Source organism: Alteromonas sp. 4NH20-0056 (assembly GCF_057539655.1).
In genome coordinates this window covers 1-115,343 of the sequence record NZ_BAAJLS010000006.1, presented here as the reverse complement: position 1 = coordinate 115,343, position 115,343 = coordinate 1, and the positions used below count along the sequence as shown (strand labels likewise).

General features: G+C 44.3%; 108 protein-coding genes and 2 tRNA genes (1 of these 110 running past the window's edge). 57 read left to right on the top strand and 53 right to left on the bottom strand.

The features are described 5' to 3' along the window. A protein-coding gene (locus AC27EZ_RS12570) for an acyl-CoA thioesterase (protein ID WP_487135641.1) crosses the window boundary here: on the top strand, positions 1-139 show its final stretch. Its footprint begins 677 nt before the window's first position; only the last 139 of its 816 coding nucleotides appear in the window; its start codon lies beyond the left edge, outside the window; the stop codon is at positions 137-139. Positions 140-175: 36 nt separating this feature from the next. Here the strand turns inward: AC27EZ_RS12570 and AC27EZ_RS12565 are convergent, their stop codons facing one another. Then, complete coding sequence (locus AC27EZ_RS12565; RefSeq protein ID WP_487135640.1) at positions 176-1,021, bottom strand: HDOD domain-containing protein; 846 nt, start codon at positions 1,019-1,021, stop codon at positions 176-178. 271 nt (positions 1,022-1,292) lie between these two features. Further along, entirely contained in the window at positions 1,293-2,312 is a 1,020-nt protein-coding gene (locus AC27EZ_RS12560; protein WP_487135639.1) for a 2-dehydropantoate 2-reductase, read from the bottom strand. A gap of 68 nt (positions 2,313-2,380) precedes the next feature. Between AC27EZ_RS12560 and AC27EZ_RS12555 the strand changes: the two genes are divergently transcribed. After that, on the top strand, positions 2,381-3,652 hold the full coding sequence (locus AC27EZ_RS12555; protein ID WP_487135638.1) for a glycosyltransferase: 1,272 nt from the start codon (positions 2,381-2,383) through the stop codon (positions 3,650-3,652). Positions 3,653-3,667: 15 nt separating this feature from the next. Here the strand turns inward: AC27EZ_RS12555 and AC27EZ_RS12550 are convergent, their stop codons facing one another. Both AC27EZ_RS12550 and AC27EZ_RS12545 read right to left on the bottom strand, forming a co-directional pair. After that, positions 3,668-4,063, bottom strand: coding sequence for a SufE family protein (locus tag AC27EZ_RS12550; RefSeq protein WP_421134358.1), 396 nt, complete (start codon positions 4,061-4,063; stop codon positions 3,668-3,670). Between the two features lie 39 nt (positions 4,064-4,102). Continuing rightward, complete coding sequence (locus AC27EZ_RS12545) at positions 4,103-4,498, bottom strand: DUF2750 domain-containing protein (RefSeq protein ID WP_487135637.1); 396 nt, start codon at positions 4,496-4,498, stop codon at positions 4,103-4,105. 155 nt (positions 4,499-4,653) lie between these two features. Here AC27EZ_RS12545 and AC27EZ_RS12540 point away from each other — a divergent pair, with 155 nt between their 5' ends. The 3 genes from AC27EZ_RS12540 to AC27EZ_RS12530 all read left to right on the top strand — a co-directional run bounded on the left by AC27EZ_RS12540 (position 4,654) and on the right by AC27EZ_RS12530 (position 6,873). Beyond that, positions 4,654-5,298: a heme oxygenase-like domain-containing protein gene (locus tag AC27EZ_RS12540; RefSeq protein WP_487135636.1), complete on the top strand. Its 645-nt coding sequence runs from the start codon at positions 4,654-4,656 to the stop codon at positions 5,296-5,298. Positions 5,299-5,406: 108 nt separating this feature from the next. Continuing rightward, entirely contained in the window at positions 5,407-6,210 is an 804-nt protein-coding gene (gene xthA, locus AC27EZ_RS12535; RefSeq protein ID WP_487135635.1) for an exodeoxyribonuclease III, read from the top strand. Positions 6,211-6,228: 18 nt separating this feature from the next. Further along, positions 6,229-6,873, top strand: a complete 645-nt coding sequence (locus AC27EZ_RS12530) for an energy-coupling factor ABC transporter permease (protein WP_487135634.1) — start codon at positions 6,229-6,231, stop codon at positions 6,871-6,873. A 116-nt stretch (positions 6,874-6,989) separates the two neighbouring features. On the opposite strand, the gene AC27EZ_RS12525 is transcribed toward AC27EZ_RS12530, so the two are convergent. Then, complete coding sequence (locus AC27EZ_RS12525) at positions 6,990-7,553, bottom strand: phosphoribosyltransferase (protein ID WP_487135633.1); 564 nt, start codon at positions 7,551-7,553, stop codon at positions 6,990-6,992. A gap of 76 nt (positions 7,554-7,629) precedes the next feature. Further along, a complete protein-coding gene (locus tag AC27EZ_RS12520; RefSeq protein WP_487135632.1) occupies positions 7,630-8,844 on the bottom strand; it encodes a lipoprotein-releasing ABC transporter permease subunit in 1,215 nt (404 codons plus the stop codon). A 166-nt stretch (positions 8,845-9,010) separates the two neighbouring features. On the opposite strand from AC27EZ_RS12520, the gene AC27EZ_RS12515 reads away from it, so the two are divergent. Genes AC27EZ_RS12515 through AC27EZ_RS12500 form a run of 4 tightly spaced genes read left to right on the top strand, consistent with a single transcriptional unit; the run spans position 9,011 to position 15,166 of the window. Beyond that, positions 9,011-9,610: a PilZ domain-containing protein gene (locus AC27EZ_RS12515; RefSeq protein ID WP_487135631.1), complete on the top strand. Its 600-nt coding sequence runs from the start codon at positions 9,011-9,013 to the stop codon at positions 9,608-9,610. A gap of 48 nt (positions 9,611-9,658) precedes the next feature. Beyond that, the gene (gene mfd, locus AC27EZ_RS12510; RefSeq protein WP_487135630.1) at positions 9,659-13,150 is read left to right on the top strand and encodes a transcription-repair coupling factor; all 3,492 of its coding nucleotides are present in this window, start codon (positions 9,659-9,661) and stop codon (positions 13,148-13,150) included. Position 13,151: 1 nt separating this feature from the next. After that, positions 13,152-14,654, top strand: coding sequence for a CsiV family protein (locus AC27EZ_RS12505; protein WP_487135629.1), 1,503 nt, complete (start codon positions 13,152-13,154; stop codon positions 14,652-14,654). Continuing rightward, complete coding sequence (locus AC27EZ_RS12500) at positions 14,651-15,166, top strand: cob(I)yrinic acid a,c-diamide adenosyltransferase (RefSeq protein ID WP_487135628.1); 516 nt, start codon at positions 14,651-14,653, stop codon at positions 15,164-15,166. Before AC27EZ_RS12505 ends, AC27EZ_RS12500 begins: the two co-directional genes overlap by 4 nt. 69 nt (positions 15,167-15,235) lie before the next feature. On the opposite strand, the gene nagZ is transcribed toward AC27EZ_RS12500, so the two are convergent. Further along, on the bottom strand, positions 15,236-16,240 hold the full coding sequence (nagZ, locus tag AC27EZ_RS12495) for a beta-N-acetylhexosaminidase (protein ID WP_487135627.1): 1,005 nt from the start codon (positions 16,238-16,240) through the stop codon (positions 15,236-15,238). A 147-nt stretch (positions 16,241-16,387) separates the two neighbouring features. Here nagZ and AC27EZ_RS12490 point away from each other — a divergent pair, with 147 nt between their 5' ends. The 3 genes from AC27EZ_RS12490 to AC27EZ_RS12480 all read left to right on the top strand — a co-directional run bounded on the left by AC27EZ_RS12490 (position 16,388) and on the right by AC27EZ_RS12480 (position 20,875). Then, the gene (locus AC27EZ_RS12490; RefSeq protein WP_487135626.1) at positions 16,388-18,703 is read left to right on the top strand and encodes a penicillin acylase family protein; all 2,316 of its coding nucleotides are present in this window, start codon (positions 16,388-16,390) and stop codon (positions 18,701-18,703) included. Positions 18,704-18,728: 25 nt separating this feature from the next. Next, on the top strand, positions 18,729-19,199 hold the full coding sequence (gene ybaK / locus AC27EZ_RS12485; RefSeq protein ID WP_487135625.1) for a Cys-tRNA(Pro) deacylase: 471 nt from the start codon (positions 18,729-18,731) through the stop codon (positions 19,197-19,199). A gap of 185 nt (positions 19,200-19,384) precedes the next feature. Then, entirely contained in the window at positions 19,385-20,875 is a 1,491-nt protein-coding gene (locus tag AC27EZ_RS12480) for a hypothetical protein (protein WP_487135624.1), read from the top strand. Between the two features lie 12 nt (positions 20,876-20,887). On the opposite strand, the gene AC27EZ_RS12475 is transcribed toward AC27EZ_RS12480, so the two are convergent. From AC27EZ_RS12475 to thrS, 8 genes are all read right to left on the bottom strand, one after another. Then, entirely contained in the window at positions 20,888-21,457 is a 570-nt protein-coding gene (locus AC27EZ_RS12475; protein ID WP_487135623.1) for a hypothetical protein, read from the bottom strand. A gap of 104 nt (positions 21,458-21,561) precedes the next feature. Further along, complete coding sequence (gene ihfA, locus AC27EZ_RS12470) at positions 21,562-21,858, bottom strand: integration host factor subunit alpha (RefSeq protein ID WP_421134343.1); 297 nt, start codon at positions 21,856-21,858, stop codon at positions 21,562-21,564. Positions 21,859-21,861: 3 nt separating this feature from the next. Beyond that, the gene (pheT, locus tag AC27EZ_RS12465) at positions 21,862-24,249 is read right to left on the bottom strand and encodes a phenylalanine--tRNA ligase subunit beta (protein WP_487135622.1); all 2,388 of its coding nucleotides are present in this window, start codon (positions 24,247-24,249) and stop codon (positions 21,862-21,864) included. Between the two features lie 14 nt (positions 24,250-24,263). After that, on the bottom strand, positions 24,264-25,244 hold the full coding sequence (pheS, locus tag AC27EZ_RS12460; RefSeq protein ID WP_421134341.1) for a phenylalanine--tRNA ligase subunit alpha: 981 nt from the start codon (positions 25,242-25,244) through the stop codon (positions 24,264-24,266). 237 nt (positions 25,245-25,481) lie between these two features. Continuing rightward, entirely contained in the window at positions 25,482-25,838 is a 357-nt protein-coding gene (gene rplT / locus AC27EZ_RS12455) for a 50S ribosomal protein L20 (RefSeq protein WP_070174515.1), read from the bottom strand. 17 nt (positions 25,839-25,855) lie between these two features. Further along, positions 25,856-26,053 carry a 50S ribosomal protein L35 gene (gene rpmI / locus AC27EZ_RS12450; RefSeq protein ID WP_012518091.1) on the bottom strand — a complete coding sequence of 66 codons (198 nt, stop codon included), beginning with the start codon at positions 26,051-26,053 and terminating at the stop codon, positions 25,856-25,858. A 116-nt stretch (positions 26,054-26,169) separates the two neighbouring features. Then, the gene (gene infC, locus AC27EZ_RS12445; RefSeq protein ID WP_421134738.1) at positions 26,170-26,709 is read right to left on the bottom strand and encodes a translation initiation factor IF-3; all 540 of its coding nucleotides are present in this window, start codon (positions 26,707-26,709) and stop codon (positions 26,170-26,172) included. Positions 26,710-26,810: 101 nt separating this feature from the next. Continuing rightward, positions 26,811-28,727 (bottom strand): threonine--tRNA ligase, encoded by a 1,917-nt coding sequence (gene thrS, locus AC27EZ_RS12440; RefSeq protein ID WP_487135621.1) that lies wholly within the window; start codon positions 28,725-28,727, stop codon positions 26,811-26,813. A gap of 320 nt (positions 28,728-29,047) precedes the next feature. On the opposite strand from thrS, the gene AC27EZ_RS12435 reads away from it, so the two are divergent. The 3 genes from AC27EZ_RS12435 to AC27EZ_RS12425 are packed head-to-tail and all read left to right on the top strand — an operon-like array spanning position 29,048 to position 31,801. Continuing rightward, positions 29,048-29,923 carry a fructosamine kinase family protein gene (locus AC27EZ_RS12435; RefSeq protein ID WP_487135620.1) on the top strand — a complete coding sequence of 292 codons (876 nt, stop codon included), beginning with the start codon at positions 29,048-29,050 and terminating at the stop codon, positions 29,921-29,923. A gap of 20 nt (positions 29,924-29,943) precedes the next feature. After that, positions 29,944-30,693: a pteridine reductase gene (locus AC27EZ_RS12430; protein WP_487135619.1), complete on the top strand. Its 750-nt coding sequence runs from the start codon at positions 29,944-29,946 to the stop codon at positions 30,691-30,693. After that, positions 30,680-31,801, top strand: a complete 1,122-nt coding sequence (locus tag AC27EZ_RS12425; protein ID WP_487135618.1) for a DUF3080 family protein — start codon at positions 30,680-30,682, stop codon at positions 31,799-31,801. The genes AC27EZ_RS12430 and AC27EZ_RS12425 overlap by 14 nt, the downstream gene beginning before the upstream one ends. A gap of 23 nt (positions 31,802-31,824) precedes the next feature. Here the strand turns inward: AC27EZ_RS12425 and AC27EZ_RS12420 are convergent, their stop codons facing one another. Further along, positions 31,825-32,970, bottom strand: a complete 1,146-nt coding sequence (locus AC27EZ_RS12420) for a mechanosensitive ion channel family protein (protein ID WP_487135617.1) — start codon at positions 32,968-32,970, stop codon at positions 31,825-31,827. A 213-nt stretch (positions 32,971-33,183) separates the two neighbouring features. On the opposite strand from AC27EZ_RS12420, the gene AC27EZ_RS12415 reads away from it, so the two are divergent. The 9 genes from AC27EZ_RS12415 (at position 33,184) to AC27EZ_RS12375 (ending at position 45,096) form a co-directional block, all read left to right on the top strand. Continuing rightward, complete coding sequence (locus AC27EZ_RS12415; protein ID WP_487135616.1) at positions 33,184-34,017, top strand: MurR/RpiR family transcriptional regulator; 834 nt, start codon at positions 33,184-33,186, stop codon at positions 34,015-34,017. A gap of 153 nt (positions 34,018-34,170) precedes the next feature. Then, complete coding sequence (locus AC27EZ_RS12410) at positions 34,171-35,394, top strand: amidase (RefSeq protein ID WP_487135615.1); 1,224 nt, start codon at positions 34,171-34,173, stop codon at positions 35,392-35,394. Positions 35,395-35,410: 16 nt separating this feature from the next. Then, entirely contained in the window at positions 35,411-37,006 is a 1,596-nt protein-coding gene (locus AC27EZ_RS12405) for a gamma-glutamyltransferase family protein (protein WP_487135614.1), read from the top strand. A gap of 13 nt (positions 37,007-37,019) precedes the next feature. Continuing rightward, on the top strand, positions 37,020-37,838 hold the full coding sequence (locus AC27EZ_RS12400; RefSeq protein WP_487135613.1) for a sulfite exporter TauE/SafE family protein: 819 nt from the start codon (positions 37,020-37,022) through the stop codon (positions 37,836-37,838). A gap of 11 nt (positions 37,839-37,849) precedes the next feature. Continuing rightward, positions 37,850-39,085: a pyridoxal-phosphate-dependent aminotransferase family protein gene (locus tag AC27EZ_RS12395; protein WP_487135612.1), complete on the top strand. Its 1,236-nt coding sequence runs from the start codon at positions 37,850-37,852 to the stop codon at positions 39,083-39,085. Continuing rightward, complete coding sequence (locus AC27EZ_RS12390; RefSeq protein ID WP_487135611.1) at positions 39,078-40,313, top strand: allantoate amidohydrolase; 1,236 nt, start codon at positions 39,078-39,080, stop codon at positions 40,311-40,313. Before AC27EZ_RS12395 ends, AC27EZ_RS12390 begins: the two co-directional genes overlap by 8 nt. A gap of 53 nt (positions 40,314-40,366) precedes the next feature. Then, positions 40,367-40,732 carry a cupin domain-containing protein gene (locus AC27EZ_RS12385; RefSeq protein WP_487135610.1) on the top strand — a complete coding sequence of 122 codons (366 nt, stop codon included), beginning with the start codon at positions 40,367-40,369 and terminating at the stop codon, positions 40,730-40,732. Between the two features lie 302 nt (positions 40,733-41,034). Continuing rightward, the gene (locus tag AC27EZ_RS12380; protein WP_487135609.1) at positions 41,035-42,432 is read left to right on the top strand and encodes a uracil-xanthine permease family protein; all 1,398 of its coding nucleotides are present in this window, start codon (positions 41,035-41,037) and stop codon (positions 42,430-42,432) included. A 234-nt stretch (positions 42,433-42,666) separates the two neighbouring features. Continuing rightward, positions 42,667-45,096, top strand: coding sequence for a TonB-dependent siderophore receptor (locus AC27EZ_RS12375; RefSeq protein WP_487135608.1), 2,430 nt, complete (start codon positions 42,667-42,669; stop codon positions 45,094-45,096). Positions 45,097-45,141: 45 nt separating this feature from the next. Here AC27EZ_RS12375 and AC27EZ_RS12370 read toward each other — a convergent pair whose 3' ends face one another. Both AC27EZ_RS12370 and AC27EZ_RS12365 read right to left on the bottom strand, forming a co-directional pair. Beyond that, positions 45,142-46,722 carry a response regulator gene (locus AC27EZ_RS12370; protein WP_487135607.1) on the bottom strand — a complete coding sequence of 527 codons (1,581 nt, stop codon included), beginning with the start codon at positions 46,720-46,722 and terminating at the stop codon, positions 45,142-45,144. Between the two features lie 192 nt (positions 46,723-46,914). Then, the gene (locus AC27EZ_RS12365) at positions 46,915-47,832 is read right to left on the bottom strand and encodes a diguanylate cyclase (RefSeq protein ID WP_487135606.1); all 918 of its coding nucleotides are present in this window, start codon (positions 47,830-47,832) and stop codon (positions 46,915-46,917) included. Positions 47,833-48,074: 242 nt separating this feature from the next. Here AC27EZ_RS12365 and AC27EZ_RS12360 point away from each other — a divergent pair, with 242 nt between their 5' ends. Beyond that, positions 48,075-48,428: an Hpt domain-containing protein gene (locus AC27EZ_RS12360; RefSeq protein WP_487135605.1), complete on the top strand. Its 354-nt coding sequence runs from the start codon at positions 48,075-48,077 to the stop codon at positions 48,426-48,428. Positions 48,429-48,434: 6 nt separating this feature from the next. Here the strand turns inward: AC27EZ_RS12360 and AC27EZ_RS12355 are convergent, their stop codons facing one another. Next, positions 48,435-49,442 carry an adenosine deaminase gene (locus AC27EZ_RS12355; RefSeq protein WP_487135604.1) on the bottom strand — a complete coding sequence of 336 codons (1,008 nt, stop codon included), beginning with the start codon at positions 49,440-49,442 and terminating at the stop codon, positions 48,435-48,437. A 285-nt stretch (positions 49,443-49,727) separates the two neighbouring features. Between AC27EZ_RS12355 and AC27EZ_RS12350 the strand changes: the two genes are divergently transcribed. Beyond that, positions 49,728-51,059, top strand: a complete 1,332-nt coding sequence (locus AC27EZ_RS12350; RefSeq protein ID WP_487135603.1) for an NCS2 family permease — start codon at positions 49,728-49,730, stop codon at positions 51,057-51,059. A 91-nt stretch (positions 51,060-51,150) separates the two neighbouring features. Here the strand turns inward: AC27EZ_RS12350 and AC27EZ_RS12345 are convergent, their stop codons facing one another. From AC27EZ_RS12345 to AC27EZ_RS12335, 3 genes are read right to left on the bottom strand one after another with little or no spacing between them, the layout of a single operon-like run. Continuing rightward, positions 51,151-51,408, bottom strand: coding sequence for a DUF3862 domain-containing protein (locus AC27EZ_RS12345; protein ID WP_487135602.1), 258 nt, complete (start codon positions 51,406-51,408; stop codon positions 51,151-51,153). 12 nt (positions 51,409-51,420) lie between these two features. Next, positions 51,421-52,338, bottom strand: coding sequence for an allantoinase PuuE (gene puuE / locus AC27EZ_RS12340; RefSeq protein WP_487135601.1), 918 nt, complete (start codon positions 52,336-52,338; stop codon positions 51,421-51,423). Beyond that, on the bottom strand, positions 52,335-52,988 hold the full coding sequence (locus tag AC27EZ_RS12335) for a TetR family transcriptional regulator C-terminal domain-containing protein (RefSeq protein ID WP_487135600.1): 654 nt from the start codon (positions 52,986-52,988) through the stop codon (positions 52,335-52,337). Before AC27EZ_RS12335 ends, puuE begins: the two co-directional genes overlap by 4 nt. 397 nt (positions 52,989-53,385) lie before the next feature. Here AC27EZ_RS12335 and xdhA point away from each other — a divergent pair, with 397 nt between their 5' ends. From xdhA to AC27EZ_RS12300, 7 genes are all read left to right on the top strand, one after another. Beyond that, entirely contained in the window at positions 53,386-54,825 is a 1,440-nt protein-coding gene (xdhA, locus tag AC27EZ_RS12330) for a xanthine dehydrogenase small subunit (protein ID WP_487135599.1), read from the top strand. Then, positions 54,818-57,157, top strand: coding sequence for a xanthine dehydrogenase molybdopterin binding subunit (gene xdhB, locus AC27EZ_RS12325; protein ID WP_487135598.1), 2,340 nt, complete (start codon positions 54,818-54,820; stop codon positions 57,155-57,157). Before xdhA ends, xdhB begins: the two co-directional genes overlap by 8 nt. Further along, the gene (xdhC, locus tag AC27EZ_RS12320) at positions 57,158-57,988 is read left to right on the top strand and encodes a xanthine dehydrogenase accessory protein XdhC (protein WP_487135597.1); all 831 of its coding nucleotides are present in this window, start codon (positions 57,158-57,160) and stop codon (positions 57,986-57,988) included. 11 nt (positions 57,989-57,999) lie between these two features. Continuing rightward, positions 58,000-58,509 (top strand): 2-oxo-4-hydroxy-4-carboxy-5-ureidoimidazoline decarboxylase, encoded by a 510-nt coding sequence (gene uraD, locus AC27EZ_RS12315; RefSeq protein WP_487135596.1) that lies wholly within the window; start codon positions 58,000-58,002, stop codon positions 58,507-58,509. Positions 58,510-58,592: 83 nt separating this feature from the next. After that, positions 58,593-58,913, top strand: coding sequence for a hydroxyisourate hydrolase (gene uraH, locus AC27EZ_RS12310; protein ID WP_487135595.1), 321 nt, complete (start codon positions 58,593-58,595; stop codon positions 58,911-58,913). Between the two features lie 5 nt (positions 58,914-58,918). Beyond that, positions 58,919-60,226 (top strand): guanine deaminase, encoded by a 1,308-nt coding sequence (guaD, locus tag AC27EZ_RS12305; RefSeq protein ID WP_487135594.1) that lies wholly within the window; start codon positions 58,919-58,921, stop codon positions 60,224-60,226. Beyond that, a complete protein-coding gene (locus tag AC27EZ_RS12300; RefSeq protein WP_487135593.1) occupies positions 60,213-61,433 on the top strand; it encodes a urate hydroxylase PuuD in 1,221 nt (406 codons plus the stop codon). Before guaD ends, AC27EZ_RS12300 begins: the two co-directional genes overlap by 14 nt. A gap of 9 nt (positions 61,434-61,442) precedes the next feature. Here the strand turns inward: AC27EZ_RS12300 and AC27EZ_RS12295 are convergent, their stop codons facing one another. Continuing rightward, positions 61,443-62,711 carry a diguanylate cyclase gene (locus AC27EZ_RS12295; protein WP_487135592.1) on the bottom strand — a complete coding sequence of 423 codons (1,269 nt, stop codon included), beginning with the start codon at positions 62,709-62,711 and terminating at the stop codon, positions 61,443-61,445. A gap of 289 nt (positions 62,712-63,000) precedes the next feature. Between AC27EZ_RS12295 and AC27EZ_RS12290 the strand changes: the two genes are divergently transcribed. Then, positions 63,001-63,618, top strand: a complete 618-nt coding sequence (locus AC27EZ_RS12290) for an NAD(P)H-dependent oxidoreductase (protein ID WP_487135732.1) — start codon at positions 63,001-63,003, stop codon at positions 63,616-63,618. Next, positions 63,618-65,522 (top strand): monovalent cation:proton antiporter-2 (CPA2) family protein, encoded by a 1,905-nt coding sequence (locus AC27EZ_RS12285; RefSeq protein ID WP_487135591.1) that lies wholly within the window; start codon positions 63,618-63,620, stop codon positions 65,520-65,522. The genes AC27EZ_RS12290 and AC27EZ_RS12285 overlap by 1 nt, the downstream gene beginning before the upstream one ends. A 2-nt stretch (positions 65,523-65,524) precedes the next feature. On the opposite strand, the gene AC27EZ_RS12280 is transcribed toward AC27EZ_RS12285, so the two are convergent. The 5 genes from AC27EZ_RS12280 to AC27EZ_RS12260 form a co-directional block, all read right to left on the bottom strand. Further along, positions 65,525-65,773 (bottom strand): RNA recognition motif domain-containing protein, encoded by a 249-nt coding sequence (locus tag AC27EZ_RS12280; protein WP_487135590.1) that lies wholly within the window; start codon positions 65,771-65,773, stop codon positions 65,525-65,527. Positions 65,774-65,949: 176 nt separating this feature from the next. Then, entirely contained in the window at positions 65,950-66,138 is a 189-nt protein-coding gene (locus tag AC27EZ_RS12275) for a hypothetical protein (RefSeq protein ID WP_487135589.1), read from the bottom strand. Positions 66,139-66,195: 57 nt separating this feature from the next. After that, a complete protein-coding gene (locus AC27EZ_RS12270; protein WP_487135588.1) occupies positions 66,196-66,360 on the bottom strand; it encodes a hypothetical protein in 165 nt (54 codons plus the stop codon). 10 nt (positions 66,361-66,370) lie between these two features. Next, positions 66,371-66,505 carry a hypothetical protein gene (locus AC27EZ_RS12265; protein ID WP_421134306.1) on the bottom strand — a complete coding sequence of 45 codons (135 nt, stop codon included), beginning with the start codon at positions 66,503-66,505 and terminating at the stop codon, positions 66,371-66,373. Between the two features lie 273 nt (positions 66,506-66,778). Continuing rightward, positions 66,779-67,246: a type II secretion system protein gene (locus tag AC27EZ_RS12260; RefSeq protein ID WP_487135587.1), complete on the bottom strand. Its 468-nt coding sequence runs from the start codon at positions 67,244-67,246 to the stop codon at positions 66,779-66,781. Positions 67,247-67,443: 197 nt separating this feature from the next. Between AC27EZ_RS12260 and AC27EZ_RS12255 the strand changes: the two genes are divergently transcribed. After that, the gene (locus tag AC27EZ_RS12255) at positions 67,444-68,466 is read left to right on the top strand and encodes a helix-turn-helix transcriptional regulator (protein ID WP_487135586.1); all 1,023 of its coding nucleotides are present in this window, start codon (positions 67,444-67,446) and stop codon (positions 68,464-68,466) included. Positions 68,467-68,487: 21 nt separating this feature from the next. Here AC27EZ_RS12255 and AC27EZ_RS12250 read toward each other — a convergent pair whose 3' ends face one another. After that, entirely contained in the window at positions 68,488-69,573 is a 1,086-nt protein-coding gene (locus AC27EZ_RS12250; protein WP_487135585.1) for a cell division protein FtsZ, read from the bottom strand. A gap of 199 nt (positions 69,574-69,772) precedes the next feature. Between AC27EZ_RS12250 and AC27EZ_RS12245 the strand changes: the two genes are divergently transcribed. Continuing rightward, positions 69,773-70,447, top strand: a complete 675-nt coding sequence (locus tag AC27EZ_RS12245; protein WP_487135584.1) for a nitroreductase family protein — start codon at positions 69,773-69,775, stop codon at positions 70,445-70,447. Between the two features lie 123 nt (positions 70,448-70,570). Next, a complete protein-coding gene (locus AC27EZ_RS12240) occupies positions 70,571-71,254 on the top strand; it encodes a spermidine synthase (RefSeq protein ID WP_487135583.1) in 684 nt (227 codons plus the stop codon). A 220-nt stretch (positions 71,255-71,474) separates the two neighbouring features. On the opposite strand, the gene AC27EZ_RS12235 is transcribed toward AC27EZ_RS12240, so the two are convergent. Further along, positions 71,475-71,909: an OsmC family protein gene (locus AC27EZ_RS12235; RefSeq protein ID WP_487135582.1), complete on the bottom strand. Its 435-nt coding sequence runs from the start codon at positions 71,907-71,909 to the stop codon at positions 71,475-71,477. A 357-nt stretch (positions 71,910-72,266) separates the two neighbouring features. On the opposite strand from AC27EZ_RS12235, the gene msrA reads away from it, so the two are divergent. Further along, positions 72,267-72,878, top strand: a complete 612-nt coding sequence (gene msrA, locus AC27EZ_RS12230) for a peptide-methionine (S)-S-oxide reductase MsrA (RefSeq protein ID WP_487135581.1) — start codon at positions 72,267-72,269, stop codon at positions 72,876-72,878. A gap of 282 nt (positions 72,879-73,160) precedes the next feature. Here msrA and AC27EZ_RS12225 read toward each other — a convergent pair whose 3' ends face one another. The 4 genes from AC27EZ_RS12225 to AC27EZ_RS12210 all read right to left on the bottom strand — a co-directional run bounded on the left by AC27EZ_RS12225 (position 73,161) and on the right by AC27EZ_RS12210 (position 78,781). Continuing rightward, the gene (locus tag AC27EZ_RS12225) at positions 73,161-76,490 is read right to left on the bottom strand and encodes a S8 family serine peptidase (RefSeq protein WP_487135580.1); all 3,330 of its coding nucleotides are present in this window, start codon (positions 76,488-76,490) and stop codon (positions 73,161-73,163) included. A 456-nt stretch (positions 76,491-76,946) separates the two neighbouring features. Then, positions 76,947-77,023 (bottom strand) — tRNA-Val (locus tag AC27EZ_RS12220). Between the two features lie 130 nt (positions 77,024-77,153). After that, positions 77,154-78,236, bottom strand: coding sequence for a patatin-like phospholipase family protein (locus AC27EZ_RS12215; RefSeq protein ID WP_487135579.1), 1,083 nt, complete (start codon positions 78,234-78,236; stop codon positions 77,154-77,156). 101 nt (positions 78,237-78,337) lie between these two features. After that, on the bottom strand, positions 78,338-78,781 hold the full coding sequence (locus AC27EZ_RS12210; protein WP_487135578.1) for a MarR family winged helix-turn-helix transcriptional regulator: 444 nt from the start codon (positions 78,779-78,781) through the stop codon (positions 78,338-78,340). A 254-nt stretch (positions 78,782-79,035) separates the two neighbouring features. Between AC27EZ_RS12210 and hmgA the strand changes: the two genes are divergently transcribed. Together hmgA and hppD are read left to right on the top strand one after the other, a co-directional pair. Continuing rightward, complete coding sequence (gene hmgA / locus AC27EZ_RS12205; RefSeq protein WP_487135577.1) at positions 79,036-80,328, top strand: homogentisate 1,2-dioxygenase; 1,293 nt, start codon at positions 79,036-79,038, stop codon at positions 80,326-80,328. A 317-nt stretch (positions 80,329-80,645) separates the two neighbouring features. Beyond that, positions 80,646-81,719: a 4-hydroxyphenylpyruvate dioxygenase gene (gene hppD / locus AC27EZ_RS12200; protein WP_487135576.1), complete on the top strand. Its 1,074-nt coding sequence runs from the start codon at positions 80,646-80,648 to the stop codon at positions 81,717-81,719. 71 nt (positions 81,720-81,790) lie between these two features. Here the strand turns inward: hppD and AC27EZ_RS12195 are convergent, their stop codons facing one another. Next, positions 81,791-82,150 carry a VOC family protein gene (locus AC27EZ_RS12195; RefSeq protein ID WP_487135575.1) on the bottom strand — a complete coding sequence of 120 codons (360 nt, stop codon included), beginning with the start codon at positions 82,148-82,150 and terminating at the stop codon, positions 81,791-81,793. A 380-nt stretch (positions 82,151-82,530) separates the two neighbouring features. Here AC27EZ_RS12195 and AC27EZ_RS12190 point away from each other — a divergent pair, with 380 nt between their 5' ends. The 6 genes from AC27EZ_RS12190 to AC27EZ_RS12165 are packed head-to-tail and all read left to right on the top strand — an operon-like array spanning position 82,531 to position 85,807. Beyond that, positions 82,531-82,917, top strand: coding sequence for an ACT domain-containing protein (locus tag AC27EZ_RS12190; RefSeq protein ID WP_487135574.1), 387 nt, complete (start codon positions 82,531-82,533; stop codon positions 82,915-82,917). Between the two features lie 2 nt (positions 82,918-82,919). After that, entirely contained in the window at positions 82,920-83,423 is a 504-nt protein-coding gene (locus AC27EZ_RS12185) for a PTS sugar transporter subunit IIA (protein ID WP_487135573.1), read from the top strand. A gap of 50 nt (positions 83,424-83,473) precedes the next feature. Next, positions 83,474-83,821, top strand: a complete 348-nt coding sequence (locus tag AC27EZ_RS12180) for an arsenate reductase (protein WP_487135572.1) — start codon at positions 83,474-83,476, stop codon at positions 83,819-83,821. Beyond that, a complete protein-coding gene (gene dapE / locus AC27EZ_RS12175; RefSeq protein ID WP_487135571.1) occupies positions 83,815-84,948 on the top strand; it encodes a succinyl-diaminopimelate desuccinylase in 1,134 nt (377 codons plus the stop codon). Before AC27EZ_RS12180 ends, dapE begins: the two co-directional genes overlap by 7 nt. Further along, positions 84,945-85,622 (top strand): M15 family metallopeptidase, encoded by a 678-nt coding sequence (locus AC27EZ_RS12170; protein ID WP_487135570.1) that lies wholly within the window; start codon positions 84,945-84,947, stop codon positions 85,620-85,622. Before dapE ends, AC27EZ_RS12170 begins: the two co-directional genes overlap by 4 nt. Continuing rightward, positions 85,622-85,807: a DUF2897 family protein gene (locus AC27EZ_RS12165; RefSeq protein ID WP_487135569.1), complete on the top strand. Its 186-nt coding sequence runs from the start codon at positions 85,622-85,624 to the stop codon at positions 85,805-85,807. The genes AC27EZ_RS12170 and AC27EZ_RS12165 overlap by 1 nt, the downstream gene beginning before the upstream one ends. A 58-nt stretch (positions 85,808-85,865) precedes the next feature. Here the strand turns inward: AC27EZ_RS12165 and AC27EZ_RS12160 are convergent, their stop codons facing one another. From AC27EZ_RS12160 to AC27EZ_RS12130, 7 genes are all read right to left on the bottom strand, one after another. Next, entirely contained in the window at positions 85,866-86,192 is a 327-nt protein-coding gene (locus AC27EZ_RS12160) for a heavy metal-binding domain-containing protein (protein ID WP_487135731.1), read from the bottom strand. 39 nt (positions 86,193-86,231) lie between these two features. Beyond that, the gene (locus AC27EZ_RS12155) at positions 86,232-86,639 is read right to left on the bottom strand and encodes an HIT domain-containing protein (RefSeq protein WP_487135568.1); all 408 of its coding nucleotides are present in this window, start codon (positions 86,637-86,639) and stop codon (positions 86,232-86,234) included. Then, positions 86,632-87,669, bottom strand: a complete 1,038-nt coding sequence (astE, locus tag AC27EZ_RS12150; protein WP_487135567.1) for a succinylglutamate desuccinylase — start codon at positions 87,667-87,669, stop codon at positions 86,632-86,634. Before astE ends, AC27EZ_RS12155 begins: the two co-directional genes overlap by 8 nt. A gap of 81 nt (positions 87,670-87,750) precedes the next feature. After that, complete coding sequence (locus tag AC27EZ_RS12145; RefSeq protein WP_487135566.1) at positions 87,751-89,052, bottom strand: putative bifunctional diguanylate cyclase/phosphodiesterase; 1,302 nt, start codon at positions 89,050-89,052, stop codon at positions 87,751-87,753. A 237-nt stretch (positions 89,053-89,289) separates the two neighbouring features. Next, positions 89,290-91,767 carry a glycogen/starch/alpha-glucan phosphorylase gene (locus AC27EZ_RS12140; protein ID WP_487135565.1) on the bottom strand — a complete coding sequence of 826 codons (2,478 nt, stop codon included), beginning with the start codon at positions 91,765-91,767 and terminating at the stop codon, positions 89,290-89,292. 219 nt (positions 91,768-91,986) lie between these two features. After that, entirely contained in the window at positions 91,987-93,639 is a 1,653-nt protein-coding gene (gene pgm, locus AC27EZ_RS12135; RefSeq protein WP_487135564.1) for a phosphoglucomutase (alpha-D-glucose-1,6-bisphosphate-dependent), read from the bottom strand. A 25-nt stretch (positions 93,640-93,664) separates the two neighbouring features. Further along, complete coding sequence (locus AC27EZ_RS12130) at positions 93,665-94,378, bottom strand: SeqA protein (protein WP_487135563.1); 714 nt, start codon at positions 94,376-94,378, stop codon at positions 93,665-93,667. Positions 94,379-94,565: 187 nt separating this feature from the next. Here AC27EZ_RS12130 and AC27EZ_RS12125 point away from each other — a divergent pair, with 187 nt between their 5' ends. The 3 genes from AC27EZ_RS12125 to AC27EZ_RS12115 are packed head-to-tail and all read left to right on the top strand — an operon-like array spanning position 94,566 to position 98,626. Continuing rightward, positions 94,566-95,477 (top strand): AAA family ATPase, encoded by a 912-nt coding sequence (locus AC27EZ_RS12125; RefSeq protein ID WP_487135562.1) that lies wholly within the window; start codon positions 94,566-94,568, stop codon positions 95,475-95,477. A gap of 33 nt (positions 95,478-95,510) precedes the next feature. Next, entirely contained in the window at positions 95,511-96,521 is a 1,011-nt protein-coding gene (locus tag AC27EZ_RS12120) for a DUF58 domain-containing protein (RefSeq protein WP_487135561.1), read from the top strand. Then, on the top strand, positions 96,518-98,626 hold the full coding sequence (locus tag AC27EZ_RS12115; RefSeq protein ID WP_487135560.1) for a transglutaminase TgpA family protein: 2,109 nt from the start codon (positions 96,518-96,520) through the stop codon (positions 98,624-98,626). Before AC27EZ_RS12120 ends, AC27EZ_RS12115 begins: the two co-directional genes overlap by 4 nt. A gap of 139 nt (positions 98,627-98,765) precedes the next feature. On the opposite strand, the gene fusA is transcribed toward AC27EZ_RS12115, so the two are convergent. The 5 genes from fusA to AC27EZ_RS12090 form a co-directional block, all read right to left on the bottom strand. Further along, positions 98,766-100,850: an elongation factor G gene (gene fusA / locus AC27EZ_RS12110; RefSeq protein ID WP_487135559.1), complete on the bottom strand. Its 2,085-nt coding sequence runs from the start codon at positions 100,848-100,850 to the stop codon at positions 98,766-98,768. Between the two features lie 182 nt (positions 100,851-101,032). Further along, entirely contained in the window at positions 101,033-102,130 is a 1,098-nt protein-coding gene (gene rlmM, locus AC27EZ_RS12105) for a 23S rRNA (cytidine(2498)-2'-O)-methyltransferase RlmM (protein ID WP_487135558.1), read from the bottom strand. Beyond that, positions 102,131-102,541: a DUF423 domain-containing protein gene (locus AC27EZ_RS12100; RefSeq protein ID WP_487135557.1), complete on the bottom strand. Its 411-nt coding sequence runs from the start codon at positions 102,539-102,541 to the stop codon at positions 102,131-102,133. It lies immediately after the preceding gene. Beyond that, the gene (locus AC27EZ_RS12095; protein ID WP_487135556.1) at positions 102,534-103,172 is read right to left on the bottom strand and encodes an alpha/beta family hydrolase; all 639 of its coding nucleotides are present in this window, start codon (positions 103,170-103,172) and stop codon (positions 102,534-102,536) included. Before AC27EZ_RS12095 ends, AC27EZ_RS12100 begins: the two co-directional genes overlap by 8 nt. Beyond that, on the bottom strand, positions 103,165-104,064 hold the full coding sequence (locus tag AC27EZ_RS12090; protein ID WP_487135555.1) for a transcriptional regulator GcvA: 900 nt from the start codon (positions 104,062-104,064) through the stop codon (positions 103,165-103,167). The genes AC27EZ_RS12095 and AC27EZ_RS12090 overlap by 8 nt, the downstream gene beginning before the upstream one ends. Before the next feature lie 214 nt (positions 104,065-104,278). On the opposite strand from AC27EZ_RS12090, the gene AC27EZ_RS12085 reads away from it, so the two are divergent. Continuing rightward, a complete protein-coding gene (locus AC27EZ_RS12085; RefSeq protein WP_487135554.1) occupies positions 104,279-104,560 on the top strand; it encodes a hypothetical protein in 282 nt (93 codons plus the stop codon). 72 nt (positions 104,561-104,632) lie between these two features. On the opposite strand, the gene kdsA is transcribed toward AC27EZ_RS12085, so the two are convergent. From kdsA to hemA, 6 genes are read right to left on the bottom strand one after another with little or no spacing between them, the layout of a single operon-like run. Further along, positions 104,633-105,487: a 3-deoxy-8-phosphooctulonate synthase gene (gene kdsA, locus AC27EZ_RS12080; protein ID WP_421134273.1), complete on the bottom strand. Its 855-nt coding sequence runs from the start codon at positions 105,485-105,487 to the stop codon at positions 104,633-104,635. Positions 105,488-105,506: 19 nt separating this feature from the next. Beyond that, positions 105,507-105,878, bottom strand: a complete 372-nt coding sequence (locus tag AC27EZ_RS12075; RefSeq protein ID WP_487135553.1) for a SirB2 family protein — start codon at positions 105,876-105,878, stop codon at positions 105,507-105,509. 23 nt (positions 105,879-105,901) lie between these two features. Further along, positions 105,902-107,470, bottom strand: coding sequence for a DUF3369 domain-containing protein (locus AC27EZ_RS12070; protein WP_487135552.1), 1,569 nt, complete (start codon positions 107,468-107,470; stop codon positions 105,902-105,904). A gap of 54 nt (positions 107,471-107,524) precedes the next feature. After that, positions 107,525-108,376, bottom strand: coding sequence for a peptide chain release factor N(5)-glutamine methyltransferase (gene prmC / locus AC27EZ_RS12065; protein WP_487135551.1), 852 nt, complete (start codon positions 108,374-108,376; stop codon positions 107,525-107,527). Between the two features lie 2 nt (positions 108,377-108,378). Then, positions 108,379-109,464 carry a peptide chain release factor 1 gene (prfA, locus tag AC27EZ_RS12060; RefSeq protein WP_487135550.1) on the bottom strand — a complete coding sequence of 362 codons (1,086 nt, stop codon included), beginning with the start codon at positions 109,462-109,464 and terminating at the stop codon, positions 108,379-108,381. 15 nt (positions 109,465-109,479) lie between these two features. Beyond that, the gene (gene hemA, locus AC27EZ_RS12055) at positions 109,480-110,754 is read right to left on the bottom strand and encodes a glutamyl-tRNA reductase (RefSeq protein ID WP_487135549.1); all 1,275 of its coding nucleotides are present in this window, start codon (positions 110,752-110,754) and stop codon (positions 109,480-109,482) included. Positions 110,755-110,916: 162 nt separating this feature from the next. On the opposite strand from hemA, the gene lolB reads away from it, so the two are divergent. The 6 genes from lolB (at position 110,917) to ahr (ending at position 115,281) form a co-directional block, all read left to right on the top strand. Beyond that, positions 110,917-111,513, top strand: coding sequence for a lipoprotein insertase outer membrane protein LolB (lolB, locus tag AC27EZ_RS12050; protein WP_487135548.1), 597 nt, complete (start codon positions 110,917-110,919; stop codon positions 111,511-111,513). Continuing rightward, complete coding sequence (gene ispE, locus AC27EZ_RS12045) at positions 111,501-112,370, top strand: 4-(cytidine 5'-diphospho)-2-C-methyl-D-erythritol kinase (RefSeq protein ID WP_487135547.1); 870 nt, start codon at positions 111,501-111,503, stop codon at positions 112,368-112,370. The genes lolB and ispE overlap by 13 nt, the downstream gene beginning before the upstream one ends. A 28-nt stretch (positions 112,371-112,398) precedes the next feature. Beyond that, a tRNA-Gln gene (locus AC27EZ_RS12040) sits at positions 112,399-112,474 on the top strand. Positions 112,475-112,517: 43 nt separating this feature from the next. After that, positions 112,518-113,456 carry a ribose-phosphate pyrophosphokinase gene (locus AC27EZ_RS12035; RefSeq protein ID WP_487135730.1) on the top strand — a complete coding sequence of 313 codons (939 nt, stop codon included), beginning with the start codon at positions 112,518-112,520 and terminating at the stop codon, positions 113,454-113,456. 313 nt (positions 113,457-113,769) lie between these two features. Further along, a complete protein-coding gene (locus AC27EZ_RS12030) occupies positions 113,770-114,216 on the top strand; it encodes a ribose-phosphate pyrophosphokinase (protein WP_487135546.1) in 447 nt (148 codons plus the stop codon). Between the two features lie 63 nt (positions 114,217-114,279). Further along, complete coding sequence (gene ahr / locus AC27EZ_RS12025) at positions 114,280-115,281, top strand: NADPH-dependent aldehyde reductase Ahr (protein ID WP_487135545.1); 1,002 nt, start codon at positions 114,280-114,282, stop codon at positions 115,279-115,281. The last annotated feature ends 62 nt before the right edge of the window (positions 115,282-115,343 follow it).

Genomic DNA, 115,343 nt, shown 5'->3' with positions numbered 1-115,343 from the left:
ATCACCGTCAGATTGGTTTGCTTACAAAGCACATACTCGACAAGCAGCAGATGGCTATGGTCATACTGAAGCAACAATCTGGGACAAGGATAACGAAGTCATCGCCCTAAGCAGGCAAACTGTTGCGGTATTTGACTAACGCCCCTTCATTAAAAAAAGCGCATTTGCGCTTTTTTTAATACAACATAAAAGAATTAGGGTTGAACAATGATATTACCGATATGCATTGTAGGTTAGTCACATCAAGCGCGTCTTCTAAATCCTCATGCTCTAACGTCAGCGTTTCATGAAGTTGTGGTTGTAGATTGTGATAACTAGGGTAGATATCTGGATTAACATTATCCAACGCGAGTACGTAAGAGAGCTGCAAAATTTTACACTCTACAGAATCGCTATCGCTGTCGTTATGATGAATACACCGGATTGGCTCAAAAATCGTGGCTGGAATACCCCAATTTTCAATAACTTCCGCAGACAACGCACTGTAAGTAAAACCTAACACCCCCTGTTGAAGCTCAGCTGGCGTCACTCGGGTATTGAAGTTCGCACAACGTTGTCCGTGCTCAGGAAACATCGACGCAATAATTAACTCGCCAATATTGTGGAGCAGCCCTGCAACAAAAAGACGTTCCGGCTCTTTTAGGTTATGTCTGTCTGAAAAATATTTTGCTAATAAACCGCAAGACACACTTTGTTCCCAGAACTTGTCGAGGTCAACGTCCTGCCCGTCCATTTCATTAAACGCATGGCTGACACCATAAGCCAATGCCAAATCATAAGTCGAGCGAGTACCAACCACCTGAATAGCTCGTGTAATGGTGTCTATTTTATTGGGGAAGCGATATAACGCCGAATTTGCTACGCGAAGCAGCTGTGAGGCAAGCGAGGGGTCAAACGCTATCACTTCAGCTATATCATCGATACTAGAGGCTTGGTCATCCATGCACGCTTTAAGCCTTGTTACCGACTCAGGAAGCACGAACAGCGAGCTGGCTTTCTCTGCAATGTCTTTTACGTTCATTTAAGTGATTACTCCGGAAATTACCAAAACTACATGGTAGTTATCAACACTTGAGGTGTCGGGCACATCCTTTTGCAATATATCATTAAGGGCGAATGTTTACGGTTTACATCACACTGCCACTTCATTAACTCTTATAGAATCTTATTAGTGCTACGTCAACCTTGCGCGTATTAGCAATAAGTAGACTTTTTCGCCATATCAAAGAGTTACGAAGCTATATTATCTGTAATGAAACGGAAATGTAACAATCCTAATTTGTAACGGTTTGTTACGCCTTTTGGTTTACTCTCTTTAACAAATCATCTGCTGACCTGCTTGTGTAAGACAGCGAGGCCTTTTTTTCAGCTTCCGCCTCAGTAATAAGTAAAAGTATAGTCTCATTAACGGGGGTTGACACACCTAATCCGCGTGCTTTTTCAATTACCGCACCGTAGAGGTAATTTTTTTCCGTGTCACCTCGACCGTTTAAGTCCCACCACATTGAGGTTTTTACTTCGGGATCAATCTCTAACATCTGCTTCGCCGCGCGCTTGAATAACCAGTTTGGCAGGCGTAAAAAGTGGGGTAACCATTTACCCGGTAATTTGGCCACTTTGGGGAGCGTGACGCCGGCCTGTTCACATACGGCTAATAACTCCTCCATAAGCAGCGCAATAACACGTCGATATCCACGTTGCGCTAACATCGACTTTACGGGTAAGTTCGCAAGTGCATTTACACCATTGCCTAAGTTAAGCTGTAACTTTGCCCATTGTACCGCCTCTATATCCTCACTTAACGACACGTCGCACAACGCATGACTAAGCACTCTCAGAAAAACGCTATTCATCGCGCCGTCAGCGCTATCTTCGATAATCAGCGTCCCTTCGGACCCTTTGTGGAGGCGGTTCTCGTCAATCAATACAACATTGAACGGCACCATTGCGCGGATAACCTTATTGTCAGGAAAATGCATTTGAATAATGGTGTGGCTACCTACGCCATTTTGGCAACAAACAATAAGCGTATGCGGTGATATTACATCGCGCAATGCATTCGTTATAGACTCGAGCGCTGTACATTTTACCGTCAACCATACAACATCAAAACTGTCTCCTTTTGCAGCGTGAGGACTGTCACTCGGTTCACAGTTTACGCGGTTATGCTTGTAATCAGACAGCACCAGCGTATTTTCTAACCGAGCATGCCATGGTCCGCGCGCCACAAACTTCACATCGGCACCATTAAGTTGCATAACACTACCGATGTAACTTCCTATCAGGCCACTACCAAATATACAGTGTTTCATTTTCTTTATTGCTCTGTGTGCTACTATCTCGCGCTTTAAATGAACACCTTTATTTAGTGATGTCAACTATGCCCTCATCAACTGTACCTCATGATCCATCGACACAACTTGCAGGCTCACGCGTTGCAATAATCGGATATGTATGGCCCGAGCCCAACTCTTCTGCGGCCGGCCAAAATATGATGGCGCTCATCACAGACTTTATAAAATCAGGTGCTGATGTCACCTTTATGACAGCCGCGGGCGATAGTATCCACAAAGTAGACTTAGCATCTTTGGGCGTGCATGTTGAGGCGGTATCACTTAATTGCAGCAGTTTTGACCAGCAAATACACGCACTTATGCCAGACATCGTTATTTTCGACCGCTACATGACGGAAGAACAGTTTTCTTGGCGGGTAAAAACGCAATGCCCCAATGCGTTACGAGTTTTAAATACCGAAGACTTGCATAGCTTGCGCCAAGCACGACACGACGCAGTAAAAGCGACAGGTGATGCGCAGCATGCAGAGAAAATGTCGTTACTTGCTCAGCGAGAAATAGCAGCGGTACTGCGAAGTGATATTACTCTGATAATATCTCGAGCAGAATATACTATCCTTACGGATTTCTATCATGTACCGTCGCAACAACTGTTCTATTTCCCATTAAGGGCAGGCACGCCACTAACTCATACCCCTGCGTTCACTCAACGAAGAGGAATTGTCACCATCGGTAACTTTCGACATGCTCCAAACTGGGATGCAGTGCTTCAACTTAAACAAACTATTTGGCCTGCGATAAGAAAGGTACTTCCTGACACCTCGCTGCATATCTATGGCGCCTACCCTCCCAAAAAAGCCACCCAATTGCATAACCCGAAACAAGGCTTTTATGTGGAAGGCTGGGCAGACAATGCCTATGACGTGATTAAACATGCGAAGTTACTCATTGCCCCCTTACGTTTTGGTGCTGGTATAAAAGGTAAGCTTTTAGATGCGATGCGCTGTCATACGCCGACACTAACGTCATGGATTGGCGCTGAGGGAATACTTTCTGAAGGTGAAAGCCATGAACAATGGGGGGGCGCAATCTGTGCATCCCCTGATGAGTATGCCACCGAAGCCCGTCGGCTTTGTACTGATGAGACACAATGGAAAACGGCATCTGATAAAAGCGCTGAGGTATTGCTGGCGTTTAAAAAGTCTGCACGCGAACCGACGCTAAATACACACCTGAGCATGTTACTTGGTGATGTTGCGACGCACCGACAATCCCTTTTTCTGCAAGCAATGTTGTGGCACCACACGCTCAGTGCAACAAAATACATGTCTCAATGGATTGAAGAGAAGAACAAATAGCAGTAAACGCATGGCCTACATTTTAGACAGTGCGTTTACCACATGCTTAATCCCATTGCCACGAGATTCACTTAGATAGCGGGACAGCTGGCAGGCGATTAGATATGCACTGAAATCAAAGTCTCGCCGCGCGTCTTCAGGCAATTGGTTTGCTTTCTCTAGTAAAACAGCCAAGACCCCTCGGACTATCTTACTGGGTGAATACGCCATGATGACAGGCTCGCTGCCATCATCGACACGTGCCAACCATACCGCGCTCTCACAGCCATCTATATGATTAACCTCGGTACGATATGCTTCGGGCATCACCGATAGATGCTTACCCGCGAGCATAAGCGTTCGGGTAAAGTCATCCCAGCCTCGCGCATTACAAAGCGCGAGAGCAAGAGGGAGGAATTCGTCGTTATTCATTAAACACCGCCGCTAAGGATAACGTAGTGCATACAAACACTATTCGCCTTTAAATTCAGCAGCCAAATCGTTGGCTGTCATAACAAGGTTTTCAGCGTCACTTTTTGTTGGAAACATTACGAGCTCTACGCCGTTAGTTTCAAGCCCTGGTAACCAAGTAGCAGTGAATTCATCAAGTGGGATGCTAACGCATGTGCCGGTTATGCCATTTTCATCGACAAAACGTAACGCGAGATCGTGGTGAGGAAACAACGGAAGTCTAACCGAGTCGTTATCCTCTAGCATGATAAAGCCCTCGGCGCCTTGGACAACCCAAATTTCGTTGGCTTTTTCAGCATAGCTGATAACAAGCTCTTGTCTTTCTTCTGCCGACAGACCAAGCGCTTGGTTAAGAACGATGTCATTTAGTTTTTCTGTTACGGTGCTGGGGAACACAATTTTACCCTCAAAAATTTTTTTGCAGTATAACCGTTGTAGTGCGCCTCACCAACCGTTCACTGCGGTAATCGTTTGGTATTTCACTATTCCTTGTTAATATACAAGGACAAACATAGCCCCTGAGACTCTGTGGGTATATTAAATGGAACACTATGCATAACCTTTTTGCTTCTCTCAAGGCTGATACCCACCACAAACATAATGAACTTGAATCAATCTCGCCGTTCGTCATGTTTAACGATATGGCGCATGTAGACACCACATTGTATGCAAACGTAATCGCTGTAATGCAACAATTTCATACGAGATCTTTTGATTATTTATCTGGCGCAGCGAACACCAACCCATTGTTATCCGACTTAATAGCATTGCTTGACGCAACAAACATCGTTAACGCCTTAAAGGATGATGTAGGCTCACTTAACAAAGCAAATATATCGTCATTGCCCGCAAAAGGCATACCGCTACCAACTTTTGATTCTGAGTTTAGTGCCACCATAGCTGGCATTTATGTCTGGCTAGGCTCGTCCATGGGGGCGAATATAATTGTTAGGCGCCTTACTCAACAACATGTTGCTCTCCCAATTACCTATTACACGTCTATGTCTCAATGCGCGAGAAACTGGACGATATTCAAACAAAAAACAGCATTACTGCTGTCGAATGAACATGACGTTGTATCTAGCATAGTCGATGACGCGAATCGGTGGTTTGACTACCTTATCCAATTAGGAAAAGAACAGACATCGTTGCACCGCGATGTAGCCTCTACGATGCCGCACGCAGCGGCCAAATAAGCACTATTGTGGGTGTTTTGGGCAGCACGAACTATTTATAAACTGAGAGTGTCTGCGCTGGGGCGAATTTGATATTATCGACCCTATAATTTTTAAATAGACGGTAATATGAAAGTAATCTCTTTTAATATAAACGGCATACGCGCCCGGTTACATCAACTTCAAGCTCTTATCGACGCCCATAACCCTGACATTATCGGTCTTCAGGAAATCAAAGTTCATAATGAACAGTTTCCGGTCGAAGCCGTCGAAGCGATGGGTTACCACGTGTTTTATCACGGCCAAAAAAGTCACTATGGTGTTGCTTTTCTTGCTAAAAAAGCGCCCTCATCGGTAATCTACGGGTTCCCTACCGACGATGATGACGCTCAACGTCGCATGATTATTTTAAAAACTACAAACGATAATGGTGATCCAGTTACCGTACTAAACGGGTATTTTCCTCAGGGCGAAAACGAAAAACATGAGACTAAATACCCAGCGAAACGAAAGTTCTATCAAGATTTAATGACGTATCTTGATGAATACCACGCCGAGGACGAAAACATCATCGTAATGGGTGATGTTAATATCTCTCATACTGATTTAGACATCGGCATTGGTGAAGAGAATAAAAAACGCTGGCTAAAAACCGGTAAATGCAGTTTCTTACCCGAAGAGAGAACGTGGCTTAACACCCTCTTGGCATGGGGGTTTACTGATAGTTACCGCGCGTTAAACCCTACCGTGGATGATAGGTACTCATGGTTTGACTATCGCTCAAAGGGGTTTAATGACAACAGAGGCTTACGTATCGATTTGATCCTTGCCACGCCGTCGCTTCACGAGCAACTTAAAGACGCTGGTATTGATTACGAATTAAGAGGCATTGAAAAACCGTCTGATCATGCACCTATTTGGGCAACATATTGAGGTAATTTAGGAGGCGTTTTGACTCAGCTACAAGGAGTTGGTTTGGTTCTTTTTGCGTTAGTCGTCGCGGGCGCTTTGCGATCGCTCGACCTACGTGCGTTAGTAAAAGCCAAGCATCAACAACACCTTGTGTTCGGAAGCGCGGCTGCGTTGTTCGGGCTTTGGTTATTCAGAGCGGGCATCTTTGATGGACTCGATGTCCATATACTTGGGCTCACCATCATAACGTTAATGTTAGGCTTTCGGTATGCCCTGATTACCGCTACCATAACGTTAGTGGGGGCGACATTTGCCGGCTACACAACGTGGGACATGTTTGGTATTAATGGGCTTCTCGCTATAACTTTACCCATTGTTGTGACCTACCTTGTTTATATGGTGTCATTTCACCATATGCCCCGTCATTTGTTCGTATATCTCTTTGTGTGTGCATTTTTCACTGGCGCTATTGCTATCGCGCTAAAAACCCTCGCGTTAGGTGGGTACTACTACATTGAAGGTACGTACAGCTGGAACATTATCGTGGATAATTACCTGTTGCTTATTCCTTTAATGGTATTTCCAGAAGCGTTTTTAAGCGGCATGATTGTTACAGTATTGGTTATTTACCAACCTACATGGATGTATACCTTTCACGATAAATTTTATTTGGACGGACAGTGATACAACATATAGCTCGATCAGGAGAACGATAGACGCGCATGCTTCTGTTGTCGTATTCACTTCATTTCAAACACAAAAAAGCCGTGATAAACACGGCTTTTTTCGCGTTAAATAGGTTACTTGTCGAATAAGATGTCGATAACGTCAGCAAGTTCTCCCTTGCCCTCTCTGATTTCTTCTTCCGAGAGCCCTGCGATTTCATGCGGGAATACCAGCCATTCATCACTTTCGTTACAGTAATAATCAGGCGTTATCTGTGTTTTGTTATTTTGAGGCTTATACCACGGGCACGCGATACGAATATCTTTTGGCATATTTAAGCGCATCAATTTATTGATTTGATTAATCAATGCTTCGACACTTCGCCCAGAGTCAAACACATCATCGACAATAAGAAGCTTGTCACCTGCATTTGCGTTCTCTACAAGATAATGTAAACCATGAACGCGAATTTCTTTAGACTGCTGGTTAATGCCGTAGTAAGAGGACGTGCGAACCGCAATATGGTCGGTTGGCATATTTTTAAATTCAAAAAATTCTTGTACAGCGATACCGATTGGAGCGCCACCACGCCAAATACCGATTATAAAGTCTGGACGAAAGCCATCTTCATATACTTTTGCTGCCAAGCGAAAGGAATCCTGTAATAGCGATTGTGAAGTAATAAAATTCTTGTTCATGACGTCTCACTGGCCAATGTATAAAAGCCGGGAGTATAGTGAATTTCCTGCACTTTTGCACGGCTATTTGCTTGTTTCACTCGTTTTGCAATGCCATCGAAGGCTGTATTCGCATCGCACGCATTGCCGGATAGATACTTGCAAGCACGCACAATAAAAGTGACAACAGTGTGACTAGCAATATTTGCAGCATATCAATTTCAATAGGCAAACCTCGACCATCTGCAGACAGTGAAATAGGCGCATTGAAAAACGCGAGAATATCATTGAGGAAGTACGCCAAAAGCAGGCCAACGACGAGGCCAATAAGCGCGCCTTTCAGCCCATTAAATAAACCGTTTAATACAAATATCCACATTATTGCAGCAGGTACCATGCCTTGCGTCTGGAGCACGGCGATATCGCCCTGCTTTTCAGACACCACCATCACTAACGCCGATACAATGTTAAAAGCGGCCACCGCTATGATTAACAGCAACATAAGGAACATCATGTTCTTTTCCATTTTTACTGCATCAAACAGTGGCCCTTGACGCTCTCGCCATGTATTCGTTGACACGCCACTTTCATTTAACACCGACAAGGTGTCTTGATATTTAAAGGCGTCTGAAAGAAACAAGCGGCGAGATTCTCCACTACCCTTGGGGTCGCGAAGTAATCGGTTCACATCGTAACGATTAAGATAAACGACCTTGTCGTCAACTTGTGAGCCCATATCAAATATCCCAGCTACCGTAACTAGACGTTGACTTGGCATACGCCCAAACGGAGTGTAAACACTCGCCCCCGTTACCATCAGCCGAAGTTTGTCACCGATACGAGCTTCAAGTTGAACCGCTAGCGCACGGCCAATAACGGCGTTAAAACTGCCCTCAGTTAAGTGGCTAAACGCGCCTTGTTCTACCCGGTTCGCTACCATCGTGTGTTGTTCCATTACACTTGGGCTAACGCCATGAACCTGCACGCCACGAAGTTCCTTTTTTGACTGCACCACACCTTCAGCCTCACGGTAACGCATATCGGACAAGACACCCGGTAGCGCCGAGGTATCAGTGCTCCAGTCTGGCTCATTGATAATAATGTGGGGAACAATGCCCAAAATTCGTTGCTTTAGTTGCCCCTCAAAGCCGTTCATGACAGAAATCACAATGATCAATGACATTAGCCCCAACGCAATTCCTGCAACTGAAAAGCGATTGATAAAAGAAACAAAGCTGTTTTGCCCGGCCAATGTCGCACGACCGGCTTTGGCATAACGAAAAGCGATAAAAGCAGAAAGAGGAAAAGCCATGACACCGTCTGTTACCGCACCTACCCTCTATTACGTGGTGTCGCGATGTGTATTAGCATCAACAACATTCCACAATAGAGTGGTGACGGAGTAAACCCAAAATAGTAAAGTACGTATACTACGTGTAAGCTACTGGCCGCACAAGATTAAGTGGCGGGAGAATAATGTGGAAAATTTAAGCTTAGAACAAAAAAAAGCGCAGTTTGATGAATACTTTTCCATTAATCACAGTATTAATGTAAACGCTAAGATTCTTCCCGCTAGTACGAGCATTCCCGATGAATCCTCGATTGAGGATGTAATGCCATACGCGTTCAAAATTGCGAGCGAAATGGCAACTATTGAGGCGCAAGCGCTCCGTCCCTTGCGTCATCTTAGCGACCATGCGGAATCTTTAGCTGATTATTTGAATCACCAGGCACGTAAAATTGATTTAATGATGTCGTTTATTTTGCACCAGCAAGATGAGGTCGACTACCGCTTCCAAACCATTACGTTCGGTGGTGGCGGTATTGTGATATCAAGTGACACCGAGATGCGCATCGGTGACAAAGCCGAACTTAAATTGTTTCTTGACCAAGAGGCCGCGGCCATTTTTTGTTTTGGTGAAGTTATAAGCTGTGAAAAAAATGATACTGCCTTTGATGTGGCCTTTATTTTTAGTTCAATTAGAGAGCAGGACCAAGAGTTGCTTGTGCGCGCTAGTTTGCATATTCAAACTCAACAGTTACGAAAACGCGCTAAAGACAAAAAATCGGGTGCGTAAGCCAATAACATTAATGCGTAAAATAAAACGATAACGTTACAGGAAATCATGACAGCGACCTTATTATCATTGCCCTTACCGGCAAAAAAGAAAGACGCCTCATCACAAGACCATAAACAGTGGGGACAGCTGCAAGGCAGTAGCGCAGCCTTATGCATTAGTCAGGCTCAGGCTCAGTATAATGGGCCTATTGTATTAATTACGGCCGATACGCCATCAGCAATGAAGCTTGAAAAAGAATTGGCCTTTTTCATGCCCGCTAGTAACGTGCCTATCACGCTTTTTCCTGACTGGGAAACCCTGCCCTATGATACGTTTTCTGTGCATCAGGACATCATTTCGCAGCGGTTAGAAACCCTTTATCGTTTTACACAGCAACAACACGGTATCTTCATTGTACCTGTCAATACCCTGATGCAACGCCTAGCGCCCACAGATTACTTAGCTAAGTATCTACTTATGCTGAATAAAGGCGATACGCTAGACAGAGATCAATTTAGAAGAAACCTTGAACAAGCCGGTTATTTACACGTTAGCCAGGTAATGAGTCATAGCGAGTTTTCTGTCCGCGGCAGTATTATTGACCTCTTCCCCATGGGCAGCGATAAGCCTTTTCGAATCGATTTATTTGACGATGAAATTGACTCAATACGGTTTTTTGATACTGAGACACAACGTTCTGGTGATGCCGTTGATAAAATTAGGTTATTGCCTGCTCGAGAGTTTCCTACGGATAAAGCGGCGTTAACGCTATTTCGACAACAGTTTTTAGAACTGTTTGATGCAAATAATGCATCTGAGTCGGTGTTTGCACAAATTAGTAAAGGCACAATGCCAAGTGGTGTTGAATACTATCTCCCCTTATTTTTTGAACAAACCGCAACACTGTTCGACTACTTGCACCCTCAAAGTATGTTATTGCTGCATGGCAATGTACAAGATGCCAGTGAGTTCTTTTGGGCCGATGTGCAAGAACGATACGAACAACACCGCTACAATCCAGCGCGTCCCCTATTAACGCCTAACACGCTTTTTCTGCCCATTAATGAGCTGTTTCAATCCATTAAGCAATGGCCCCGCGCCTCACTGCAAGCGCAACCTCTTGAAGAAAAAGTAGGTGCAGTCAACCTTCACTGCGAAAAACTTGAAGATATTGCGATTAATGCGCAGAAAAAAGTGCCTGCGGCTCAACTTATCGCAACGGTCAATAACGCGCTTGAGCGAGGCGCCAAGGTACTGTTTTGTGCCGAAACACAAGGTCGTCGCGAGAGTTTACTTGCCGTTCTTGGCAAAGCTGGCATTAAGCCCTCGCCTGTTGACACCTTTAATGACTTTTTAGCGAGTCATGAATCGGTCGGCATTACGGTAGGAATGGTCGAGCATAGTTTCAGGTGGACAACCAATGAAGGCGAGCTGCTGTTTATCACTGAGACAGAGCTTCTCGGGCACAAAGTCAGTCAACGACGTTTGCGAGACAAGCGCACCGCCACTGACGAAAGTGCGATCATTCGCAATTTGGCAGAGCTTTCTATTGGTCAGCCCGTCGTTCATCTTGACCACGGTGTTGGCCGTTACCTTGGCTTACAAACCCTAGATGCCGGCGGCGTGGCAACCGAGTACTTGTGTATTGAGTATGCTAAACAGTCGAAATTATACGTACCTGTAGCCTCACTACACCTAATTTCACGTTACACCGGAGGCGATGCGGAGAACGCGCCGGTGAATGCGCTCGGGTCCGACGCATGGTCAAGAGCGAAACAAAAAGCAGCAGAAAAAGTACGCGACGTTGCCGCCGAATTATTAGATGTGTACGCGCGCCGCGCTGCCAAACCGGGCTTTGCTTATCCCATTAATTGGGAAGACTACCAAGCATTTGCTGACAGCTTTCCATTTGAAGAGACCCCCGACCAAGCTCAAGCCATTGCAGCGGTTATGCACGACATGGGTAGCCCTCAGGCAATGGACAGGCTTGTTTGTGGTGACGTTGGCTTTGGTAAAACCGAAGTAGCGATGCGCGCAGCATTTCTTGCAGCCAACCAAGGAAAACAGGTTGCCATCTTAGTGCCCACTACCCTTCTTGCTCAGCAGCATTACGAGAACTTTAAAGACAGATTCGCCTCATGGGCGTTTGAGATAGAAGTGATGAGCCGGTTTGTCAGCGGCAAAATGCAAAAAGACACCATTGAAAGGATTGGTGAGGGCAAGGTCGACATTGTGGTCGGCACCCATAAGCTGTTATCTAGTGACATTAAATACAAAGATCTAGGGTTGGTCATTATTGACGAAGAACACCGATTCGGTGTGCGCCAAAAAGAAAAATTAAAATCGTTACGGGCCGACGTCGATATTCTTACGCTTACCGCTACCCCTATTCCCAGAACCCTCAATATGGCGCTGTCGGGTATGCGCGACTTGTCTATTATCGCCACAGCACCTGCGCGCCGACTGTCTATAAAAACGTTTGTACAACAGCGAAATAAGGCGGTGATACGCGAAGCTATCATGCGTGAAATATTACGTGGTGGCCAAGTGTACTTCCTTCACAACCAAGTAGACAGCATTGCTCGCACAGCAGAAGAAATTGCTGAAATCGTGCCCGAGGCTCGCATAGCTGTAGGACATGGCCAGATGCGGGAGCGAGAACTTGAAGCGGTGATGAGTGACTTTTATCATCAGCGTTATAACGTGCTTGTGTGCACCACCATAATTGAAACCGGCATAGATGTACCGAGTGCCAATACCATCATTATGGACAGAGCAGACCATTTAGGGCTGGCCCAATTGCATCAATTGCGTGGTCGTGTAGGCCGTTCACATCACCAAGCTTACGCCTACTTGTTAACCCCTCACCCCAAACGGATGACCAAAGATGCGGGCAAACGCCTTGAGGCGATTGCCCAATTAGAGGATCTTGGCGCTGGCTTTGCATTAGCAACCCACGATTTAGAAATTAGGGGCGCAGGAGAGTTATTGGGTGATGACCAATCGGGCCAAATTGCCAGTATTGGCTTCAGCTTGTACATGGATATGCTTGACCGCGCCGTGACAGCACTAAAAGAAGGGCGTGAGCCTTCATTAGAAGATGCGACATCAGGTCACACTGAAGTAGAGCTTCGTATCCCCGCATTGCTGCCCGACGACTACATTGCAGACGTTAACATGCGTTTGTCCCTTTACAAACGTCTAGCCAGCTGTAAATCGCAAGACGACATTGATGAGTTCCAAGTAGAATGTATAGACCGGTTTGGGTTGTTGCCGGAGCCGGCGAAGAACCTCATTCGAGTTGCTGAATTAAAATTAAAAGCACAGGCTATTGGCATTCTAAAAGTAGACTTGTCTGCACAAGGCGGTACCATAGAATTTACCGAAACAACACGTGTTGACCCCGGCTACATTATTAAACTGGTGCAAACGAAACCGCAGCTGTTTAAATTCGAAGGGAGTCAGAAGTTACGTCTTGTTAAACAAACTGATAGCGCAGAAAAGAGAATGGCATTTATCAGTGATATCATTGCCGATTTTGCAAAGGAGTCGCGATAACATGAGGCTGGTTCGCTGGTGTTCACTATTAACACTACTATTTACACTCCCCATTCAGGCAGATGACGCATGGTGGTTTGATGTTGAAGTTATTGCGTTTAAGCGCAATATCGCACTATCTGAACTTGAGGAGCAATTTGGTCTCTCTAACGGTTTACTTACTCCCCATGCCGATGTTGATGTTATTGGCGCTATCGTTAGCCCAGATATAAGCTGGCTTAAACAAGGGCTGTCGGTGTGCCATGCTGATGAGCCTGACTCTAGTCTAGCGCTGTGGCCCAATAAGAATTTATTTTCCATCCCATCGTATGACGTTGACTTCCTCTCGCTTTCATTAGCACAACCTGAAGACACTATGGGTTTACAAGACGTAAACGTTAACAATGCGAGCGACATCGAGCCACAAGACAGCGCTCCCTCCCCTGAACCGATTGTCGCATTCAGCCAAGACGATGCGTTAGATATCGAAAATAATATAACTACCGTAGCGCCCTCAGTTGTCGGGCCCGACGATAGCGCCATTGCCGATCATTGGTTACATTTTTTTGGCGTAAGTCATATGAGCATGCCTGAAGCACCAACGTTTTCATATTGTGAAGATGCGAAACCGTGGATGACGGTAGCAAACAATTCCATTGTGACTAATCATGTTAATAATCGTCTGCCTTCCCCGCAATCGTTGCCTATAACCATAGAAGGACACGACTGGCCATTAGCGAATCATGCACATTTGCTATCCAGCGAGCAGCAAACACTCGTCTCACTCTCAAAACAAATACGGCAAAATCGTGCTTTAGAACGGCTGACGCATGTAACGTGGAGACAACCGGTTTTTTTCGGTAAAGATAATGCGTTTACTGTCAGGCTTTTTGCTGGCGACAACTATTCGAAACGGTTCAATAGTGACGGGAGTGAACGACAATTGATGCTAAGCGATACGTTGATAGACACTATGTCGTTCGATCACCCGCAGTCATCCATCTCAGCAGTCGAACCCGACATTTTCGACAAGATAGCATCGGCATCTTCATCGCTTACCGACATGACACTGCAAGAGGTTATGTCACTGGAAGAAGGCCAAAACGAAGAAAGTGATACTAGTAATGCGCAAGACACTGCCATGCTCGCCCCTATCTGGGAGCTTGATGGAACGGTTAAGGTATTTTTGAAATATATTAACCGCGTGCCCTACCTACATATCGATAACAATGTTTTCTTTAGGCTACCGGTTGTCAAAGACCCACGGGTGAAAGACGTTCGTATTGGCGGGCAAGATGATGAGGTTCAAGATGATACTGACATTGACGCTTACGTTGAAGAGATGCAACCAACGCAAGCAGATACGGCGACCGTGGAGTACGAACTCGTATCTGTTCCTTTCTCAGAGCAAAGACGAGTGATCAGTAAACAACTGCATTATTTCGATCACCCCTTGTTTGGAATGATCATGACTATCAACCGTTACCAACGTCCGGTTGCTGATACTGAAGAGCCATCATTATGAAAATTTATACGCGTGCTGGTGATAAAGGCAGCACACAAATTTATGCAAAAGAAATGATACGCGTTGAAAAAGACGACATGGTTGTTAATAGTTACGGCGATATCGACGAGCTTAATAGCAACATAGGCCTACTTGCCGCCATGGTTGAACCAGAGCATCGAGAAGGGTTGCATCATATTCAACGTAACTTGTTTCAAGCAGGTTTTGCGATTTCAGCGAGCTCGACGCTCACGCAAGAGGATATCGACAAGTTAGAAAAAGACATCGATACGCTTACCGCTACCATGCCACCCCAAACACAATTTATATTGCCTGGGGGCTCAACCGCGGCCGCGCAAGGACACGTTTGTAGAGCAGTGTGTCGCCGTGCAGAACGCTCTGTTATCACGTTGTCTAAGCAACATGATGTGCCAAGCGTTGTGCCTGCTTATCTTAATCGTTTATCCGATTATCTTTTTACCTTTGCTCGCTATTTAAATGCGCAAGCAGGCGTTACAGAGACTACCGTGTAACGCGTAAATGAATTACGGTTTGTTTTTTGCGTATTTACAGCGTACTTTTTACGTCGCCACCTTCAATATCTACCGTTTGTCGAGTGCTCGTAATACCTGCTGCTGAGCGGCGAGATACGTCTCCTTGTCAATAGAAAGCGTTCTTTTAGCGAGTGACATTAATACCTGCTCAGAGTGTGCTTTTGCATTAGATACTTCATCGTGAGATAGCCCGTCGAGGATTGCCTCAGCACCTTTTTCATTGTTGCAGGCTAACACCATATCGCAGCCAGCAGACAGGGCTGCTTGGGCTCGGTCGACATAGTTCCCGGCAACACTCGCCCCATGCATCGACAGATCATCTGAAAATACCGCCCCTCTAAACGCGAGCTGTTTTTTTAACACGGTTTGAAGCCAGTGATGTGAAAACCCAGCCGGTTTATCGCACACGTCGGAATAGATAACGTGCGCAGGCATTATCCCATCAAGTTTTTTATCGCCAATTAGCGATTTGAACACCGTCATATCATCGCGCGCTATATCTTCTAAACACCGTTCATCAACGGGAAGCGCGATATGAGAGTCAGCGGTAACGCTACCATGCCCTGGAAAATGTTTTCCAATAGCGGGCATGTTGCCTTCGTGTAAACCGTCGATCAACGCATTAGCAAGAAGAATAACCTCCTCACTGTTACATCCAAATGCCCTATCGCCAATCACCTGCGAGATATTGTTAATGTCGAGTACAGGTGCAAAGCTAAAATCGATATCCATCTTTTTAAGCTCGTAGGCCATTACCACGCCGCATGCTCGTGATAGCGATAAAGCTTCGTCTTTACTCGTACTAAGGGTGGTTAACTCGCCCATAGCAGGTAAGTGTGTAAACCCTTCTCTAAAACGCTGTACGCGTCCGCCTTCGTGATCAACAGCAATAAGTAGTGGCGAATGAGCATACTTTCGAATGTCGTCAATTAGTGCTCGCAATTGTGCTTTATCGTGAAAGTTACGACTAAATAAAATGACACCGCCAACGGTTGGGTGTGCTAATTTCTCTCTCTCCTCAGGCAATAACATTTCTGCCTGAAAATCTAACATCAATGGCCCCAACGAATACTCCTTGCTATAACGTTTTGTTTTGAACGCTACCGAGAAGTGCGTAACCGGTAAATCATTCTTTGTTAAACAACGCTTCAAATTTATCTCATGTGCCGATAGGATAGAGAAAAACGCGGAGTAATACACGTGATTAATTGGATAAAATGGTCTGTAGCGGGTGTGGTGAGCATTGCAGTTTTAGCGGTAGGTGCTGTTTACCTTTCGCTATGGTTAAGTTTACCCACGCTTGATGGAAATAGCACAACTAAGAACGTTGATGCGCATACGCAATTGTCGCGCGACGCGATGGGTCATGCAGTGATAAATGCAGCAACAAAATTTGATGCCGCTTACGCATTGGGGTTTGCACATGGCCAAGACCGTTTATTTCAAATGGATTTGCTTCGCCGTTCAGCATCAGGCGCCTTGTCTGAATGGGTTGGCGACATTGCTTTAAAGCGTGATAAGAGCATTCGATTCCATCAATTTTCAACACGTGCAAAGCAAGTATTTGAAGCGCTACCTTTGTCGCAAAAACAATTGTTAATACGATACTCGCACGGCGTTAATGCCGCCATTGATGAATACAATATCCTACCTTTTGAATATATCGTCACCGGCGTTACATTAAATCGCTGGAAGCCTACCGATAGTATTTTGGTTGCATATAGTATGTATCTGGATTTACAGGGAAGTCAGTTAAATCTAGACTTGGCACGTACACTCTTGAAAGAGAAGTACGGCGAAGCAATTTATGATTTTGTTACTCAACCCAGTAATTACCAAGCCGCGTTAGATGGCAGCGTAATTGAATCTCAAGTTAAAGATATCCCCGAGTACCCTTCGTTTCTTTCATCACTAGATAATGTTGCTTACAACGCCACCGAGCTGCCTGATATAGGCAGTAATAATTGGGCGGTAAGTGGTAATTTAACGCCAACAGGGCATGGCATGTTGGCTAACGACATGCACCTTGGCCTTCGCGTACCGAACATTTGGTATCGTGCGCAACTTAATTATAAAGAGAATAATGAAGCGGTATCGATGACCGGCGTGTCATTACCTGGGCTACCCAGTATTGTGGTTGGGACAAATGATCACGTAGCGTGGGGCTTTACCAACGCGAACTTAGATAACGTTGATTGGATTGCATTACCTGAAAACGCGCCAACCACGACAGAAGAAGAGCATATTGTCTCATCGAATGGCACTTCTCACGTCTATCCAATTGTTAAAAGTGAATATGGCCCCGTGAGAGAAATCAACGGAAAACGGTACGCACTAAATTGGGTAGCACATCACCCTTTCGCGGTAAATCTTTCCATCGTAAATATGGGAACGGTAAAATCAGTGGAGGACGGTATTATAGTCGGGAGAACTATCGCTATTCCTACACAAAATATGGTGATGGCCGATAAAGAAGGAAGTATTGCATGGTTACCAGCTGGCGCAGTCATGCATCGTGAATTAGCGTCAAACATCGCGCTCAGTGAACAGCAATTTGCTGCTCAAGGTGTAAAACTTGCTGAAAATTTACCACTCGTGTTAAACCCAGACAACGATAGAATATGGACCGCAAACTCACGGGTAATTGCGGCAAACGATCTTGCTAAATTAGGTAATGGAGGGTATGCCCTAGGCGCCAGAGGCCTGCAGATTAAAGCACGCCTTTTTGAGAAGGCCCAATTTACTGAAAACGACTTTTATGCCATCCAATTAGACAACAACGCACAGTTTCTTACGCCCTGGCATACGTTGCTCACGGGAATACTCGCATCGCAACGCATTGAATTTAAGCCAGACATATCATACCTAAACACTTGGGGCGCTTGTGCGTGTGAATCCTCTGTCGGCTATACCCTGGTGAAAGCATTTAGACGCCATGTTATCCAAAACCTTTTCGGGCAAATCTTATCTGAAATTGATAATGACGGGGTTGACAGCAGAGGGCTGCTAAGAGGCATTGAACCTGCGGTATGGCAGCTTATTCATACACAGCCTACGTCGTGGCTTCAAGAGCAACATTCAAGCTTCGACGCATTGCTCGTCGACGCCTATCGCAGTGCCAAAAATGAATTACTCGACCGCTTTTCCCCCGTAGACGGAGATTTAACCGAATTGGCATGGGGAAAGGTAAACGCGCTTAAGGTAGAGCACCCTTTTTCAAGTCAAATACCCCTTGTGGGCGACGCTCTGAATATGCGAACGGTAGATGGCTTTGGTGACACCTATATGCCTGCAGTTCAAGCGCCTAAATTTGGTGCATCACAGCGGTTTTTCGCAAGGCCTGGTAAGTTAGATGAGGCTGTTCTGACGCTACCTAGTGGTCAATCAGGCCACCCTCTTTCTGATTACTTTATTAAAGGGTTTGAGGATTACGCTACCCACGGCGCGACTCCATTACTGCCGGGCGCAATAAAGCACACCCGACAATGGTATCCTAATCCAAAACCAACGAGGTAATGATGAGCACATTAACGGGAGCGCTGTGACACCTGCAATTACATTACTTCGAAGACAAAAAATACCTCACGAGGTACTTAGCTACGAGCATGACTCACTGGCCGCTTCTTATGGTTTAGAAGCGGCTGAGAAATTATCTTTAAACGCAAACGCTGTTTTTAAAACACTGGTACTTGAGAGCGATACGAAAACATTAGTCGTCGCGCTAGTGCCGGTGAATCATAAACTAAGCGAAAAAAAATTAGCTAAAATTATCGGCGCAAAAAAGATAAAAATGGCGGCGTCTGATACGGTAACCAGAAGCACCGGGTATGTGTTGGGTGGGGTTAGCCCTATTGGGCAGAAAAAACCGTTACGTACCGTTATACACAGTAGCGCACAGGGTCAACATACGATTTACGTAAGCGCAGGTAAGCGCGGATTAGAAATTGCTATTTCACCAGATAAACTTGCAACGTTAACCGATGGAATATGGGCCGAGATCGCCGCAGAGTAAATAATTGTAATAAGGCATGTTTTACGACTTAAAACATGCACTTTATTGCATAAATTCGATGTCGGTGTTACGTTTAAAAGACATTGAAGTTATGTTTACCCTTATGGTTGTCGATGCTACAAAATAGCAAATCACGATTTAGCGCCCTCCGTTCTGTGGAAAATAGGTTTTCGCAGATACCTACTATGGTAAGCGAAATTTCTAAGAAAATAACAGACTTCAGGCAGAGGTTTCGAAAGCTCGTTGATAATGCCGAAGTATTTTTCAATGAATATCAGGCGCAATATCGGTCTCTTGCCTTGTTAAAGCGTAAAATCGATACATTTCAAGAGCAGCTTGACCGTATAGATACCTACCGAAAAGAAAAGGGTAAATACCCTTCGATTAAAGGCCAGCCCTCAACCCAACGTTATATTGCCCGTCTGGTCGCTCAGCAAACAAAGTTGGAAGATGAGCACCGTGCACTAGAGAAGACGGTTAACATTGCCAGAAATGATCGCTATGAGGCACTTGATCATCTCACTGATGAAATTCTAGATTTATTAGATGGCCATCAAATTTTTGGGCAGTTTTTAGGAACCATTGCGTTATCAACCCCGTCGCCTGAAGACAAAGTGCGCCACATTCGTAATGAAAAGTATAAGCCTATTTATATTGCCGCACTGACCATTGCGTTATTTGAAGAAGTGAGGTTCAAACATATTTTTGAGTATTCATTGTTAAACGATGAACTTAAAAGGTTATTTCCCACTGCTGATAAATTTAGTTTAATGGCAAATAAAAATGATGCGAGTAATACGGTAAATCTAACGCGACAGCCTATGGCTAGCGACACAAAGCTCGCATACCGGGAAAGCATTTTAAAACCTTTAGCTAAAGCGGCATTATTACAATCGATTGGATTACATAGCCCTGAGGCTCAGCAGGTGTTAGGAAGAGATAGGTATCGCCGCCTTAATAATAGCGAACGCTTATCATTACTTAGCATTATTGATAAGAAGACGATGGACTATATAAAGCTAGGCGTGGGGATCCCGACCGTTCGGTTTGACAGCAGAGAGGAAAAAGCAGCCTTTATTGCTAACGAACAAAAACAACTTACCTTTATGATAGATATTTTAAGTGGTCTTAAAAAAACGGGTCACGAACTTGGGGATCTCATTCGTATACCTATGACATATGCCTCTTTTTTACTCTCAACAAAAAAAGACCTTGATTACCAAGAAATCTATCGCGCTTACGACATTATTGAAGAAAGTATACAGAGAAAAACTAATCACCCTACACATGTTTCATGCTTTTTAAAAATGGTCGGCCGTTTTCCCCTTGGCTCGGGTATATATTTCATTCAAGAAGAGAGTGGTGAAATTGAACGCGCAATCGTTTCTTCACTCTACCCATTCAATGTAGAGGAGCCTATTTGCAAGCAAATAACACGTAGGCAAATACAATTTTTAAGCCAAACAGAAGTTGTCGTCTCGAAAAAAAGTAATCTGTTTTACGCTCAAAGTAGAGAAAAGAGCCATTATGATCCTGAATTTCTGGCGGCAAGATACCACGGAATCTTTACCTGGAACGCAGCGGATTTGTGGGAATCACAAATATCCTCGTTGGCGTTCTGGAAAAAAGATGGCGTAAGAAAAACCAACGGCCGCTATAATCCGGACTCTTATTAGCTATCACGCTTATTAACTACCTGGCGTTTGTTGACTCTCGTTTTTATTTTTCTCTATCCATATGTCTTGCGCGTTCTTTACATCTTGAGGCGTTGGCGTCTGGTTGCCTGATATTGTCATCGCTATCTGGTAAATAATTTGTTCACGCTTATCCAAAAGCCCTTGTGCTCGTTCGAACAAATCCTGCGCTTCTGGGAATTTAACTTTAAGCTCGTCGATACCGCCTAGCGAATAGTACTGTGCTTCGAACGCGTCATTAAAAAGCTGTCGCTTAGCATTAAAAATAAGGTAATCTCGCGCTGCATCAGACTGTAGGTACGTGATATCAGTCGTTGGTAACTTTGCTTCTTCAGCTACAGCGAGCGCTTGAGACACCCATTCGTCAATTTTCTCGCCATCACCCTGCTTTACCGCATGCTTTATTCCAGACTGTAAGTCAGTAGCATGTAATATATCCATCACCGTAATAACAGGAACATATGCAGCGTCCTCGCTACGCTCCTGCGATGTATTGGATAAATAGGCGAAATAGGCCCCAATCAAAATTATGCAAGATAAGAGAACAACAAGTGCTTTATTCACACTTCCTCCGTACTAGTAATAACGTCAATATTATGCAAAACGCACAGACAAAAAGAGCGAGTACACTCGCTCTTTTTCTTTATGTATACAACTAATAAATACGATTAGTCGACAGGCGTCGAGTTTTCTACTCGGCTCTTTAGTTTTTGACCCGGGCGGAATGTCACCACTCGGCGCGCTTTAATTGGAATGTCCTCACCCGTTTTAGGATTACGGCCGGGACGTTCATTTTTATCGCGCAGGTCAAAGTTGCCAAAACCTGACAGTTTTACTTGCTCACCAGATTCTAGAGCGCCTTTTATTTCTTCAAAAAAAAGCTCTACCAGATCTTTCGCATCACGTTTATTGATGCCTAGTTTCTCGAATAGGTGTTCAGCCATCTCGGCTTTGGTCAATGCCATAGTTTACTCTCTTAACGCGGCCCCAAACTCAGATTCCAGACCTTTAACCACAGTATCCACAGCCTGCTGAATTTCAGCTTCTTCTAAGGTTTTATCCGGATCTTGTAAATGAAGTGACAAAGCAAGGCTCTTGTAACCGGGTTCAATCCCCTTTCCTTTGTACTCATCGAACAAGTTTAGAGCAACTAATTGATTTACGCCAATATTTTCTATGTAAGAAAGCACATTTCCTACGCGAACCTCGTCCTTCACCGTAATGGCGATGTCTCGGCGGTTTGACGGGAAGCGTGATACAGGCGCTGCAAGCGGTAATTTCCGAGTTGTAATAGCGTCTATCGCTAGTTCAAATACAAATACACGGCCATTAACACCTAACAACTTGGTAAATTGTGGGTGTATAGCACCAATATAGCCAACTTCTTCACCATTGAGCAAAATTTTCGCTGCCATGCCTGGGTGCAGTGCGCAGTGCTCAGTGGTTACAAACTGGAACTCGCCGGTTTTACCCGTAAGCGCCAACAGTGCTTCGACATCAGCTTTCGCATCGAAAAAGTCCACTGGACTGTCGCCTAAATCCCAATGCTCGTCATTACGTCGGCCGGCTAAAACACCGCCAATAACGTTTTCTTGCAACACGCCGTTAGGCGCATCTGGCTGAGGAATAAAGCGTAAACCTGTCTCGAAAAGACGGATACGTTGTTGCTGACGTTTTTGGTTATACGCCGTTGCGCCAAGTAGTCCAGGCCACAAGCTCACGCGCATCACCGACATATCAGACGATATCGGATGAGGCAGCACCATACCTTTTGCGTCAGGGAAAAGCGCATTTTGCACTTTAGGGTCGACAAAAGAATATGTAATGGCTTCATTATAACCACGACTTAACAGCAACGATTTCATGCTGCTAAGTGGAAGCTTAGACTCTTGCGACGGTAACATTGCCAGCGTGGCGTTCGGCGCAACGTTTGGAATGTTGTTATAACCGTAAACTCGAGCAATTTCCTCAATGAGGTCTTCTTCGATAGAAATATCGAAACGATAGCTTGGCGCAATAGCATCCCAGCCGGCGTCGATTTCGGTTACATCAAGCCCTAGACGGTTTAGCATTTCCGTTACTTTCGCATCGTCAATGGTAATACCTAATACGCGAGCTAAGCGCGCACGACGAAGCGTTACCTTTGCTTGCTTCGGTAATTTTTCTTCAGCAGCAGCTTCAACAACCGGACCGGCTTGACCACCACAAATATCAAGAATAAGCGCGGTAGCACGCTCCATTGCTTTATGTTGTAGTAGCGGGTCGACACCACGCTCGTAACGGTGTGAGGCGTCAGTATGCAAACCATATTGACGCGCTCGCCCCATAATTACATCACGGCTAAAGAATGCACTTTCAAGCAAAATATCTTGTGTTTCGCTGGTTACACCCGAGTGAAGGCCACCGAAAATACCCGCCATCGCCAAGGCCTTGTTGTCATCAGCAATAACCAGCGTATTGTCTTTAAGCTTGGCTTCTGTCTCATCAAGTAATGTAAGCACTTCGCCTTCACGTGCCATACGCACATTAATGTTGCCATCAATGGATGCCAAATTAAATGCATGCATCGGCTGACCAAGTTCAAGAAGAACAAAATTGGTGACATCAACGATAGGGTCAATACTTCGAATGCCGCAGCGCCTTAGTTTCTCTACCAGCCATAATGGTGATGCCGCTTTTACATTTACACCTTTAACTACCCTGCCCAAGTAACGCGGACAGGCGTCGTCGGCAGTTAACGTGATGCTAAGACTATCGTCGATAGTGGCATCGACCGTTTCAATAACAGGCTCACAAACGTCTAGGTTATTAAGCACACCCACTTCGCGTGCAATACCGCGTAAACCCAAACAATCAGCACGGTTAGGGGTAAGATCTACTTCAATGGCTTTGTCATTTAGGCTAAGGTAATCACGAATATCGCTGCCAATAGGTGCATCCGCAGGAAGCTCTATGATGCCGTCATGATCGTCGCTAATACCTAGCTCAGAAAAGCTACATAGCATGCCGAATGAGGGCTCGCCGCGTAGTTTCGCTTTTTTAATTTTGAAGTCACCAGGTAGTACTGCGCCAACACACGCAACAGCCACTTTAATCCCTTGACGGCAGTTAGGCGCACCACAGACAATATCTAATAGTTCATCGCCACCTACGTTAATTTTTGTTACTCGTAGTTTGTCTGCGTTTGGATGCTGACCGCACTCCACGACTTCCCCAACAAGTACGCCAGAAAAGTCTCCCGCGACAGGCTCAACACCATCAACCTCGAGACCGGCCATGCTTAACTGTTCAGACAGCTCATGTGCCGACAGCGACGGGTTAACCCATTCTCTTAACCAATTTTCACTGAATTTCATGTCTACTCTCTGCCTTAGTTGAACTGCTTAAGAAAACGAAGGTCGTTTTCAAAAAATGCACGCAAGTCATTAACCCCATAACGCAGCATGGTTAAACGCTCAACGCCCATACCAAAGGCAAAGCCTGTATACTCTTCTGGGTCGATCCCAACCGCTTTAAGCACGTTAGGATGAACCATACCGCAACCCAAAACTTCAAGCCATTGACCGTTTTTACCCATAACATCTACTTCCGCTGATGGCTCAGTGAATGGGAAGTAAGACGGACGGAAACGCACCTCGAGAGACTCTTCAAAGAAGTGATGCAGAAAATCGTGCAGAATACCTTTAAGGTCGGTAAAGCTAACGTTCTTATCTACCATTAACCCTTCAACCTGATGAAACATCGGTGTATGGGTTTGGTCGTAATCGTTACGATACACACGACCTGGAGAGATAATACGAAGTGGTGGCTTCTCTACTTCCATCGTACGGATTTGAACCCCTGATGTTTGCGTTCTCAACATCATGTCAGGGTTAAAATAAAACGTATCGTGATCAGCACGAGCTGGGTGATTCGCAGGAATATTCAATGCATCGAAATTGTGAAAACCATCTTCAATTTCAGGCCCAGTTTTAACCGAAAAGCCAAGTTCACCAAAGAATGATTCGATACGAGCAATTGTGCGACTTACAGGGTGAAGGTTACCGGGTTTTTCGGTACGTCCAGGTAAGGTTACATCAATTGCTTCTTCAGCAAGTTTACTGTTCATTTCGGCAGTACGAAGTAAATCGCCTTTTGCAGAAATGGCTTGCTGTATTGCCTGCTTAGCCACGTTAATTTTTTGACCCGCGGCAGGACGTTCTTCGTTAGAAAGCTTTCCTAACCCTTTAAGTAAGTCGGTAAGTTTACCTTTCTTACCCATGAATTCGACCCTAACTTGGTCTAGTGTGGCTGCATCTTCGGCAGCGTCAATCTGGCTCTTTGCCTGATTGATAATCGCGTCAAGCTCCATGGTTTCCTCAATGTGCATGATGACTGGATGGCCAAAGCGGTGAAGTTGCTTTTCACGAGCTTAGGCTTGCCTGAAATAAAGCCGTTAGTTTACACGAGAGGTAATTAGAAGGGCTACCCTAGATAGCTGATATTGACGTATTTTCATGCTTTTTTTTATAAAAAAGCGTAGAAACGAAAAAAGGCGAGCATCCTGCTCGCCTTTTTCCGAAAGAACTTAAACTTAATTAGTTAATAATTAAGCTAATGCGCCTTTAGCCGCATCGACTAGTGCGCTGAAAGCTGCTTTGTCATGTACAGCGATGTCGGCAAGGATCTTACGATCGATTTCAACAGACGCTTTCTTCAAACCGTTAATGAAACGGCTGTATGACATACCATTTTGACGTGCAGCAGCATTGATACGTGCAATCCACAATTGACGGAATTGACGCTTGCGCTGACGACGGTCACGATAAGCATATTGACCAGCTTTAGTTACGGCTTGTACCGCTACGCGATAAACACGTGAACGAGCACCGTAATAACCTTTTGCCTGCTTGAGGACTTTTTTGTGGCGTGCACGTGCGATTGTGCCGCGTTTTACTCTAGCCATTTATAGTCTCCTAAGTCTTAAACGTAAGGCAACATGCGCTGAACCAATTTGGTATCAGAATCATGAACCAGTTTTTTGCCACGTAAGTGACGTTTACGCTTAGAGCTCTTCTTAGTCAGAATGTGACGTAAGTGAGACTGTTTGCTTTTAAAGCGGCCAGAACCCGTTTTCTTAAAACGTTTGGCGGCACCGCTTACAGTTTTCATTTTAGGCATTGCTAAAACTCCGCATTGTTTAGTATCGACATTGTAGGCTTGCAGTTGCCTGTTGTCGGTTAATGTTTGCAGCAAGGTGTTTCAAGACGCAGTTTCTTGAAAACTTTAGACCGTTACTACTTCTTAGTTGGGGCTAGCACCATGATCATCTGACGGCCTTCCACACGACGTGGGAAAGACTCGCAGTTGGCAATGTCTTCTAAATCACCTTTAACGCGATTTAGCAAATCAATACCAATATCTTGGTGCGCCATTTCACGTCCGCGGAAACGGATCGTAACTTTGGCTTTATCACCACCTTCAAGAAAGCGACGCAGGTTGCGCAGTTTTACCTGGTAATCGCCTTCATCAGTGCCAGGGCGAAATTTAATCTCCTTGACCTGAATTTGCTTCTGTTTTTTCTTCTGCTCTTTTTGAGCCTTACTTTTTTCGAAGAGGAACTTGCCATAGTCCATAACTTTACAGACAGGCGGCTCGGCATTCGGACTGATTTCCACTAGATCGAGGCTCGCTTCTTCCGCGTGTCGAGTTGCTTCAGCAAGTGAAACTACGCCAGCCTGTTCTCCATCTTTGCCAATTAATCGAACTTCTCTGGCTTTAATCTCATCGTTAATGCGGGCTTTATCGCCCTGAGCCTTATTATTAGCGCCTTTAATATGCTATTCCTCCAAACATTTAAATCGTTTGTCTGCTCTTGCCTTCGAATTGAAATATACAAAAGCAGACACTGTCGTGCAGTATACACGAAAAAGCTCAATTACTTAATGGTCTTTTCAACCACTTCTTGTTGAGCCATGGCAATAAAGTTTTCCAGGGTCATTTTCCCAAGGTCGTCGCCTCGACGTGAACGCACTGCCACTTCGCCAACTTCCATTTCTTTATCGCCTACCACCAGCATATATGGAATACGCTTTAAGGTGTGCTCGCGGATTTTAAAGCCAATCTTCTCATTTCTCAAGTCAGACTTTGCTCTAATTCCAATTTCTTGTAGTTTTTTAGCACAATCTTGCGCGTAATCGGCCTGTTTATCAGTAATATTCATGATAACGACCTGTTGAGGGGCTAACCATAGTGGATAAAAACCCGCAAATTCTTCCGTAAGAATCCCGATGAATCGTTCAAGGGAGCCGAGAATAGCACGGTGAATCATAACCGGTACTTTTCTTTCGCCGTCTTCGGCAACATACGTGGACCCTAGTCGACCCGGCATTGAGAAATCTAGTTGAACCGTTCCACACTGCCACGCACGGTCTAAACAGTCGTGTAATGTAAATTCAATCTTTGGACCGTAGAACGCGCCCTCTCCAGGTTGGTAATCAAACGCAATATCGTTTGCTTTAAGCGCATCAGCCAATGCCGCCTCAGACTTATCCCAAATTTCGTCAGACCCAACACGTTGCTCTGGGCGTGTTGACAATTTCACAGCAATATTTTCAAAACCAAACGCGGCATAGGTTTCATAAACCATACGAATACAGCCGCTCACTTCTTCCAATATCTGCTCTTCTGTACAGAAAATGTGTGCATCATCTTGGGTAAAACCACGAACACGCATTAAACCATGCAATGCACCAGACGGTTCGTTACGATGGCAGCAACCAAATTCAGCCATACGTAATGGAAGATCGCGGTAAGACTTTAGGCCTTGGTTAAATATTTGCACATGACCGGGGCAGTTCATTGGCTTAATGGCATATTCACGCTTTTCTGATTCAGTAGTGAACATGTTTTCAGCGTATTTGTCCCAATGTCCCGATTTTTCCCACAAGGTGCGGTCCATCATTAACGGGCCTTTCACTTCATCGTAATCGTACTCTCTAAGTTTTTTGCGTACGAAACTTTCAAGCTCAGTATAAATCGTCCAGCCGTCGTTATGCCAAAACACCATACCTGGCGCTTCTTCTTGCCAATGGAACAAGTTTAATGCTTTACCAATTTTACGGTGATCTCGCTTCTCGGCTTCCTCTAAGCGCTTAAGGTAAGCATTCAATTGCTTCTTATCCGCCCACGCCGTTCCGTAAATACGCTGTAGCATCTTGTTGTCGCTATCACCACGCCAGTAAGCACCTGCTACCTTCATCAGTTTGAAGTGATGGCAGAACTTCATGTTCGGCACATGGGGGCCACGACACATATCAGTGTATTCTTCGTGTTGGTAAAGCGCTGGTCGGTCGTCTTTACTGATGTTTTCGTCAAGAATTTCTATTTTGTACGATTCGCCACGCGCGTCGAACGCGTCACGTGCTTCTTGCCAGCTAACTTTGTTTTTAACAACGTTATAGTTTGTTTTTGCCAGCTCAAGCATACGTTTTTCAAGCTTAACCATATCTTCTTGGGTTAAACTTTCTTCCATATCAACATCGTAATAAAAACCGTTGTCGATAACAGGGCCAATTGCCATTTTTGTATTTGGCCATAATTGCTTAATAGCGTGACCAAGTAAATGTGCACAACTATGACGAAGAATCTCAAGTCCATCATCATCTTTGGCGGTAATAATTTGTAGTTTTGCATCAGCGTCAATAATATCGACCGCATCAACCAACTCACCGTTCACTTTACCTGCAATGGTCGCCTTGGCTAAACCAGGGCCAATGTCATTGGCAACGTCAAGAACAGAAACTGGGTTTTCGAAAGCGCGTTGGCTTCCATCAGGAAGAGTAATAACAGGCATTTTATTTCCTATACAGTGGTGACACCTACTCTGCGCCACTTGTGGGGTAAAAGTTAAATGGTGCCACGGGCACCGTCGTGTTTAGTGCAAAGTAACAGCCGAATACTGCAGCTGTAAAAGAATACCTTTGCACTGAAACCATATCGTAGCCAGCGATTATAACGACTGATGTTACAACTGCAACGACAAACGTACAACAAAGTTGATTTGCCTAGCATTTTCCACTTAACAGACACGTTTACAAAACATAAGCGCGATTTTTATACCATACTAAAGTAGTAACGCTTCGCTTAAAATCTAGTGATGATGAGGGTTTGGCCATGTGGCATTTTATTAGTGAGCACATCTCTGAAGTAACTGGTACGCTTTTCCTTTGTACACACATCCAGCGCGTAAGCGGGGGGGACACTCACGACTCTTATGTTATTCACGATAACCATACTCGGTACTTTGTAAAAACCCGTGCGTATGATGACACGCAACAACTGCACCTCGAAGCAGAGGGACTTGATGAGATTAACGCAGCGAACACCCTACTAACCCCTCGTGTTATTTGTTGGGGGCTGACAAAAAATGAAACCCCTCAGCAAGAGTATCTTGTACTTAGTCATATTCGCTTTATCGCGCCGAAACCTAACGATTTTGCGCGACTCGGTGCACAACTCGCTGCCATGCACTCGCTCAATAAATACACGCACTATGGGTGGCTGCATGATAACTATATTGGCGCAAGCATCCAAACAAACGTAAGAAGTGTGAACTGGAGTGACTTCTTTGCAGAGTACAGAATAGCAAGCGTGCTTGAGCGTTTAGCTATCGAAGGACACATGTTTACGACGCCTATTCCTGTAGTGCAGCTATGTAAAGACGTACTGTCGAGCCATTGCCCTCACCCTGCGTTAGTTCATGGTGACTTGTGGCATGGGAATGTTGGTTTTTGCCACAAAGGTCCCGTAGTCTTCGACCCCGCTATTTACATTGGAGATGGAGAAACCGACCTCGCTATGGCGGAGTTATTTGGCGGGTTTCCCACGTCATTTATTGAAGGGTATGCAAGCCATACCCCTATCGATAAAAATTACGAACAAAGAAAACTTTTTTATCAGTTCTACCATATTCTCAATCACACGTTATTATTTGGCGCTCATTATCAACAGCAAGCCGACATGCTGTTGCAAAAAATCAAAGCACTTTAATACAAACGGTAAGGGAAAATATGGCTGACTCGCCTCAGGTAGCACTAATTACCGGTGCAGCAAAACGCATTGGCGCAACGATTGCTGAACACCTTCATGACGAAGGCTTTAACATTATTATTCATTACGGTAGCGCTAAAAAAGACGCCGACAACCTGGTTGAGAAATTAAACTCACAAAGGCATGACAGCGCGGTAGCGTTACAAGCAAACCTATGCGATATCAGTCAAGTAAACCAACTGGCAGAAAAGGCGTTAACACAGTGGGGAGCACTTTCGCTATTGGTGAATAATGCGTCAAGCTTCTACCCTACTCCCCTTGGCACCATAACCCAAGATGATTGGACGTCATTGGTTGGAAGCAATGTAAAAGGGCCGTTATTTTTATCTCAGGCGCTGGCACCGGCGTTACAGGCGACATCGGGTAACATTATTAACATGATTGATATGCACATTGACCGGCCGTTAATGAATCATAGTGTTTACAGCTTGGCCAAGACAGCGCTGGCTTCACTAACACGTTCGCTTGCTACAGAGCTTGCGCCAAATGTGCGTGTTAATGGTGTTGCTCCGGGCGCAATATTGTGGCCCGAACGCCCACTAACGGATAGCGAAAAGCAACTATTATTAAGTAGCATTCCGTTAGGCTCGATGGGGACGGCCGACGATATCGCGCAAGCTGTATGCTTTTTGAACAAAGCACGCTATATCACGGGTCAAACGCTATATGTCGATGGAGGCAGGAGCTTACACACTAATGCACCAGCGTAAATCGTTTTACCTTGCCCTCGCTGTTCTAACGCTTTCATTGCTTACAGGCTGTTTTGGCGAAGATAAACTCAAAGAAGCTGTTGACGCATATACAGTAAGGTTGTCACGCGTGTTAGATACTACGCTAACGGTTTCCGCTCCAACCGAGAGCCTTCCATTCCCAGATAGAGCGCGCTTACATCAAGTTATTGAGCCAATAAACCTCAATTTGAGAGAGTTTTATGCTATCGATGAATGCGAATTAAGTACGTTAATTGCGCAGCGAAATACCACACTCGGAAAAAGCCAGCTGCCCTCTCAACGTTTTGCATATGAATCTACACTCAACCGCGTACTTAACGACTGTAAGTCCGAGCTGCGTTCACAAGCAAGCGACCGATATACAGTGGTAAGCGGCTGGCATGAAAAAAAACAGGCGCAATTTGGCGCGGTTTGGGCAAATATGATCCAAACTAGCAACGAAATGAAGCTTGGTTTGTCCGTATCAGATAGATTACTTAGTGCTGACAATAACAAAGATGCACAGGCTAGCATTACTGCGCTTTATTATCTGGATAGTTTACTCAACATGTCGTCAGGAACCCTAGCAAGAAATGGTTCAACCTCAACTCTGCCGGATAGTGAAACGGCATTGTCATCCAACGAACCTGGCACTCCACCGACCCGCTTGAGTAAAGAAATTGAAACACAATTACATATCATCGCATCATCGAGATTGCCGGCCACGATGTGGAATACCCAAACTTACTTAACCAGTTCGCTTTCGGCGCTTACCCAATCGCTTGAACCTGCATTAGACGGGATATCTTGCCCCGATGGACGGGCAAGTGATACCGCTAAGATAGCGCGAAACGTCTTCTATCTGTTTTTTATTAACGAGATTCAGCCCATTGGCAGTGCGCTGAACAACTATCACTACAAGCTACTGCCCTTGTGGCAAAAATGGCAAAAAAATAGTGATTTGCAGCCCGCTTTCAAAACGTACATTAGCGCTTATGCCGAAACGCGTTTCGCTGCCTATCAAGCGGCAATGTCAAAACATGTTGTGCTGTGGCAAGGCTTTTTGGCTCGCTGCAATTTATCGCCAACGGCACCGCACGCCTCTTGAATACAAGAGAAAATAGGCTGACGCTACAGTATGTTATCGCCGCTCTCAGGGTCGCGAGAACGCCTAGCTTGCTCTCTGATTTCATGGGCGTCGCTACTTACATCATCGTCATGGGATGACGTTTGTGCGATTACATCATCAACACATTTTTCGTCGCTTTCATTGCCGGACCTGCCACCGTCTTTAGATGCGCTTTTATGATCTACTTCCAACGTTTCACCCTTCGTCGATTTCGATAATGAAGTATTAGTTAATTGAATACCTTGGGGGAAAATACGCTCTCTTGCGTCGTCAGGCATACTGATACCCGCAGCAGTAAATGCCGCTATCATATCTCGCATTAACATCGACGATATCTTAGTGATACTCGTGTCTTCTACGTTTATCCAAAAATACACTTTGACATTGTAAGATGACGCTCCTAACGTATCGATAAGCACTTGAGGCTCTGGGTCGGACAATACCTTTTTGTGCTGCTCTATAATCTCTAACCCAATGCGTTGCGCGTCTCTTATCGACGCGTCGTACCCCACACCAATAATAAAATGGCCTCGCATTAGGGGGTTAGCCGTTAGGTTTTTTATTACCCCTTTATAAATCGTCGCGTTGGGGATTTGAATATGGTTACCATCAAAATCGACCAGGGTGGTAGCCCGAGCTGTGACTTTTTGAATAATCCCAGTGAAGCTATTTACTTGAACAATATCGCCTATGCTAAACGGTCGCTGTATTGTAAGTAACAGGCTTGAAATAAAGTTTTCAGCGATGTCGCGAAACGCAAAGCCCAAGATCAATCCGACCACACCGGTGCCACTTACTACTGCAATGGCAAAGCCTGTTAACCCCGCTAAATAAAGGAATACGTATACGCCCAATAAGATAATAAAAAGGCTAATACTTCTTTCTAACACAGAACGCAACAGCACAGAGGAAGTCGTACGCGTCAGCGGTTTGATGAGAAAGCGCGACAATGGTCCTGCGCATAAAATAAACACAACCATCAATACAATGCCAAGGCCGATGCCTGGTAAGCGATATGTTACTTGCTCCCATAACGCCGACAACAGAGACTGGGCACTGTCTAAATTGGTAATCGCTATTGTGCCGGCAGTGTCAACGTTTTGCGACGCTTGGCTTTGTGTAAACCGGTGAAGCAATGTAAGTAGCATAGTCGTCCTTGATAAATAGTGTCAGTAAGTCGAAACGCGTCAGCGCGAGAGAGGGATCAATTTATTCTTTTTTACTTAATAGCCGACAAAAAGCTATGGGGGTTGTTATTACCAACTCGCAGTTTACATAGGCGTTTTTTATTTGTTCATGTACCATAACAACAAAGCGGAACGTAATACTACATTAAGCGTAGTTAACGACATGGTACTGTAATGGCTCAACACACACCTGACGATATCATCAAACAAATAGAGTTAACCTATTTGTCGCTTTCGCCTTCAGGAAAAAAAATTGCTCATTATTTACAGCAAAACCCTATCGCCGTATTGTCTCAATCTACCTCGCAGATTGCAGAGAGTACGGGGACATCAAAAGCAACCGTTAGTCGCCTCTTTCGTCAGTTAGGCTTTGCATCTCATCAAGAGGCAAAAGCCGCCCAATCACTTGTACGCCAACAGGGAGTACCGCTTGGGCGCGCCGTTGAAACTACCGAACAGTTCCAACAAGAAATAGCGAATGTGTCAGGCACGCTAGAGGGCATTGATGCCCGCACCCTCACTACGGTTGCAGACCTCTTAGCACGTGCAAGTAAGCTAACGATTATTGGTTACCGAAATGCTTACCCGTTAGCGTTGCATTTTCGACAGCAGTTAATGCAAATAAGGCGGTCGGTATCTTTGCTACCACAACCTGGTCAAACTATTGGAGAAGATATTGTTGACCTAAGCCAAGATGATATCGTTATATTATTCGGCTTTAGAAGGCGAACTCGGCAGTTCTCGTTTGTTCTCGATGCCATTAAGCACGCACGGGTTATTCTTATTACTGACCCAACAGGTCAAGCCTATAAATCCGATGTTGAGCATTGTCTCGTCTGTCAGCTTGGTGAAACACTGCCGTTCGATAGCTACGCCGCGCCGATGAGCCTTATATCTACTTTATGCAACCTTACCTATGAAAAACTTGGCGATGCAGCCGCTAAACGAGTTAACACCATTACCGACACGTATGTTCAACTTGACGAGTTAGCCAATCCTAAATTGTAGTTAAAACGCAACCGAGCCATAAAGTAACAAGAAAAGGTAATCTCATCGGGATACACATCATAATATCGACACCAATGGAACAAACGTTTCACTTGACTTGACGTAGAAACAATTGTTTCATAGAGTTATCTTTTATTTTTAGTAAGTCTTAACGTGTCGTCTCCCTTCGTTTATTTACCTCAGCCTAATCAACGCGCCACTGAGATACTTGTCGATAGCCAATCAAAGGCTCTGGACGGTTTGTCGCTAGCGGTAAAAGATTTATTTCATATGAAAGGGTTACCTACCACGGCGGGCAACCCCACTTGGTTATTGACGCATGCTTACCCAGAAGTAACAAACTCGACCGTAACAAGGTTACTGGAAGAAGGGGCTGTATTTGTCGGTAAAACCATAACCGATGAACTCGCTTACAGCTTGAACGGTCAAAACAAACACTACTCGCCCCTCGACAACCCAGCGGCTTTGGGTCGAATTCCTGGCGGTTCATCGTCAGGCTCCGCCGTCGCGGTATCGCTGTTACAGGCAGATATTGGTTTAGGCACAGATACAGGCGGATCAATACGAGTGCCATCAAGCTATCAAGGGTTATGGGGGCTACGCACCACTCACAACGCAATATCGTGCGATAACATGGTGCCACTTGCGCCGTCGTTCGATACTATAGGCTGGATGACGCGTGATATCGACACCATGCTTGCGGTATCGAACACCTGCTTATCATCGGCGCGAACACACAGCAATGAACCGGTCCATATCGATGTAGAGCGTGCTCGTTTTGGTATTGCTACACATTTATTCGAAAACGTTGCGCATGAATCGAAGTGTACCCATTTTATTGAAGCGTTAACGAAGAAATACGACTGTAAGGCGCTTGACGCAGACGAGCTAAATCTAGCGCGCTTAAATACTGCAAATACCTTTCGCGTGCTACAAGGCGCAGAAATTTGGCAGCAGCACGGAGCGTGGATTTCGACGCATAACCCCGACATTGCTGATGACATTAAGGTTCGTTTTGATTGGTGTAAAACGCTATCGGCCTCAGATATAAACCAAGCAAAAGAGCAACAAGCCCATATCGTTGCGCATCTGAATACGCTTTTTACTAAATACGATGTACTAGTCATACCCACTACGCCCGGTATTGCACCGCGATGCGATGCTGACGATGAAACATTGGCAAATGATAGGAATGCCTTGTTATCCCTTACTGCAATTGCAGGGTTAACCGGATTACCTCAGCTTCATTTGCCCCTTTTTACCTTACACAACGCCCCGTGCGGATTATCGCTGGTAGGCAAAAAAGACAGTGACATTGCGCTAATAAACCTTGCCAAGGCTTTCCTTGAAAACGTTAACGCAAAAAACGCTGCTTAATAATTGGAATAGAACAATGAGTGAAAAACATAATATTGCCTTTACGGCTCCCCATTTCGCCGCATCTCAAGTCGGTTTATCCATTTTAGAGAAAGGCGGTACGGCGATTGAAGCAATGGTTGCAGCGGCAGCCTCTATCGCCGTGGAGTATCCCCATATGAATGGCATGGGCGGTGACGGGTTTTGGCTAATTAGCGAACCTGGCAAGGCGCCTGTTGGCATAGATGCGTCGGGTGTATCAGCACAAGGGGCTACGCCTGAATTTTATGCTGGTGAGAGTGTAATTCCAAGTCGCGGCGGTAAGGCTGCATTAACCATGGCAGGCGCGGTAGCGGGATGGCAGGAAGCGCTTGAGATTAGCCATGAGTGGCAAGAAGGTTTGTCATTAAGTACTTTATTTGATACTGCGATTAGTCAAGCTAATTGGGGGATTGAAGTAACACAAAGTTTGTCAGACGCAAGTCATAAGACGTATGATGATCTTGCTGATGATGTGAACTTTTCCCCCTTTTTGATTAAAGGCAATGCCCTAAAAAAAGGGAAGATTTTAAAGCTAACGGCGTTATCTAAGACATTGACTCATTTGGCAGAAAAAGGACTAGGCGACTTTTATCATGGCGAGCTTGCAGAGAAGTTAGCGCAAGATTTAGAAGCGGCAGGCTCCCCTATTCGCCTTGACGATTTTAAGCAGTACAAAGCCAAACGCGTTAACCCTCTTAGCGTTACAACCAGTAAAGGGACCTTGTATAACTTACCCGCACCAACACAAGGCGTCGCATCATTAATTATTCTCGCGCTTTATGACAAGGTACAGCATTTAGGCAGCACTGATGCCGATATGGTTCATCTGCTCATTGAATGCACTAAGCAAGCGTTCATCGCACGCAATGCCAATGTTACCGACCCCTCTCGTACGCCGGTCGACTTACAGAGCTTATTAGCCGATAGCGTTCTTGAAGAGATGGCCACCCACATCAATATTGATACGGCCCAACCTTGGCCCCACGCGGCGAAGCCGGGCGATACCATTTGGATGGGGTGCTGCGACAGCGAAGGCCGTATGGTAAGTTACATCCAATCGTTATACTGGGAATTTGGCTCAGGCATAGTAAGCCCACAAACAGGAATTGTTTGGAATAATCGGGGGACTTCATTTTCGTTAGACCCATCGAATAATCAATATCTCGCACCAGGGTTGAAGCCTTTCCATACCCTTAATCCAGCCTTTGCAGAACTTAGCGACGGCAGACGCATGAGCTACGGTACTATGGGCGGAGAAGGTCAACCTCAGACGCAAGCAGCACTGTTCGCACGCCACGTATATCACAACCAACCTATTGCCAAAGCGATAGGTTTAGGACGATGGCTTCTTGGTCGTACATGGGGCGATGAAAGCCATAACCTCAAAGCTGAGCGGGATTTGGTTGAATATGTTGGTGATAGCCTCCTGGCGCGAGGTCATGACATGGTCACAGTAGCACCTTGCAATGAACTGATGGGCCATGCAGGAGCCATTATTCGCGATACAAAAGGTGCAGTAGAAGGCGCTAGCGATCCTCGCAGTGACGGTAAAGTATTTACAGGTCATTACAACAAACACACGAATTCATAGAGACCCTTTATTTATGCAGTTCTTATTAGATAATCTAACGGTAATCCTGTCGTTAATGGGCACGGGTATCTTCGCAGGCTTGCTTGCAGGTATGTTGGGTGTGGGTGGCGGCATTGTTATCGTTCCCGTGCTGTTCTTCTTATTTCAAGCATTGGGCGTGTCACCGGATAGCGCAATGGTTATTGCGACGGCAACCTCGTTGGCTACGATTGTTCCTACATCTATCAGTTCTATTCGTGCGCACAACGCGAAGGGCAATGTTGATATTGTTCTTCTTAAAGCATGGGCGCCTTTTATACTCGTTGGCGTTTTAGTTGGCAGCTATCTGGTGACTATCGTGAATGCGACTTTCCTAACCCTACTATTTGGCGTTATCGCTACGCTATCTGCAATAAATATGCTTGTGGGCAAGAAAGAAGCGATATTTAACCAGTTACCCTCGCCTGCTGGCCAATCGGTAATGGCGTCATGTATCGGGTTATTTAGTTCTATGGTAGGTATTGGCGGCGGCACGCTTACCGTACCGACCCTTACATTTTGCAATTACCCAGCACATAAAGCGGTAGGTACCGCTGCCGCTGTGGGTTTAATCATTTCGCTTCCTGCCGCGCTGACCTTATTGTTTGTCGGCACCGCGCCGGCAGATGCGCCGTTTGCAACCGTGGGCTACGTAAATCTATTAGGCTTTGCATGCATCGTTCCGCTTACGGTGTTGTTTGCGCCTGTGGGTGCAAATATCGCGAGCAAATTAGATGCTGGGCTGCTCAAAAAGATATTCGCTGTTGTTCTTATCATTACAGGCTTGCGCATGTTAGCGCAGGCGCTGCTTTAGGAGTGCTTTTCATGCAAGGTTTTTCTCCCCTCACACCGCCACCACGCTTGTTAATGGGTCCAGGACCGATCAACTGCTACCCGCGAGTGCTGTCTGCCATGTCTACGCAATTAGTGGGACAATATGACCCCGTAATGACAGGTTATATGAACGAAGTCATGGCTCTTTATCGCGATGTTTTCAACACTAAAAATCAACAAACACTGTTGGTCGATGGTACCTCGCGTGCAGGCATTGAAGCCGTATTGGTGTCTGCCATCGAACCTGGCGACAAAGTATTGGTACCTATTTTTGGTCGATTTGGACACCTTCTTGCTGAAATAGCAGAACGAGCAGATGCACAAGTACACACGATAGAAGTGCCGTGGGGTGAAGTGTTCCAACCCGAACAAATAGAAGACGCTATAAAACGCGTTAAACCCAAAATGCTTGCAATAGTGCAAGGCGATACATCGACCACTATGCTTCAACCTCTTGCCGATATTGGTGAGATTTGTGAGGCTCACGATGTCCTTTTTTACTGCGATGCCACCGCATCTATCGGGGGAAACCCACTTGAGGTCGATGCATGGAAACTTGACGCGGTATCCGTTGGCTTACAAAAATGTCTTGGTGGTCCATCTGGCAGTGCCCCTGTCACATTGAGTGATAAGTTTGTTTCACTGGTACGCACAAGACATCATGTGGAAGCTGGCATTCGTGATGCCCATCATAAAGACGCTCGGGGTCCGAAAATACGTTCTAACTACTTCGACCTGCCGATGATTATGGATTATTGGGGGGAGGAACGCTTAAATCACCATACGGAAGCTGCGAGCATGCTGTACTGCGCGCGGGAATGTGCACGAGTGCATCTTGAAGAAGGCCAACAAAGCGTTATTGCACGTCACAAAGTGGCGGGCGATGCAATGTTGGCAGGTATTCAAGCGATGGGGCTAATGCCGTTTGGCGATCTTAACCACAAAATGTATAACGTGGTAGGCGTCCATATCCCAGAAAATATTGACGGGGAAGCGATTCGTGAAACGCTACTCCTTCGTTTCAATATCGAAATTGGTACGAGCTTCGGACCGCTTAAAGGCAAAATATGGCGTATCGGCACCATGGGATACAATGCGCGACAAGATGCCGTACTTCACACACTTCAATCTTTAGAAACCGCACTTAGAATGCAAGGCGTTAACACGCCTTTCGGTGCCGGGGTTGATGCAGCCCTTACCGTGTACTCGGGGGCGGCAAATGCATGAATTTGCTGATGCAGCGGCGCAGGTTATGGCGCGCTGCGAAACACTTGGTACGCTAAGTCAACAACCAACGTGTTTAGATAGGCGTTACCTGAGTGAACAACATAAACTTGCCAATCAGCTGACCTCTGGGTGGATGATAGAAGCCGGTATGACAACATGGCAAGACAGTGTTGGTAATATATGGGGTCGATTAACATCGAGTGTACCTAATGCGCCGCGCTTAATCCTCGGCAGCCATCTAGATACCGTTCCGAACGGCGGAAAGTACGATGGCATGCTAGGCGTCGTAGCCGCTATTTCGCTTGTAACTATGCTAGAGGGCAAACACCATAAACTTCCTTTTCACATCGACATTGTCGGTTTTTGCGACGAAGAAGGCACCCGATTTGGCACTACACTATTAGGTAGCCGCGCACTTACTGGGCGCTGGGAAGAACAATGGCGTCAACTTAAAGATGAGAACGGTATCTCGTTAGAAAGCGCCATGGAAGCGTTTGGCCTGAACTTTTCAGACGTCGCAAGCGCAAGTATCGCAAGCACTGACATACTCGGCTACATTGAACTTCATATTGAACAAGGTCCTGTGCTTGAGCAAGAAGGGCTACCTGTTGGTGTGGTCAACGCCATTGCTGGTGCCAAACGATTTATACTTACCGTTGAAGGAATGGCAGGCCATGCCGGAACCGTCCCCATGTCAATGCGCCATGACGCATTGTGCGCCACTGCCGAAATGATTCTTGCTGTAGAGTCTATCAGCCAGCAGCGCCCGGGTGTGGTGGCAACGGTGGGAAAAATCACTAATGCACCGAACGGTGTGAATGTTATTTCTGGAAGAACCCATTTCTCTCTTGATATTCGAAGCGAAGATGACGCCTTAAGAGACAGCGTATTAGCTGAGATTTTACATGCGTTCAATGCCATCACAATCAAACGTAATGTAACCTTATCTAGCGAACAAACCCATAGTGCCCCCGCTGTGCATTGCGATGAAACGCTAACGTCTGCGCTAATTCAAGGTACGACCAAAAGTGGTTTAACGGCCAGAGTGTTAGCTTCTGGTGCTGGTCATGACGCAATGGCAATGGCTGAAATTTGCCCCGTTGCAATGTTATTCACACGCTGTAAAGGCGGTATCAGCCACCACCCCGGTGAATCAATTATGCAAAGCGACGTTGAAGCCAGCTTAGCGGTGCTATTTAACACCATCGTAGATTTAAAGCACGATTAAGCCATTCATCAACATCGATAAATTTTCACAACAAACGTACAGGGTAAGAGGATATGAAGATTGCCAGAATTTACAACGACAACCATGGAAAGAGTCATTTTGGGGAGGTCGACATTCCGCTAAAGGATGGCGGTCCGATAGGCCTTTTATCAGAAAAGTTTGGTGCAGATAAAGTCATTTTTCGTGAAACGCCTGCTGATTATGACTTCAAGTGGCATACGGCGCCCGCTCGTCAGCTACTTTTTATTCTTAGAGGCAGCGCAGAATTTACAGTGTCAAACGGAGAAAAACGCACATTTGGTAGTGGTGATGTTTTGCTTTTAGAAGACACTGAGGGCGAAGGGCATTGTTCAAAAGCGTTGAACAATGAGATACGCCACTCTATTTTCGTCACCCTAGACGACGGGACACAATTTTAAGGTCGATGTTATCGGCATGCGGCACTGCTAAGCGCAACGTGTAAACTCGCCTTACAATAGGTGCTACATTTTTGAATATCGCTATCCCGGGAACGTGCTCTGCACCACTTCCCGGCTTTTCTCGCGCTATCTTGGTGCACCCATCAGAGAAAACCGCAAACTCCTTCGTACAAACAAAAAATTAAAATTATAAAACAACATGTTACAGTAAGAATAAACGCCAGACTACATGGTCAATTTATTGCTTACATTATCAGGTTTTCATCCATCGCGTTGACGCTTCCACCTGATAAGGATATTGCATGGTCGGTACTGATCTAATTTATTCACTAAACGACAAACCGTCGACAGCGGCCAGCCTAACCGCTGCTTTTCAGCATATGCTCGCCAGTTTTGTTGGTGTCATTACGCCAACACTAATCATTACATCTACACTCGGTTTGGCCGAACACACCCCGTATCTTGTTAGCATGGCGCTTTTTGTCAGCGGCGTGGGTACCGCAATTCAAACTAAACGCATTGGACCTGTTGGCAGTGGCCTTGTTGCTATACAGGGAACGAGTTTCGCATTTATTAGTGCACTACTTTTAGCCGGTCATAAAGTAAAAAGCGATGGCGGAAGCAGCGAAGACGTATTGGCCTTGTTATTTGGGTTAACGATGGCAGGAGCATTGGTAGAAATTATTTTTAGTTTTTTTGTCGTACACCTAAAGCGAGTGATCACCCCTCTCACAACAGGGATCGTTATTTCGGCCATCGGTTTGTCGCTTATAAACGTGGGGATGACCGACCTGGCTGGTGGCTTTGGTGCCGAAAATTTTGGCAGCATCGAAAATTTAGGCGTGGGCGTAAGCGTACTACTCATCATTGTTTTCTTAAATGCATGTGAAAATGCATGGTTAAGGTTAAGTGCAATATTTATTGGCATGATAGTGGGGACACTCTATGTAGCGTTTAATTCTGGTATAGCGTTAACCAATATGACTAACCTTCCCGTTATAGCTATCCCTCACCCCTTCGCGTTTGGACTTGATTTCGATATAACGCTGTTTCTACCTATTGCCCTTATCTATTTATTTAGTGCGATTGAGACCGCTGGTGACCTCACGGCAAACAGTCTGTTTTGCAAAGAGCCGGTAAACGGCCCGCTTTACTTGTCTCGCATAAAAGGTGGCATATTAGGTGACGGGGTTAACTCGTTAATTGCCGGCGCATTCAACACATTCCCGAATACCACGTTCGGCCAAAACAATGGCGTTATTCAACTTACTGGTGTCGCAAGCAGAAAAGTAGGGCTATTTGTTGCAGCACTCTTCATGATTATTGGATGCTTTCCCTTTATCGGTGGACTATTACAAGCTATTCCCAAGCCAGTTTTAGGCGGCGCGACATTAGTGATGTTTGCTATGGTTGCCGTAGGCGGGCTAAAACTGCTTGCCACCTATGCGCTAGACCGTCGAAGTAGCCTAGTCACTGCGTGCTCACTGGGTATGGCAATTGGTGTAATGATGGTTCCGCAATCGCTTGCTCAACTGCCAAACTGGCTTGAAAACATCTTGTTATCGCCTGTGACCTCAGCAGGGTTAGTTGCGGTCATTCTCGACAGTGCCCTTCCTGGCCGACATAACACGAGTGAGATGAAAAACAATGAAGAGCATACTATCGATAGCAACATTTTAATTGGTGCAAATCGCCGGTGACACTCACCGTGATGGTGCAAGCCTTCCATTAGATACAAATCATTTACATTTTAAGAGCATGAGAAGAAGAATAAAACAAACATTTTATTCAACAAATTCAATATCTTAATAAAAAACAAAAAATAGACCAACTGGTTAATAAATTGGCATTCTTCCTGCTTTTTCATTGTTAAAAAACGCGTATATCAATAATAAAAAGCCTGCACCAAAGGCCACAATGAAATTGAGGAAACCATGAAACACACAACGTTCAAATTATCGCCGCTAAGTCGCGCTTTAGCATTAAGCGCCGTGATGTCGATTTCGGCTACTGCCGTAGCGCAAGAAGACAGCACTCTTCCGAATGAAGCAGATGTTGAAAAAATTGAGGTCAAAGGGTCGTTAGGTAGTCTACCCGGGCAAGACGTTGAATCGGTATTTGGTTTCGGTAAATCTATTCTTGAAACCCCTCGTTCGGCGTCTACCATCTCTCAAGAGCAGATGGAACGCTTTAATGTATCTGACATTGATGAGCTGGTTGCATTTGCTCCAGGTACGTTCACACAATCATTTTTTGGTGTAGCAGGCTCATTAGATGTTCGCGGGACGCCAGGGGAAACTTACTTTCGAGGCGTTAAGCGACTCGATAACCCCGGTAATTACCCTACGCCTATCGGTGCATCTAGCCGAATCGATATTGTACGAGGCCCAGCCTCGCCCATTTATGGTCCATCCAAAATTGGGGGGTACCTAAACTTCAACCCCAAATCTGCCCGTGCTTCATCGGGTCAGTATTTAGACAAGCCTGAAGGCGCGATGTCGTACACCACTGGTTCATGGGAAAAAAGTATCCTTACTGCTGAGGTAGGGGGCCCTGCGTCTGTCGGTGGAAAAGAGATGGGATATTATCTCTATGGTGAATTGGAAAACTCTGGTAGCTATTACGACAATACTGCAACTGATCAAACCGTACTTCAAGCTTCATTCAACGTAGATATTACCGACAATTTACGCTTAGAGTTTGGCGGTATGTATCATGACTTTGACGGCAACCAAGTTGCTGGATGGAACCGTCTTACGCAAGACTTAGTAGATACTGGCACGTATATTACCGGGACGGCATTACCACTTGATACCGACGGTGATGGCCAAATTAGTCATGAAGAATACGGCGCAGTAAATATTGCGGGTAACAGCTTCTTTTACGTTCCTGCCTCCTCTTTTACCGACGACGAAGCCACCGATTTAATGAAGCTTCAAAACGTAGGCTCAACCACGCTAAAGGGTAATCAAGTGCTCGTTGCACCAGACGATCAGTTGGCAAACGAAGCGATTACGCTCTATTTCGACACTATCTATTTCTCAGACAACTGGGAAATACGCAATCAGTTTTTCTACGATGCATATGACAACATCAATGAAAATGCTTACGGCTTTTCACAGTTTCATGATAGCTGGGTGATAGAAGACAAGCTTATTTTTGCTACTGAATACGAAAATGACAGTTTGCTTGCACAGTTTCAGTTCTCTCCCTCTATACGTTACACCGACTTTGAGCACGGCGACGACTTTACGTTTGAGTATTTCAACCGTCGTGATCTAACCATGCCGTCATCCGCATTAGACAAGCGTTTATTGTCGACACGCTCTGGCAAGAACTATGATAACTACGATGTAGGTAACTACCTCGACCTTGGCATTGCAGCAATGACCGACCTTACCTGGGAATGGGGTTTAAATCTCGTGTTAGGTGCTCGTTATGACACTATCGATATAGAAAGTACATCACGTACCGATTTGCTCTTATTTGCAGCAGGGGACGAAACGCCTGAGTATGCCGAAGAAACGGTTGATGGCTGGTCGTGGAATGCGAGTATCTCTTATGAATTTGAATTTGGTCTAATCCCTTACTTTACCTCAGCAGAGCAAGCTACATTAGTAGCAGGGCAAGGCGCGGAAATAGGCGTAGGGCAATTAAATCAACCCGGTGGTAGCGGCGCGTTTGATACCTCAAAACTCACTGAATATGGTATCAAGGGCTCACTTCTTGATGACACGCTATATTTCGCGTTATCAGCGTTTGAACAAGAGCGTACCGACTTCAATACACAAAATACTGTAACGAATAACACCACGAATAACAAAGGCACAGAATTTGAACTGCGCTGGGTTGTAAACGAAAATCTCGTGATGTCTGCAGGCTATACCAATATTGAAGTGATTAACCTTACCGCTAAAGAGAACGGTAACCAGTTTGGCTTCCTAGGCGCTGAAGATTTAGTGAATCTTTCCGACCCATCCCTAGTATTTGGTGGAAACGTAATTGGTTTAAACCTTATTGGCGAAGGTTTTGCTAATACAGACGGTCGCAAAGCCGGTATTCCAGAGAACATCTACACACTTACCGCCACCTATGACTTCCAAAATGGTTATGCTGCAAATGTGAGTGTTGTTGACGTTGATGAAGTGGCATCTGGATTTTCTGCCTCTGTAATATTGCCTTCATACACGTTGGTAAACGCAGGAATTTCATATCAAACCGAAGACTGGTCAGTAAATGTAACTGTGAAGAACTTAACGGATGAGCGTTATTTCCGTTCTAACTTCCCTGACTTATTCGGCAGCCAAATCATTCTGCCTGAACTCCCTCGCCACTGGAATGCGAAGTTCGCTTATCGATTCTGAGCGTGAAGGTTTAACCGAAAAAGGCGCGTAAATGCGCCTTTTTTATTATCTTCTTTGTTGTTGTAATGACGCATATTTTTTAGACAACATCTTATCAACCTGCTGTTTAATCGCGTTTTTTGATACCGGTTTTGAAATAAAATCACTCATTCCTGCGTCATAACACGCCTTTTTATCGCTTTCTGAAGTATTCGCCGTGACAGCTATAATTTCGCCGATACCGCCAAGCCCCCCTTCCCCGCAGATAATTCTTGATGCTGCGATTCCATCAAGCACCGGCATGGCAATGTCCATGAAAATCAGATCAAATTTTGTCGCTCTGGCCATCATTAACGCTTCTTCGCCGTTTTCGGCCTCTGCCGCCGTGCAGCCCAAATCTTCAAGCATTGACCCAATAACCAATCGATTGATATCGTTATCATCCACGACCAGTATAGAGAGTGACTGAGGATCAATGGCGCTATGCGATGCAGTTTTTGCTCTGGCGTCTTCAGGTACTACTGAACTTGCATGAACGGGAATGATAATATCAAAACAGGTTCCTTGTCCTACCACAGAACGGAAATCAATCTCGCCATCCATTTTCTCGACAAGTTTATTAACGATCGGAAGGCCCAAGCCTGTATCCATACTCATCTCGGAATGCGCATTATCAACACTAACAAAAGGTGTAAACAATGTCGCTTGCGTTTCATCCGACATGCCCACCCCAGTATCTTCAATAGATACTAATAGATTGAGGCCTTCAGCTCGTTCTTTTAGCGCAACGTGCAAGGCAATATGTCCTTCGTTACTAAACTTTATTGCGTTACTTAATAAATTGGTAATAATTTGACAAATACGCGTGGCATCACCGTAAATGGTAGTTTTTCCTGCAAATGAAAACGCGGTATAGAGACGAAGTTGTTTTTCAATGCATTGGCGTTCATATTCATTCACGATATCTTCCAAACACGCTCGAATACAAAAATCGTTCATTTCTAAGGAAAACTTTCCATTGGATATTTCAGTGAAATCCAACACATCATTTACCATTCTAACAAGGCGGTTGGTACTATTGATGGCATGGTCTGTTTTTTGTTCTCTAACGAGTGTCCGTTCTTCAAACTTTAACGTTTGCAGCATACCGCTAACGCCGTTAAGTGGCGTTCTAAGTTCGTGACTTATTCTATTGAGCAGTAAATCACGTTCGTGGAGCATTCTTTCAGCCTCACGTCTTCGAGAATCAAGCTCCATTCGTAACCTAACCGATTTATCAACGTTTTGCACCGTGCCAAACAACCGAACACTTTCACCGTCCACAGCATCTATCATGCCGTGTGTTTCTATAAAAATCTCTTTTCCTTTCGCCGTCACAAGCGTAAGTACTGACGACCAAGGTTCCCCGGTGGTAATCGCATGATTTACTATTTCAGTTATCCGTTCCCTGTCTTCACCTTCTTTATAAAAGCTGATTGCATTGTCAAGCGTGGGGAGAAAATCATCGGGCACCTCGTGAATTTTACGTGTCTGAGATGACCACACAAGCGTGTTGGTCTCTAAATCAACCTCCCATGTTCCAATATTGGCAACAGATTGAAGTTTCTCAAAGAGCACTGCTGTAGTGTTAGACGACGCGTGATTCATGATGGGTACCACTGGCAAAAATAATTATCGAACAGTTAAAGCATAACGGAATAGAAACAAAACAAACATTAACCATTTGAATAATAAAACAGCAAAAGGTTATCAAGAAGAATACCATTTTGAACAACAAAGGTATTTGCTAAAAGTAGCGTTTTTACCCTCCCCGTAGGCAGAGAAACATTGGACTAATGCTTAGCCTTTCGCTCTGTTTTTACCTTGTTCCTTGGCTTCGAATAAATAAACATCAGCGCGTTCTATCAATTCTATCGCCCCTAGCTCGATGAATTCACGGGCGGGCCCCGTTGCGTAACCTGCGCTTATCGTCACACGACCGTTAATACCATCGGCATGAGGTAGGGCCAAGTCATAGACGTTTTTTACCATTGCATTGGCAATCGATTCTACTCCCTTCCTGTCGGTATAGGGCAAAATAACCAAGAATTCTTCACCACCAAAACGTATCGCAGCATCGAATGGTCTTTTAGCGGATGCGTTTAATGTAGACGCTATATTTTCTAAGCAAACATCCCCTTGAATATGACCATATCTGTCGTTATAAAACTTAAAAAAATCAATATCAATCATGACTGCGGATACCATCGCTTCTTCACGTGCAATCTGTTTTATGAGTCTTGGTATTTCATTACTGAGGTATAATCGATTGAATAGCCCTGTTAATTGGTCTTTAAACGTCATTTCTTGAAGTAGCTCGGTACGTAACTTATTTTGCAGCTGATTTTTGATTCGGTGGACTAACGTGGATGCCGTAACCGGTTTAACAACATAGTCACTTGCCCCTACTGACCAACAGGCATTTTCACTCTCAATATCCATGGTTGCGGTGACAAATATAACTGGAATAGATGACAAGACACTGTCCGCCTTGAGCGCACGGCATAAGTCCAGACCATTCATGTCTGGCATATTCATATCTAATAAAATGAGGTCAGGTTGAGATTGGTTACAGCGCTCTAATGCATCTTTACCACTTTGGGCTGTCTCGTAACCAAAATACGGTTCCAGTATAGACGCCAACAAGGTGCGCGACATTAGCTCATCGTCAACGATAAGTACCGAGCAGTCTGAAAAGGGTTTTAAATCAAAAAACATTATAAAAGTATACCATGCGATACGCTTAACTCTGAATCTCCTAGACATGTTACCGTATCACACGCTCGAAATTTTCATATATATTTCATAGTGGTATTCGTATTTTTTTACTTACGCTAGTATCGTCAGGACCTGTATATTAAACTTTCTGCTCTCAATAGCGTATTAGTACACATGCGCAAGCTTTCGACATAAGTGGTCTAGCTTGTACCCTCTAAACAACAGAAAACTGATGGATTGACATGGAACACGTAGCAAAAACATCACAATTAACCTTGTGGAATCGAGACGCTGCACTTGCTCGCCTCGGCAATAATGAATCGCTGCTTGAAAAAATAGTCGTCATGTTTCTAGAGCAGATAAACAGCAAAGTTGAGTCGTTGCAAGAAGCTGTTAGTGCAAAAGATGCCGACAGGATTCGTTTTGTTAGTCATGCTATAAAAGGTACTTCAGGCGATGTGGGGGCTGAGGCATTACATCACGAAGCGTCGCATCTTGAGGAACTCGGTCGCAGTGGCAATATCGATAACATTGACAGTGAGTTTCAATCGTTCATGTCGACCGTTAACGACACCGTCACCGCGATGAAAGCGTAAACAGCATCACGCCATTTCTATCGCTTCCACTTGTGAGTAGAAATACTGCTTTTCATCTTCTTCTAGAAAGCTTGCAGCAAAGCTGTTTAATACCAGCTGTTTAAGTTGCATCGGCGTAATCGGAAGCGCTTTTGCGAGTGCGTTAAAATTGTCATTTAGAAAACCACCAAAGTATGTAGGGTCGTCTGAATTAACGGTCACTAACAATCCACTCTCAAGCAACGACAGAATATTATGCTGACGAAGATCATCAACTACACAAAGCTTAAGGTTACTCAATGGGCACACCGTTAACGGAATTTGGTGCGTTTCAAGATAGCGCATCAGTTTTTCATCTTCTTGGCATCTCACGCCATGATCGATACGGTCAACATCGAGCAGGCGGATAGCCTCCCAAATATATTCTGCCGGCCCCTCTTCTCCCGCGTGGGCAACGATTTTAAAACCTAACGCTTTCGCTTTCTTAAATACGCGTTCGAACTTTGATGGAGGGTGTCCAAGCTCAGAACTGTCAAGCCCAACCGCTGCAATGTCGCTATAGTATGGCTCAGCCTCTGCTAGTGTCTGAAAAGCGTCGTCTTCAGACAAATGGCGTAAAAAAGACATAATAAGTAAGCTTGACGTGCCATACGCTTTTTTAGCATCCCGCATGGCGCGCAAAAAGCCTGGCATGAAAACATCAAACCCTACTCCTCGCTGTGTATGGGTTTGCGGGTCGAACATAATCTCAGTGTGAACGATATTATCTTCATTACATCGCTTTAAGTAATCCCACATGAGGGCATAGAAATCATCTTCATCGTTTAATACACTTGCCCCTGCATAATAAATGTCTAAAAAGCTTTGTAAGTCGGAAAAATTGTAGGCAGCTGAGATCTCGTCCACGCTATTGTATGCGAGTGTGATATTATGCTTTCTTGCCAGGTGCCACATAAGCTCGGGCGTTAAACTGCCTTCAATGTGAAGATGCAGCTCAGCCTTTGGCAGTTTTTGAATATAGGTTGATAACGTCATGGCCCCTCACTTCTGATTTCGCCCCACCATAATGCAATTGAATCATTATGGTGCACAAAATCAACTTCTATGGTTGAATTATGTAGTGGAAGTGGAGTTCTCTCGCTCCATCGTTTTTATGCGAATACCGGCTCTTATCCGCCTTTTTAATTCGCATTGCTGACTTATTGTCGTCTGGCTACAGGTAAGGTAGCACAAAACGCACCAATAAGTTGACTATGTGGTCAGCTTATTGCTTCTCACCAAGAAGAATAATAAACGACTCAACAAAATAGAGAACTATTGATGTCTACTTCAATTATAGAACACCTCTTCAAACTGCATGCTCACGGCACGACAGTCAAAAAAGAAATAGTTGCAGGGTTAACTACGTTTGCAGCCATGTCATACATTTTAGTCGTAAATCCTAGTATCTTAGGGCTAAGTGGCATGCCAATAGAAGGCCTTATCACCGTGACGGCGCTTGCGGCATGTATTGGTACATTGTTAATGGCGCTGATGACCAATTACCCGATAGCATTAGCGCCGGGCATGGGGCTTAATGCCTTTTTCGCTTTTACCATTTGTATGTCGCGAGAAATCCCTTGGGAGGCAGCGTTAGGCATTGTATTTTGGAATGGGATTTTATTTTTGATTTTATCGCTTACTGGGGTAAGAACAAAAATAGCAGAGGCTATTCCCCCCGCGCTAAAAATAGGTGTTCAGTGTGGTATAGGCTTATTTATCGCGTTTATTGGATTGAAAAATGCAGGGCTTATTGCCGACAACCCAGCCACGTTTGTCATGTTAGGCGACTTGTCAGATCCGGCCGTTATGCTGGCCTTTGCAGGCATTATCTTTACTGTTGTTATGATGGTTAAACGAGTAACCGGCGGTATTTTATTATCCATCATTTTACTAACGGTGATTGGCGCATTTATCCCAACAGAGTCAGGCATGTTAACCCCGGTCCCCGAAGCCATTATCGGAATGCCAGAACCCATTTCGTCTACATTTTTTGCCATGGACTTCTTATACCCGATAGAAAACCTTGCACAAACATGGGACCTTATTTTTGCGCTTATGTTTGTAAACATGTTTGATACGATCGGAACACTTATTGGTGTATCGCGTCGCGCAAACCTTCTTACACCCTCTGGAAAACTGCCAAAGATAGGCGCAGCAATGACTGCAGATGCTAGCGCCAGTGTGGTAGGCGCTGTTATCGGAACCTCTCCGGTTACAAGCTATGTAGAGTCTGCTACAGGGGTCTCGCAAGGCGGTAGGACTGGATTAACGGCAGTGGTCGTCTCGGTATGCTTTTTATTAGCGTTATTTTTAACACCATTGATGAAAGTTATTCCATTAATGGCTACCACACCAGCGCTAGTGATGGTAGGTATACTTATGATGGAGTCGATTCGCCAGATTGATTTCGATGACTTAGGTGCACTTGCGACGGCAACGGTTGCATTATTGGCCATGCCACTTACATTCAGCATCAGTGAAGGCATTGCTCTTGGGTTTATAACGTTCGTGGGTATAAAACTTGGTACTGGACAATATAAAGAAGTGAGTAAACTAACCTACGCTCTAGCCTTTATTTTTCTTATTCGCTATGCGTTAAACCTTAAATAACCCGTTAATATTAAATGTAAAAACGCCGCTCTGTTGAGCGGCATTTTTATTAATCAAACATCATGAAGGAAGGCTGCACTAACAAAAAAGGCTATTTCAAACCATCATAGCTAAAGGTAACGGCTTTATCGCCCATAAAAACGACCTTGATAAGTTTATCGTCTTCTTCACCCCACGTACAAGCGGTAGTTCCCATCATGTTACCGCAGTTATCTGCGCCACCAATAATCGCCTCAACCTCTTGTTGTGACATGCCTATTTCTAACAATTCGTAATTTTCTTTCGTCAACTTGCTGCACCCTGCTAATGCAAAAAGTGCAACTATTGTTAGTAATAACTTCGCTTTCATCATCGTCTCCTATTATTGTTGTTCTTCAACGGGAAAATGCTCAACCCAATGCTGGGCTATCGCCTCACGTGTGGTAAGCCACACCTTATCGTGGCTTTTTACGTACTGTAAAAACTTCTTAAGTGCGGCAAATCGAGCAGGACGGCCAACGATCCTGCAGTGCAGTCCGATGGATAACATTTTAGGTGCATCTTTGCCTTCTTCATATAATACGTCAAAGGCATCTTTCAAATAATTGAAAAACTGTTCACCGCTATTGAAACCTTGCGGCGTAGCAAAGCGCATGTCATTAGTATCAAGCGTATACGGCACCATTAATAAAGGTTTACTGTAGTGGTGATCGTAATAAGGTAAATCGTCGGCGTAACTGTCCGCGCAATATAAAATATCATCTCTCTCGGCAATAAGCTTCAATGTATTCGGGCTTGTTCTTCCGGTATACCAACCAGCAGGCTTTTTCCCTGTAAGTTGTTCGTGCAACAAAATAGCTTCATCAATTTGCTTACGCTCTTGCGCTTCGCTCATGTCTTGGTAGTGGATCCAACGCATTGCATGAGAGGCAATTTCCCATCCGGCTGTTAACATCGCCTGCACTGCGTCTGGGTGTCGCTGTAACGCCATAGTAACGCCGAATACGGTTACCGGCACGTTATTGTCGGTAAACAGTTTATGCAACCGCCAAAAACCAACACGACTGCCATACTCATAGATAGATTCCATGCTCATATGACGATCGGTATACGCTTGCGCTCCAATAATTTCTGAAAGAAAAATTTCCGATGTTTCATCTCCATGAAGGACAGAGTTTTCACCGCCCTCTTCATAGTTCAGTACGAATTGAACGGCAATTTTCGCGTCATTTGGCCACTGAGGATTGGGGGGCGTAGCCCCATACCCTTTCAAATCGCGTGGGTAATTATGATCAGTCACACATTATCTCCTGCGTAACGTGCGGGCACGGCTAACTCACACCCACCAAGCACCAACTTAATGAGCTCGCGAGTAGCGTGCTCATAATCGGCTTTAACCATTTTCTTGCCACGTAGGCGAGTAATCTGAGCTGAAAAATCCGCATAGTGCTGAGTACTTGCCCAAATCGTGTATAACAAGTGTTCTCCATCGACATCAGGAAGCTTATTGACAGATTTCCACCCTTCAATAACGGCCAAACGACCTTTCATCCAAAGTCCGTGTTCTTCATCAAAGTAGCCGCTTAAATTTTCAGCGCCATTGATTATTTCCATGGCAAATATGCGAGACGCGAGTGGGTGCGTCCTAGACACTTCCATTTTTTCAGCAATATAGTCTGCAAGTACTTCTGCGGGATCATCGTCAACTGTTGCCTTGTCGAAATGCGAGTTCCATAACGATAGGGTTTCTTCCAAAACCGCAACATACAGCTCTTGTTTAGATTTAAAATAATAAAGCACATTGGTTTTTGGCAGTGCCGCTTCATCAGCAATCTTTTGAACAGCGGTACCTTTAAATCCGTACTGAGCAAAACACTTTTCCGCGGCTTGAAGGATTTTTTTCCTATTTTGGGCACCAACGCCAGCTTCTATGCATTTCTGTTTTATCATGTGTGGCTTCTTCCTTTCTCGCTCGCATGCTTTTTTGATAGTGAATTAATGGCATTGCCAGCTGCATTATCAGATAGTACCGCCGCTACGCGCACGAATAAAGTCATTAACGAGACTCTTTCTGGCTTAATCAATTAATGATGGCAAAACGTGCACGGTTCTTGCGTACTATTCTTGTGTATCGTACGTGAATACCGTCATGAAGACATGACGCACAGACCCAAACTTCAAGCGGTTTTAGTGTATTACGTACCTTACATTTTTCATCTGCGAATAAATGGCCTTTTTAATATTGGCTTTTTTTATAAGCAAAAAATTGACCAAGTGGTCTACTTTTATGATAAAAATACCGCTATATTAATGGATATACAAATGAATATAACTAAAAGGTACGGGTATGATTCGTTTTCTTATTGATGAAGAAACCGTTGAAATAGATGAAGTGAGGGCTGACCTTACACTTTTGCAGTTCATCCGTGAACATCGTCAGTTATCGGGTACAAAAGAAGGCTGTGCCTCTGGAGACTGTGGTGCCTGTACCCTCGTAGTTGCCGAACCAAACGCTACGTTTTCAGATTTGCACTATCGTACATTGAATAGTTGCATTACATTAATGGGCGCCCTACATGGCAAGCAACTTATCACGGTAGAGCACATTAGTGACAAAGACACGCTGCACCCCGTTCAGCAAGCCCTAGTTGATTATCACGGCTCGCAATGCGGTTTTTGTACGCCAGGTTTCATCATGTCTATGTTTGCGCTTTACCATAGCAATACTCAACCGAATAGAGATGACGTTCTCAATGCGCTATCTGGCAACCTTTGTCGTTGCACTGGCTACCGACCTATCATTGAGGCGACATTGGCAGCATGTGCTGAAGCACCTAGCGATAAGTTTGTTAAAAGACAAACCGAAACATTGGCCACATTAAAATCCTTTTCCGAGGTGGATGAGTGCGGAACTACTCACTTGGTGACCCCGACTAGTCGAACTCAGTTAGCAAAAGCAATATGTGACTACCCCTCGGCGCCATTGGTTGCAGGTAGCACTGATCTAAGCTTACGCTTTACTCAACAATTACATACTGCAGATAAAATTATCAGTCTTTCGCAGGTGCAAGAGCTCAAAGTATGCACCAAAACCGAACATTCGCTTATTGTTGGTGCGGCATTGCCGTTTAGCGACCTTGCGCCGACACTACTATCATATTTTCCTCAGTTAGCTGAGCTCATCACTCGATTTGCGTCGCTTCCTATCAGGAACCAAGCAACCCTGGGCGGTAATGTAGCTAACGCCTCGCCAATTGGCGACATGCCACCCGCTTTATTGGCCCTAAACGCCATTGTACATATTGATAATGGCGAACAGCGCAGAACCGTTCCAATTAACGATTTTTTCAAAGGCTATCGTCAAACTGATCTTGCGAAAAACGAGTGGTTGTCAGCACTAGAGTTACCGTTTGTCAGTGATAGCCATCGTATTGCTGCTTACAAAATATCGAAGCGTCTTGAAGATGATATTTCAGCCGTCTGTGCTGTCTTCAATGTCACCGTAAACGATGGCGTTATAACGGAAATGTCGACCGGTTTTGGCGGCGTCGCAGCAACCCCTGTTAAGTGTGAAGCATTAGAAAAAGCATTAACAGGGCGTGCCCTTGCTAGCAGCGAATGTTTGAACTTAGGGAAGCAAATACTTTTCGACGCTTTCGACCCAATCGATGATGTACGAGCTACAGCACAATACAGAAAAACAGTTTTAGCCAACTTGTGGCATCGCTTCTGGTTAGAAAACCAAACTCAAAATGCTATTGAAACTCGGGTGGTTCAACATGCGTAAACTTATTGACAGTACTGATACGCAGCACGCTTCGAAAGTCGTTCATACTAGCCAAAAACACGAAAGCGCTATTCGACAAGTAAAAGGTAGCGCGAACTACGTCGATGATATTGTTGCTCCACGTGATACCTGCTACGCAGCGGTCGGCCTAAGTACGTGTGCAAAAGGCACGCTTACCTCGTTGGACTTACGTGCAGTAAAAGAAAGCGACGGTGTTATCGATGTAATTTCGATTGATGATGTACCGGGTCACAAGGATATCGGGCCGGTATTTAAAGGCGACCCGCTATTGGCCGACGGCGAAATAAAGTTTTATGGCCAACCGGTTTTTGCAGTGCTTGCTACATCGGTAGCGTTGGCACGAAAAGCGGCGTTGAAAGGCAATATGGTAGTGGGCGATGAAGCCCCTACGTTAACTGCATCTTCTGCACACGCTAAACACCAGTATGTTCGCCCTATGCATGAATTTGGTACGGGCGATGCTACACGCGCCATCACCGATGCGCCTCATGTTGTATCGGGTTCATTGTCAATTGGCGGGCAAGAGCACATGTACCTAGAAGGTCAAGTATCACTAGCGGTGCCCGACGAAGACGATCGTATACACATCTACACATCAAGTCAGCATCCTAGCGAAGTACAAAAGCTGGTTGCTGAAGTGCTAGACACAAAACTGCATAAAGTGGTCGTTGATATGCGACGCATGGGTGGCGGTTTTGGCGGTAAGGAAACGCAGGCAGCCCAGTGGGCATGTCTCGCAGCGTTGTTAGCGAAACGAAACCGCTGTGCGGTTAAATTGCGTCTGCCTCGGAATGTAGATATGCACGTTACCGGAAAGCGACATCCTTTCGAAAACCACTATGAGCTTGGCTTTGATGAGCAAGGCAAAATTTTGGGAACGACACTTGAGATCAATGGAATATGTGGTCATTCTCCCGACCTTTCAGATGCGATTGTCGACAGAGCCATGTTTCACGCTGACAATGGCTACTTTCTTGGTGAGAGCCATATTGTTGGACATCGCCTTCAAACCAACATGGTTTCTCATACTGCATTTCGCGGATTCGGTGGCCCTCAGGGCATGATTATGGCTGAGTCCATGCTTGATGCTATCGCCCGTAAGCTTCGCATTGACCCGTTAACGGTGAGAAAAACCAATTTGTACGGTGATGCAACTGGGGATACTACGCCATATGGTATGAAAGTGGAGCACAATTTATTGCCTGAAATGATTGCTAAGCTTGAGGAAGAGGGTAATTATTGGGCTCGCCGCGAATCGGTTTCAGCGTTTAACCGGTCAAGCCCTATTATTAAAAAAGGCCTTGCCCTGACGCCAGTAAAATTTGGCATCTCGTTTACCGCGAAGCACCTTAATCAAGCCGGCGCTTTAGTGCATATTTACACCGATGGAAGTATTCAAGTGAATCACGGTGGAACCGAAATGGGCCAAGGGCTTCACACCAAAATCGGGCAAATTGTTGCCAATGAATTTGGGGTATCGTTGGACATGATTGAGGTAACCGCAACGCGAACAGATAAAGTGCCAAATACTTCCCCTACCGCAGCATCAAGTGGAACGGATTTAAACGGTAAAGCAGTACAAAATGCATGTATAACCCTAAAAAATCGCATAGCAACATGCTTTGCAGCTAGCGTAGCATTGCCCGACCGTTCTGACGACGTTATCTTTTCAAATGGCTACGTTACCTTAGATGATCATAGCGCGTCGTTTTCTGACGTAATTCAAATGGCTTACTTCGAACGCGTATCGTTATCTTCCAGCGGGTTTTATAAAACGCCTAAATTACACTATAACCGAGATACTGGAGATGGTAGGCCATTTTTCTATTTCGCCTACGGTGTTTCGCTAAGCGAAGTCTCAATAGACACGCTTACTGGCGAGTATACGGTTGATAGCGTCGACATCATCCATGATGTAGGCGATAGTTTAAACCCCGCTATTGATATCGGTCAGATAGAAGGTGCCTTTGTGCAAGGTATGGGGTGGTTAACTACCGAAGATCTTAAGTGGAACAATGCTGGTAAGCTTATCAGTGAAAACATGGCAACCTATAAAATTCCAGCCATTGGCGATACCCCGCCGCATTTTAACGTTAGCCTATTCGGCCGCAAAAATGCCGAAGATAGCATTTATCATTCAAAGGCGGTGGGCGAGCCCCCTTTCATGCTAGCGATATCCGTTTGGTGTGCACTAAAAGATGCAATATCAAGCATTTCGGGATATTCACAAGATCCGCAGCTAGACACACCAGCCACTCCTGAACGAGTGCTAAATGCAGTGCTAGCAATGCAAAGTATGCAGGCGAAGTAAATGAGACAACCAACGACATGGTATGAAGCCGTCGCTATGTGTCAGCACGCAGCGCAACCTTACGTATTAGTAACCGTTATTAGTGCGGCAGGCTCTACGCCGAGAGAAACAGGCAGCAAAATGGTGGTGACTAATGCTGCTAGTTTCGACACCATTGGTGGTGGTCATTTAGAGTATGATGCCATAAGCACGGCAAGGACATTATTGGCGAAAGGTCATACCGGCACTGAGGTATGTTCGTACCCTTTAAGTAGTAAATTAGGCCAGTGTTGTGGCGGTGCAGTGAAAGTGCTATTCGATGTGTGCAATATCCATCAACAGCATATTGCGATATTTGGTGCAGGCCACGTTGCCAAAGCGTTGGTGCCTATTTTATCTCAATTACCGGTACATATTTCGTGGATTGATAGCAGAGCGTCCTTGTTTCCAGACGCTATGCCCGGGAATGTCGTTTCTATTATCGAAGACGCCCCAGAAACAGAAGTTCGGCAGCTACAAGATAATAGCTGGATTATTATTCTTACTCATGATCATCAACTTGACTATCGGATTGTCGAACAAGCCCTGAAATACCCATCGTTACCTTTTGTCGGTCTGATAGGCTCTGAAACAAAGGCCAAGCGATTTATTACTAAATTACAACACAGAGGTTTTGACGATAACGCGCTTAAGCGTTTGGTAACGCCGATTGGAATGAAGCATATTCCAGGAAAGCGTCCGATTGAAGTTGCTGTATCCATTGCTGCACAAATTATTGCGCGTATTCACAACCATTCAGAAACCGAATTAAATGAAACACCCGCGGTGAATTCGACCGCTAAGCAAGTGTGAGCCATACTTTTATGAAAATTGAAACGTTAAACATGCTTCCTTCCAGTGAAGCCGCCGCATGGTTTGAACAATGTTGTGCAGCTACGCACTGGGTTGAGAGTATGGTATCAGCAAGGCCTTACCGCGATATTCAGCATATAGAAACGCACGCCGTATTCGCATGGTCAACATGCGATAAAGCCGACATTCTAGAGGCGTTTACTGCCCACCCCATGATTGGCGATGTAGATTCACTGCGTAAGAAGTTTGCTAATACCAAGTCGATAGCAGCTGGAGAGCAAGCCGGTACCTCACAGGCATCAGAAGCGACACTATTGGCGCTTAAAAATGCAAACCAAGCTTACTTGGACAAACATGGGTTTATATTTATTATTTGCGCTACTGGCCTGTCAGCTGATGCAATGCTGGATGCCCTAAATGAACGCTTGCCTCACACCACCGATAAAGAAATTCAATTAGCGGCTCAAGAGCAATTGAAAATAACATTACTGAGAATAAACAAAGCGATAAATGTCGAGTAAGGTCAGCGTAATTAATATGACCAAGAATACCATCATGGATTGCAAGACACCTACCCACGCACAGATATTTTAGGACGTATTATATGAATACACTATCAAGTCATGTACTCGATACCACATCAGGAAAACCTGTTGAAGGTATTGCCCTTTCGCTTACTTTACCAAGCGGAGAAACGCTGACTGGTACCACGAATGCCGATGGACGATTCAACGATTGGAAGACAACATTTGACGCAGGTGTATATACTCTGCGCTTTCATTGTTATGACTACCTTGTATCGACGCATGGCAAAAGCTTTTATCCACATATCGATATTGCGTTTGAACTTGAAAGCACTGGGGGGCACTATCATGTTCCTTTGCTGATTTCACCGTTCGGTTTCAGTAGCTACAGAGGCAGTTAGTAATAATGCAATTATTTCGCGCAAATATTGCGCATTTTCCTAAGGCAACTGCTGACGTAAATCGCGATATTCACATAGTGTGTGATGGCGGTTTGCTTATTGATGGGAATCACATTGTTGCAGTCGGTGATTTTATTTCGCTTAACCAACAATATCCTCACGCTGAAGTGATTGATCATTCAGGTAAGTGGCTTGTTCCAGGGTTTATTGATAGCCACCTGCACTATCCTCAAACTCAAAGTATTGCGAACTACGGTGAGCAGTTACTTAGTTGGCTGGAAAATTACACGTTTCCAACGGAAATGCAGTTTTCAGACGAAGTCCACGCACAAAAAATAGCGCAGATTTTTTTGAATCAACTATTAAAAAACGGCACAACGACGGGCTTCGTGTTCTCAACGGTGCATGCATCAAGCTGCAATGCCCTGTTTGAAGCCGCCAATAACATTGATATGGCCATTGTTGCTGGTAAAGTGTGTATGGACAGGCATTGCCCAGCTGCACTTCAAGATACCGCTGATATCGCCCAAAAAGAAAGCGCACAACTGATTGAGAAGTGGCATAACAAAGGGCGTAACCGATACGCTCTAACCCCCCGGTTTGCCCCCACTAGCACTGAGGCTCAACTGGCAGCGCTTGGTGAATTGGCCACACAGTACGATGACGTATTCATTCAAACTCATCTCTCTGAAAATAAAGACGAAATTGCGTGGGTAAATACCCTATTCCCTCATTGTAATGGCTATTTAGATGTGTATGACAAATATAACTTGGTGCGCGAACGTGCAGTATTTGGACATGGTATTCACTTAGCAGCTAGCGAGTGGGCTCGGTTAGGTGAGTCTGGCGCAAGTATTGCGTTTTGCCCAACCTCTAATCTTTTTCTCGGCAGCGGCTTGTTTGATATGCAGACAGCAAAAGCCCACGATGTTCACGTGGCACTAGCGACCGATGTGGGTGCAGGTACAAGCTTTAGCATGCTTAAAACCTACGCTGATGCCTATAAAGTAAGTCAGTTACGCAATGCGCCTATTTGCCCGTTAGAAGGGTTTTATCTTATGACGCAGGGTAGCGCTGTTGCGCATCAATTAGATCACGAGATAGGAAATTTAAATGCGGGTACAATAGCCGATTTCGTTATTATTCAGCCCCACTACGACGAACTCACTGCACTACGAATTGCAGACACTGAAGACTTTTCCGATGTCTTCTTTGCCCTGAGTATTTTAGGCGATGACCGCGCAATTGAAGAAACATGGGTAAGCGGTCAATGTTGTTACAATAAAAAGGAGAATCAACATGCCATGGTTTGATTGGATTAGTTTATTTACCCGTTGGTTTCATGTCATCGCGGGAGTTGCGTGGATTGGGGCTTCGTTTTATTTTATTTGGTTAGATAACAGCCTTCGAACACCGCCAAAATGGAAACAGGATAAAGGCATTAAGGGCGACTTATGGGCCATTCACGGCGGCGGGTTTTATGAAGTGGCCAAATACGCTTACGGGCCGGAAAAAATGCCTGAGACGCTTCATTGGTTCAAATGGGAAGCATATACAACATGGCTGTCGGGCTTTGCCCTTCTTATTTTAGTATATTACTTTGGCGCGTCAGCGTACCTTATCGATCCAAGCGTTAACGATATTTCCCCTAACCTTGCAGTATCGCTTGGATTGGCGCTTATTTTTGGCGGCTTAGCTATTTATGAAATCGGTTGTCGAAGCCCTCTTGCGAACTCGCCTATGGTATTTGGGCTTTGTTTGATCGCGCTTATCTGTTCAGTAACGTACTTTTCCACTCAATGGTTTAGCGGCCGTGGGGCATTCATTCATGTAGGAGCGCTTATTGGTACCATTATGGCGGGCAATGTATTTTTCAATATTATGCCTAATCAGCGAAAGATGGTGGCGGCTGTAGCGGAAAATAAGAGCATCGACCCACGATGGGGGGCAAGCGCGAAATTGCGCTCAGTTCACAATAACTATTTTACGTTGCCATTACTCTTTATCATGATTTCCAATCATTACCCTATGACGTATCAACACGACGCGAACTGGCTCGTGCTGATAGCAATTATGGCGGTAGCGGCGTGGATAAGGCACTTTTTTAATCTTCGTAATGTAGGTCAGGTAAAACCGAGCATTCTGGTCTCCGGTGCCATTGCAATGCTGGCCATCGCCCTGTGGGTATCATGGCCTTCAGCTTCTGACACAGTGCAGCAAAACGAGGAACATACCGACGTCACCGAGATAGCAGCAACACCGGTCACTAACGACGTTATTTCATCGTTAGTCAACACCCACTGCGTGAGTTGTCACTCTCGCACGCCAACCGACGCTATCTTTGCCATTGCCCCAATGGGCGTTGTACTAGACAGTTGGAGTGATATTGAACGATACAAATCGCAAATTGTAAGACGAACGACCATCACAAGAGACATGCCGTTTATGAACAAAACCAACATGACAGACGAAGAGCGTGAACTAATGGCGTTATGGTTTAAACAAACCACTTCTCCATAAGAGCGAATGTTAAGTTGTGGTAGCGCCTTCATGGCGCTGCCGTTTTTCAGTATACATAGCACTGTCGGCCAACTCTATCCACTGCTGTACGGTGGTTATACTCTCATCCCATGTTGCCTTACCAATACTCATTGATAACGTAATCGTTTCTTCTTTATCTACTGGAATATGGTAAGGCGTTTCAGCGAGCCGATTCAAAAATATCGTTGCATCGTCGAAGCCGGTGTCAAACAATAACAGTATAAACTCATCGCCCCCTACCCTTCCCAAAATATCAGTTTCTCGTAAGGCGCTGGTTGTTATATCAGCGAACACTTTTAATGCCTTATCGCCAACCTGATGCCCGTATTTATCGTTTATTTGTTTAAAGTTATCGAGGTCAAAGTAAACAAGCGTAGACGGGGATTTTGTTCGCTGCATTCTGTGAATTTCTTCACTTAATTGTTCAAAAAGCTCACGCCTGTTTATTAAGTTCGTTAAACCGTCCGTTTTAGAGAGGAGTTCAAGCTTGCGAACCGCCTCAAGGAGTGCATATTGCTGTTGTTTTTCGTGAGTGACATCGTCAGACGTCCCTAGGAGCAATACTTGTTTATTTTCTGGGTCGAATAGCACTGAACCTCTATCATGAAGGTACTTTGTGTTACCTACGCTATCAATCACGCGGTATTCGAGATCCCAATTTGATAGGGGGCGGCGGAAATAGGCATCTTCTACATAATGCTTGTCTTCTTCATGTACATAGGCCAAAAACGCGCAAGGGTTGCTGTAGAGTTCATAATCGCTTCGACCAAAAATACTCTTATACCCACCGTTTACATAATGCAACTTGGATAAATTAGGCGTAGACACCCAAATAAACGTTCGCTCTGAAAATGCACTCACTATTTTTGAAAATAACGCTTCTGCTTGAAATAATTCAGCCTCCAAACGTTTTCTATCGTCTATATCTTCAATGACAGAAACAAATAACTCTGGCTTGCCGGTCGAATCGCGAACAGCCGATACCGTTAACTTTCCCCATACGTTATGGCCATCTGCATGAATATATTGTTTTTCTATTACGTAGTTTTCTATTTTTCCCTCGATAAGATTATCTAAAAGGGCTAAATCTTGGTCTAAATGCGTGTCGACCGTAATTTCTTGAAATGTCTTTTTAATTAATACTTTTTTCTCATAGCCTAGAAACTCGCTCAGTTTTTTATTGACGCGTATAAACCGCCCATCTAAACCGACATGAGCCATCCCTACTGCGCAAAACTCAAACGTTTTTTCGAACACTCCGTCATTCTCCTAATTAGCGATAAAATCCATTTTTCAGTATGAAAAAGCGAGTAAACTAATATCCCAATAAAAATATTAGCTTATAAAATAAAAACTGAAAATTTTTTGCACTATTTTCTAAATGCAACATACTGTTGAGCTTAGGTTTGTTGACTCTATCCAGTATCACACTATCTGCAAAAGCAACTGAATTGTGCGATAAAAAAAAGCAAATATAACAGGGGTTGAAGTGACTTCAGAATCAAAGAAACACCATGATAAAAACGAAAAGGAAGCGGTTTCCCATATGAAGCAACCACCTCAAAAAGTACTCGTTTTGTTTGCTCATCCGGCGCAAGCATCCTCTGAAGTGAACCTGCACCTTTTTCGTGATGCCCTAGCGACACATTCCGTCACCGCAATCGATCTTTACCACGATTATCCTGACTTCAATATCGATATCGCAAAAGAACAGCAACGTCTGCGAGAACACGACACGATTATTTTCCTTTTTCCGCTTTTTTGGTATTCAACACCGTCGATTTTAAAGGAGTGGCAAGACTTGGTGCTTGAATATGGTTTTGCCTATGGACAAGGGGGCTCTGCACTTCAAGGTAAAAAATTTCTGTGCGCTATTACTGCCGGAGGGAAAGAAGAGGCGTACCAATCTGATGGATTTAATCATTTTACCATTCGGCAGTTATTACAACCGCTAGAACAAATGGCGAGCATTACTCAAATGGCCTATATCGCGCCATTCGCATTGTTTGGCTCAAGAACGGCGCAAGAAGAACAGCGAATAGAAACACATCGGCAGAAATGGCAACGATTACTAAACATGTTGGTTAACGACACATTGAATATGAGCAAAGCAACACGGCTAGAGAACTTGGCCGACTTATGTAATGAAGAAGGTAACAATTAATGACCGGCTATTTGCTTCAAGCTTTTATATATCTCGTTGCTGCGGTTATCGCTGTGCCTATTGCAAAACGTTTAGGGCTAGGCTCGGTGTTAGGCTACTTAATTGCAGGTGTTGTCATTGGCCCTGTAATGGGTTTAGTGGGCGATGAAACCACTACCATTCAACACTTTGCCGAATTCGGCGTAGTAATGATGCTGTTTTTGGTTGGCCTTGAGTTAGAACCTAAAAGTTTATGGGCAATGAAGTCTAAGTTAATGGGGCTTGGAGGGCTTCAACTAGGCTTAACAACAGGAGTAATCACCAGCGTCGCGCTGTATTTTTCGCAGCCATTTAGCATCGCATTAACTATCGGGTTAATTTTTGCTTTATCATCTACCGCTATCGTTTTACAGACTTTCCAAGAAAAGGGATTGCAGCAAACAGAAGGCGGAAAAAGTGCCTTTTCTGTATTGTTATTCCAAGATATCGCTGTTATTCCTATTTTGGCATTCATCCCTCTTTTGGCACTTCCAGAATTGGCAGCAAACGCCGCAGACAATGAACATCATGAGTCAGTTAGCCTAGTGAAAGGCCTCGCGCCGTGGGCCTACGGACTGGTTATTATTGCATCAGTAGCCTTTGTCACCGTTGGCGGACACTACCTAAGCAGGCCGCTTTTTAAGTTTGTCGCCTCCTCTCGGTTAAGAGAAATATTTACCGCAACAGCACTTATGCTCGTCATCGGTATTGCGGCACTGATGGGGCTGGTCGGGTTATCCCCAGCGCTTGGCGCCTTCCTTGCCGGTGTTGTCCTTGCTAATAGTGAATTTAGACATGAACTTGAGGCAAACATTGAACCTTTCAAAGGTTTGCTATTAGGCCTGTTCTTCATCACCGTTGGTGCAGGTATAGACGTAGATGTGCTAACGTCAAATGTGTCGCTGATCCTCATGCTCTCTGCTGCGGTGATGCTGGTAAAGGCCATCGTTCTCTATATCATTGGAGTTCTGTTTAAGCTGCGCCAAAGTAACAAATGGCTGCTTACGTTGAGTTTGGCGCAAGCAGGGGAATTTGGTTTTGTATTGCTAAGCTTTGCCGCGCAAAACTATGTATTGCCTAACGATATCATCGCTATTCTCTCGTTGGTTGTCGCGCTTTCTATGTTTCTCACTCCCATGCTTTTTATTATTTTTGATAAGGTTGTGGTGCCCCGTTATCAACGTAACGGCAAAGTAAGAGATGAAGACGAGATTAACGAGAAAGGTACTGTGGTTATTGCAGGAATTGGACGATTTGGCCAAATCGTTAACCGACTGTTAGTGGCAAATGACGTACACACTGTTGTTCTTGATATACGCTCTGAACAAATTGATTTAATTCGACGCATTGGTACCAAGGCCTATTTTGGTGATGCATCAAAGCCCGATATTTTACATACCGCAGGCATTCACGATGCTGCCCTACTTATTATCGCCATTGATGATAGGGATACCGCCGCCGATATGGTCAAGTACGCAAAACACGCATACCCTGATGCCCGCGTTCTTGCGCGTGCTTACGATCGAGGACACGGTTATAGACTACGCCAACTAGGCGCTGACTTCGTGGTATCTGAAACCTATCATTCTGCATTGGAAATGGGCACGGAGGCGCTGCGCTCACTTGAGGTTCACCCTTTTCATGCAGAACGACAAAAAATGGCGTACAAAAATATTGAGAGTAAGCAAAATGATGTGCTGTATAACGCGTGGGTGGACGATGCGAGCGGTGAACGGATAGACAATAACTATCTTAAGCTGTTTGTAGAATTGGAGCGCCTGATTGAAAGTGCCTTAAAAGAAGACATCCACGATAAACACTCCAAAATGCGTGGCTGGACGCCACCTCCTAAAGAGCACAGCGAAAGACTACACGATGAGAAATAGCCTTACTCGGCTTTTTCCTCTGCTTTTTTAACGCGAATTCGAGTGTCATCAACAAGTTGATTGTTTAACGACTTTATTGCCGCTTTAGCTTCGCCAATTTTGGGCATTTCAACAAACGCGAACCCTTTAGATTGCCCTGTTTTTTGGTCGAATACGACATTACATGATTGTACGGTACCAAATGCTTCAAATAAGCCTAATAGTGCGTCTTGAGTTGTTGCTCTGTTTAAATTACGAATTAGGATTTTCATTGTTCCAACCTGTGTGAGTTTAAAAGATGAGAAAAGAGATACAGGTTAAGCATTTTGAACATTGTTTAAACATAGCATCTATCTTGAATCGCGCATATTGTACATGAGTTCCACCTTACAAAATAGCAATTGTCGGTAGTCTTCCCTCATAACATCGGCGCAACCGTGTAATCGGCTTATCGGTTATGGTTGCTCGCATCACCTTTTTGCTTAATTAACTGTGCAAAAATTAAAAAAAGTAGCGCAACTTGAAACTGATTTAGAAACAAGTGCTCGTCGTGTTGGATAAAAGTAGACCATAGCGCATCGATAAAAAACAATGCTGCTGCACATTGGAGTAACCTAGGTAGCGTGATCCAATTCATATATGCCCCTTATGTTCTGATAGATGCTGCCTAGGTTACTAGGCAGCAACGGTAAAGTTACCAGTGATTCTTATTGGTGTTGCCATATTGGCGTCTAATTGAATCGCTGATATTTGCCTGCTGCGCGAAAAGCGCCCCTAACTCGTAAAAAAAACCGGCGCCGCTAACTGAAGATAGTTCTTCACAACTCAGCTCTACGGGTTTTACATTGATTACTTTCATTTGCCACTCCTTAGCGTCTGTTATCAGAATAACCTTGATAAAATTCATAGGCAGCATCGGCAATAGCGATTGCAGTTGCGATGTGCCCCCACATGCCACCCGCTACCATTTCGGTCTCGTGGAAAGTTAGTTCATGTTGCGTCATAGTTTGCATTCCTTGTGTTGTTTTAGAGGCTTCATGCCTCACCATTAAAGCTACTCTAGGTATGGGAATAATACATCTGAACTAAAGACCTAAATACTTCAAAATATGATGCGGCAATGATAATGCAGCGCACCGTTTTGTCTCAGGCTCGCCGATAGGTTTATAGGGGAAAGCAAGCTAACGCTTAGTTACATTACATTATGTCGATACAAGGATGGTGGGTTAACGGCAGAATTGACCGTTTTGCGAGCCGTATTAATCACAAAGAAGAATTTACGTATTGCAGTCTGATATCGCAACAGTGGGTTTTTCACCTCGGTTAGGATGACGATAAGTAAGACGGCAGATACCGTTTGCTGCGATTTCTGCATTAGATAAACCGCTAGTTTGGCTTTCTAAGGTAAAGGTAACTTCCGGTGCAGAGCCCGTTACCTTCCAGTCATTTTCCGTAAAGTCGACAACTTGCTTCAAATTTGTTTGCGTAGCATAAGGATAACCGTACCTTACGCGTATTCCCGATGGCAGGGTTTCATCTGGGCTGTCCTGTGCCCCCTCTACTAGCGCTTTGGCGTAAACAATATTGGCACTGGATAAAAGCGCTGACTTTAAGCCTTGAAGTGCACCAATTTCGGCATCTTTTTGAATATTTAGGAACTTTGGTGCAGCCGTAACCGCTAGAATGCCTAGGACTACGATCACAATAATGAGCTCAATTAACGTAAAGCCTTTGATTTTGTTCATTATACCATCACCTCGAAAAGCCACTTTTGCGGCCCAAGTATACTACATTTATGGCTCGCAACATTAAAACTCAAAACATCACGGAGCTTTTTCTTCATTTAATAACCCAGTAGGCAGCGCGCCGTGATGCGACACTTTTTGTCGCACCCATTAAGTATGATAATTTGACATTATGATAATAAAACAACGACACGACTATGAGTGCGTTTCAGCGAAAATTAGATATTTTGCAGTTTGTTCCTTCGGCGCCGCGTAAAGTATCGAGCCGCCAAATTTATGAAAACCTTCAAAATTGCGGGCACCAGTACATTGATATGCGCACCATACAAAGAGACTTAGTCAACTTAGAGACCATTGGCCTATTTGGACTGGAGGTGGATAAACGCTCTAAACCGTATGGATGGTTTATAAGTGCGAATTTTAAAAAACTAAATGTTAGCTTAATGGATGGCAACACCGCTCTTGCGTTTAGCGTGTTACAGCAATCTGGGGCAACATTGCCTAACACAACACTACACGAGTTACAGCCCTACTTCGCCAAGGCTTCTCAGATATTGGATAAAGACAGCGACTCACTGCTTACGCATTGGTTAAAATCGGTAGCAGACTCGCAAGTTTCCCAGCCGCTTCTTCCACCGGCGATAGACGCAGATTCTTTCGAAAGGCTGAAAACCGCTATTTTTTTCAAGAAGCAGATCTCAGCCGACATCAAACGCTTTTTTAATGCCGGCAACGCGACAGTGTGGAAGCACTACGATAAAGTGAACCCCATGGGGTTAGTAAAACAAGATGGACGGCAATTGTTCGTTTGTACATTTGGCTCACTGCACAAAAGACGTTATGCGCTTCCCTTACAATCTATACGAAATGTGGCGATTACCGACGATGATTGCCAACAAAGCTTTGGCGAGCGAGAGCACGTGCAAACGCTCACCGCCAACAAAAAAACAGAGATACAATTAAAGCTGTTAGTAAACAACAATGCTTTGTTTCTTCTTCACGGATACAAATTATCTGAAGACCAAACAATAAGCCCGGCACACACTACCGGAAAATCATTGATATCCGCTACCGTAAACGATAACAATAAATTAAGGGCATTTTTACGCGGACTAGGTGACAACATTGAAGTTATTGCACCTCAAAAATTAAGACACTATTTTTTCGAATTATCCAAAGCATTGTTTACGAAATATTCAAGCGAACAACCGGTCTCATAATAATATTTTGTGTTCTCATTGTTAACTTAGGACTTTGTTTTGCATACGGACAAAGGCGGGTATATCAAAGTCTCCGGCTTCTTGCTTGTACGCGGTATACGGTATTGCGCTTTCCATTGATATGACATTTCCTTCGGCGTCACCCTTTCTCAACTGCAATGGAATTCCTGTCGCAATAATGAGCACTTCACCAAAACACGGTAATTCTGGCGACACCGTTACGCCACTAATTATTAATGTAAGCGGATCTGCAATCATGTCTTGCAGTATGGCCAGCATGTCCTCATACATCGCTAAGCTAGGCTCGTCCTTGCACGTTAACTGTACAATGACACCCTGAGCGCCAGCAATACGTTGGTCATTCACCAACGGGTTTTCTAACGCATGCCTTACGGCGTCGCCCAGTGAATGTGCGTCCCGCGCTACACCTACCCCTAACGCGGTATTGCCTTCTAACGATAGAATATGACTAAAATCGTTAATATCCACATTGATATAACCTGTTTCAGTCAACATCGTAATAATGGCTTCGACAATACGATGCATTTGCATATCACAGTGGCGAAATGCTGATAGCAACCCCACCGTTTCATCTAAAGCAGCAATAAGTGAGTCGTTCGACAATACCAGCGTAGCGTTAGCCTTTGCTTTTATCTCTTCAAGCACTGTATCAGCAATATCCTTACGTTTCCCGCCCTCCGATTTAAACGGCAACGTGACAAAGCACATTACATCAATATTGTTTTTCTTTGCGATATCAAGCAATACAGGTGTAGCACCACTCCCCGTTCCGCCTCCCAAACCCGCGATGAGAATAACAATGGTATCGTCTTCAATGAGCGTCTTTAAAGCCTCTTCACTGTGAAAGGCTGCTTCGCACGCGACTTGCGGGTTGGCGCCGGCGCCGTAGCCTTTTGTCGTACTCTCCCCGATGAGAAAAACCTCATGGTTTTTACAGTGGTGTAGCGCCGATATATCGGTATTAACCGACGTAAATCGAATATTGTCGTGCTGGCACACACCCGCCATATTACTAATGGCGTTTCCCCCGCAACCGCCAATACCAATAACATGAATACTGATTTCTTTCGTTTCAAGGCTTTGCATGGTAACCCCCAATTGAATTTATGAGTGAGTAAGCATACGCCATATGTGCGGCGAAAATTGACGCATGTCGACATACGTTCACTTTCTTTGTTACTGTGCGCTTATACCTTTACGTTTGCCCCTTTTGCGGCCATATAAACCGCAATATATTTCTAATAGAAAACAAACTATATCCGTGACAATAAAACGAGACTAAAAAATGCAACCTCACGACCATTCACCATTAACCGATTTTATTGAGTACCCTGAACATGAGATGCAGACGCGCAGCGCTGCGTTTTTAAAAACAATGCAGCGCAGACACAGTGTTCGCCACTTTAGTGACAAATCGGTAGATAAAACCATTATTCAAAACTGTATATTAACAGCAGGTACCGCACCTAGTGGGGCAAACCATCAACCGTGGCATTTTGCTGCGATAAACTCCAACAGAGTAAAGCAACAAATACGCGAACAAGCTGAAGCACACGAGCGTGGTTTTTATGATGGGCGTGCGGGGCAGCAATGGTTAGATGACTTAAAACCCTTAGGTACAGACGCGGCAAAACCATATTTAGAGACGGCACCGTGGCTTATCGCCGTGTTTAGTCAAAAGTTTGGAGAAACCCAAGAGGGAGAAAAGCAGCAGAATTACTACGTCCATGAGTCGGTAGGCATTGCTGTTGGCATGCTTATTACTGCGTTACACAATGCCGGTCTTGCCACGCTTACACACACGCCTAAGCCCATGAACTTTCTTACTGACGTGTGTGAAAGGCCTGATAACGAACGCGCTTATATGCTTATTATTGCCGGGTACCCAGCAGACAATGCAACGATACCTGCCCACGCCACACAGAAGAAATCACTCGACGATATAGCGAGTTTTTTGTAATCGCGGGTAGTTGAGAGTAGTGCTGGTGCATTTATTTGGTTCTGGCCCCATTTGTTTCTGTGCTACTCTGCGCGCCAACGTTCAATTCAGATAATAAATTCGGTTAAAAGGACAAGTCTTCAGATGGTTCCATGGGTTAAATTGGGTACAGCTAACATTCCAAACAACGGTGGTGAATTAACCTTTTCTCAGCGAGATCAGGAATTTAGTATCAGACTCTCAGGTATTCGTGGCGAACTAATGAATAGCCGCGTGTTTAATTCAGAAAAAGAACTGTCTCAAATGGGATGTGCTCACCTTAAATCGACGCCTAACGCACACGTCTTAGTGGGTGGTTTAGGAATGGGTTATACGCTAAGAGCGGCCCTAGATGAAGTTACGCCAACCTCTCAAGTTACGGTTGCCGAGCTCATTCCTGAAGTTGTGGAGTGGAACAAAGGCCCTTTAGGCAACTGCGCTAAGAACCCTCTTCAAGATCCTAGAACTCATGTTGTGGTTGGTGATGTTAAACACCTTTTAAATACCAGAGAACCCACGTTTGACGCGATATTACTCGACGTGGACAATGGCCCTGAAGGCTTAACACACGCTGACAACAACTGGATTTATTCGCTGGAAGGCCTAGAAGACATCTATGACGTGCTTAAACCCGGTGGGATGCTAGCCATATGGTCCGCAGGGCCCGACTATTTATTTTCCGTTCGGTTAAAAAATGCAGGCTACAAAGTGTCTACACGTATTGCCAGAGCTCGCAAAGGCAAAGGAAGCAAGCACACTATTTTCCTAGCTAAAAAGGCCAATGACTAAGAGTGGTGTTATATGTCACTACTTACCTTTCACGCTCGTTTCAGTGCAATCGCCGGTTATAAAAAATAATAGGCGGCAAAACATAAAAACCAAGGAATTGGGTTGAGCCATGTTCGGCAATCTGGTTTTAGTTACATAAAAAAAGCGGCATTTATTGCCGCTTTTTTTATCTACTGATGCATTACATAATATTGCTTCTGCCTGAAAAAAGAACGTTTACCTAATCTTTGTTCAGCGTATATTCTAACGTAATATTAGTGTTTAATAGCTTAGAAACGGGGCAGTTTGCTTTCGCTTCCTCGGCAATCTTCTTAAATTCGTCATCAGTAACGTCTTTAACTTCTGCAACCAGAGAAAGCGCTGACCGCGTAATGTCGAATCCATCATCACTTTTTTCCAAACTAATTTTTGCTGTGGTATTTAACGCTCCATCGTCAAAGCCTGCATCTGATAATGCGAAAGACAGCGCCATGGTGAAACAGCTTGCGTGCGCTGCACCAATCAGTTCTTCTGGGTTAGTCCCCTTTTCATCTTCAAAGCGTGTATTAAAACCATAGGGGTGGTTAGATAAGGCACCCGTTTCTGTTGAAACACTGCCCTTTCCGCTTTTACCTAGAGGTTTGTAGGTTGCGCTACCTGATTTTACTATTGTCATGTTATCTATCCTTACGTTATGACACATCATTTGCAAACCAAGCGACGTGGCTTGGTTCTAAAGTAAAATTGTTGCAAGTGCTCTGCCAATACCTCAAGTAGCTCGCAGGCAACGCTGTTAAAGGATCCTCAACATTTATCCTTATCAAGTAGTAATAATAGTGATTGGAGAACTGTAAGCGAAATACAGAGTTGGCTGAAAATTTTACTTGTACCGATTAACCTACCGTTTATTACACGAATGATAATCGTCACAACAATAGTGAAATTATTTGAGCGCTAAACCGTTCTTTATCTAATAACCGTATATACAGTGTTACGGGCAACCTGCTCACAGTCTTAACAGTTAAGGTAAATAATGAACTCTACTGTCTCTGCATTACTACTTGGCGCAACTTTGAGTGCAGCCGTATTTTCACCAACAGCAAATGCCGATGAAGCCGTACTTGCGGGCGGGTGTTTTTGGTGCATGGAGTCTGATTTTGAAAAACTGGAAGGGGTTACCGATGTAGTATCGGGCTTTACGGGAGGAAGCGCTCCAAACCCTACCTATAATGGTAATCACAAAGGGCATTACGAAGCCGTTAAAATAACTTATGACGAAACTAAACTTTCTTACCAAGATATACTCGACCATTTCTGGGTAAATATTGACCCCTTCGACGACCGGGGGCAGTTTTGTGACAAAGGGCCGAGTTATTTAAGCGCCATATTTGTTGCCAATGACAAAGAGCGCGCATTGGCCGAACAAACTAAAGCAGCTGTTGTAGCCAAATTTCCTAACCAAGATGTAGTCACGCCTATTCTTGAGGCTTCTACCTTTTACCCCATTAAGGGCAAGGAAGTTTATCATCAAGATTTCTACAAAAAGAGCCCTGTTCGCTACAAGTTCTATCGATGGAACTGCGGACGCGATCAGCGCTTACAAGAAATTTGGGGTGATGACGCGTTAGGCAAAAAGAAGTCTTAACCGATGCGAAACTAACGTTAATAGGTTAGCTTTTCCCTAATCAGTGCTTGTAGGGATTAGCTAACGCGTCACTTAAGTTGGAGCGATAAGAGTAACGATGAATTCATTTTGCTATTATCGTCTACCATCTAATGCAAGACACAAACGAATGCTGCGGAAATAACAAAATTCGAAACATCAAAATATGTAATTTCTACAGCATTTAAGGCATAGCGCTTACCGTTTTGCAGGCCAATTGGCGCTATCAATAAATATCTACCAAGATATCTAATCACTGTCTATCTAGCCATAGTATCTCCGCCCTCTCCTAGCAGCGATAATTATGATTAATAACAAAATACTTACGTTATTACTAAACGCACCTCCTCCTGACTCAGCAGTAGAAGGAACTGGTTGAGTAGCAGGGGTTTGCGTTCTATTTGGATCCAAAGGAAACGCGTCGTTGTCGTCTGCAACACCATCCCCATCATCGTCAGTATCCTCATTGTTTCCTATGCCATCGCCGTCGGTGTCGGTGTCTTCATTTGGATTCAATGGAAAAGCATCTTGATCATCATTAACACCATCGTTGTCATCATCGGTGTCTTCGTTGTTTCCAATGCCATCACCGTCGGTATCCGTATTTTCATTCGGATTTAATGGAAAAGCATCTACGCCATCATTAACACCATCGTTGTCATCATCGGTATCTTCGTTGTTTCCGATGCCATCACCGTCGGTATCCGTATCTTCATTCGGATTCAATGGAAAAGCGTCTTCATCATCATTAACACCATCGTTGTCATCATCGGTATCTTCGTTGTTTCCAATGCCATCACCGTCAGTATCGGTATCTTCATTCGGGTTTAGTGGAAAAGCATCTACCTCATCATTCACACCGTCGTTGTCATCATCGGTATCTTCGTTGTTTCCTATGCCATCACCGTCAGTATCGGTATCTTCAGCTGCGTCATATGGGAAAGCATCAACTTCATCAACAACACCATCATTATCATCATCTGGGTCATCTACATCGATAATACCATCAAAGTCAAAGTCGACATCAAGCAGATAAGATGAGTTGGATTTCAACGTAACAGTGCGTCTTTGTCTGAATGAACGACCTACTTCAAGTCCGATATCATACTCAACCCCCTCTAGATAATTAGGAAGGTCTCCATAATTAAACTCGATAACGCTTTTGTTCTCGTAAAACACAATCTGTAGAAATGGCGATGATTGGTTTTCGTGGTAGTGCGTTGCGCTATATTCTGCTATTAATTGTCGATTACCTTCATCACCCTTCATATGCAAACGAGTGTAAACATTGTCCGACGTATTCTTAGGTGCTGCATATATTCGAAAACTATTAAGTCTCTTATCAACTAGAATATCGGGATCGTAAATCGCGTTTGACGTTTCTGGATGTTCAAATTTAGACGTACTGAGAATATTGCTTGTATTAGAATTATTAATCGATAACTCGAACCGACTTTCGTTTGTCACAATATCTGAGCTAATATCCTGCGTTGTATTTATTCCCAAATAACCAAATGGATACTCGTAAAAAGACTTGCTGATATCAGTATCTAACCCGCCTAGCCTTAAATTTTCCGTATCATCCCACATTACATGCCTTGCATCTGTGGTATCCACCCAAGATGAATCTTCCTGTCGCACGGGGTGGTAGTCATAAAAAACAAAGACGGGTAAATTGTCATCAAACTCGTTTTTAAGTATTGTTTTACCAACATTATTTGGTTGATAGGTGAGTATTCCTAAACCATCCCCAGCAAATCGATCACCAAAGCTACCGTCGTCAACCGAGATAAACGTATTACCTGCTATATCATCAACCAGCGTGTAAGCGTCTCCTGGCTCTTCACAGTTTAGACTTTTTGTTCTGATTCTTAATTCATCATTAACAACCATGAATACTGCTTCATTGGTTGCTGGTAATAACCGTCTCTGTAGTAATTTATTGCGACAATCTAACGCGCCTTCTCCCTCATTCAATAGACTAAGAATTCCAACACCTGAAGTGTTATGCGTGCGCCCCGGACTTAGAACATATTCATCGAATGAACCGCCAGATGTAATAGCGTTGGCGATTTTCCAGGCCGGCCAATCGTTATTGTGTGATTTGATTATACCTGCTAAAGCGGAAAGAATTGCCTGTCCAGCGTTGGGTGGATTGGTGTAGTCATAACCATTTTTCCACACGCCATCTTCAATAGCCCAAACCTTCAACCCATCGATGTAGGTTTCATTCCCGCTAATACTCAGTCGAAATTGAATTTTGGAATCAGGCAAAATTGGCGTATCAAAATTACGTTGTAGGTCTAATTGCGCCGTATACAGATCCCACACCCCCCGTGCACTCAAAAAATCAGAATTAAAATATTGCCATTGCTCTGAATCATCGACTCTGAACTCTATCCTTACTTCCCCTCCCCTTTGATATATTGGGTTACCGTCTTGGTTGTAACCATTCAATGCTTTGTTTCTCTTGAGACTTACATCAATCATCAAAGAAGATGTAGTCACCGTTGATAAATCGATGTGTGGAAAGATAATTTCTGACTGGCCGCCGTCGTTTGAAAAAGCAGGTAAATGCCACGCCAACAATTGCGGATTATCAGGGTGCTCAACAATGTCAATAAATGGAGACTTAATGACGCGTTCATCTTCAGGCGTTACATCAAAAATATATGTTCCGTTTGACTCTATTTTATCAAACGGTGTGGTCGTCATGACATCTCCGACAATGACAGAAGTTGCGGCAACTTTACCGTAATTGCTAGCCAGCTGTAGAGACCGGCTTAACCTAGTTGCCGCCACCATGTTAGGGCTATTCAGTCCAAGTGGATAGGTGGGTATATAATCAAGGTTCGCGTCAGTGTTATCTATGGGTTCAGGTACACCATTGATCCAAAGAAAGTCATTTTCTTCTATTTTTTCAATCAATTGCATAAACAACTTGAGATTTTTTTCCACCTCAAGAAAATAGTGATATGGATGTTCAAAGTATGTGCTTGAAATCGCAAAGATGTTAACCGAGTTTTTCTTCAAGCTAATAGCGTAATTGATACATTCATTTAGAATGGTTATCTGCTGTGCCAACTCCGATTCATTGAAATCTTCGTTTATTTGACAACCAACAATTTTGGTATTTGGTGCAATACCACGTATACCGACTCCGTTATCTACGTTAGCGCCTATTATACCGGCAACATTTGTTCCCCATCCATTTTCATCGGTAAAGTTTCCATTTTTCGTTCCGGTATTTATGCCGTGTATATCGTCGATATAGCCATTACCATCATTATCTATGCCATCACCAGGGACTTCATTTTCATTAATCCAGAAAGCACCCTTCAGGTCTTCGTGATCGGTTTTTATCCCATCTGTGATCAGCATCAGAACATTTTCTTCGCCAAGGCCTAGTAGCGCTTCAGCTCTAAGGACTCCCAGATTAAAATTAGAAATATCTGACGCTACGCTGTTTCCTTCAAACTGCCACTGCCTGTAAAACAAAGGGTCACTTGTCGCGTGAAGCTTTGCTGGAATAAAAGTAGTTAAAACAGAAAGGGAGAGTAAAATAAGGGGGGATAACCGCTGTGCTACTGACAAAACAAAATCCTTTTTATATGCACCAATGTATAAAATTCATATGAAATCAGTACTGAAAATACAATAAAGCGTAAATAATAGCTAGGCTAAAACGGCAAGATTCTACGAAAAGGTTTTTGCTTGAAATTCTTTAGCTTTTCAAGATGTAAGTGAGTGTATTTGGTTTAATTTGCCGTTATTCAGTCTAATGTGGCAGCGTGAATAAACCTTATACCTCGTATTTCATCTATGCCAAGCGGCGAGTCTACATGTGGCGCAATATATTACACCACTTCTACTCCCCCTTCAGAATCATAGGGTTAATACCTTAACCAAGAGCGCAGACGTATAAAATAATTTGATGACGAACAAATTTTGTTAAAATTTAGTGGTACTTAAAGTGAATACAAAATGACATCGTTAAGAGATTAAATCGACTTTGGAGGTTGTTAAAAAATGTGCTTGAGCTTTTTAAGATGGTGCGTCTACCCTGATTCGAACAGGGGACCTCTACCATGTCAAGGTAGCGCTCTAACCAACTGAGCTATAGACGCATAAAGTGTTGTGTGAACAATGAAGAACTTCCTTGCTCGAACGGCACGCATAATACTGTTGCTGCGCGCCGCCTGCAAGCAAAACTTATTTATTACTGTGCTAACTGCTTATTTTCCATCCAAATATGGCTTAACCAGCTACCTGAGCAAACGGCAATGGCTTTACTAAATCAACGAGTCGGCCATTACTAGCGTTTGTCATAAAGTATTCCCCAAGCCTATCGGTTTCTTTTAACACCGTTTGCCAGTAACGAATACGCGCATCAGCCTCTAAGTTTTCAAAGTCTTTCCTGTCGGGGATCTTACCGTAAGGTAGGCTTGCTATAAACGACTTCGACGGAACCAACATCACTACATTGTCGTAGCTTGATTTGTGCGGCACACGTCGTTTAAGTCCTTTATCAAACCAGCCTGGCGTGGGTTTATCATAGAAATGCGGGTATAGCACTAAGCCTTCATCAGGGCCAAAAGACACATCAAAATGATAGTCGATAATCCCGCCGTCTCGGTACATGCCTGTTGGCGCCCCTTCAATTTCTTTCACGCCCTCTATCACAACGGGTATCGAGCCAGACGCTAACAGCGCTTGATGAATATTGCCTTGTGTTAACGAATGATAATGCGTAGGAAGTTGGTACGGATCTTTTAATGCAAAATCAGCATTGGGCGATGAGAACACGTAGCGTGAGTATAAGCGAGACAAGTGTCTTCGGTTTAACGTATTGGCTGCAGCGCTCATCGCAAGGCCCGATAATTGCTGAAATTTGCTTTCAAAGCGTGTGGCCCCTAGGCATTTCGCTACAATAAGATGGGCCTTGAACCTTTCGTTTTCAATCACTTCACGCTTACCGTTGTCGTCTACCATGTACTGTAGAAGGTCTATCGCTTTTTGTGTGATTTCTTGTGCTGCGGGCTTATTACTGCTGTACGTCGTGGTGGAATATGACTCGGCCAATCGGTTTATCGCTGCTAATGGATCATTCTGCACTGCGCATATAGCTCTGAACGCACCGGCGGAAGACCCTATAACGTGGATTTGGTGTTGAACACCGGCAAACCATTCAGGAAACAGTACGCGGTCGAGGCCTGCTAATGAGAACCACTTCGGCCCACCGGAAGCCCCAAGAAAATAACGAAAGAGCGACGGGGAGAAGCCTTCTCTTTTTATAACGTTTAACGCATGCTCTCCAGCGTAAATCTCTAACGGTTGCACTCTATGTTCCTTTGAAAGCGTAGTGCCGCTAAATGTACCAGTAAGACCAACAATTGCAACGATTAAGGGCGTTTACCTGTTAGTCATCAGACCACGCTAAGCTATTCTATTATAGTGCTTTTTTGCGATATTAATGCGTCCATCACTTTTAAAAATGTTGCATACTCATTAACGCTTATATTGCCTTTCAGTTTTGAAAGCGTATCTGCTTGCCACGCCTCCACTATTTCAATTAAGGTTTTGTAAACCGCGCTACCTTCATTGCTTAACGATATATCTACCGCTCTTGCGTCCTTCTTTGACACCGTACGGCTTATTAGTTTTTTTTCACTTAACTGCGTCAATGCGCGCGATACCGTTACTTTATCTAAATGCGTATGTAAGCCAATCGCCTTGGCGGTTAATTCGCCTAGCTCACCTAGTGTCGCCAATACTCGCCATTGAGGTACCGTAATCCCCATATCTTTGTACGCATCAGCCAAAGAGGTGCTTAACATATTTGCTAATCGTGATGATTTGTATGCCAGCATGTCATTGAGTTTCAAATGCCACTTTCCTTATTCACTTGCTAAGTCTGAAGAAGATTTCCTGAGCTACTGCGTTACGCCTTGTGGGTAACGTAGAGATGAAACAGCATGTAAAGTTAACAGGACGAAATGGCACATAAGACCGCGCAACGAATCGGCATTAACAATTGATTTACGTTTCATTCAGGCATAGCCTAGTACAAATAGTTTCAAATGCAACTAATTTAGTGTTGTGGTTAAACGCAGCCTAGTATCTTATTAGGGTCCATATTATGGCTTTTACTTATCTTAGCGGTTTTAACAACGAGCATGAAACGGAAGCACTTACTGGTGCATTGCCCGTGGGGCAATTCAGTCCCCAGCGTGTAAATTACAATTTATACGCTGAGCAGTTTAGTAGTACTGCGTTTACTGCTCCTCGTGCCAGTAATCGCAGAACGTGGATGTATCGAATTCGTCCTTCTGTTGCCATGGGCGACTTCACGCCGTTACTAAACACCGCTATAAAAACGGCGCCACAACATCAAATCCCCTGTCCTCCAAATGTGATGAGATGGGATCCAATTACACAGCCAGAAGGTGATATCGACTTTATTGATGGCCTAGTCACAATGGCCACAAATGGCGATGCCAATACGCAAACAGGTATTGGTATACATTGTTATTGTGCAAATGCACCTATGAAAAACCGCGCCTTTTACTCCTCAGATGGTGAAATGCTGTTTGTTCCTGAACAAGGCGAAATGATTGTCACCACAGAATGCGGAAAGCTCTCACTGTCACCCGGTGAAATTATGGTGATTCCACGAGGGCTTAAATTTTCGGTAGACCCTGTCGATGGCCCTATTCGTGGCTATTTGTGCGAAAACTATGGTCATCCATTTGTCCTACCTGAACGCGGCCCCGTAGGTGCAAACGGTTTTAGTAACCAACGAGATTTCAAATACCCGGTGGCATGGTTTGAAGATAACGATACTCCTCATACTATCGTTAATAAGTTTGCAGGGCACCTTTATGAAGCTTCATTATCACACTCACCGTTTGACGTAGTAGCCTGGGTAGGAAACTCAGCACCGTATAAGTATGATTTGGCGCGATTTAACGTCATTAATACGGTGAGCTTTGATCATCCCGACCCCTCAATTTTTACTGTGCTTACTTCACCGTCTGATTTAGAGGGTACGGCCAACGTTGATTTTGCTATTTTCCCTCCACGCTGGATGGTGGCTGAAAATACATTCCGCCCGCCCTATTACCATCGAAATATAATGAGCGAATTTATGGGGTTAATTGAAGGTACGTACGACGCGAAGGAAAAAGGGTTTGTGCCAGGAGGCATGAGTCTACACAACTGCATGACGCCACATGGCCCCGAAGCTGAAGTGTTCGAAAAAGCCAGCAGTAGCGACCTTACGCCTCAGAAATACGAAAACACCCTAGCGTTTATGTTTGAGTCGCGTTTTCCTATTGCTCCAACCGAGTTTGCACTTAAGCAACATCCGCCGCAGCGCGACTATATAGACTGTTGGAAAGGCATTAAGAAGTATTTCAACGGCCAAAAGTAGTTCGTTCGTAAACGCACTACAAATGAACGCCACGAAGTAATATGAACTGGGTGATGAGTGTAATGTAAAATGAACACTCTCACCCTTTACGCTCAAAAAATTATTCCAACTAAATCAGAAAGCTAGCTACTCCTTAATAGCGTTAACACCTGCATTCACTCAGCTGTAAACAAAGTATTACGCTTAACATTGCCATGCTCATCATAAGGCTTTTACACGCTTTATTGCTCACTGAGAACGCGCGGGCTTACAATCACTGCATAATAAAATATGTGCATCACGCATCAGCGCGATGGCTAACAACAAGTGAGAAATAAATGGCAGACCTATTTGAAAACCCAATCGGTTTAGATGGCTTCGAATTCCTTGAGTTTACAGCGCCAGAAAAAGGCATGTTAGAACCAATTTTTGAAGCAATGGGGTTTACCCTTGTTGCACGTCACAAGTCGAAAGACGTTGAATTATGGCGCCAAGGCGATATTAACCTATTAAGCAACTATGAAAAAAATTGTCATGCTGCTTATTATGCTGAAGAGCACGGCCCCTCAGCATGCGGAATGGCATTCAGAGTTAAAGATTCACAAAAAGCATACACTGAAGTTTTGGCGCGTGGTGCACAGCCCATGGACACGCACACAGGCCCTATGGAGCTTAAACTCCCTGCCATCAAAGGTATTGGTGGTGCCATGCTTTATCTAATCGATAGATATAAAGGTGAGAACACCATTTATGATATCGATTTCAACTGGATAGAAGGTGTTGACCGACACCCTGAAGGATGTGGTTTCCATACTCTAGACCACCTTACTCACAACGTTTATCGTGGACGCATGGATTATTGGGCTGGCTTTTATGAAAGCTTGTTCAACTTCAGAGAAATACGCTATTTCGACATTAAAGGCGAATACACTGGATTGCTATCAAAAGCAATGACAGCACCAGACGGTAAAATCCGTATCCCGCTAAATGAAGAAGCAGTTGGCGGTGGCGGCCAAATTGAAGAATTTTTGATGAAGTACAATGGTGAAGGTATTCAGCACATCGCCTTTTCTTGTGACGATTTACCCGCTTGCTTAGATAAGCTAAAGGCACGCGGCATGAAATTCATGACGCCACCTCCAGACACGTACTATGAAATGCTTGAAACGCGTTTACCTGGGCATGGCGAGCCAGTGGAAGAATTAAAAAACAGAGGCATTTTGCTAGATGGGACAACTGAGAATGGCGAACCGCGTTTGCTGTTACAGATTTTCTCAGAAACGGTTTTCGGCCCAGTGTTCTTTGAATTTATTCAGCGTAAGCAAGACGATGGCTTCGGTGAAGGTAATTTTAAAGCGCTATTTGAATCGATAGAGCGCGATCAAGTAAATCGAGGTGTTATTAACAAATAACACGCGGGCGCGTTCTACGTAAAGATACGAGCGCACCGGTTTGCGCTCGCATCTTACCTTTTCTGATACTTTTACCCTTTCTGATATATTGCGCAATGGTTTTCAGCGCTATCTCGTAGAATACAAAAACGATCACTACCGTGATGTTTAATATCCCCGATTCTCGCTCCACCTAGCGATTCTGCGCTTTCTACTGCTGCGTCTAAATCATTAACGGTAAAATAAGGAAGCCACCCAGAGGGAATACCGCTGTTAACGCCTTTTTTATGACATATACCACCCGCAGGGGTGCCATCAGCTTTCATCATAACGTAATCGTTATATCCACCCATATCAACCGGCGACGCTTCCCAGCCCATTACTTTTTCATAAAAATTAGCGAGCTTTTCTGCATCGTCCACTGTTATGTCGCACCACATACTGTCTGACATTATTCACTCCCCCTCATTTGTTCTCTTGTTAATAACCTACAAAATAGCGCATTATTGCCGGCAATGTGTATAAGACGTGAATTTTCGATAGTCATTCACCTCAAAACCCAGACTAAAGTCAACACATTAAATGATAAAAAAGAGTAAGTATTTTAAATTCGAGTGTAGACACAGCCTGTGGAAAATGCTTGTGAATTAAAAAATGTTATCCACTGAACATTGTTTGTACAGTTGAGATTATCAATTTAAATCAACAACTTAAACAAAACACCCAAACATCTCAACAAACTTATCCACAGATTAAGTGGATAACACGTGACACTTAATCACAGTTAATGGTTTAATGTGAATATCTTAAGTACTGGTGTTTTTTCGTATTTATGCCTAAACAAACCCTTGCTGTTCTTCCTGAAATGTTTTCAATACATAGCCTTGATTGTGACAGCAGTATTCCTGCCGCTGTCTTACAAAGCCCATTATTTTTTCTTGGTAAGACCGAAGAAGAACTGTCCATTGTTGTTCCCTCTTCTGTACATGTCGACTCAATGGACTCTGACGATGATTGGCGAGCGCTCGAGCTTTTAGGCCCTCTTCATTTATCAATGGTTGGCATTATGGCCGACATCGGAGGGGTGCTTGCTGCTGCAAAAGTTTCGATATTTGTACTATCTACGTTTGAAACCGACTTTTTCTTAGTAAAAAACAACAAGCTGAACGATGCTATTAATGCGCTTAAAGCCGGAGGCTATTCGGTGAGAGAGAGCTAACTTTGTTTAATGAAAAACAACTTACTCGCGAACCTGAAGCATTTAAAAAATCGATAGCGGTGTATGCACCAGCCTCTGGACAGTCTACGTCGTTACACACCTTAGATTCTGCCTTGTACTCATCAGGTTTGTTAGGTCCAGGCGCGGCAATTACCTCATCGTCGAATAGAGTGACTGCGCCGTTCGATGGCAAAGTAATCACAGTATCTGCACTTAACTATTCTATTGATATACAATCGAATTATGGTCTTAAATGCCGTGTAAAGTTTGGTTCAGACACTACTGGGCTTTATTCTGAGCAATTCATATCGGCTTTGACAGCGGGTTCAGTGTTTAACAAAAACGATGTGTTATTTTCTGTTAATACTGCGTGGCTCAAACAACAAAATATCGAGAATGTTTGTATAATGACGGTACTGAATGCTCAACGCCTTGTCGGTGTACTGCCATCTAACAAAAAATATATCGATGCAGGTAGTGATACATTGTTTTCAGTATTTATCTAATTAATCTTCGCGCACATTACGTTGCGCATTAATTAACGTATGGATTTTTCATGACTACAACCCTTTACGGTATTCCAAATTGCGACACAATAAAAAAAGCAAAGAAATGGCTTAACGACAACAACGTCGATTTTGTGTTTCACGACTATAAAAAAGAGGGCGTAACGCCCGCGTTTCTTGAGCAAGCGGAAGCGTCATTGGGCTGGGAGTTGATGTTGAATAAGCGGGGCACCACCTTTCGTCAACTTGATGAAAGTGACAAAGCAAACTTAAACAGGGAAAAAGCGTTAGCACTATTAGCACAAAACCCCTCAATGATTAAACGCCCTATTATTCTTCACAATGATATCTTTCATATTGGGTTTAAGCCTACACAGTTTGAGGAAATATTTTGTTAAACGACTCGGTAATTGATATTGCAAAAGCGCTGATTAACCGTCGCTCAGTCACGCCTGAAGATGCTGGGTGCCAAGATGCAATGAAGTCTTTTTTGGGCGAGCTCGGTTTTGATAATGAAACCATGATGTTTGATGACACAACAAATTTATGGTCACGTAAAGGTAAAGCCGGCCCCCTATTTTGTTTTGCTGGGCATACCGATGTAGTGCCCAGTGGCCCCGAAGAAGCATGGAAAACACCGCCTTTTATCGCCACAGAAGTAGGTGAATATCTTCACGGCCGAGGTGCTGCAGATATGAAAGGCAGTTTAGCCGCCATGCTCGTCGCCACAAGAAAGTTTGTTAACGACTACCCCAATCATAAAGGCAGTATTGCTTACCTTATTACCAGCGATGAAGAAGGCCCATTTATAAATGGAACAACGCGGGTTATCGATACTTTGGAAGCCCGCAACGAAAAAATTACGTGGTGTATCGTCGGCGAACCTTCTTCAACCACAACGGTGGGCGACATTGTTAAGAATGGGCGTAGAGGCTCGTTAACTGGCGACCTTGTAGTGAAAGGAATACAAGGCCATGTGGCCTACCCTCACCTTGCTAAGAACCCCATTCATCATGCCGCACCTGCACTCGATGAATTGGCAAACACCCACTGGGATAATGGCAACGACTTTTTCCCACCCACTAGCTTTCAAGTCTCTAATATTAACGGGGGTACCGGCGCTGGAAACGTCATTCCTGGCGAGTTAAAAGTATGCTTTAACTTCCGCTTCTCGACAGAAGTTACCGACCAGCTGTTGATTTCACGGGTTACGGAGATACTCGACAAGCATAAGCTGGACTACCATATTGATTGGACCTTCAACGGCCAACCGTTTTTAACCGACGAGGGTGAATTACTCGTTGGCGTGCAAAAAGCTATTGAAACGGTTCGCGGACACGCTACGACATTGTCTACCGCAGGTGGCACATCTGACGGCCGTTTTATCGCCCCTACGGGCGCGCAAGTTATCGAGCTTGGGCCAGTGAATGCCACTATCCACAAAGTTGATGAGTGCGTTAAAATGAAAGATTTAGAGATCCTTGTCGATATTTATTACCACACACTCGTGAACTTGCTTGCATGAAACCTGAAAAGTGGTTGGGGCAAAACGAAAGCGAATTAGTCTCACTTGATGATAAGCATAAACTTCACCCATCCGTACTTGAGGCGTTTGAACTCATGCAGCATGCTGCTTTTCGCGACGGCATCGACTTACAATTGGTAAGCAGTTACCGTAGTTTCGAACGCCAATGCGCAATATGGAACAATAAGTGGCTAGGCAATACTGAGTTGCGTGATGCAAACAGTTCAGTCATTGACACATCAAAGATAAGCGACACCGATAAACTTCACGCAATCTTGACTTGGTCGGCCCTTCCCGGCGGCAGCCGGCATCACTGGGGTACTGATATTGATGTGTACGACCGTGGCGCGGTAATGCGTTGGGACGGCACCTTCTCGCTTATTGAAGAGGAATACGAAAGCCAAGGTCCTTGTCATGCATTAGCGTTGTGGTTGCAACATCATATGCACGAGTTCGGTTTTTTTAGACCATTTGAAATAAATAAAGGCGGCGTTGCCTGTGAGCCATGGCATTTAAGCCATCGGAATACTGCGCAAGCTTTCGAGGTTAGCCGAGATATCAGCCTTCTTACGAATGCAATAAACGCAGCTAATATAGAAGGTAAAGCTGTAATCATTGACAATATTGAGGCTATTTATCATCGCTACGTGCTTAATGAAGGAGTAACGCAATAATGGACACGACATGGGTGGTTATTATCATTGTGCTTGTTCTTGGTGTGGTCATTGGAAATATCACGCTGCTGAAATACAGTGCAAAATTTAAGTTTCCTGTTCCAGAAAAAAAGGCGCAGGGTAAAGACGGAAAAACTGAAACAGTACAAAAGAAAAGTAACTGGGATGATGAAGACGACTATTAGTGATGTGATGGTTCACAACGCTAATAATCGCCTTCACGTTTGTTCGTTAAACGAGAATTTAGCGTGGCGTGATTTTTACTGCTGTACCGCTAATGCTTACCATTAGCATACTGCCCTTATCCCCAATCACTTGGTAATCAAGGTCAATACCCACAACCGCATTTGCCCCCATTGCTCGAGCCTCATGTTCAATTTCTGAAAATGCCAACTTTCTTGCGCGGGTAAGTTCTTCTTCATATGAACCAGAGCGGCCTCCTACAATATCGCGGATTGACGCAAACAAATCCTTAAAAATATTAGCACCCATCACGGCTTCACCCACCACAATGCCATAGTATGCTTCGATATTGTGGCCTTCTAATGTAGGCGTTGTAGATATAATCATCATATATTCCTTTTTATGCTTTTAGTGTTTATTACTTGTTCAGGCTGGATTAATTGCTTCGCGAATAGCGTCAACCAACTCACTCACCGTATTTTTTTCATAAGGCACAGCCGCTTGGTTTCCCCAGACAGGCTTTGGCCATGCGACATCGGTATCAAAGCGCCCAACATGATGGATGTGCAGTTGACTAACAACGTTTCCAAGTGCAGCGACATTCAACTTTTGTGGTGAAAACAGCCTGTTTATCACATGAGAAATCATTGCCGACTCTTTTAAAAATTGATGTTGTTGATCATCAGACAAGTCGATAATTTCCCTCGCGCCATCCACTCGCGGCACTAGAATAAGCCATGGAAATTGGCTGTCATTCATTAACAATACACGGCTTAGCGGTAAATCACACAAGAAAAATGTATCAGAATCTAACCGTTTATCTAATTCAAACATCAGAGTCGTCCAGTGTTGTCGGCACTACGGTAAGTAGTGCGCGCTGCCCAATTTCAACGTTCGCGTTTGGAAACACAATCGCTTCACCGTCTTGTTGCGCTATGTACTGTGCTCCGGACTCTGAGGCTAAACAAGTGCCCTTGGCATAATCCATAAAGTTAGGCGTATCGTCGTCAAAATGAAGTGCGAAATCTTCTTGGTGTTTATTTATCACTTGGTTTACGCGATAGATATCTAATTTGTCTAACGACACCTCTGGTGCATAATCGCTCTGGGAAACCAATGCGATAAGCGCCTGTCTCGCTTGCTCAAATCTCGACATGTCATTCTGTCCAAATGGCCTTACCTTACCGAGTTCTACCGTGAAAGCATGAGCGCCATGTTGAAAAGAAGAATAATAACTAAAAGTGGTAGTTGCGCTTTCTGATAGCAAAATAGTGCTAACGCCGCAGGCGTGCAAGAATGCTAATTGCGCGCGGCTGTGTTTACGCTCATGAAGATAAGGATAAACCGCAAATTTTTCATTTTTTGATGCGCGAATGGCGGTATGCAAATCGTAGTGATATTTCGTATCAGTGCTTGAGGCTGCGCTGTAAAAGTGGCTTACCGCGTCTTCTAACGCTTTTGCGCGCTTTCTTTCGTCATTCACACAGCCCTCACCCGCAGAATGTGCGCCACTAAACAAACGGTTCATGTTTTCTTCAACGAAACGTTCACCAATATCCATCGCAGGTAAATTACCAAATAAGAACAATACAGGGTGAGAAAGCACTAATTTTCCTGTCAGTATCTGCTGCACCATATCGTCGCAAATTTCGATAGGTGCCGTTTCATTTCCATGTACACCGCATGAAAGCACAATAAACTTTTTATGCTCTGTAGGAGTTTGAGGGTGAAACGATATAATGCCGGGCGCAGTAACACTAACGTGTGTGCCGTTATCGAGTGAAAATGAAAGAGGAGAAGAAAAAAGAGAAGGTTGCGTGCGCGACAACGACAGAAAATTGCCTTGTTCAATAAGCTGTAACATGTGGTATCCATTCAAAGTACGAATTGCCGTTAGTGTAACGGCTGCACACTGCTATTTCATCTTTTAAACGGAGTTTTTCAGCTACGCGCGTAGTGGAGAATTGCCAATAATAATTTCTTGCTGCGCCATAAATATAAACTGGTGCATTGGAATTGCTTTTGAAAAAAGGTATCCCTGCCCCTGCGTAATGCCAACTTCTCGTAGCATGTGCAGTTGCGCCATGGTTTCAATGCCCTCAGCAATAACATCACAGTTTTTTGCTTTACCAATGATTTGCGTAGCTTCAATGATCGCACGATTTACCGGGTCATCAGTTAGCTCCATTACAAACGACTTATCAATTTTGATTGCGTCAATATCAAGCTCACGAATGTAGGCCAAGTTTGAATACCCCTTGCCGAAATCATCTACCGATATCTCAACACCCAGGAAGCGTAGCTCATTAAGCTGCTTTTTCACCATTAACGAATTTGATAATGCGACATCTTCGGTCAGCTCTAATTCAATTCGATTGAGGGGAACTTCATAATGTTCGCTGAGCTTTTTCAGCGTTGACACTAGTTGATTGTCATAAAGCTGTGTGGGGCTCAAATTTACCGAAAGAGAGAGGTCAAGGCCATGGGCAGTAAACTCTACAAGGCTTATAAAGGCTTGCTCTAACGTCCAGTACCCAAGCTCGTTCATCATGTTATATGACTCCGCAGCTTCAATAAGCGGACCTGGAAACAAAATACCATCTACGGGATGATTCCACCGCATCAAACATTCAGCACCAATAACTTCTAATGTTTTAAGGTTTACCTTAGGTTGGAAATAGAGTTCTAGCTCTTTGCGAGACAAGGCCCGCTTTAAGTCGGCTTTAAGCGCGAGGCTTCGACCTGTGTTGGTTTTATCCTGCATGTCTAAAATAAATATGTTGTCATACTTATTTTCTTTGGCTTGCTTTAACGCTGCCTCGCCTCTTGAAACAAATGCAGTAATGTCACCATTAATTTGACGAGCAGATACCACCCCAACGTTAAAATCTGCAATAAACGCATGCCCATCGTGATGCATTGGCGTTTTAAAATGTTCTACTAAACGTTCAAACATTTCACGCATATGCTTTTCGGCATTTACATTTGCAAAAATAAGCCCAAACACGTCACCACTAATTCTGCCAATTTCCACTGAATCTTTAAAAATCGCGTCAATACGATTCACAATTTCTAGCAAGAAACGGTCGCCAACCGTAATGCCTAAACTGGTGGTAACGTCAGAGAAGCGAACCACATCCACTAACATTAACGACAAGCTCTCGTGACGGGCAGCACTTTTCGACACCATATCAATAAAGGCATAGCGATTCGGAATGGTTGCCAACGATTTGTGAGCTTGAGTCATGATGTTTTCCTGAGGCACTTGAATGCCGAGGTACTAAAAACAGCGAATATGTATAACAACATGGGCACCTGACAAGAACAACGACTTTAACGTATATAAATTAATACTTTTACATTAGTTTTTACACGTTACGTAAACATGACAATCACTGTGTTTCTCGTCAAAATGATCACCCTTAAAATAATAAAGCCCGACTAGTGTAAACACTGCCGGGCTTTATGGAAAGACTACCTTCGTTTAACTCTCAATTTTACACGGTGTAAGTTTCCAAATACGCTCTACATAATCTTTAATTGAACGATCTGACGTAAATTTACCCATCTTAGCCGTGTTAATAATGGCCATTTTAGCCCAACGAGCCGTATCGCGGTAAGCTTCGTCAACGCTAATTTGTGCATCTGAGTAACTGCGGAAATCAGCAAGTACCATGTACGGGTCACCGTGATCTAACAAGCTTTGCTTGATAGACACTAACGCGCCCGGTTTGCCTGGCGTAAAGTAATCACTTTCTAACCAGTCTAGTACCGCTTTTATCTCGGGGTCTTTGTAGTAATAATCGTAAGGGTTATAACCTTTTTCTTTAAGTGCATACACTTCTTCAACGGTAAGACCAAAGATAAAGATGTTATCGTCACCGACTTCTTCTGCTATTTCAACATTCGCACCATCAAGCGTACCTACGGTTACCGCACCGTTTAAGGCCAACTTCATGTTGCCTGTACCCGATGCTTCTTTACCTGCTGTACTAATTTGTTCTGATACATCAGATGCTGGGATCATTTTTTCAGCTAGCGATACGCGGTAATTAGGTAGAAACGCAATCTTAATCTTGTTATTTACGCGCGGGTCGTTGTTGATTTTATCTGCAACTTTATTAATAGCGTAAATGATATCTTTTGCGAGTTTGTACCCTGGTGCCGCTTTTGCGCCAAAAATGAAAACGCGTGGATGCATATCGTAATTAGGGTTCTCTAATAAACGACGATACAGCGCCATGATGTGCAGCAGGTTTAAATGCTGACGTTTGTACTCGTGCAAACGCTTAATCTGTACATCAAATATAGCGTTAACATCTACTTCCAAGTCAATCGACTGACGAATTTCCTCAGCAAGGCGCTTCTTGTTTTCAAGCTTTACTTGCATGAACTGTTTCTGGAATGTTTTCTGCTCTGCAAACTTTTCAAGCCCTTCAAGCTTGTAGAGATCTCTCGGCCATTCTGTACCAATCTTTTTATCGATAAGTTTAGACAACTCTGGATTACACGCCTTCAGCCAGCGGCGCGGCGTAATACCATTTGTGACATTGGTTAACTTTGTTGGCCATAGTTCATTAAACTCTGGGAATAAGTTCGACTTAACCAAACGTGAGTGCATTTCAGCAACACCGTTAACTGCAAATGAACTGATAACAGAAAGATGACCCATGCGAACCATCTTCTCGTCGCCCTCTTCTATGATAGATAGCTTGGCTTTAATTTCATTATCACCAGGCCATTTCTTATCAACAACAGACATAAACCTATGGTTGATTTCATAAATAATTTCTAAATGGCGCGGTAAGATTTTTTCAATCATACGGGCTGGCCACTTTTCTAAGGCTTCTGGCAGTAATGTATGATTGGTATACGCAAATACATTACTACAAATTTCCCAAGCGCTATCCCAATCAAGCTCCGCGCGGTCTACAAGAATACGCATAAGCTCTGGTATTGCGATAGCGGGGTGCGTGTCGTTAAGCTGTATAACACACTGATCGGCAAACCTGCTCCAATCATCACCATGCGCACGCTTGTAACGTCTGATAATGTCTTTAAGCGAGCAAGAGCAGAAGAAATACTGTTGAATCAAGCGAAGTTCTTTACCAGCTTCGGTTTCATCATTGGGGTAAAGTACTTTTGAGATAGTCTCAGCCTGCACGTTTTCGCGCTGCGCATCAACATAACCACCGGCATTGAACACGTCCCAGTTAAAGTAATCTGAGGCTTCAGACTGCCACAGGCGCAATACGTTAACAGTTTTACCTTCATAACCAACAATAGGGATATCCCAGGGTACACCTTTGACAATTGAGCCAGGGTGCCATTCTTTCTGAATACGCCCGTTTTCGCCGTACTTGGTTTCTACATAACCGAACAACGATACTTCTTGAATAGATTCTGGGCGACAAATTTCCCACGGATTTCCGTAGTCTCTCCAGCTATCAGGGCGTTCAATCTGTGCACCACTCTTAATTTCTTGGGTAAACAAGCCATGCTCATAATGAATACCATAGCCGATAGCTGGTAATTCCATGGTAGCTAGCGAGTCAATAAAACAAGCAGCTAGGCGCCCTAGACCACCATTGCCAAGTGCCATGTCTGGCTCTTCTTCCATAATGTCTGAAATTTCAACACCGAGCTCTTTCAACGCGCCGCTGGCAACGTCAAATAGACCTAGGTTTTGTAGATTATTAGACAATAATCGGCCCATTAAAAATTCGGCTGAAAAATAATGTACTGCGCGAGTGTCATTAAAATAATGGGATTTCTGCGTTTTACGCAGGCCTTCTAGTACTTGTTCTTGAATAGCGGCACAAGTCGCTTTCCACCAAGCATGACTATTTGCTTTATTTTCGTCAGTACCCAATGTGCAGTGAAGGTGCTTAACAACCGCAGCTTTAAAGTCTGCTTTGTCGATTGACGGAGAGGGTTGCTTTTTTGTCGCTTTTGCGTTCATTTTGCGTCTCACTCTGGTTGATGTGTCGATTACACATACCTGAAAATGTAATTCAATTACAGAAATAACCAACAATATGAGAGCAATATAGCAGCAGTCGCTGCGAAATGTTGTAAAAAAACTGTTAAAAGCACAAAAAAAAGAGTGAAAACGTATGCAATCACTCTTAATTTAACATTTTATTTACAAATTCAGCTTTACTTTAGCTAGTGAAGCGATTTATTTAATGATTTTGCTAACCAGCGTTTCTGCCTCTGATATTAAATTTTGTAAGTGACTTTCACCCAAGAAGCTTTCAGCATAAATTTTGTAGATTTGTTCAGTACCCGAAGGTCGGGCTGCAAACCATCCATTTTCAGTTGATACCTTTACACCACCTATCGACGCATTATTGCCTGGTGCATGAGTTTGTACCGATGTAATCGCCTCTCCAGCAAGGGTGTCGCTGGTGATTACCGATGCATCCATCGCCGACAGTTTATTCTTCTCTTCTAAAGAAGCTGCAACATCGACGCGCTTATATACTGGTGCCGAAAACACGTCAGTTAAGGCTTGATAATGTTCACCAGGATCTTTGCCAGTTACCGCTAAAATTTCAGCAGCAAGCAGACACAATATAAAGCCGTCTTTGTCTGTAGCCCATGTTTCGCCGTTACGCTGAAGGAAAATCCCCCCTGCGCTCTCTTCACCAGCAAACCCTATTGTACTGGTAGCAAGTCCATCAACAAACCACTTAAAACCCACTGGCATCTCGGCAAGCGGCTTCTGCAAACTATTTGCCACACGGTCTATCATGCTACTTGATACTAGCGTTTTGCCAATTTTTAATGACGCAGGCCACTGCGCTCGATGGGTATATAAATATTGAATGGCAACGGCAAGGTAATGATTTGGGTTCATTAGCCCCACGCTTTTGCACACAATGCCGTGGCGATCGAAATCGGGATCGTTACCCCATGCTAGGTCAAAGTTATCTTTTAATTCAATAAGCCCTGCCATGGCATATGCCGATGAGCAATCCATGCGTAGCTTGCCGTCTTTGTCCCGTCGCATGAACCCAAACTGCGGGTCGACACTGTCATTAACAACGGTAATATCCAATCCATACTTCGCTGAAATGCGTGACCAATAGCCTACACCTGCCCCACCAAGCGGATCAGTCCCTAACGTTAACTTAGCTTTTGCAATGGCTTCCATATCAATAACTTTTGATAGGTCGTCGATATACGGTTCCATAAAATCATCTTCACGGACGCACTGCTTTTCACGCGCCTGACGAATATCCATGCGCTTAACGTCTTTGTTACCTTCAGCAATAAGTGCATTGGCACGCACTTGGATGGCATTAGTTACATCGCTATCGGCTGGGCCGCCATGAGGTGGATTGTATTTAAAGCCACCGTCGGAGGGAGGGTTGTGCGATGGCGTAATGACTACACCGTCGGCCAGCCCAGACGTATTTTCGCGGTTGTAACGAATAATGGTTCTAGATATTACCGGTGTGGGGGTGTAGCCCATACTTTCATTATCACTGCGTTGAATAACCACGTCGACACCGTTAGCACTGAGCACCTCGATAGCGGTTACCATGGCAGGCTCTGACAACGCATGTGTATCTTTACCTATGAATAGCGGGCCTGTAATTCCTTCAGACGCTCTGTATTCAACAAGTGCTTGGCAAATCGCACCAATATGCATGTCATTAAATGTAGCACTTGCTGAAGTACCTCTATGGCCAGAGGTACCAAAGCTCACCGCTTCGGCTGGAGAATTGGGGTCGGGCCTGTAGCTATAATATTGACTTACGAGCTCTGCGACGTTGATAAGTTGTGCTTTATCTGCGGGTTGTCCAGCTTGTGCGTGTAGCGCCATGAAAAATCCTTATTGAGTAATTACTTTATTTACCTTCCGACGAAAAGCGGCCAATGATTGTCTCGACGACTTCAGGCTTGTAACCTAGAACACGCAAAACCTGTTCCAGCATATTCACTTTTTTCGCGGTATTGTTATTACTGACCACCCAATACGGGCTATCTGGGATAGCTTTAGGGTTGGTGCTACTGCCATTTTCTAGTAGCGCTTCTTTGCGCGTAGCAAAGTAAGTACGGTTTTTACCTTTAATGGTCTCAACGGCAGAGAACGAATCCTCGTTAAGCTTGTGCGCGGCACTGAGTACAAAAAGAAACTGATCGACACGTTTAGTAAAAGTAGACAGTGCATCGGTCGTAATGACGTCTACAATATCTTTCTTAGCATGCACTTTTGTGACAGCTTGTTCTACCTTTGCCTCAGCAACAGGTGCACGCTTCGATGCAGGCATCACCTTTTTTGGTGCAACCGCTTTTGATTTCGATGGTGCGTTTGATTGAACCTTATCATCCGGTGCGACCTTCGCGCTCACGTTTGGTACTTCTACCATTTCCGGCACAGAAAGAGGCGCAGTGTCTAGCTCTTCGCTTTGTGCTTCTGACTTACCAGTAACTGCATTCACCGTTGCTCCATCTTCAGGTAACAGTAAACGCCTTAGAATTTGAGATGCACTTTCACCAATATGTTTTGTTTGACTGGCGATAAAGGCATATAAATCGTCATCTATTTCAATGCTTTTCATAACTACTTCCTATTTAAGTGGCACCATTATAGACAACACCATTGCGCTGCGCAGCACTTAATGCCATTTGTTTTGCACTTCATGTTATTCATACTTAGGTATCGCTAACAAACCAACAGCGAAAAGGTGAACTTGCTACTATGCTAACGCGTAAAAATAACTATTATCAATAATAAGTGACGACATTATGCGGCTTGAATTACAAAAGGTACATCATGCGCTAAGTGAGAGAATTCTCGGTAAATCAGAACAATTGCATTTAGCAATAGCCTGCTTACTTGCGAACGGGCACTTATTAATTGAAGATTTGCCGGGAATGGGGAAAACCACCCTTTCGCACGCGCTATCGCAGGTATTCGGGTTACAGTACTCACGTATTCAATTTACCTCAGATTTATTACCATCAGATATGCTTGGCGTAAACATTTTCAGTGGCCACGATAATCAATTTTCATTTCGCCATGGCCCGATATTCAGTCAAGTCGTACTGGCAGATGAACTGAACCGTGCAAGCCCTAAAACCCAAAGCGCGCTACTAGAAGCGATGGAAGAGCGTCAGGTAAGTATTGACGGCGTTACTCATCCGCTACCCGCGCCATTTTTTGTTATCGCGACACAAAATCCAGGGTACCAAGCTGGCACTTACCCGTTGCCTGAATCACAGCTAGACCGGTTTTTTATGCGAATATCCCTGGGCTATCCTGCTTGGGACGCTGAAGAAGCGATGCTGCGCCAAAGCAATGTATCTACCCCGTTAGCTACCTGTGTTGATGAAGCCGCCTTGCAAGAGATGCAGCGCCGCGTTGCACAGATGCAAGTTAGTGAAAGTGTTATTCGCTATATTCTAAAGTTAGTCAATGCCAGCCGCGAACCGGGCGCATACCCTAACCCTTTATCGCCTAGGGCAAGTCGCGCTTTGCTGCAAGGGGCAAAGGCTTGGGCATTCATGTTCGATAGAGACTATGTAACGCCGGATGATGTTCAGGCGGTGTTTGAAGCGATAACCGCGCATAGACTCAACGGTACATCGCAGCCATCAGTCGACAACGTATCGTTGTGCAAGCGGCTGCTCGAGAGCGTAGACCCTCTTGCAGCATAACAACGCTTACATCGCAATGTGAAGATGATACCCATGAACACCGCGATTAGGAAAAAACTATCAACGCGCTTTTTAACGTGGCTTGATAAGCGCATTCCTGCCAACCGTCAACATACCCTTGATTTGAATTCAATTTTTATATTGCCTACGACATTTGGATGGGCCTTTATTGTTATGTCGTTAAGCCTATTTTTGCTTGGCACTAATTACCAAAATAATATCATGCTGCTGATGAGTTATTTGCTTTTGAGCATTATGCTACTCGCACTTTTTTATACCCACCGTAATATGGCAAAGCTCACGCTCAGCGCTCTGCCCATTTCACCATATCACGCAGACGAAACGGGCGTAACAGTCATTAAAATTGATTCACGTCAGCAAGCTGCTAAACATCGCGCTAGTGGCTTACTGAATGCTAAATGGATAGACAACACCGCATATTATTGCCACAACCTAACCACGGATTCATCAACTTTCCCGCTTCCTATTGCACTAAAAGAACGCGGTATGCATCGCCTTTCAAGGATAACGTTTCTATGTGAATACCCACTAGGGCTTTACAAGTGCTGGACCCATTTGGACTTTGATTTAACCGCCTTAGTTTACCCTGCTCCAACGCGAGGAATGGCAAATATTGTAGCAATACCTCACGATGAGGATATGAAAAACGAAACTTCAGGGCACAGTAGCTCTCAAGGAAACAGCGACTTTCATACGTTGGCAGACTATGAACAAGGGCAACCGCTTAATCGTGTAGTGTGGAAACAAGTAGCAAAAAGCGGTAAATGGGTGTTAAAAACATTTGATGAGCAAGAGCATACGCAGCACTACCTATCAATTAACCATACTATTGAGACAGAAAAAGCATTATCCATTCTCACCTTTCATGTGCTTGAAATGGACAGCAAAGGGCTTCCCTATGGCATTAGTTATAAGTCTATCAATATCACGCCATCTTGCGGCCTTCAGCATAAAGCTGAGTGCTTAACCACACTAGCACAATATGGCAGGGCACAAACGGTAACGAAGGCTGCTTCTACATGACTACGTTTTTGAATGCATTAAGGGGCACTCACTCTTCACGTAGCGAAAACAGTGACATTCCCTATCTTTTGATCAGTTTGTCCTTCGGCGTATTAATACTCTCATTGTCTGAAGCCTTGCTGTCATGGGTATTACTTTTAGGTGGCTGTGCAGTACTTATTCGCCTTGCCGCATTTGCAAAGCATGGCTCACACATAAGCATGCGTACCATTAACCTGCTTGCTGTTTTATCACTTTTTGCCCTAGCGTGGTTTGGGCTTTCCATCGGCCTACTAAACAGCATGATAAACCTGCTGGCTATTGCCTGTTCGCTCAAACTCATGTTCATTCAAAAACGACGTGACTTTCATTTGCTCTTTTGCACCAGTTTATTTCTTATTGGGTGCGGATTTATCTTTGCTCTTAGCATTTATGCATGGGTTGGCTATACCAGCATTTTATTTGTTTTATTGCTGTCGTTAACGCTCTATCACTCACCGGGTAAAACCATTCTCGGCACATCATCATTGGTTGCGACGCTGTTAGCGAAGGCGCTACCAATCGCAATTTTACTTTTTCTGGTCATGCCTCAACTACCACCTTTATGGCAAATGCCAACAGCAAAATCACAACAAACCGGGTTAGCCGAATCGGTAACGCCAGGAGACATAGCCTCTCTGGCGCAGTCTTCATCTCTAGCATTTACCGCCACGTTCGATAGCGCGGTCCCGCCGATGTCAGCGTTGTATTGGCGCGCAATGACGCTAGAAAGTTTCGATGGAAAAACATGGGCCATAAGCGAGAAACGTAAACAGGCAGAACGACAGCTAAAAAGTATGGATCGCCCGCCGCCTTTAAGCGCATCACTCCCCTTTGATGATAATAATTCCATAGCATACCAACTCATTATCGAACCTACACAGCAACGATGGGTGTTCGGCTTAGAAGTATCGGCGCCTAATAATGCTCTTAGCAGCAATAATGTCGGCGTTCAGTTTGACTATTCGTTGCGCACGCGTCTGCCTGTAATGGGTAAGAAAGCGTTTTATCTATCCTATTATCCTAACGCCTCAGTATCGAGCCCCTTAGAGGGGTTTGATAGGCAGCTAAATCTTACATACCCAACAGACTCAAATCAGAAAACTCAAGCATGGGTTGCCAGCATTGCTAAGCAATATGATTCGCCACATGCCATCGCACTAGCCATTATGCGTTACTTCAATGAGCAAGGGTTTACCTATACGTTAGAGCCTAACCCAATGCCATCTTCACCTGTCGATGCTTTTTTGTTTGAAGAACGCGCAGGCTTTTGTGCGCATTACGCAAGTGCAATGACATATGCCCTTCGCGTAGCGGGTATTCCCGCTCGTATGGTGTCAGGCTATCAAGGAGGAGAAACGTTAAGCGAAGGTGTCCTGCAAATTCGACAATACAATGCCCACGCATGGGTTGAAGCACTTATCGACGGAAACTGGGTGCGATATGACCCCACCAGTATGGTAGCGCCATCGCGACTGAGTATTGGACTAGAGCACGCCTTAGCCGAGTTTGGAGAGCAACGAAATAAGTCGGTTTTCTCAAGTTTAACCGGCGGACCACTTTTTCTAGAAGTGCAAAGCTGGTTTCGTCAGCTTGATTATTCGTGGAGTAAGTGGGTACTTGGGTTTGATAAAAAAAATCAAAATGACTTATTACACAAACTTCTTGGGGAAATCACTTCAACCCGACTTACCATTATTTTACTTAGTACCATAGCCGTTATTTCGCTTTTGCTCATACTCTATTTTGCTCCACTTCGTTTGACGTCTAATGAAACCAAATTTAATCGATTATTTCTGAATGCTATGGAAAGCCTAGAACGGTACACGAGACAACCACGCGGTACTAAAGCAGCTCGTCACTATCTCACACATATCAGCAATGAACTTAACGAAGAGATAAAACTCATTGCATCAAGTACGATAACCACATACGAGGGTTATCATTACATGCCACGTAGTGCGGATGAAAAGAAAAAGACACTACCTCTTAACAAAATGAAAATATTGGTTAGGCAATTAAATGCAGCGATTGCTAAGGCATCTACAACTAACCAAAAGCGCGTCCTAAGCAAACAGCATCCATAGCGTTAAATGCAACTTACTCGCATAGATGATACGGCGATGTTTACGTGTACACGTTAATAGCGGAAATAAAAAAGCCGGTCAGTTTCCTGACCGGCTTTTAATACTGTCACGACTCGTTTAACGAGCAGTGCATACTGAATTACTTAGCAGCTTTACGCGCTTTCGCTTCTTCGATTACTTTGTCAGAAACGTTTGATGGACATGGTGCGTAGTGGCTGAACTCCATAGAGAACTGACCACGACCGGATGTCATTGTACGTAGTGAGCCAATGTAACCGAACATTTCTGATAACGGTACGTCAGCTTTAATACGTACGCCAGTTAAACCAGCTTCTTGGTTGCTTAGCATACCACGACGACGGTTAAGGTCACCGATTACGTCACCAACGTGATCTTCTGGAGTGAACACGTCAACTTTCATGATTGGCTCAAGAAGTTGTGCACCCGCTTTTGGAATTGACTGACGGAAAGCGCCTTTAGCAGCAATTTCGAACGCGATTGCAGATGAATCTACTGCGTGGAAACCACCATCGTAAAGCTCAACTTCAACGTCTAGTACAGGGAATCCAGCGAGAACACCTTCGCCCATCATTGACTTAAAGCCTTTCTCAACTGCAGGCCAGAATTCTTTAGGTACGTTACCACCAACGACTGTTGATGTGAACGTGAAACCTGAATTAGGCTCACCAGGTCTGATGCGGTAATCAATTTTACCAAATTGACCAGAACCACCAGACTGCTTCTTGTGCGTGTAGCTATCTTCAACAGGCATTGTGATGGTTTCACGGTAAGCAACCTGAGGTTGACCAACGATAAGGTCTACACCGTAAGTACGCTTAAGGATATCTACTTTGATATCTAAGTGAAGTTCACCCATACCTTTAAGAATAGTTTCGCCTGAATCTTCGTCAGTCTCAACTTGGAAAGATGGATCTTCAGCAATCATTTTACCGATAGCGATACCCATTTTCTCATTTCCGCCTTTATCTTTAGGCTGAACAGCAATCGAGATTACTGGCGTTGGGAATACCATTGGCTCTAGCGTTACTGGGTTTTTCGGGTCGCAAAGAGTGTGACCTGTTTGTACGTTTTTCATGCCTACGATAGCGATGATGTCACCCGCTTGCGCGCTAGACAGTTCAATACGCTCATCAGCTTGCATTTCAACCATACGACCAACACGCTCAGTTTTACCTGTAAACGAGTTAAGGATGGTGTCACCCTTGTTCAATTTACCAGAGTAAATACGTACGAACGTTAGTGCACCAAAACGGTCATCCATTATTTTGAATGCTAACGCTTTGAATGATTCGTCTGCTGATACGATAGCGTGATCACCAGTTTCGTTACCTTCTTCATCCATAAGAGGTTGAGGATCAACTTCTGTAGGTGCAGGTAGGTAATCAACAACAGCGTCAAGTACTAGTTGAACACCTTTGTTTTTGAATGCAGAACCACAATATGTTGGGAAGAACGCAAGATCACGGGTACCTTTACGGATACAACGCTTGATATCTTCAACAGAAGGCGTTTCACCTTCCATATATGCTTCCATTAGGTCATCGTCTTGCTCTACAGCAGTTTCGATAAGCATCTCATGGTATTCTTCAACTTTGTCGACCATGTCTGCAGGAACGTCTTGAATTTCATAGTTTTCAGGAAGACCTGTGTCATCCCAAACATATGCTTTCTTCGTAAGAACGTCTACAACACCAATAAAGTCATCTTCGATACCAATTGGTAGCGTCATGATTAGAGGTACCGCACCAAGTACTTTACGTACTTGCTCAGTTACACGGTAAAAATCAGCACCCATACGGTCTAATTTGTTTACGAAAATAACACGTGCAACTTCAGATTCGTTAGCGTAACGCCAGTTGGTTTCTGATTGTGGCTCAACACCACCAGAACCACAGAATACACCGATACCGCCATCAAGTACTTTTAGTGAACGATATACTTCAACTGTGAAGTCAACGTGTCCTGGAGTATCGATAACGTTAAAACGGTGATCTTTCCAGAAACAGCTTACCGCTGCAGACTGGATGGTAATACCACGCTCTGCTTCCTGTTCCATGAAATCTGTAGTTGATTCACCATCGTGAACCTCACCAGTTTTATGGATTTTACCAGTAAGCTTCAAGATACGTTCTGTTGTGGTAGTTTTACCCGCGTCTACGTGGGCGAAAATACCAATGTTTCTGTATAAAGATAAGTCTGACATTAGTTCACTTTCATTGGTTCAGAGTAAAAAAACGGCCGGATTATAAAGGATTTCTGTACCAAATTTATACCTTTTTTAGTACAAACCGAAAATTTGTTTGTACCAAACCAAGCCACCATTAATTCTTTTCATTAAATATCAAGCATTTACAGCATTAGATACTTTTTTCGAAAATAACAAAATCACACCTCATTATCTGAAGTGCGGACAATTGTTACTGTAACTTCATCTCTGTCGTGGTAGAGATGCCTGACCTTTACCGTAAATACATCATTTAACGCATTTAGCCGGCGTTGCAACAACGACATTGCTTCCGTAACGGTTTCGTATCGCTGCTTCATAGGTAGCTTTAAATTAAATATTGCATGGGTTGCCCAGTGTTTCACTAACCAATCGCCCATGAGCTTCGCTACCCTGTCTGGTTGTTCAATCATATCACAAACAAGTAAATCGACGCGACCAAATTGTGGTTTATAGACAAACCCGTCAACGGCATGATGCTCAACAAGGCCGGTATTCATTAAACTCTCATCAACCAACCCATTGTCGATGGCTTCCACATACATGCCTCGCTTCACCAACTGGTATGTCCACCCGCCTGGGCATGCGCCTAAATCTACCGCCCTTCCCCCTGTACGGAGCACCTTCGTTTGTTCCTGAAGACTTAGCATATTAACTAAAGCATCTTCTAATTTGAGCGTTGAACGGCTTGGCGCATCGCTTGGGAACTTAAGTCGGCAAATGCCATTATGGTCATGACTTGAGAGTTTTGGTAACGAATATGCGACATAACACGTTTCAAACGACGAAAAGAACACATGAATTTTTGGTTTACCGGTATTTTCTTTCGCTGTAAGCCAACCTGACTTTCTTAACGCTTGGCGGAGAGGGACAGTAAACTTGCGACCAAATTTCGCGAGCACTTTTCCGTCTTCAGTATCTGGATACTCTACATCGACTGAACCAAAGTTTGAAAACGGCTTCTCTATATTATTAAGTGCTGATAAGACTTGACCAACCCGATCGTCTTTTTCTACGTCATTAATTACCGCCATTACTGCACATAGTTGGCGGGGAAAGATAGTATCCGACACCGCAAATTGCGATAGCGCACTTTCTCGGCCACTTTCTTCATAGAGGTGATATAAAACGAACCCCTGACCTTTTTGCGATACAGGGTAACCGAACTGACTTTTCTCGCCGTAACGGGTTGCGAGTTCATTGGCGGTGTCATTTTCATAACCCGGACGGCAATAAGCCAATATAGCAGAAACACTCACCTACTTTTCCATCCTATTGCGCATTACTGCGCCCAAAATTAGCATTATCCAACCTATGATAAAGAATAGCCCTCCCAATGGCGTGATTGGGCCAAACCAAGTGATACCGGTTGCTACCAGCGCATAAAGACTACCGCTAAACAACAAGCAGCCCAGTACAAAACATATACCGGCTTTTTGTATCCACGTATTAGGAAGGTATGTAGAGAGAGACGGCAGCACTAACAGCGCTAACCCGTGGTACATTTGGTAACGAACGCCCACTTCAAACGTTGAAAGTTGCGAAGCTGTAAATATGCTTTTAAGTGCATGAGCACCGAACGCACCTAACATCACTGCACTGCCACAAAACAATGCGCCAAATATAATAAATGAAACCTTTGCACGTGAAAGCCTAACCGTACTACTCATCTGTACACCCCTTAATAAACGTACGTATATGGCATACTGCACGGTCCAAATGCTTATCTAGCGACTCACCACTTGCTTTTCTTGGTTTGAAGCTATGATCGCCGTCTTTTAAGAAATGCAGGTCAATGTTCGCGGGGAGATTATAGCCAACTACTTCATCTTTATTCCCAAAGGTATCGCGTTCTCCTTGCACAATAAGCAATCGCTTTCTAAGAGTAAGCAAGTGCTCGGTCCGCGTTTTTTCAGGCTTACCTGGTGGATGAAAGGGATAACCTAGCGCCACTGCACCTATCACATCGTTTAGGGTATCGAGTACCATGGTAGCCATACGGCCCCCCATAGATTTGCCACCAATAAATGTGGGCAGTAGCGAACGCTCAGCACCGATTTTTGCCACGACCTCTGAGAAGTGAGCCAGCAATTTCTCTGCTTTATCTGGCGGCCTGCGTTTACCTGTGTCCTTAATCACCTGCATGTAAGGAAAGTTAAAGAGGACAACTTCAATATGCTGGCTTGCTAACTTTTGTGCCATGCACTGCATAAAATCATGCTCTTTGCCCGCGCCGGCACCATGTGCCAATATCAACCTAGCAATAGGCGATGGGCTATCTATCACATCGATATCAAACATCTTCTTGTTCTTCTTCAACTAATGCCAATATCCAGTCTCTGAATGCTGCTATTTTTCCTAGCTCTGCCTGAGACTCTTCACAGACCAAATAAAACGCATCACGACTTTCTACACGCTCTTCAAACGGTATGACTAATCGCCCCGCTTCTATTTCGGGCCGAGCTAAAATGGTGTTTCCTAATGCAATGCCTTGACCTAAAGCCGCAGCCTGAAGAACAAGCATCGAATGGCTAAACACCGGGCCTTGATTAACATTGACGCCGTGAACACCAACATGCTTTAACCAGTTTTTCCAGGCAGAACGATTTAAATCGTGCAGTAATACGTGATGACGTAAGTCAGACAGGTCTGAAAGCGGTTTCGGCCCGTTAAATAATAAAGGCGAACATAATGGCGTAAGAAACTCTCGATGAAGCTGGTCGGCTTGCAAGCCACTCCACCGGCCTTTTCCATAATAAATAGCAACGTCGACGTCATCTTCTAAAAAACCTTCATCGAAGTCTACGGCTTTTATCCGCACGTCGATGTCCGGATGTTCCATACTAAATTTACTAATACGGGGAACTAACCACTGACTAGCAAAACTTGGCGGCATGGCAACCGTAATAGCCCCTTTACTACCCTTAGCTAATAAACGCTCGGTCGCTTCTTGGATATGTTTGAAGATGTCTTTTAGCTCTAAAAAATAAGCCTGCCCTTCTTCCGTTAATAAGAGCGTGCGATTTCTTCGAATGAACAGCTTCATTGATAAGAATTCTTCAAGGGCCTTTATTTGATGACTTACCGCTGCCTGCGTCACAAACAACTCATCAGCCGCCTTCGTGAAGCTTAGATGACGCGCCGCTGTTTCGAATGCTTTGAGCGCATTTAGCGGGGGAAGACGTCGATGCATAATTCTTTTCTACCCTATGTTACCAAAACGTGACAGATTCATTAGTTTATCTAATGACCACCCATACTTTAACTCGTTGTTCAATTGCGCGAAAATTGACTAATATTCACGCGAACTTTGGAAAAATGCTTTCACAGCAATATTTTACAAACTCATTTGTTAAGAATTTTAACAAACTTAAACATTAATTTAATTAATTCCATTAGGTGTGAAAATGAAAAAATTACTTTTAGCTAGTGTATCAGCTATGGCATTTATAAGTGCTGCGGCGAATGCTAACGTACAACCAGAAAAGATCAATCTAGAATCACTTATTAATACGGCAATGACTAGCGTCAAAATGGCGGATGTACTGCCTTCTAATGACGCCCATATGATTGTTAAAAGACAATCAAAAGCAATGCTAGCAGAGGAAACGCAAGTAGCGTTGCACAAGTACTTGCTAGCAATGGCAGAACAAAAAGAGGTTGACGTTACCGTCGAGCTAAGCGAGTAACAATAAAACACACCTGATACGGATGCCGGTGAATCATCACCGGCATACGCCATCAAAAAGCCAATGTTGTATTTACGTGTTGCTGGTATCCAGCTCGTCAAATCCTTTTACTAACTCATCTAACGCTTTCATTTGTGCAAGATATGGCTCTAGCTTAGCCAAAGGAAGTGCACACGGCCCATCACACTTTGCCTCATCAGGATTTGGATGTGCTTCAATGAATAGCCCTGCTAACCCTAACGCCATTCCACTGCGCGCAAGCTGAGCAGCTTGAGCCCGACGCCCATCGGCCGATGTCGCTCTGCCGCCTGGCATTTGTAATGCGTGAGTTGCATCAAATATAACCGGCGCATACGATTTCATTGCATCCATACCCAGCATATCAACCACGAGATTGTTATAGCCAAAGCAACTTCCGCGTTCACATAAGATGACTTTGTCATTCCCTGCTTCGTTTAGTTTGCCCATAATATGGCGCATTTCGTGCGGCGCGAGAAACTGTGGTTTCTTTACATTGATAACGCTTCCCGTTTCTGCCATCGCGACGACTAAGTCAGTTTGACGCGCTAAGAAGGCGGGAAGCTGGATAACATCGACGACCTCTGCGACCGGCGCAGCTTGTTCAGGCTCATGAACATCAGTGATAAGCGGCACATTAAAGGTTGATTTAATTTCCTCAAAAATTCGTAGCCCTTCTTCCATTCCCGGACCACGATAGGAGGTAACCGATGAACGGTTAGCTTTATCGAAAGAGGCCTTAAACACATAAGGAATATTTAGCTTCTGGGTAACTTCAACATAATGCTCTGCTATTCGCATTGCTAGATCACGTGATTCCAGCACGTTCATCCCACCGAAAAGAACAAAAGGCAGATGATTAGCGACTTCTACCTCGCCAACGCGAATAACTTGTTGAGATTCAGACATAGTTTATTTCCGTTACAATCTAAAAAAGAGGTTGCTTAGTTACTGCAACCATTGCTGTAGCCATTAACACACCCAGTGACGCTACAAAGAATGACCATCGGCCCATTGCAGTTTTTGCCTTTTTAAGCGCAAAAAGACCAAAGACAATGTAAAGCACGACACCAATCACTTTGAACGTTAGCCATGCAGTAGCAAAGGGATATTGCGATAAAATGACACAAAGCCATATCGCACTCCCTAATAAAACGGTATCAATAACGTGAGGAAGGATCTTCAACCATTTTTTAGACAGTACGGTTGGGTCAAATTGAGACCAAAGGAATCGAAGAATGAAGAAGATAATGCTTAACGCTACCGCGGTTAAGTGCAAATGCTTAGCCATCATATACATAGTTACTGCCTTTTTTATTGTTATTACGATTTTGTATCGGGGTATTCGCGTTGAATCGACATAAAGTCATCGATATTAGCAAGCACATAATCGACGAGATTAGGATCGAAGTGTTTTTCGCGCTCATCGTTGAGCACTGCAATGACCTTATCTACACTCCATGCGGGTTTGTAAGGACGCTTATTAACCAATGCATCAAACACATCAACTAGCGTTGCAACTCGACTGGCTAAATGAATCTCTTCACCTTTCAAGCCTTCAGGATAACCCGCCCCATCCCAGCGCTCATGATGCTGTTTGGCGAGTGTTGCTGCCAATTGAATTACTGGCTTTGATGAGTCTTTAAGAATGTCATAACCAAACTCAGCGTGCTTTTTTATTGCAAAAATTTCATCTTCGGTAAGCGGCGATTCTTTTCGCAATATCGTAGACGGGACTTTCGAGTTACCAACATCGTGAAGCGGTACTGCATGGCGTAAATTGATAACCAGTTGTTGAGGCATATTGATGCCCATTGCAAGCGCTTCAGCCATTTTAGTTATTCGAGTAATGTGATTATCACCATTGTCTTTGCTTTCTATTGCTCGACCAAGCCGTTCTATAATCTCTTTTTGTGTTTCCTCTACTTCCCGCGTTTTTAATACGTTATCAAAGGCAAGTTGAACGCTATTAGAAAAACGTTTAACTAAGTGTCTATCGCCCTCACCTATACGCCGAGGCAGGCCAGACAAGTATAACAATGCCCCTTTGTGCGACTTACTATTGCAAAACGCGACAACATGGTCGTTGGCATAAACAATTTCACGTTTTTTCATTGCCTGTAAACACATACTGTATTCTTCGGCACTTACTGCATCTTTGAGCGGAATCCCCTCTTTCGACGCATATTCACCGTTCCCTGCAAACACATAGAGCTCATCTGCTTTTTTATCACTCAATGGGGAGGACGCGCCTATAGGCGTGCAGGCTACTGCGGTGGTTATGTAGGCGGCATCTTTAGAGCATCCTAAAATAGACGACAGCTGTTGGATGATACCCTGCATGAATTTTTCAAGAGACGTTGAAGAAAACAAGTCAACGGAAGCATCGATTATTTTCTCTAGACCCGCTCTATTTTCTTCAATAACAATAATATCGCGATACGAGCGAAGTGCTGCAATGATAACAGTAAATAACTTCTGTGCAGTGAGTTCGGTTTTCGATTTGTAGTCGTTAATGTCGTAATTAACAATGACATCTTTTTCTGGTGCTTGCCCTGGCTGACCGGTGCGCAAAATAATGCGCGTAAAGTGGTTATCTAAATCGTTGCGAACATATTCCGCAACCTTTAAACCTGCATCATCGGTTTCCATCACTACATCAAGCAATACAACGGCGATATCGTCATGATCACGAAAACACTGTTTTGCCTCAGCGCCACTATATGCACTAACGAACTCCAATGTTTTACCATTTAACTCAAAATCACTGAGGGCTAGGCGCGTAACGGCATGAACTTCGGGCTCGTCGTCAACAATAAGTACTTTCCACGAGCCTAAATCTTCGACTACTTCTTCGTCTTCATCGTCAGCAAATAAAAAGTCATCATTCATGTACAACGTCCTGTTTATTTTTTTTATTCAGTGCAAATAGTAATGTATACAAAATTAATCGCAAGTTTCCCAGAAACCAAGTGTAACCCTGTCGTTACCCCCAAAGTCCTTCTGGCTTCTCACTCTCACGAAACCACGTTCAATAAATAGGGCGTGAACAGCCTCTGCTTGATTAAACCCATGTTCGAAGGCCAAAAGCCCTCCCGAATAAAGGAAACCTGGCGCAAGCGCAATAATTTTGCGGATATCATCTAAACCGTCGGGCCCTGATGTCAACGCCGTTTTCGGTTCAAACTTGACGTCACCTTCATGTAAATAAGGGCTTGATGCTTCAATATAAGGGGGATTTGAGACAATCACATTAAATTTTTCATTAACAAGACCTTCAAACCAATCACTTTTTGTGAACCGCACGTTAGTAATGTTGTTCGTTTTTGCATTTTCGGTCGCCAGGAACACGGCTTCATCTAGGAAATCAACGCCTCTTACACTATGTTGCGGCAGTTCAGCGGCAAGCGCCAGTGCAATAGCGCCCGTCCCCGTTCCTAAATCACAAATACTCAGCGTTTGGGAAGTATATTCAGATGCAATAATATTGAGTACTTGCTCAACTAATACTTCGGTGTCAGGCCGCGGGATAAGTGTATGTGGCGACGTATTAAGCGTCAGCGTCCAGAAATCCTTTTGACCCGTAAGGTAGGCCACGGGAAGGCCTTCTTTGCGTTGTGCTATCAACGCTTTAAATTGTGCCAACGAGGCATCCGGCACTATTTTTTCAGGCCACGTAAAAAGGTAGGTTAATGAGGTATTTAGCGTGTGAGCGAGAAGGATTTTTGCATCTATGCTGGGAGAGTCCCCCCCAGCAAGTGCGTTAACTGCCCAATCAAGGGCTGCATCAATTCTCATTGTTAATCGTCAGACAGTGAGGCCAATAAGTCGGCTTGGTGTTCCTGCATAATAGGGTCTAGTAGCTGACGTAAATCACCTTCAACAACTTCGTCTAATCGATAAATAGTTAGGTTTATTCTATGGTCAGTCACCCGGCCTTGAGGAAAGTTATAGGTGCGAATACGTTCAGAGCGGTCACCACTTCCTACCAAGCTTTTACGTGTAGATGCTTCTTCTGCCGCTCGTTTCTCTTCTTCTATATTGTTAAGTCGAGCCTGCAATACCGACATAGCCTTCGCTCTGTTTTTATGCTGAGAACGCTCGTCTTGACACTCTACTACTAACCCTGTTGGAAGGTGAGTAATACGAATAGCAGAGTCGGTTTTGTTAACGTGCTGACCACCTGCTCCAGATGCTCTAAACGTGTCAACACGAAGGTCTGCAGGGTTTATCTCTATGGCTTGTGACTCTGGCACTTCCGGTAATACGGCAACGGTACATGCCGACGTGTGGATGCGCCCTTGCGACTCGGTTTCTGGTACACGTTGAACACGGTGACCACCCGATTCAAACTTCAGCACCCCATATACGCCTTCACCGCTTATATTTGCCACGACTTCTTTGTAACCGCCATGCTCGCCTTCATTGGCATTAACCAACTCTACGCGCCAACCACGGCTTTCTGCATACCGGCTGTACATACGAAATAGGTCGCCAGCAAATATGGCAGCTTCATCACCACCAGCACCAGCTCGCACTTCAAGGAAACAGTTGTTGTCGTCGTTGGGGTCTTTAGGAAGCAACAATACCTGCAATTCGGTTTCTAAACGTTCGATATCAGATTTTGCTTCTTTAAACTCTTCCTGTGCCATTTCGCGCATTTCAGGATCATCTTCACCCAGCATTTCTTGCGCTGATTCTAAGTTTTTCTGCGCTTGTTGATACGCATTAAAACCTGCAACAACCCCTTCTAGCTGACTGAATTCTTTCGACAAATTTCGAAATTTTTCTTGGTTACCTATAACGGTAGGGTCGCCCAACAACGCTTGCACTTCTTCAAAACGCTCGACCAAATTTTCGAGCTTTCTTACGACCGACTCTTTCATACTTTAATTATTACCTTATTTCTTCGTATCCGATTGATTATCGGATAATGCTAGCGCTTGCCCCAACCAACGGTGTAATGCTGGATCATCTTGTATCGCCGCTTCTTTTAATGCCAAGGTTGTTGGGTGTAGCAATGTGTTTGTTAATTTATAGGCCATTTCTTCTATTATGGCTGCAGCATCTTTGCCTTCAGCAAGTTGTAATTTTGCTTTTTCTACAATCTCATCTCGCTGGCGCATGCCTTTTTGTCGATATTGCCTGACCAAATCTATCGATTGCTGAGACTGTTTCCATCCCATAAAATCGATGGCCTGTTTATCAATCAGCTTCTCGGCTTCTTTCGCCGCCTGCTCCCGGTTTTGCAGGTTCTTCTGCACAATATGTTGAAGATCATCTACCGTGTATAAATAAGCGTCACCAAGCTCATTGACTTCTGACTCTATATCCCGTGGAACCGCGAGGTCAACCAAGAACATCGGGGTGTTCTTCCGTTGCTTTAATGCTTTTTCTACCATGCCTTTGCCGATTAGCGGCAACTGGCTGGCTGTTGAACTAATGACAATATCAAAATCTTTCAAATGCTCTGGTATTTGCGACAGCGTAAACACCTCGGCACCTAATCGCTCTGCCAATGTTTCAGCTCTTGCAACGGTGCGATTCGCGACCGCCAAGCGTGATACACCCTGCTCTTTTAAATGCTGGGCGACAAGCTCAATGGTTTCTCCCGCCCCCACAAGCAATACAGCGCGCTTCGGTAACTCGGCAAAAATATGCTTTGCTAATTGCACGGCGGCATAAGCGACACTTACCGCATTAGCCCCTATATCGGTTTCACTTCGTACGCGTTTGGCAACCGCAAACGTGTGTTGAAACAATTTTTCAAACTCGCTACTTACCGTACCGGAATGCTTCGCATCACCAAAGGCCTGTTTAACTTGCCCAAGTATTTGCGGCTCTCCAAGAATGAGAGAATCTAAGCCACTCGCTACGCGCATAATATGCTTAACCGCGTCATCTTGCTCAAGTAAATAACTGTTCTTGGCAATATCGGCTTCGTCGACATTATGAAAGTGACTCAACCAATTTAGTACGCGGCTAGTATCCGCATCGTGGGTGTTTAGATAAATTTCTGTTCTATTGCACGTAGAAACGATAACCGATTCTTCTACCCCACTAAGCCTTTTTAGGGACGACAGTGCCTCCACCAGAGAGTCTGGTGTAAAAGCCACTTTTTCGCGCAGTGCGACTGGGGCAGTTTTGTGGTTGATACCAAGGGCGAGTAAGGTCATTAACATCTGTGCTGACAATGTCGGAGCGGCATTGTACGAAAAAGCCAAAATGATTGAAAGTGTTGGTGAAACTGTGTTCCCATAAAGAGGTACCTTATTTCGTGAGTAAATCTATTGAACCAGTCATTTTCTTTTTTTCGCTTTGGCCTCATAGCGATCTTTTTGATCCTATATCTTTCTGCATGTACGGTCTTACCAAACGGTCCAGAGCACGCAATTAACCTGACCTCACAGTTAAAACAGGTAGCCGAAATTTCGCAGTGGCAATTAAACGGTAAAATTGCATTTCGTCGCGATGACGAGGGCACAAGTGCGACGGTGAACTGGAAAACCGATTCCGATGATTTCAATTTCCGATTAACCAATTTACTTGGCGTAACCTTAGTCAATTTGGATGTTGAGGATAAAAACGCAGTACTCAAGGCAGACGGTGAAACCTATGTAGACGCGCTACCTGAACCACTCATTTATCGTGTAACTGGCATGGATATCCCGGTCAACGCATTACTTTCTTGGATAAAAGGCTTACCACTTCCTTCTGATCAATATACGCTGACAGATAAAGGATTGTTAGCGACGCTGACAAGTACATGTCAAGCTTGCGAGGGCTGGGAAGTCACCTATGCTAATTATGGCAGCGTATTGCAAAAAGACGGTAATGCAGTGTGGCTTCCACACGCGATTAATTTAGTTCAACCCGCTACACAATACCGAGCAAAAACACAATTAAAAATAAAGATATATAAATGGACACTGTAAAAAATTCGACAAGAGACTGGTGGCCATCCCCTGCCAAACTTAATTTATTTCTTCATATATTAGGGCGCCTTGATACAGGCTACCATCAACTCCAAAGTTTATTTCAAATGCTTGATTACGGCGATAGCCTCGCATTTGACGTAAATGAAGACGGAATCATTGCCATGGAAACGCCATTAGACGGCGTTTCTGATGACGACAACCTCATTATACGTGCCGCGAAACTGCTTAAGCAGCACTCAAATACTAAGTACGGTGCAGTGATTACGTTAAACAAACGCCTTCCAATGGGAGGGGGCATTGGAGGAGGCTCATCTAATGCAGCGACGACCCTTGTAGCACTAAATGCATTATGGAATACAGGCCTGAGCACTGAAACGCTTGCTAAGCTTGGATTGCAACTTGGCGCTGATGTACCTATTTTTGTGCACGGACACACCGCGTTTGCAGAAGGCGTTGGAGAGAAAATCACACCTGCCCCACAAGAACAAGAGACATGGTATGTGGTTGCAAACCCAAATGTGCATATCAGCACCGCCGCGATATTCGGTGCTGAGGATTTGCCTCGAAATACACCACCGATGTCCTGGTCATCGTATAAATTCGATAAAACACGCAATGATTGTCAGCAATTAGTAGAGAAAAGCTATCCGGAAGTTGCAAAATTATTACAGTGGTTGGTACACTACGCACCGTCGCGGATGACGGGCACAGGCGCTTGTGCGTTTGCCACCTTCAACGACGAAGCTACTGCCCTGAAAGTTAAGCAATTATTACCTTCTCAGTGGAGTGGTTTTGTCGCAAAAGGTGTAAACCTCTCGCCACTAATACAAAAACGAGAAGAATATTTAGCGTGAACGCCGAAGCGAGTAAGAAATAAACAATTGGGGTATAGCCAAGTTGGTAAGGCAGCGGGTTTTGATCCCGCCATTCGTAGGTTCGAGTCCTGCTACCCCAGCCAAACCTCTTTTATCAACGCACTGAGGAACCCACTTGTGCCAGATATGAAGCTCTTTGCAGGTAATGCCGTACCAGAACTTGCCCAGAAAGTTGCCGATCGCCTCTATACCAAACTTGGAAATGCTAAAGTTGGTCGCTTTAGTGATGGCGAAATAAGCGTAGAAATTCATGAAAACGTCCGTGGTTCGGACGTTTTTATTATCCAGTCTACGTGCGCCCCTACTAACGACAACCTAATGGAACTAATTGTAATGATTGACGCGTTGCGTCGAGCATCTGCAGGCCGTATTACTGCGGTTATTCCATACTTTGGTTATGCACGTCAAGACAGACGCGTTCGCTCAGCCCGGGTACCAATTACCGCGAAAGTGGTAGCTGATTTTCTTTCAAACGTTGGCGTAGATCGTGTCCTAACTATCGATTTACACGCAGAGCAGATACAGGGCTTCTTCGATGTGCCTGTAGATAATGCTTTCGGCACGCCAATTTTGCTTGCGGATATGGTCCAACGTGACTTCGCAGACCCTGTTGTTGTGTCGCCAGATATTGGTGGTGTTGTGCGTGCGCGTGCGACAGCGAAACTGTTAAACGATGCTGATTTAGCCATCATCGATAAACGTCGCCCAAAAGCAAACGTTGCGCAAGTAATGAATATCATTGGTGATGTAAAAGACCGCGACTGTATTATTGTCGATGACATGATTGACACAGGTGGAACGCTAGCGAAAGCAGCAGAAGCACTGAAGAGCCATGGGGCGCGTAACGTATATGCTTACGCAACACATGCTATTTTTTCAGGTAATGCGGTTAAAAACCTACAGGAATCAGTTATTGATGAGATTATCGTCACAGACTCTATTCCGCTAAGTAAAGAAATGAAGAAACTTGGTAAAGTTAAGCAATTAACATTATCAGAGATGCTGGCTGAAACGATCCGTCGTATTAGCAACGAAGAGTCTATCTCTGCCATGTTCGAATACTAGCAGTTAGCTTTTATTGCATTGTAGCGAGTCGCAACATTTATTTTTAGCATAAGTCTAACAAAATAAATGTTGCGGCCAGCTTTATCGCCCTCTTTTCTTACATTCCTCCTTCACCATTTTTTGCTTTCTTAGAATACTTTAACGCTCTTTACCGGTTTTTCACTGTCCTAGCGCCACACGCCTCACTATCTTTCGTACCTAAAATCTCTCATCTTAATATTTAACGCAATACGGGTTAAGCATCACCAACGCTTTCTTTGTACCGCATTTCAGTTTAAGTTAGTGTTAGATAACAACCGTTAGGATACTTAACATGCAACTACGCCAGATTCTTATTCCTTTTACGCTTTGTGCAGTTTTACTCTCGTTAAGCGCATGCTCTGATGAGCAAGAGATGAAACCGACATCACTGGATGAGCAAAATACACCCGCACTTCCCACACTAGACAGTGAGACCGAGAAAGCGATGGTAGAGCAAAAAACAGAAAATGCGGATATGGATGAGTCGACCGTGTTAACGGGTATGATTGTTTACAAGGAACTAGAAGGCGGCTTTTTTGCCTTTATTGCAGATAACGGCGATCGATTCACGCTTCACGGCCTATCTGATGCGTATAAAAAGAATGGTCTTATCGTTGAAATCACCGGAAATGCCAAGCCTGACATGATGACCATTACTCAGTTCGGTACGGTTTTCGAAATACAAGAAGTCACGGTTATCGATGCAAGTAAAGTGATTGATGGCGCCAACACGTTCTAATTTAATATGATCGAATTTACGCAAGACAAGCGTATGGATAGTTAATGTCAAAAGGAGTTAACGATGATTAATGCATATGCCGCGAGCGAGTCAGGCGGAAAGTTAGAAAAATTTGAATATGATCCCGGCGAATTGGCGTCTCATGACGTCGAAATTGACGTGGAAAGCTGTGGCATATGTCACAGCGATTTAAGTATGTTAGACAATGAGTGGGGCATGACGGAATATCCGTTTGTCCCGGGTCATGAAGTGGTTGGTACGATAAGCAAAGTAGGGGCACACGTCTCCTCGCTAAAAGTCGGACAGCGAGTGGGCTTAGGCTGGCATTCTGGTTATTGTAATAGCTGTCATACCTGTGAGGACGGAGACCATAACCTGTGTCAACAAGCGTCAATGACCATTGGCGGCCGTCACGGTGGCTTTGCGGATAAAGTGCGTGCTCAAGCAAAAGCGGTTGTTCCATTACCAGAGGCCCTTGACGCAACAAAATCTGGCCCGCTCTTTTGCGGTGGTATTACGGTGTTTAATCCGCTCGTTCAATTTGATATTTCTCCGACATCAAAAGTCGGCGTAGTGGGTATCGGCGGATTGGGTCATCTCGCGCTTCAATTTTTAAACGCATGGGGATGTGAAGTCGTTGCCTTTACCTCTAGCGAGTCTAAGAAAAAAGAAGCCCTTGAGCTGGGTGCACACAGTACAATAAACAGTAAAGACGAAGAAGAGCTGAAAAACGCCGCTGGCCGCTTCGACTTAATTATCTCAACAGTTAATGTGAAATTAGACTGGAACTTATATTTATCTACGCTAGCGCCGAAAGGTAGGTTACATTTTGTTGGTGCTACGCTTGAACCTTTAGACATTGGTGCGTTCAACTTAATTGGTGGGCAGAAAAGCGTGTCTGGCTCACCGGTAGGTAGCCCCGCTACAATAAGGACTATGTTAGACTTTGCCGCACTTCATAACATAGAGCCGGTAGTCGAGACGTTTAAATTCGAAGAGGTTAACGAGGCCATCCAACGTCTCAGAGATGGCGATGCACATTATCGTGTTGTGTTGACTCGTTAATATTCTGGCATTGAATGCTAAGCAGCTCACGCTGTATAACAAATAAAAAGGGGCCCTAGCGC

What these genes read in the sequence shown, in the direction of transcription:
- AC27EZ_RS12245 (WP_487135584.1), top strand. Translation starts at nt 69,773, where the DNA reads ATGCAACCTCACGACCATTCACCATTAACCGATTTTATTGAGTACCCT.
- AC27EZ_RS12480 (WP_487135624.1), top strand. Translation starts at nt 19,385, where the DNA reads ATGGTAAGCGAAATTTCTAAGAAAATAACAGACTTCAGGCAGAGGTTT.
- AC27EZ_RS12090 (WP_487135555.1), bottom strand. Translation starts at nt 104,064, where the DNA reads ATGCATCGACGTCTTCCCCCGCTAAATGCGCTCAAAGCATTCGAAACA.
- AC27EZ_RS12115 (WP_487135560.1), top strand. Translation starts at nt 96,518, where the DNA reads ATGACTACGTTTTTGAATGCATTAAGGGGCACTCACTCTTCACGTAGC.
- AC27EZ_RS12075 (WP_487135553.1), bottom strand. Translation starts at nt 105,878, where the DNA reads ATGTATATGATGGCTAAGCATTTGCACTTAACCGCGGTAGCGTTAAGC.
- AC27EZ_RS12140 (WP_487135565.1), bottom strand. Translation starts at nt 91,767, where the DNA reads ATGAACGCAAAAGCGACAAAAAAGCAACCCTCTCCGTCAATCGACAAA.
- AC27EZ_RS12290 (WP_487135732.1), top strand. Translation starts at nt 63,001, where the DNA reads ATGAAGCAACCACCTCAAAAAGTACTCGTTTTGTTTGCTCATCCGGCG.
- nagZ (WP_487135627.1), bottom strand. Translation starts at nt 16,240, where the DNA reads ATGTTAGATTTTCAGGCAGAAATGTTATTGCCTGAGGAGAGAGAGAAA.
- AC27EZ_RS12420 (WP_487135617.1), bottom strand. Translation starts at nt 32,970, where the DNA reads ATGCTACTTACATTGCTTCACCGGTTTACACAAAGCCAAGCGTCGCAA.
- AC27EZ_RS12500 (WP_487135628.1), top strand. Translation starts at nt 14,651, where the DNA reads ATGAAAATTTATACGCGTGCTGGTGATAAAGGCAGCACACAAATTTAT.
- AC27EZ_RS12425 (WP_487135618.1), top strand. Translation starts at nt 30,680, where the DNA reads ATGCACCAGCGTAAATCGTTTTACCTTGCCCTCGCTGTTCTAACGCTT.
- xdhA (WP_487135599.1), top strand. Translation starts at nt 53,386, where the DNA reads ATGATTCGTTTTCTTATTGATGAAGAAACCGTTGAAATAGATGAAGTG.
- AC27EZ_RS12070 (WP_487135552.1), bottom strand. Translation starts at nt 107,470, where the DNA reads ATGAATGATGACTTTTTATTTGCTGACGATGAAGACGAAGAAGTAGTC.
- thrS (WP_487135621.1), bottom strand. Translation starts at nt 28,727, where the DNA reads ATGCCTGTTATTACTCTTCCTGATGGAAGCCAACGCGCTTTCGAAAAC.
- AC27EZ_RS12095 (WP_487135556.1), bottom strand. Translation starts at nt 103,172, where the DNA reads ATGTTTGATATCGATGTGATAGATAGCCCATCGCCTATTGCTAGGTTG.
- xdhC (WP_487135597.1), top strand. Translation starts at nt 57,158, where the DNA reads ATGAGACAACCAACGACATGGTATGAAGCCGTCGCTATGTGTCAGCAC.
- ahr (WP_487135545.1), top strand. Translation starts at nt 114,280, where the DNA reads ATGATTAATGCATATGCCGCGAGCGAGTCAGGCGGAAAGTTAGAAAAA.
- AC27EZ_RS12125 (WP_487135562.1), top strand. Translation starts at nt 94,566, where the DNA reads ATGCGGCTTGAATTACAAAAGGTACATCATGCGCTAAGTGAGAGAATT.
- mfd (WP_487135630.1), top strand. Translation starts at nt 9,659, where the DNA reads ATGACAGCGACCTTATTATCATTGCCCTTACCGGCAAAAAAGAAAGAC.
- AC27EZ_RS12385 (WP_487135610.1), top strand. Translation starts at nt 40,367, where the DNA reads ATGAAGATTGCCAGAATTTACAACGACAACCATGGAAAGAGTCATTTT.
- AC27EZ_RS12195 (WP_487135575.1), bottom strand. Translation starts at nt 82,150, where the DNA reads ATGTCAGACAGTATGTGGTGCGACATAACAGTGGACGATGCAGAAAAG.
- astE (WP_487135567.1), bottom strand. Translation starts at nt 87,669, where the DNA reads ATGTTACAGCTTATTGAACAAGGCAATTTTCTGTCGTTGTCGCGCACG.
- AC27EZ_RS12550 (WP_421134358.1), bottom strand. Translation starts at nt 4,063, where the DNA reads ATGAATAACGACGAATTCCTCCCTCTTGCTCTCGCGCTTTGTAATGCG.
- AC27EZ_RS12145 (WP_487135566.1), bottom strand. Translation starts at nt 89,052, where the DNA reads ATGACTCAAGCTCACAAATCGTTGGCAACCATTCCGAATCGCTATGCC.
- AC27EZ_RS12390 (WP_487135611.1), top strand. Translation starts at nt 39,078, where the DNA reads ATGCATGAATTTGCTGATGCAGCGGCGCAGGTTATGGCGCGCTGCGAA.
- prmC (WP_487135551.1), bottom strand. Translation starts at nt 108,376, where the DNA reads ATGAGAATTGATGCAGCCCTTGATTGGGCAGTTAACGCACTTGCTGGG.
- AC27EZ_RS12250 (WP_487135585.1), bottom strand. Translation starts at nt 69,573, where the DNA reads ATGCAAAGCCTTGAAACGAAAGAAATCAGTATTCATGTTATTGGTATT.
- AC27EZ_RS12165 (WP_487135569.1), top strand. Translation starts at nt 85,622, where the DNA reads ATGGACACGACATGGGTGGTTATTATCATTGTGCTTGTTCTTGGTGTG.
- AC27EZ_RS12405 (WP_487135614.1), top strand. Translation starts at nt 35,411, where the DNA reads ATGAGTGAAAAACATAATATTGCCTTTACGGCTCCCCATTTCGCCGCA.
- AC27EZ_RS12275 (WP_487135589.1), bottom strand. Translation starts at nt 66,138, where the DNA reads ATGAATTGGATCACGCTACCTAGGTTACTCCAATGTGCAGCAGCATTG.
- AC27EZ_RS12415 (WP_487135616.1), top strand. Translation starts at nt 33,184, where the DNA reads ATGGCTCAACACACACCTGACGATATCATCAAACAAATAGAGTTAACC.
- uraD (WP_487135596.1), top strand. Translation starts at nt 58,000, where the DNA reads ATGAAAATTGAAACGTTAAACATGCTTCCTTCCAGTGAAGCCGCCGCA.
- AC27EZ_RS12540 (WP_487135636.1), top strand. Translation starts at nt 4,654, where the DNA reads ATGCATAACCTTTTTGCTTCTCTCAAGGCTGATACCCACCACAAACAT.
- AC27EZ_RS12170 (WP_487135570.1), top strand. Translation starts at nt 84,945, where the DNA reads ATGAAACCTGAAAAGTGGTTGGGGCAAAACGAAAGCGAATTAGTCTCA.
- rplT (WP_070174515.1), bottom strand. Translation starts at nt 25,838, where the DNA reads ATGGCTAGAGTAAAACGCGGCACAATCGCACGTGCACGCCACAAAAAA.
- AC27EZ_RS12120 (WP_487135561.1), top strand. Translation starts at nt 95,511, where the DNA reads ATGAACACCGCGATTAGGAAAAAACTATCAACGCGCTTTTTAACGTGG.
- prfA (WP_487135550.1), bottom strand. Translation starts at nt 109,464, where the DNA reads ATGAAAGAGTCGGTCGTAAGAAAGCTCGAAAATTTGGTCGAGCGTTTT.
- AC27EZ_RS12270 (WP_487135588.1), bottom strand. Translation starts at nt 66,360, where the DNA reads ATGAAAGTAATCAATGTAAAACCCGTAGAGCTGAGTTGTGAAGAACTA.
- uraH (WP_487135595.1), top strand. Translation starts at nt 58,593, where the DNA reads ATGAATACACTATCAAGTCATGTACTCGATACCACATCAGGAAAACCT.
- AC27EZ_RS12300 (WP_487135593.1), top strand. Translation starts at nt 60,213, where the DNA reads ATGCCATGGTTTGATTGGATTAGTTTATTTACCCGTTGGTTTCATGTC.
- AC27EZ_RS12100 (WP_487135557.1), bottom strand. Translation starts at nt 102,541, where the DNA reads ATGAGTAGTACGGTTAGGCTTTCACGTGCAAAGGTTTCATTTATTATA.
- pheT (WP_487135622.1), bottom strand. Translation starts at nt 24,249, where the DNA reads ATGAAATTCAGTGAAAATTGGTTAAGAGAATGGGTTAACCCGTCGCTG.
- AC27EZ_RS12350 (WP_487135603.1), top strand. Translation starts at nt 49,728, where the DNA reads ATGTCTACTTCAATTATAGAACACCTCTTCAAACTGCATGCTCACGGC.
- fusA (WP_487135559.1), bottom strand. Translation starts at nt 100,850, where the DNA reads ATGTCAGACTTATCTTTATACAGAAACATTGGTATTTTCGCCCACGTA.
- AC27EZ_RS12030 (WP_487135546.1), top strand. Translation starts at nt 113,770, where the DNA reads ATGCAACTACGCCAGATTCTTATTCCTTTTACGCTTTGTGCAGTTTTA.
- AC27EZ_RS12260 (WP_487135587.1), bottom strand. Translation starts at nt 67,246, where the DNA reads ATGAACAAAATCAAAGGCTTTACGTTAATTGAGCTCATTATTGTGATC.
- AC27EZ_RS12365 (WP_487135606.1), bottom strand. Translation starts at nt 47,832, where the DNA reads ATGTTTTTTGATTTAAAACCCTTTTCAGACTGCTCGGTACTTATCGTT.
- AC27EZ_RS12240 (WP_487135583.1), top strand. Translation starts at nt 70,571, where the DNA reads ATGGTTCCATGGGTTAAATTGGGTACAGCTAACATTCCAAACAACGGT.
- pheS (WP_421134341.1), bottom strand. Translation starts at nt 25,244, where the DNA reads ATGGAGCTTGACGCGATTATCAATCAGGCAAAGAGCCAGATTGACGCT.
- AC27EZ_RS12160 (WP_487135731.1), bottom strand. Translation starts at nt 86,192, where the DNA reads ATGATTATATCTACAACGCCTACATTAGAAGGCCACAATATCGAAGCA.
- AC27EZ_RS12280 (WP_487135590.1), bottom strand. Translation starts at nt 65,773, where the DNA reads ATGAAAATCCTAATTCGTAATTTAAACAGAGCAACAACTCAAGACGCA.
- AC27EZ_RS12370 (WP_487135607.1), bottom strand. Translation starts at nt 46,722, where the DNA reads ATGAATCACGCGTCGTCTAACACTACAGCAGTGCTCTTTGAGAAACTT.
- AC27EZ_RS12235 (WP_487135582.1), bottom strand. Translation starts at nt 71,909, where the DNA reads ATGACAATAGTAAAATCAGGTAGCGCAACCTACAAACCTCTAGGTAAA.
- hmgA (WP_487135577.1), top strand. Translation starts at nt 79,036, where the DNA reads ATGGCTTTTACTTATCTTAGCGGTTTTAACAACGAGCATGAAACGGAA.
- AC27EZ_RS12560 (WP_487135639.1), bottom strand. Translation starts at nt 2,312, where the DNA reads ATGAAACACTGTATATTTGGTAGTGGCCTGATAGGAAGTTACATCGGT.
- ihfA (WP_421134343.1), bottom strand. Translation starts at nt 21,858, where the DNA reads ATGGCATTGACCAAAGCCGAGATGGCTGAACACCTATTCGAGAAACTA.
- hemA (WP_487135549.1), bottom strand. Translation starts at nt 110,754, where the DNA reads ATGACCTTACTCGCCCTTGGTATCAACCACAAAACTGCCCCAGTCGCA.
- msrA (WP_487135581.1), top strand. Translation starts at nt 72,267, where the DNA reads ATGAACTCTACTGTCTCTGCATTACTACTTGGCGCAACTTTGAGTGCA.
- AC27EZ_RS12255 (WP_487135586.1), top strand. Translation starts at nt 67,444, where the DNA reads ATGAGTGCGTTTCAGCGAAAATTAGATATTTTGCAGTTTGTTCCTTCG.
- xdhB (WP_487135598.1), top strand. Translation starts at nt 54,818, where the DNA reads ATGCGTAAACTTATTGACAGTACTGATACGCAGCACGCTTCGAAAGTC.
- AC27EZ_RS12035 (WP_487135730.1), top strand. Translation starts at nt 112,518, where the DNA reads ATGAAGCTCTTTGCAGGTAATGCCGTACCAGAACTTGCCCAGAAAGTT.
- AC27EZ_RS12380 (WP_487135609.1), top strand. Translation starts at nt 41,035, where the DNA reads ATGGTCGGTACTGATCTAATTTATTCACTAAACGACAAACCGTCGACA.
- AC27EZ_RS12435 (WP_487135620.1), top strand. Translation starts at nt 29,048, where the DNA reads ATGTGGCATTTTATTAGTGAGCACATCTCTGAAGTAACTGGTACGCTT.
- AC27EZ_RS12525 (WP_487135633.1), bottom strand. Translation starts at nt 7,553, where the DNA reads ATGAACAAGAATTTTATTACTTCACAATCGCTATTACAGGATTCCTTT.
- AC27EZ_RS12360 (WP_487135605.1), top strand. Translation starts at nt 48,075, where the DNA reads ATGGAACACGTAGCAAAAACATCACAATTAACCTTGTGGAATCGAGAC.
- ispE (WP_487135547.1), top strand. Translation starts at nt 111,501, where the DNA reads ATGGACACTGTAAAAAATTCGACAAGAGACTGGTGGCCATCCCCTGCC.
- AC27EZ_RS12155 (WP_487135568.1), bottom strand. Translation starts at nt 86,639, where the DNA reads ATGTTTGAATTAGATAAACGGTTAGATTCTGATACATTTTTCTTGTGT.
- AC27EZ_RS12085 (WP_487135554.1), top strand. Translation starts at nt 104,279, where the DNA reads ATGAAAAAATTACTTTTAGCTAGTGTATCAGCTATGGCATTTATAAGT.
- AC27EZ_RS12555 (WP_487135638.1), top strand. Translation starts at nt 2,381, where the DNA reads ATGCCCTCATCAACTGTACCTCATGATCCATCGACACAACTTGCAGGC.
- pgm (WP_487135564.1), bottom strand. Translation starts at nt 93,639, where the DNA reads ATGGCGCTACACGCACAAGCTGGACAACCCGCAGATAAAGCACAACTT.
- AC27EZ_RS12400 (WP_487135613.1), top strand. Translation starts at nt 37,020, where the DNA reads ATGCAGTTCTTATTAGATAATCTAACGGTAATCCTGTCGTTAATGGGC.
- AC27EZ_RS12565 (WP_487135640.1), bottom strand. Translation starts at nt 1,021, where the DNA reads ATGAACGTAAAAGACATTGCAGAGAAAGCCAGCTCGCTGTTCGTGCTT.
- AC27EZ_RS12375 (WP_487135608.1), top strand. Translation starts at nt 42,667, where the DNA reads ATGAAACACACAACGTTCAAATTATCGCCGCTAAGTCGCGCTTTAGCA.
- AC27EZ_RS12180 (WP_487135572.1), top strand. Translation starts at nt 83,474, where the DNA reads ATGACTACAACCCTTTACGGTATTCCAAATTGCGACACAATAAAAAAA.
- AC27EZ_RS12345 (WP_487135602.1), bottom strand. Translation starts at nt 51,408, where the DNA reads ATGAAAGCGAAGTTATTACTAACAATAGTTGCACTTTTTGCATTAGCA.
- AC27EZ_RS12395 (WP_487135612.1), top strand. Translation starts at nt 37,850, where the DNA reads ATGCAAGGTTTTTCTCCCCTCACACCGCCACCACGCTTGTTAATGGGT.
- guaD (WP_487135594.1), top strand. Translation starts at nt 58,919, where the DNA reads ATGCAATTATTTCGCGCAAATATTGCGCATTTTCCTAAGGCAACTGCT.
- AC27EZ_RS12430 (WP_487135619.1), top strand. Translation starts at nt 29,944, where the DNA reads ATGGCTGACTCGCCTCAGGTAGCACTAATTACCGGTGCAGCAAAACGC.
- AC27EZ_RS12265 (WP_421134306.1), bottom strand. Translation starts at nt 66,505, where the DNA reads ATGACGCAACATGAACTAACTTTCCACGAGACCGAAATGGTAGCGGGT.
- hppD (WP_487135576.1), top strand. Translation starts at nt 80,646, where the DNA reads ATGGCAGACCTATTTGAAAACCCAATCGGTTTAGATGGCTTCGAATTC.
- AC27EZ_RS12190 (WP_487135574.1), top strand. Translation starts at nt 82,531, where the DNA reads ATGCCTAAACAAACCCTTGCTGTTCTTCCTGAAATGTTTTCAATACAT.
- AC27EZ_RS12285 (WP_487135591.1), top strand. Translation starts at nt 63,618, where the DNA reads ATGACCGGCTATTTGCTTCAAGCTTTTATATATCTCGTTGCTGCGGTT.
- AC27EZ_RS12505 (WP_487135629.1), top strand. Translation starts at nt 13,152, where the DNA reads ATGAGGCTGGTTCGCTGGTGTTCACTATTAACACTACTATTTACACTC.
- kdsA (WP_421134273.1), bottom strand. Translation starts at nt 105,487, where the DNA reads ATGTCTGAATCTCAACAAGTTATTCGCGTTGGCGAGGTAGAAGTCGCT.
- AC27EZ_RS12335 (WP_487135600.1), bottom strand. Translation starts at nt 52,988, where the DNA reads ATGATAAAACAGAAATGCATAGAAGCTGGCGTTGGTGCCCAAAATAGG.
- AC27EZ_RS12520 (WP_487135632.1), bottom strand. Translation starts at nt 8,844, where the DNA reads ATGGCTTTTCCTCTTTCTGCTTTTATCGCTTTTCGTTATGCCAAAGCC.
- AC27EZ_RS12355 (WP_487135604.1), bottom strand. Translation starts at nt 49,442, where the DNA reads ATGACGTTATCAACCTATATTCAAAAACTGCCAAAGGCTGAGCTGCAT.
- xthA (WP_487135635.1), top strand. Translation starts at nt 5,407, where the DNA reads ATGAAAGTAATCTCTTTTAATATAAACGGCATACGCGCCCGGTTACAT.
- rpmI (WP_012518091.1), bottom strand. Translation starts at nt 26,053, where the DNA reads ATGCCTAAAATGAAAACTGTAAGCGGTGCCGCCAAACGTTTTAAGAAA.
- AC27EZ_RS12130 (WP_487135563.1), bottom strand. Translation starts at nt 94,378, where the DNA reads ATGAAAAGCATTGAAATAGATGACGATTTATATGCCTTTATCGCCAGT.